We start from the raw sequence: 109,565 nt of genomic DNA, 5'->3' as shown, positions 1-109,565 counted from the left end.
GTCATCTGATCCTCCGTAGTTTTTGCAAACATAGAGAATCATAAACTACTGAAATCGCTAAACTTAATTTTAGGTCGGGCTCTGAAACAGGTCGCACAGCGTGACAGTCTTTGGCAGGTCATGTTAAGCCGCAGCGCTCAAGTGACTGGCTTTGCCCGGCGCCAAGATGAAAAGGCTGCGATCAATTCCAGTTCTGTCGTCGGCAAGATCAGCCTGACTTCGCAGATGGCCAGGCAGATGCAGAATCTTATCGCCTGTTCGGGGCTGACGTCCTATGTCTTTGTCCGTGTTCTGACGGGCAGGATTAGCGGCAAGCTTAGCGGTCGTCCGTTAAATGTCGAGGCAGGGTCTGTCCTTGTTTTTGACTGCAGCAGAGTGAGTCAGGCGGATGTGGAGGTTGAATGCGAGCTGCATCTGGCAATCCCAAAGCTTGATATCAGCTATCCATTGCTGTCCAGGCTGCATGGATTTGTTCTGAAACCGGATGCGGAATCCGAGATCATCTTCATGTTGCTGGACAAGCTGGAGCGTGATTTTCCGACCATTTCGCGTGTCCACATGCGGGATATGAAATATGCCTTCACGGGCGCTTTCATCAGTCAGCTCGATCACCGCCTCAGTGAATTGGGGCAGAACCGCTATACATTGGTTGATACCATCTGTGATTATATCAATAGGCACAGCAACAATCCAAGGTTGACTGTTGAACATGTCATGGAGCAGTTCAACATTTCACGTTCGCATCTCTATCGGCTGTTTTCCAATCGTGGTGGGGTCAAGACCTATATTCTCAATTGCCGGCTGGAAAATCTTTACAATGATGCGCTGAATCATCATCTGCACTCCAGAAATCTCAAGCAGATGGCGCATTATTATGGTTTTGATAATCCGCAGGTGATGAAGAATATGTTTGTCAAGAAATATGGCTTTGATCCGCGCGCCGGCGTGCCTGACGGGCCGCGCCGGTTTGAAACGCGAACCTGATGTGCATTCTGACATCGCAGGCGTCATTTTGCGCTTAAAATGTTGCGCTTGCCGCAGCGCGGCTTTATAGCCGATAGCGAGTAAGGGCGGTATGTGCCGCCTGCTGATCAAGGATTTGCGGAGAACAGGATGTCCGTTGATATTTCCACCGTCAAGCGCGTCGCGCATCTTGCGCGCATCGCCGTTAGTGATGACGAGGCCGAGCGCATGACGGGCGAGTTGAATGCAATTCTGGGCTTTGTCGAGCAACTGAATGAAGTCAATGTGGATGGCGTTGAGCCGATGACGTCGGTGACGCCGATGAAAATGCGCCTGCGCGAGGACAAGGTCACCGATGGTGGCATTGCGGCTGCGATTGTCGGCAATGCGCCGGTGACGGAAGACAATTTCTTCGTGGTTCCAAAAGTCGTCGAATAGACCTTTTGCATCGCACGGATCGCGCCGATGAAGCGGCGTACTGACAGGATTTGACCATGAGCGAACTGACCGCCCTGACAATTGCCGAAGCACGCGACAAGCTGAAGGCAAAAACAATTTCTGCGACGGAACTGACCGAAGCCTATCTTTCAGCCATTGATGCAGCCAACAAGACCATCAATGCCTATGTGACCGTGACCCATGACCAGGCGCGCGCCATGGCAAGGGCGTCGGATGAACGCATTGCCAAGGGTGAAGCGGGTGCACTGGAAGGCATTCCGCTTGGCGTGAAAGATCTGTTTGCCACCAAGGGCGTCCATACGCAGGCCTGCTCGCATATTCTCGATGGCTTCAAGCCGGAATATGAATCGACCGTCACGGCCAATCTGTGGGCTGACGGCGCCGTCATGCTCGGCAAGCTCAATATGGATGAATTCGCCATGGGTTCGTCCAACGAAACCTCTCATTATGGCCCGGTCAAGAATCCATGGCGCGCCAAGGGCTCGGATGCCGATCTCGTTCCGGGCGGCTCGTCGGGTGGTTCGGCCGCAGCTGTCGCCGCACAGCTTTGCGCCGGTGCGACCGCAACCGATACGGGCGGCTCGATCCGTCAGCCGGCTGCCTTCACCGGCACGGTCGGCATCAAGCCAACCTATGGCCGCGTCTCGCGCTGGGGAACGGTTGCCTTCGCATCGTCGCTCGACCAGGCTGGCCCGATAGCCCGCGATGTGCGCGATGCGGCAATCCTTCTGAAATCGATGGCTTCGCTGGATCTCAAGGATTCCACCAGCGTAGACCTGCCTGTGCCGGATTATGAAGCTGCCATTGGCAAGTCGGTAAAGGGCATGAAGATCGGTATTCCGAAGGAATATCGCGTCGATGGCATGCCGGATGAAATCGAGGAGCTGTGGCAGAAGGGCATTCAGTATCTGAAGGATGCCGGTGCGGAGATTGTTGATATTTCGCTGCCGCATACGAAATATGCGCTGCCCGCCTATTACATTGTGGCGCCTGCCGAAGCCTCGTCCAACCTCGCGCGCTATGATGGCGTTCGCTATGGTCTGCGCGTGCCGGGCAAGGACATCGTCGACATGTATGAACAGACACGCGCCGCAGGCTTCGGCAAGGAAGTCAAGCGCCGCATCATGATCGGCACCTATGTTCTGTCGGCTGGCTATTATGACGCCTATTATCTGCGCGCGCAGAAGGTGCGCACGCTGATCAAGCAGGACTTTGAAAAGGTCTTTGCCGAAGGCGTTCAGGCCATTCTGACCCCGGCAACACCATCAGCTGCCTTCGGTCTTGCCGATGAGGAACTCGCCAAGGATCCGGTCAAGATGTATCTCAACGACATCTTCACCGTGACGGTAAACATGGCCGGCCTTCCGGGCATTGCCGTTCCGGCTGGCCTCAACAGCCAGGGCCTGCCGCTTGGTCTGCAGCTGATCGGCCGTCCTTTCGAAGAAGAGACACTGTTCCAGACCGCCTATGTCATTGAACAGGCAGCCGGACGCTTTACCCCGGCCAAATGGTGGTAAAACCGTACTTCTTGTTCGCCGGGCACTGCCCGGCGAATTTGTCTGATGTACATATGCCGCTTGTACTCTGTCCGCGGCAGGCCCCGATCTCCGGCATGGCACGCAGGCTGAACAGCGCTTTCGCAGGGGCATGTTTGTAATGGCAGTCGGCTCCAATATCGGGCTGAGACGCGCATTTTCCGGCAATGTGATTTCCCTCCTGGCTCGATAGGTCTCCCCGGAGAGCACAGGCTTGCGGCTCAATGTCCTGATGCACTTAATTCTGCGCCCAGGATCAGGAAAAGTGGGAACCGCTTTTCCGTCCGGAAACTGCGAGAAAGCCAACATGTCGGAACAATCCAGTGTTTTGCAACAATCTGATTTGTTTCAGTCTCGTGTTTCATTGTCTTGTTATGTGTTGCGAAAGAAAAATTCTCCTTTATCACTGGCTGTCACAATGTTTCAGCCTGTCCGTGATACAGGCTCCATGAATGCACCTATGGCCATCAGGGATAGAAGAACAAGAATTGACCATTCCGACGATCGTTACTCTCTCATCGATTCCGCCGCGCTTTGAACATTTGTGGCTAACCCTGCTTTCACTTTTGAACCAGAGCGTGAAGGTCGATGAAATCAGGATCAATATTCCAAGATCATACCGACGCTTTGCCGATTGGGATGGAACACTGCCATCAGTGCCGGAAGGCGTGAGCATTCATCGTGTTGATGAGGATCATGGGCCTGCGACCAAGGTGCTGCCAACGATCAGGGAATTGCGTGGCCAGAATGTACATGTTCTTTTTTGTGATGATGACCGGATTTATCCGCGCCACTGGCATGCCAGTTTCAAGCGCGCGGCGGCGGCGCGTCCGGAAACCTGCATTGTCGGCATTGGCGAGACCTTTCCCGATATTGCCGACAGCTGCCGTGCGCCCGACCGCCTGCCGCGCGGCCATTACGGCAAAAAAGGCCTGTCCTATCGCCTGAAGGAACTGGCCGGACTGTTTCTGATCAAGCCGGCCTATCCGGTCAAAAGCGGCTATGTGGATCAACTGTCCGGTTTTGCCGGCGTGCTGGTGAAGCCGGACTGGTTTGATGATCTCGTCCATGCGATTCCGGACGATATGTGGATGGTGGATGATCCGTGGCTGTCTGGCCATCTGGAACGCCGCGGCATTCCGATCTGGATGGATGCCTCCATCGGGCGGCCGGGCTTTGCCGAAAGTGACCGGATCCACGCACTGCTGGATATGGAAGAGATTGGCCACAGCCGCATTGCGGCGGATATTCGCGTGATTGACTATTTCCGCTGCCGATATGGCATCTGGCAGAAATGCGGGGCGGTTGATGGCGATGTACGCCATCGTTTCGGCACCATGCGGGAACTGGCGCGCCTGCGGCAGGAAGAACTGGCGCAGAATCAGAAAGACTGACATTTCGTATCGCACGCCAAACCGGCAACCTGCGCTACGCAACCGGTCTGAAAGTGGGCGGGCAGGCCTGCGCACGCGATCAAGGAAAATTGCCTGAAACATCCGTGCGCCCGGTGGACGCACAGGATGCTGGCCGTTCTTGCTGTTAGATATCGAGCTGTTCCACGAAGGCTGCGCGTTCCTGGATGAAGCGGAAGCGGGCTTCGGGTTTGGTGCCCATCAGCTCTTCGACGGTGTTCTTTGTTTCTTCGATATAGTCTTCGTCGATCTGCACGCGCAGCAATGTGCGTTTTGCCGGATCCATCGTCGTTTCCTTCAGCTGGTCGGCGCGCATCTCGCCAAGACCCTTGAAGCGACCGATTTCAATCTTGCCGCGCCCGGTAAATTCGGTGCGCAGCAATTCGTTCTTGTGCTCGTCATCACGCGCATAGGCAACCTTGCCGCCCTGACTGATGCGGTAAAGCGGCGGCACGGCCAGATAGAGATGACCATTGCGGATCAGATCCGGCATTTCCTGATAGAAGAAGGTGATGAGCAGCGAGGCGATATGTGCGCCATCAACATCCGCATCGGTCATGATGATGATGCGTTCATAACGCAGATCATCTTCGCGGTAATTCTTGCGCGTGCCGCAGCCAAGCGCCTGAATGAGATCGGCAATGAGCTGGTTGGCGGTGAGTTTTTCGCGGCCAGCACTTGCCACGTTCAGGATTTTGCCGCGCAGCGGCAGAATGGCCTGATTGGCGCGGTTGCGCGCCTGTTTGGCTGAACCGCCTGCCGAGTCACCCTCGACGATGAACAGTTCCGCGCCCGCAGATGAATTCTGCGTGCAGTCGGCAAGCTTGCCGGGCAGGCGCAGTTTGCGCGTTGCGCTCTTGCGCACGGTTTCCTTTTCCTGCCGCCGGCGCAGCCGTTCTTCGGCGCGATCGATCACCCAGTCGAGCAGGCGCGAGGCTTCCTGCGGCGAGGCGGCCAGCCAATGGTCGAACGGGTCACGGATGGCATTTTCCACAATGCGCTGTGCCTCGACCGTGGCAAGCTTGTCCTTGGTCTGACCGACAAATTCCGGCTCACGGATGAAGACCGAAAGCATGGCCGCAGCCGAGACCATCACATCATCCGTGGTGATGATCGAGGCGCGCTTGTTGTTGGTCAGTTCCGCATAGGCTTTCAACCCTCGCGTCAGGACGATGCGCAGGCCCGCCTCATGCGTGCCGCCATCACCGGTCGGGATGGTGTTGCAATAGGAATGAACAAAACCGTCACCACCAAACCACGACACGGCCCATTCCACCGCGCCATGCCCGCCCTGTTTCTCGGTGCGTCCGGAGAAGATTTCACGCGTGACCTGATGTTCCTTGCCAAGCGTTGCCTTGAGATAGTCTTTCAGGCCGCCCGGAAAATGGAACACGGCCTTTTCGGTGGCTTCCTTTTTCGGGTCAAGCAGAGAGGGATCACAGCTCCAGCGGATCTCGACCCCGCCAAACAGATAGGCCTTTGAGCGCGCCATGCGGAACAGGCGTTGCGGGTCAAAACGGGCGCTTTTGCCGAAAATGTCCGGGTCAGGATGAAAGCGCACGCGCGTGCCGCGGCGATTATGCACTTCACCGAGATCTTCAAGCCCGCCAAGCGGAATGCCGCGCGAAAAACGCTGACGATAAAGGCGGCGGTTGCGCGCAACCTCAACCTCAAGATAGTCCGACAGCGCATTGACGACAGACACGCCCACACCATGCAGGCCGCCCGATGTTTCATAGGCCTTGCCGTCGAACTTGCCGCCGGCATGCAGCTTGGTCATGATGACTTCAAGCGTTGATTTTCCCGGCGTCTGCGGATGTTCATCAACAGGAATGCCGCGTCCATTGTCGGTGACGGTGAGGAACCCATCGGCATCCAGATTGACCTCGATGAAATTGGCATGTCCTGCCACGGCCTCGTCCATCGAATTGTCGATGACTTCGGCAAAGAGATGATGCAACGCCTTTTCATCCGTACCGCCAATATACATGCCCGGGCGCAGACGAACCGGCTCCAGCCCCTCCAGAACGCGGATCGATGAGGCATTGTAATCATCGCCAACCGAAGACGAGGGAAGCTTGGCGGCCGGCGCGCCGGAAGGGCTTGCCGGTTGCGATGCGGATGCAGCGCGTGCAGGGGCCGGGCGCGCAGCGTCGCGTTCCGATGCCCTTTCCCGTGCATTGTTGACTACTCTTGAAAAGAGATCGTTGCTGTCGTCCATCGTTACCAAAATGCTTTCTGTCTGAATGCCTGGCTGTCTGACTGTGAGACCGCCTCCATGTCCGGGTGAAACGCGCCAATCATGACCCAGGCCGGAATAGCGCCTGCGAATCGGCATGATGATGCCACGAGCCGGGGTGAAAGGCGACAGAAGTTCGCCTTACGTTCTGCTTGCCCACGGGTTTATCAAATGAATTTGACTATCGCAAAGCGATTTTTTTCGACATGGACAAGTTGACAGCATAAGCAGGACAGGGCCGTGCGCCTGCGCAAGCGGCACGAATCGGCATATCCCGCAATTCTCGGAGCATAAGATGCAAAGCAAAGCGCCGGCTGGCGTCGAAACGCATGTCAAGGGCATGGCCCTGATGGTTCTGGGCACGCTCATGCTGCCGCTGATCGATGTTACGGGGAAATGGCTGGCTGTGGTGGGGCATATGCCGCCGGCAACCCTGGCCTTCTTCCGCTTTCTCATCCAGACGGTGCTGACATCCTTCATTCTGCTGGCTGCGCGCGATTTTGGTGTGTTTCGCACCGGACACCTGTTCGGCAATATGCTGCGCGGGGCCTTGCTTGGCCTTGGCGGCGTGATGTTCTTCACCTCCATCAAATATATGCCGATTGCCGATGCCATGGCGGTCTTTTTCGCCGAGCCCCTGGTTCTGACCATCCTGTCGGTATTTTTCCTGCATGAGAAAATCGGCTGGCGGCGCATCACTTCGGTGACGATCGGGCTGATCGGTACGCTGATCGTCATCCAGCCAAGCTTTGAGGTTTTCGGCTTTGTCTCACTCCTGCCGCTGATCACGGCCGTGACCTTTGCCATCTATGTGATGCTGAACCGGAAATTCGGTGCCAATGATACGCCTTTTGTCATGCAGTTCTATGCCGGAATTGGGGGGTGTCTGGTGAGCATTGCCGTGATGATCTTTGGCACGCTGTCTGGTGTTGCGGATCTGCAGTTCATGCTGCCGATGGAAAAGGCGCAATGGCCGCTTCTGCTTTTCATGGGAGGCGTCGGCATGCTGGGCCATCTGCTGGTGGTGCAGGCCTGCAAGCTTGCCCCGGCATCGCTGCTGGCGCCCTTCCAGTATCTGGAAATCGTCATGGCGGTGATCTTTGGGCTCATCCTGTTTGACGAATTCCCGACACCATCGAAATGGCTTGGCATTGCTATTGTCATTGGCTCCGGCATCTATGTCTTCATGCGCGAGCGCAAACTCAAGCAGGCAGGCTGAATGGTCAGCCTGCAAGGTCAGGCCATTCAATCAGGCATGGCCGGATAATCAGGTTTACAGATCAGGACTGGCGGGGCCCGAACACGTTTTCAAAGGCCTTGCCAAGGGCGACATCAAGGTCGCCTATGGTCACCGGCAGGCCAAGATCAACCAGGCTGGTGACGCCATAGTCGGAAATGCCGCAGGGCACGATGCCGCCAAAATGGCTCAGGTCCGGTTCGACATTGATGGCAATGCCATGAAAGCTCACCCAGCGGCGCAGCCTGATGCCGATGGCGGCAATCTTGTCTTCGCACAGTTCACCATTGGCAAGGCGCGGCTTTTCCGGTCGTACCACCCAGACACCGACGCGATCCTCGCGCCGCTCGCCCTTGATGTTGAATTCGGCCAGCGTCTCGATGATCCATTGTTCAAGAGCTGCCACAAAGGCGCGCACATCCTCGCGCCGACGCTTCAGGTCAAGCATGACATAGGCCACGCGCTGACCCGGACCATGATAGGTATATTCGCCGCCACGCCCGGCATTATAGACCGGAAAACGGTCGGGGCTGAGCAGGTCGGCGCTGTTGGCACTGGTGCCGGCGGTGTAAAGCGGGGGATGTTCAACCAGCCAGACCAGTTCGCCGGCCGTTCCCTCGCGGATCGCCTGAACGCGCGCCTCCATGAAGGCAAGCGCCTCTTCATAATCGGTCAGACCTTCCGCCACCCGCCATTCAACCGGTGGATTGTCAGTGGAAATGGGCAGAAAACGTGCCGCAAGCGCATCGCGCGCAATCGCGTTTCTGGCAGGGGCGGTAGTGGAAATCTTGTCAGTCATGATCCGTGCCATATGGCGGTTATTTGTTCCGAATTCCAGAGGTCATTTTGACCCGGATTGCCTAAGGGCTTGCTGTCATATCAAGAAATGGGCAGTTTGGTGTCAAAGACTAGGGAGACAGACCATGCTTGAGCAGATGATTGATCAGGGAGCTGGACGCGTGCCGGCCGATATTGTGTTGAAACATGGTCGTTTTTTCGATCTCGTTACCGGCGAACTGGTGGAAAGCGATATTGCCATCTGCGGAGAGCGTATCGTCGGCACATTTGGCAACTATCGCGGCAAACAGGAAATCGACATTTCCGGGCGCATTGTCGTTCCGGGTTTTATCGACACGCATCTACATATTGAATCCTCGCTGGTGACGCCGCATGAATTTGACCGCTGCGTGTTGCCGAAAGGGGTGACGACCGTCATCTGCGATCCGCATGAGATTGCAAATGTCTTGGGCGTTGCGGGGATTAAATTCTTCCTCGACAGTGCGCTCCACACCATCATGGATATTCGCGTGCAGCTATCAAGCTGCGTGCCGGCAACCCATATGGAAACATCGGGGGCAGAGCTTCTGATTGATGATCTTCTGCCCTTCGTCGATCACCCAAAGGTCATCGGCCTTGCCGAATTCATGAATTTTCCAGGCGTTCTCGCCAAGGATCCCAAAGCCATGGCCAAGCTGAGAGCCTTTCAGGGACGGCATATCGATGGCCATGCGCCGCTTTTGCGCGGGACCGATCTCAACGGCTATATCGCAGCCGGGATTCGCACCGAGCATGAGGCAACCAGTGCGGAAGAAGCGCTTGAAAAAATGCGCAAGGGCATGCATGTCCTCGTGCGTGAAGGCTCGGTTTCAAAAGACCTGAAAGCCTTGATGCCAATCATGACCGAGCGTCATTCGCATTTTGTCGCATTATGCACCGATGACCGCAATCCGCTGGACATAGCCGATCAGGGCCATCTCGATTATCTGATCCGCACCGCCATTGCCGGCGGGGTGGAGCCGCTTGTCATTTATCGTGCTGCCAGCATTTCCGCCGCGCGTGCCTTTGGCTTGCATGATCGGGGTCTGATTGCGCCCGGCCAGCGCGCGGATCTCGTCGTGATCGACAGTCTGGAAGGCTGTCATGCCGAAACAGTGCTTGCAGCGGGCAGGGTGGTTTCGGACGCGCTTTTCGCAACGCGCAAATCCGTTCCCCCCGTCGGGCGCAACAGCGTGAAGGCGCCGCATGTGAATGCCGCATGTTTCCGTTCTCCTTCCAACAGCGGCAAGACACGGGTGATCGGCATCGTGCCGGGCAAGATCATTACCGAAGACCTGGAATATGAGCTTGAAACAGGACCGGAAGGCGTCATGCCGGATCTGGAACGCGATGTGGTGAAGGTCGCTGTCATCGAACGGCACGGCAAGAACGGCAATATTGCCGTTGGTTTCGTGCATGGTTTTGGGCTGCAGTCCGGCGCGATTGCCTCAACCGTCAGCCATGACAGCCACAACATCTGCATTGTGGGGACGAATGATGCCGATATGGCAGCGGCTGCCAACCGTTTGAGCGAGATTGAAGGCGGGCTGGTCGTAGTGCGCGACGGCAAGGTCCTGGCCGAACTTGCATTGCCGGTGGCAGGGCTGATGAGCCTTGAGCCTTATGAAAATGTGCGCGAGTCCCTGCGCAGATTGCGCCATGCGGCAGAGGAACTGGGCTCGGTACTGGAAGAGCCGTTCCTGCAACTTTCATTTGTGGCCCTGCCGGTCATCCCACATCTTAAAATCACGGACAAGGGGCTTGTCGATGTTGATCGTTTCGAGCTGATCGGCATCTGATCTGCAGATTATAAGAAAATTGTGCATTAATCCTTGCAATGGCTGGGCCAAGACTTGCAAAAATGTCGACTCAGCCATGATAAGTCATTGAATGCTATTGCCAACCGGGGTTGGAGCCGATCATAATATATTTGTCACGAAAATTGATTCCATTTCTTTTCCATGATTTTGGCTGCGGGTTCTGCCGTTGTCTGGGTGTGGGTTTGTCCGATAGCGTAGCAAGAGTAGGAGGCAGATGACGATGGACGGCAGAATGTTATTCCTGCTTATCGTCCTGCCATTTATCGCGAGTGCAATCACAGGTTTTCTTCGTGGCAGTGATCATAGCGGGTCGGCCTGGTTCAGTGCGGCTATTGCCCTTGTCGTTTTCCTGATTACCGCCAGTCTTTACCCGGTCATTGCTGATGGCGGCGTGCTGATTGGCTCGATCGAGTGGCTTCCGGCCTATGGTCTCAATGCAACATTGCGGCTTGACGGTTTTGCATGGCTGTTTGCCATGCTCATTTCCGGCATTGGCCTGCTCGTGGTCATCTATGCGCGCTATTACATGTCGCCGGAAGATCCGGTGCCACGCTTTTTCTCCTTTCTGCTTGCCTTCATGGGTGCGATGCTGGGCGTCGTCCTTTCGGGCAATATCGTCCTGCTTGCCGTTTTCTGGGAACTGACGAGCATTTTCTCTTTCCTGCTCATCGGCTACTGGTATCACAATGCCAGTGCGCGCGATGGCGCACGTATGGCGCTGACGGTCACCGGCATTGGTGGCTTCTGTCTGCTTGCTGGCGTTTTGCTGCTTGGTCATATTGTCGGCAGCTATGATCTCGATGTCGTGCTGAAGTCGGGCAGTCTGGTGCGCAGCCACAAGCTGTATGATGTCGTGCTGGTCCTGATCCTGCTTGCAGCCTTCACCAAGAGCGCACAGTTTCCATTCCATTTCTGGTTGCCCAATGCCATGGCGGCGCCAACGCCGGTTTCGGCCTATCTGCATTCGGCGACGATGGTCAAGGCGGGGGTGTTCCTGCTGGCGCGCCTGTGGCCGGTGCTGGCAGGCACGGATGAGTGGTTCTGGATCGTTGGTTCGGCGGGGCTGATCACGCTTCTCCTGGCCAGTTTCTTTGCCGTGTTCCAGCAGGATCTGAAAGGCCTGCTTGCCTATTCGACCATCAGCAATCTTGGTCTGATCACGGCGCTTCTGAGTCTTGGCAGTCCGCTTGCGGCAGTAGCGGCGATCTTCCACATGGTCAACCATGCCATTTTCAAGGCGTCGCTATTCATGGCGGCCGGCATTATCGACCACGAAACCGGCACGCGCGACATGCGCAGGCTTTCCGGCCTGTTCTGGCCCATGCCCTATACGGCAACGCTTGCCATGGTGGCGAGTGCATCCATGGCGGGCGTGCCGCTGCTGAACGGCTTCATTTCCAAGGAAATGTTCTTTGCCGAAGCCATTGAAACCCATGTGGTTTCCTGGCTTGACACCATCACGCCCTATGTGGCGACCGTAGCGGCCGTATTTACGGTTGCCTATTCCGTACGCTTCATATCTTCCACTTTCTTCGGCGCACCGCCGCATGATCTGCCGCGCAAGCCGCATGAGCCGCCGCGCTGGATGCGCCGGCCGATCGAAACACTGGTGGCGCTTTGCCTGCTGATCGGCATCATTCCCAATCTTACCATCGGGCCGTTCCTGAAATCGGCGGTGATTTCGGTTTTGGGGGAAAACACGCCCTATTACAGCCTGTCGGTCTGGCATGGTTTCAACCTGCCTTTGATCATGAGTATTATTGCCATGATCGGCGGTGTGATCCTCTATGAGCTGCTGAAAAACTATCTGGCAACCAGCGAGGATGGGCCGCCACTGTTCCGGCATCTGCAGGGCAAACGCATCTTTGAGCGCGTGCTGGTGACCCTCTCCTGGAACTGGGCGCGCAAGGCCGAAACCTTCCTGTCAACCCGCCGCCTTCAGCCGCAATTGCGTATTGTGGTGGCCGTGGCGATGTTTGGCGCAATCTGGCAATTGGCGGAGGACGGCCTGAGTGTCGGGGCGTTGGCGCCACAGCCGGTCGATCCGGTCTTTGCCGGCCTCTGGCTTCTGGGCGCGGCCTGCGCCATCGGTGCGGCGCAACAGGCAAAATTCCATCGCCTGGCGGCGCTTATCCTGCTTGGCGGAGCGGGGTTGATTACCTGCATCACCTTTGTCTGGCTGTCAGCGCCGGATCTGGCGGTGACACAATTGCTGGTTGAAATCGTCACGACCGTGCTTCTGCTGCTTGGCCTTCGCTGGCTGCCGAAGCGCTGGGAAGATCCGGATCCCATGCCGGTGCAGATCAAGGCGCGGATGCGTCGCTATCGCGATCTTGTCATGGCGATCGTCTGCGGCTTTGGTGTCGCGCTCATTTCCTATGCGATGATGACCAGACCATCAATGAACAGCATTGGCGATTTCTTCCTGAAGAATGCCTATACGGGCGGCGGCGGAAAGAATGTGGTCAATGTCATCCTGGTCGATTTCCGCGCCTTTGATACGATGGGCGAAATTGCGGTTCTGGGTGTGGTTGGCCTGACGGTCTATGCGCTGCTGCGCCGTTTCCGGCCGGCTTCCGATACCGCTGGCTCGACTGCACAGCAGAAAATTCAGGATGCCTATGATGAAGCCATGCCGGAGCGCAGGGCAGGCGAGACATTATACGATTACCTTGCCGTGCCATCCGTCATCATGCGCTGGCTGTTCCCTGTCATCGTGGTGTTTGCGGTTCATCTTTATCTGCGCGGCCATGATCTGCCGGGCGGTGGTTTTGCGGCCGGCGTGGCGCTCGCCATTGCCTTCATCCTGCAATATCTGGCCTTTGGCACACGCTGGGTGGAAGACAGATTGCGTATCCTGCCGTTGCGCTGGATCGGGGCTGGTCTGCTCTGTGCCGCGCTGACCGGGGCTGGCGCGTGGATTTTCGGCTATCCGTTCCTGACCACATATTTCCAGTATGTCACCATTCCGCATGTCGCCAAAATGCCGCTTGCCAGTGCGCTGTTGTTTGATCTCGGTGTCTTCTCGCTTGTCGTCGGCGCAACGGTTCTGGTTCTGATTGCCCTGGCGCATCAGTCGATCCGCAAGCATCGCGTCTCGCGTCTGCAGGCAGCGAAGGAGGAGGGCTGACATGGAACTCGTTCTTTCGCTGGCAATTGGCGTGCTGATGGCCTCTGGCGTGTGGCTTTTGCTGCGCCCGCGCACATTCCAGGTGGTGATCGGCCTGTCACTGATTTCCTATGCAGTTAATCTGTTCATCTTTGCCATGGGGCGGCTGCGCATCAATGCGCCGCCCATACTGGGCTCCGGCGTGGATGTTCATCCGGGGCAATATACCGATCCGGTGCCACAGGCGCTTGTACTGACGGCCATTGTCATCGGTTTTGCCATGACCGCCCTTTTCCTTGTGGTGTTGCTTGCCGCACGCGGCTTCACCGGCACTGACCATGTCGACGGCAAGGAGAACTGATGATGACCTGGCAATCCCATCTCATTGTCATGCCGATCGTGCTGCCCCTGGTGACGGCTGCCGTTCTGCTGCTGTTTGATGAACGCAATCGCAGGCTGAAAATGGCAATCAATGTCATCTCGGTCGTGCTGCAGATCGCCATTGCCATCGAGCTTATGATCATGGCAATTGAAAAGGCGCCAGAGCCGATGGTCTATCTGATCGGCGACTGGCCGGCGCCCTTTGGCATCGTGCTGGTGCTTGATCGACTGGCGGCCTTGATGCTGGTGCTGACCAGTGTGCTTGGCCTTGCTTCGCTCAGCTTTGCCCTTGCCAACTGGTACAAGGCAAGCCCCAACTTCCATACGATCTTCCAGCTTCTGTTGATGGGGCTCAATGGTGCATTCCTTACCGGCGACCTGTTCAACCTGTTTGTGTTCTTCGAGGTGATGCTGGCGGCCTCCTATGGTCTGGCGCTGCATGGCTCAGGCGTGGCACGCGTGAAGGCGGGCATGCATTATATTGTCATCAATCTGGTGGCCTCGTCGCTGTTCCTGATCGGTGTCAGCCTGATTTATGGCGTCACCGGCACGCTGAACATGGCCGATCTTGCCCAGCGCATTCCGGATGTCGCAGCACAGGATCGCATGCTGCTGGAAACAGGGGCAGCCATTCTTGGCATTGCCTTCCTGATCAAGGCCGGCATGTGGCCGCTCAATTTCTGGCTGACACCGACCTATAGTGCTGCCGCTGCCCCGGTTGCCGCCATTTTCGCGGTGATGACAAAAGTTGGCATCTATGTACTGTTGCGTCTGTCGCCGTTGATGTTCGGCATTTCGTCTGGTGCGTCCTATGGCTTTGGCAATCACTGGCTTTATTTCGGCGGCATGGTCACGCTCACCTTCGGCCTGATCGGCGTGGTTGCCTCACAGGCCATGGGCAGGCTTGCAAGCTACAGCATTCTGGTTTCGTCCGGCACCCTGCTTGCTGCCATCGGCAGCGGCAATACCGCCATGACAGCGGCGGCACTGTTTTATATGGTCAGCTCGACGCTGACGATTGCGGCCTTCTTCCTGCTGATCGAACTGGTCGAACGCGGTCAGGACGCGGCGGCAAATGTTCTTGCCGTGACCATGGAAGCCTATGGTGACGAGGAGGATGAGGAAGAGGAAGAAGAGGTTGGTACACTTTTGCCGGCAACCCTGGCCGTTCTTGGACTGTGCTTTGCAATTTGCGCGATCCTGCTGATCGGTCTGCCGCCATTTTCCGGCTTCATCGCCAAATTCGTCATTCTCTCGGCCATTCTCAACGGCAATCATATCGCGCCCAACACTGCGGCGGGAATTGATCCGTCAAGCTGGGTGCTGGTCGGGCTCATCCTGCTGTCTGGTCTATCAGCCCTGATTGCCATGACGCGTACCGGCATTCGCACCTTCTGGGCATCGCTGGAAGGCAATGTGCCGCGCGTTCTGGTGCGTGAAATCGTGCCGGTTGGCGCGCTTCTGCTTGTTTGCCTGTCGCTTACTTTCGCAGCCGGACCGGTAATGCGCTATATGGAAGCAACCGCGCATTACCTGCATACACCAGAACAATATATCCAGAGCGTGATCAACACGCCGCGCGTTGGCGGCAAAACGGAGAATGGCAAATGAGAAGATTGCTGCCATATCCTCTGCTCTTTGTTGCGCTGCTCATTTTCTGGCTGCTGCTCAATGGCTTCAGCCGCGGACAGTTTCTGATCGGTCTGGTTGTTTCTCTGGTCGCAGGCTGGATCATGACGGCGCTGGAACCGGAGAAAAACCATCTTCGCTCCATGCCAACCATGCTGGCCTTGTTGTGGGAGGTGGTTGTCGATATCATCCGGTCCAATATTGCCGTTGCCAGACTTGTTCTGTCGCCACGAAAAACACGAACCCCCGGTTTCGTCACAATCCCGCTTGATCTGGAAAACAAGGGCGGCCTGGCAATTCTAAGCTGCATCATCACGGCAACGCCCGGAACGGCCTGGGTTGATTACAATGCCGCACGGCATGAACTGACAATCCATGTGCTGGATCTTGAGGAAGAGCAATATTGGCGCGATTCCATCAAGAGCCGCTATGAGAAACCGCTGATTGCGATTTTCGGCAAGGCTTCCAGCCCTGAGCCAGGGAAGGAGAAATCGGCATGAGTGCTGTCATCATCTTCTGGGCACTGGTCGCCTCGCAACTGATGCTGGGGGCTGCCATGGCCTGCACGGTCTACCGGCTGATCGTCGGCCCGCGCGCGCAGGATCGCATTCTGGCGACTGATGCGCTCTATCTCAATTCGCTGCTGCTTCTGATTACGTTCGGCATCCGCACCGGAAGCATGATCTATTTTGAAGCGGCACTGATCATTGCGCTGCTTGGCTTTGTGGCAACCGTGGCGCTGGCCAAATTCCTGATGCGTGGGGAGGTGATCGAATGATCCTTGCTGCCGAACTTCCGCTCTGGGCCGCGATCGTCGTGGCCGTGTTTCTGGTGCTTGGCGCTTTCCTGACACTGATCGGCTGCATCGGCCTGTTGCGTTTCAAGTCATTTTATGAACGGGTTCATGCGCCGACCATCGGATCATCATGCGGTGCGGGCGGAATCCTGATCGCATCAATTATATTTTTCTCCATCCTGCAATCGCGCCCGGTTCTGCATGAAATTCTGATCATTGTATTTGTCGTCGTGACGACGCCGGTCACCCTCATGCTGCTCAGCCGCGCCGTCATTCACCGCGATCTGACGCAGGACAGCAGGGAATTGCCAAAATCAACAAGGCTTTGACAACTGTTCAGCAAAGATAAAACTTGCCTTTGCTGAAACAGTTGCTCAACATAAACACAGATTTCGTATCCGATTGCAGCTGCAGATGGGGAGGGCTGGTGCATTTGGTACGATGGGCGATGCAGTATTTCCCGCCATTCATGCACGGGCTAGGCCGACAGAACAATCTCCCCGAAATTTGCCTTCAAAGCACACCGCGGCTTTTGCGGCCGTTTCAGCTCTTGCAGGAAAAGACGGATGTTCGGGGAGAAAATGAAAACCTAAACACATGACATATCTGCGCATGCGAGCCGGTTGACTTTTCTGTGCTCTTTTTAATGCTCAAGGTTGCTGTTTATCGGAACAGACTGCCGATACATGCAAGACAGACATCGGTTTGATACCCGGGTTTCAGTGACATGCATTGGCGCCAAAGCCGATCTGACAGATGCAGGCAAAACGCTGTTGTCCTGCATTTCCATGCGTCAGGAGAAAGCGTGTCATCCTGACAGGGAAAGCGATGTCTATGCTGTCATCTGGAGGAATGGCAGCATGCGGCCTTTTGTCGTGCGCGTGTTTTCGCCGCGACAAACGGGTTGAAGGGGAAAAGAAAATGGCTTACGGAGTTTTCAGTAATTTCTGAAAACTCAGAAATTACGGGAGAGGAAATTTGGAACTGTCGCCTATTGTTCAGTCATTCGTGCTTCACTTCGGTGAAATGGGAAGCCGGTGGGGCATCAACCGGACGGTCGGGCAGATCTATGCGCTGCTTTATCTTTCGCCAGAACCGATCTGTGCGGATGACATTGTCGAGGCGCTTGGTGTCTCACGTTCCAATGTTTCGATGGGCATTCGTGAACTGCAGGGCTGGAACCTTGTTGTTCTCAAGCATATTCCCGGCGATCGGCGCGATTTTTTTACCACGCCGGGTGATGTCTGGCAGATTTTGCGCATCCTTGCCGAAGAGCGCAAGAAACGTGAGATCGACCCGACACTGACTGTCCTGCGGCAGATCCTGATGGAGCAGCCACAGGCGGAATCGGACCAATATGCGCAGAAGCGCATGAAAGACATGTATTCCATGATCGAGCGCCTGACCAATTGGTACGATGATGTGAAGACCATGGATACGGATCGGCTGATGAGCCTGTTGGCCCTTGGCTCTAAGGTGACCCGTTTTCTTGAAACGACCGACAAGATCGTCGCGCTTGGGCGCGGGCGCATGTCGGGCAAGAAGGAGCAAAAGCGAGAGTGAATTCCGTTGCCCCCCAAACGGAACGACAATTGACCGCTAACGATGAGGAAAAGCGCGATCATAAACGCGCACATCAGCGGAAGCATCGCGCTGTCCCTGCGCCTTTGCGTGCCGGGGCGATGCTGCAAACTCTGGCGGCCTTGCTCTGGCTGCCGCAGGCCGCCTTTCTCGCCTTTGCCATTGGCCGTTTGGCCAATCATGGCTTTGACCAATCCATCTATCTTTATGCCGCTGCCATTTTCCTGATCGGCGTGTTGCGCAGCCTGATCGAGCGCAAGGGGGCGGCACTCTGTTTTGATGCGGCGCGATCAGAGCTCACGCAATTGCGGCAAAAGGCAATCACCGCGCTGGCCATGCGCTCTCCGCTGGATGCAACGCGGCCATCCTCCGGTGAGGCGGCAAGCATATTGGCCGAGCAGGCCGAAATGGTCGTGCCCTATCTGTCACGCTTTGTGCCGGTGAAAATGCGCGTCATGCTGGTGCCGCTCATCATCGCCGCGGTTGTTTTCTATTATTCCTGGGTTGCATCTCTGGTTCTGTTCATTGCAGCTCCGCTCATTCCGGTATTCATGGCACTGATCGGCTGGCGCGCGCAGGCGGCCAGTGAAAGACAGCTTGCGGCCGTGGGCGGCATGAATGGTTTCCTGCTTGATCGCCTGCGCGGGCTTGCCACCATACGCTCTTTTGGTGCGGTCGATGCGACCGCCATTCGCCTGCGTGAAAATGCCGAAACTTTGCGCCGCCGTACCATGGCCGTGCTGAAAATCGCCTTTCTGTCATCGGCCGTGCTGGAACTGTTTTCCGCGCTCGGCGTGGCGATGGTTGCGGTCTATATCGGCTTTCATCTGCTGGGTCAGCTGCAATTCGGTGCATGGGGCGCAAAACTCGACCTTGGCGAGGCGCTGTTCATCCTTTTGCTGGCGCCAGCCTTTTTCGAGCCGCTCAGGGATCTGTCCACTGTCTGGCATGACCGGGCCTCGGGGGAGGCGGGCATTGCTGCGTTGGAAAATCTGGCAAAACACAGTGCCTCCATCATTGCGCCTGCTGCGGGCTCATCGGCAAGTGATGCTGCACCAGACGTCACCTTTGCCAATGTCACCTTTCGCTTTGGCGAAGGAAATGCGGTTTTTTCTGATTTCTCCCTGCATGTTGAGGCAGGTGAACATGTAGCGCTGCTAGCACCGAGTGCTTATGGCAAGTCAACCTTGCTGGCGCTTGCAGCCGGGCTGATTGCGCCTGAGCGTGGCGCTGTTCTGATTGCCGGACACGCCCTTGGCGATGATCATGCTGCGCGTGAGCGCATGGTCTGGATCGGCCAGAAGCCGCATATTTTCTCAGGCTCTGCCCGTTTCAATATCACACTTGGGCGCAAGGCCGCCGCAAAACAGGTCGAAGAAACCGCTGAACACATGGCACTTGGCCACGTCAAGGGCGTGACGGACAATGGCTTGATTGGCGAAAGCGGCACGGGCATTTCCGGCGGCGAGGCGATGCGGCTTGCGCTTGCGCGCGGCGCGATCAATGAAAAGGCTGACATTATTCTCGCCGATGAGCCGACCGCCCATCTTGACCAATGGACGGCTGGGCAGATCACCGACAGCCTGCTGAAATTTGCCGAAGGCAAGACGCTCATCGTGGCAACCCATGATGAGGGGCTGGCACAAAGAATGAATCGCGTAATCCGGCTTGATCGCCTGGAAAAGGGTCAGAATTTGACGGGGAGGGCTGCCGAATGAAGGGGCTTCACGCGCTGCGTCCGATTCTGGACCTGTTCTTCCACGCCAAACCGGTCGCGCTTGTCCTGGGCATTGTGATTGCCACCATCACCGTGATTTCCGGTATCGGCCTGCTTGGCTTGTCGGGTTGGTTCATCACCGCAACCGCAATTGCTGGCCTGAGTGTCGCGACGGCGATTGGCTTTGATGTGTTTGCGCCCGCCGCGGGCATTCGCCTGCTTGCCATCATGCGCACGGTTTCGCGCTATTTCGAGCGCCTTGTCACCCATGATGCGACGCTGGCCGTGCTTGCCACCTTGCGGGAAAAACTGTTCCGCCAATGGGCAAGACCATCTGCCGCCAAGGTCTTGCTGCTGCGCCCGGCGCGACTTCTGTTTCGCCTGACCGCCGATATCGATGCGCTGGATTCGCTTTATCTGCGCGTGTTTGTGCCAATGGGCGCAGCGCTTGCAACGGCACTCTTTGCCGGCATTGCCCTTGGCCTGATGCAATCGCTCTTTGGTTTTGCCGTGGTTATAGTCCTGCTGACTGCGGGGCTTGGTCTGCCGCTGCTTGCCGCAAAAAAATCCGGGCGCGCCATGCGTCGCCGTGCCAAGGGCACGGAAGCCATGCGCGCCCGTACCATTGATCTTGTGGCCGGGCAAACCGAATTGCTGATGGCTGGCCGGCTTGATGCGCAATGTGCGGCACTCAGCCGAGCCGATCATTATGTCGCCGCAGCCGACCGTGATCTCAACCGCATTGAAATCAGAACCGGCGCGGGGCTTGGCATTGTCCATGCCGCCCTGCTTGCCGGCAGCCTCATTGTCGTCGGCTGGCTGATGCGCGATGGCAGCATCAATGCGCCCGTGGCGGCACTGGCCGTCCTGATCGTGCTTGGTGCGATGGAGCCGTTTAGCGCCTTGCGACGTGGCGCAATGGAGCTTGGCCGCACCATTCTGGCGGCAAGACGCGTTCTGCCGCGGCAGGAGAAGGATGTTGAGCTTCGCTCCCTGCCGGTGCCACCAGCCGGCAAGGCGGTGCTGCTTGAATCCGTCTCCGCGCATTATGAAGAGGACGAAAAGGCTGCACTCAATGCGGTCAGCCTTGCCATTGCCGAAGGCGAACATGTCGCCATTGTTGGCCGCAGTGGTTCAGGAAAATCAACGCTTTTCAAGGTCTTGATGGGCGAGGTTGCCGCACGGGGTAAACGGGTCGAAGCCTTGCCTGCCCGGCTTCTCACACAGCGCACGGAGCTGTTTCAGGATACACTTCGCGGCAACCTGCTATTGGCAAAGCCCGATGCGGATGATGCTGAACTGATGGCGGCGCTTGCCGATGCGGGGCTTGGCGCATTTGTTGCCTCGCTTGCCGACGGGCTTAATACGCAACTGGGTGAGGGTGGCCTGGGGCTTTCCGGTGGTCAGGCGCGTCGTCTGGCATTGGCGCGTCTGTTCCTGACCGATGCGCCGCTCTGGCTGCTCGATGAGCCCACGGAAGGTCTTGATGGCGAGACGGCGCGCGATGTGCTTGCCCGTCTGAAGCAGCGCGCCGAAGGGCGCACGCTTCTGATCGCTACGCATCTGCGCCAGGATGCAATGATTTGCGAGCGCATTCTTAGAATCGAACAAGGCGCGTTTACCGAGTCATATACGCGTAATCAAAAGGGGGACGACTTGTGTTTTGCGGGGCTCAAATGATCCGCAGACATTTTAATTGGATCTGACGGAGGATGACAGTTTCTGTCACTCGCCGTTGCGGGTTGTGCAAATGTGCAGCCACAACATCAGGAGGGCCGGTCTGACCGGTTGAACAGATGGAATTTGATATTGTCTCCCTGTCGCGATTGCAGTTTGCAATCACGGCACTTTATCACTTCCTTTTTGTACCCCTGACTTTGGGCTTGTCGGTACTTCTGGCAGTCATGGAAACCGTCTATGTCATGACAGGACGGTTGATCTGGCGGCAGATGACAAAGTTCTGGGGAACCTTGTTTGGTATTAATTTTGTTATGGGTGTCGCCACCGGCATCGTGATGGAATTCCAGTTCGGCATGAACTGGAGCTATTACAGCCACTATGTCGGCGATATTTTTGGCGCTCCGCTTGCCATTGAAGGCTTGATGGCCTTCTTCCTGGAAGCGACCTTTGTTGGTTTGTTCTTTTTCGGCTGGGATCGCCTGTCCAAGGTTGGTCATCTGATCACCACCTATGCCGTGGCAGCTGGTTCCAATTTCTCTGCCCTCTGGATCCTGATTGCCAATGGCTGGATGCAGAATCCGGTCGGCGCTGTCTTCAATCCGCAGACCATGCGTATGGAAATCAATGACTTTTTTGCCGTTCTTACCAATCCGGTGGCACAGGCAAAATTCGTCCATACGGTTTCGGCCGGCTATGTGACGGCAGCCGTGTTCGTGCTTGGCATATCCGCCTGGTACCTGCTGAAGGGTCGCTCGGTGGAACTGGCCAAGCGCTCCATGACGGTGGCAGCCTCCTTCGGTCTGGCAGCCGCACTTTCCGTTGTCGTGCTGGGTGACGAAAGCGGATATCTCACCAGCGAACACCAGCGCATGAAACTTGCCGCCATTGAGGCCATGTGGGAGACGGAACCGGCACCGGCTGCCTTTACCGTGTTCGGCTTCCCTGACCAGGAAGCACGCGAAACCCATTATGCCGTGAAGATTCCATGGGTTATGGGACTTATCGGAACCCGTTCCCTGACAACCCCGATCCCCGGCATTGATCAGCTGGTGGAAAATGCCGAAAACCATATCCGCAATGGTATCGTGGCCTATGATGCGCTGCAGAAAATCCGCGCGGCCGGCGACATCAATGCCGTGCCGCAGGATGTCAAGGATGTCTTTGCAGACAACAGCCAATGGCTTGGCTATGCGCTGCTGCTGCGCCGCTATGTCGATGACCCGCGTACGGCCACGGAAGAGCAGATCAACAAGGCTGCCAATGACACGGTTCCCGGTGTATGGGAACTGTTCTGGTCGTTCCGCATCATGGTCGGCATCGGCTTTTTCCTGATCCTGCTGACCGGCTCGTTCTTCGTGCTGTCGGCGCGCCGTGCGCTTGACAAATATCCGCTCATGCTGCGCATTGCGGTTTTTGCCATTCCATTGCCGTGGATTGCCGCTGAAATGGGCTGGTTCGTTGCCGAATTCGGCCGTCAGCCGTGGATCATCGAAGGCGTCCTGCCAACTGCAATGGCTGTCTCCAATCTTGGCGCCTCGACGGTGCTGCTCACCCTGCTTGGCTTTGTGGCGATCTACACCATCCTGTTCATCATCGAGATGGGACTGATGCTGCGCGCCATCAAGGCAGGACCGGAACCTGACAGCAAGCCAGAGGCAGAACTTGCCCCTGCCAGCATTGCACCTGCGGAGTAAGAACCATGATACTCAGCGATTTGTTGGACTATGAAACCTTGCGCCTGATCTGGTGGGTGCTGCTTGGTGTTCTTCTGATCGGCTTTGCCGCCACGGATGGTTTTGACCTCGGCGTCGGTATTCTCCTGCCTTTCGTCGGCAAGGACGATGTGGAACGCCGCATCGTGCTCAATACGATCGGCCCGGTCTGGGAAGGCAATCAGGTCTGGCTCATTCTTGGTGGCGGTGCGATCTTTGCAGCCTGGCCGCCGCTTTATGCCGTTTCCTTCTCCGGCTTTTATCTGGCGATGTTTGTCATCCTGTTCGCGCTGATCCTGCGGCCGGTCGGCTTCAACTATCGCTCGAAAAAGCAAAGCCAGAGCTGGCGCAATGGCTGGGATATTGCCCTTTTCATCGGCGGTTTTGTGCCGGCGCTGATTTTCGGGGTTGCGGTTGGCAATGTACTGCAGGGTGTGCCGTTCCACTTCAATGATGACCTGCAGATCTTCTATGACGGCACATTCCTTGGCCTGCTCAATCCGTTTGCGCTGTTGTGTGGTCTTCTGTCGGTTGCCATGCTTGCCATGCATGGTGCGGCATGGATTGCGCTCAAGACAGAAGGCGATGTGGCCGCCCGTGCACGCCGCCTTGGCGGCTGGGCAGCACTGTTGACGGCCGCGCTCTATTGTCTTGCCGGCGTAATCAGCTGGCTGTGGCTGTCGGGCTATCGCATCACCAGCGCAATCGTGACGGATGGGCCGTCCAATCCGTTGCGCAAGACGGTGGAACTTGATGCGGGCGCATGGTTTGCCAATTATGCCAGCCATCCGGTTCTACTGATTGCTCCGGTACTTGGCATTCTGGGCGCTCTGGCAGTCTTCGTCACCTTGCGCAGCGGACGCGAACTCGCACCGCTTCTGTTCGGCAAGCTGTCGATCTTCGGCATCATCTCTTCGGTCGGCGTGTCGATGTTCCCGTTCATCCTGCCCTCGTCGAATGATCTGAGGTCAAGCCTGACAGTGTGGGATTCCTCCTCCAGTCACATGACGCTGTTCATCATGCTGGTGGTAACGGTCATCTTTCTGCCAATCGTGCTTGCCTATACAGGCTGGGTCTACAAGGTACTTTCGGGCAAGGTCAAAAAGGCCATGATCGAAGACGAAAGCAACCACACCTATTGATTGGCCAAACGAAAGGACGAATGATATGTGGTATTTCGCCTGGCTTCTTGGCCTGCCACTGGCAGCAGCTTTCGCAGTGCTCAACGCCATGTGGTATGAGCTGATGGACGACAAGTCGAAAAAACGCGTTGTCGCGGATCCGACGGCCGAACTGGCGCGCCAGGGCGTGCGCCATCATTAAGCCGACTTGAGCAATGAAAAACGCCGTGCGTTCGATCAGCGCACGGCGTTTCTGCATGGTCTTGCCGAAACTTATTGCTGGCGCTGTTCCGTCACGGGAATGGTCAGTTCGGCAACAAAATCATAAGCATCGCCGCGATAAAGCGAACAGGTATATTCTGCCACATGCCCGCTTGCGAGATAGGAAAGCCGTTCAATGGCAAGCCCGGCATCGCCTTCGCGCACGCCGAGCAATTCCGCATCCTCCTTTTTGAGATTGCAGGCAGAAATGCGCTGCACGGCCCTGACCGGACGGAAACCCGTACGGCCCAGTTCCTCATAAAGCGAGGTCTTGACCGCATCGGGATCAGGCAGGATTTCGCTGGAAAGGCTTGCGCGTTCAATGGCCATCGGCACCTGATTGGCCATGCGCAGGCGGCCAAGCCGTGCCACCTTGACATGCGAGGCAACGCCAAGCTTGATCATTTCCTCTGGCGAGGGGAAGAACAGGCCGCGCTCCAGCCAGATCGACCGGGTTTCAAACCCGCGTCGCGCCATGTCCTCGGTGAAGGAGGTGAGCATGGAGAGCGATTGTTGTACGCGCTCGCCGGGATTGGCGACAAAGGTTCCGGAACCCTGCCGGCGCACCAGAAGGCCCGCCTTGACCAGCTCGTCCACCGCCTTGCGCACCGTCACACGGCTGATATTGGCGCTTTCGGCAATTTCGCGTTCCGGCGGCAGCGCCTCGCCATCGGCGAGATGACCGGCGCGGATCGCCGCTTCAAGCGCATTGCGCAATTGTACATAAAGAGGCCCCGCGCCGGATGCTGACGCATTGCCAAGCAGGTTTCTGGGCAGAATGGCGCTAAGGTTTTTGCTCATTGGCTGTCGCTCTCGGTGACTGTGCATAGCGCTTGATCGCCAGCTGCAAGGCGCCGGTCAGCGCATCGGCAAGCGGGGCAACCAGCAGGCGCTGCTGATGCTCCGGCAACCATTTGACATAAAGCGGCGCCATGCCGCCAAGCAGGCTGATGCGGTCAACACCCTGCCGGATGAGATGGTCCAGTGTTTCACTGACATGGGCGGCCGACTGTTGCAGCAGACGGACGGCAACAGGATCGCCCTGATCGGCATATTGAAAAATGCGCGGTGCATATTTGCCAAAGTCGCCGGGTTTTGCGGTCCAGGCAAAGTCAACCAGATTGTCAGGCCTGTTGCCAAATTCGGCCAGTGTTTCGCGGGTCAAGGGGCTGCCCGGACGAATGTTGTCATGAACCAGCAGGCATTCCTGCAAAAGGCTTTGGCCAAGCCGTGCGCCACTGCCAAGATCGCTTAATGGAAAGCCCCAGCCGCCAACCGAATGAACATGACCGTTCTGGCGCACGATATAGGAAGTGCCGGTGCCAAGAATGGCCACCGCGCCATCCTGATCCCCAAGCGCCCCCTGCAGCGCGATCAGCCCGTCAAATTCCACATCGCCATGGGCAAAGGGCAGGCCAGCCTCGATCGGCGCGCCGGCACCTTCGACATTGCCGCCGGCAAGGCCAAGCACGGCATGGCAGCGGCCATGACAGGAGGCATCAAGCCCCGCCGCTTTCAGAGCGACATCAATTGCCTTCATGACATTGGCAAGAGCCGTCTTCGTGTCGGTCACGATATTGGCCGAACCCGCCGTGCCATGCCCCAACACCTCGCCCCTTGCATTTGCCACAACTGCGCGGCAGCCAGTGCCGCCACCATCCACGCCGATAAAATAGTCTGTCATGATTACCTCTGACTAGACGATACCAAATAAATACCAATATCCCAACAATTTTGTTTAAGTTGAACAAAATTACATAATATATTGATATTACAGTAAATTGGGGTGTGGATTGTGTTTTCAACAAAGCTTTTAAAAACATGTCTGGACAATTGGTATGTTTTTGGCATTATCATTGGTCAGGTGGAATTGCCCCTGACGTTGGCCTTTGCCGCAGGGTGCCGGGTCATGTTGGCATCGGTTGCGCAATGTGATGGCGAGCGCGGTTGCGGTCGGATAAAAAACGTAGGAAACTTCTATCCTTGCAAAAAATGATGATGCTCATGAGCTGAGCGTTGAATATGGGAGATGCTCAATGGTTAAGAACACGCTGAAGCTGGCTCTGCTTGGCTCGACGCTGTTGGCTTCAGGCGCGGGAGCGCTCGCTGCTGACGAAGTCACGCTGACGGTTGAAAGCTGGCGCAATGACGATCTGCAGATCTGGCAGGAAAAGATCATTCCGGCTTTTGAGGCCAAGAATCCGGGAATCAAGATCGTCTTCGCGCCAAGCGCTCCGACCGAATATAATGCGGCGCTGAACGCCAAGCTGGATGCAGGTTCTGCCGGCGACCTGATCTCCTGCCGTCCTTTCGACACCTCGCTTGAATTGTTCAACAAGGGCAAGCTTGCCGATCTCACCGATCTGGAAGGCATGAAGAACTTCTCTGATGTCGCAAAGTCTGCCTGGACGACCGACGACGGATCGAAGACTTTCTGCGTGCCGATGGCCTCGGTCATTCACGGCTTCATCTACAACAAGGATGCCTTTGACCAGCTTGGCCTGAAGGTGCCGACCACGGAAGCCGAATTCTTTGAGGTACTGGAAAAGATCAAGGCTGACGGCAACTATATCCCGCTTGCCATGGGCACCAAGGATATGTGGGAAGCCGCAACCATGGGCTACCAGAATATCGGGCCGACCTACTGGAAGGGTGAGGAAGGCCGCAAGGCGCTGATCGAAGGCAAGCAGAAGCTGACCGATCCGCAGTGGGTTGAGCCGTTTGAAGTGCTTGCCAAGTGGAAGCCATATCTGGGCGACGGCTTTGAAGCACAGACCTATCCGGACAGTCAGAACCTGTTCACGCTGGGGCGTGCGGCGATCTATCCGGCTGGTTCGTGGGAAATCGGCCTGTTCAATACCCAGGCCCAGTTCAAGATGGGCGCCTTCCCGCCGCCGGTCAAGAATGCAGGCGACACCTGCTATATCTCCGACCACAACGATATCGGCCTTGGCCTCAACGCCAACAGCAAGAATGCCGAAGCAGCCAAGACATTCCTGAACTGGGTGGCTTCGCCGGAATTTGCCGAAATCTATGCCAATGCGCTGCCGGGCTTCTTCAGCCTCAATTCCACCGCGGTGCATATGACCGATCCGCTGGCACAGGAATTCGTTTCCTGGCGTGAAAAGTGCAAGCCGACGATCCGCTCGACCTATCAGATCCTGTCGCGCGGCACGCCAAACCTGGAAAACGAAACCTGGGTTGAATCGGCCAATGTCATCAATGGCACTGTAACGCCGGAAGAAGCTGCCAAGAAGCTTCAGGCCGGTCTTGACAGCTGGTACAAGCCAGCAAAGTAAAAGATTGAAAACGGGCAGCGCCTTCAGATGCGCTGCCCGTTTTCGTTCCACAGTCAGGCCACGTGAAGTCTGGCCGACTTAAAACACATTGCCCATCCGGCACCGGCAGGGGCATGCATAAACGGGAATTTTCAGCATTTCTCCTGATGTCACCCAAATGAGAGATGCTCTGAGCAAAAGCGTATCATTGATGAGCCAGTCCGCCGACTTGTCCGAACCTGTCGCCAAACGCCCAAGGCGCTGGCACATTGCCGTTTTTCTTCTGCCCTGTGTGTTGGTCTATACGGCGGTGATGATCCTGCCGCTGATTGAAACGCTGCGGCAGGCCTTCTTCAATGTCGTTGATGGGCAGAAAGTCTTTGTCGGCCTTGACAATTTCAAGATGCTGTTTGGCGACCCAAACTGGTCACGTGATTTTTGGAATGCCTTGAAAAACAATGTGATATTCTTTGCAATTCACATGTTGGTTCAAAATCCGGTTGGCATTCTTCTGGCCGCCATGCTGTCCCTGCCGCGCCTTCGTCTCGCTGCCTTTTACCGCACGGCCATTTTCCTGCCGACGCTGCTTTCCTTCGTGATTGTCGGCTTCATCTGGAAGCTGATCCTGTCGCCGATCTGGGGTGTGGCACCATGGCTGATGGATCTTGTTGGCCTCAAATGGGCTTTTGCGCCGTGGCTTGGCAAGGCAGATACGGCCTTGGTGACGGTGTCGCTGGTTTCAGTTTGGCAATATGTCGGCATTCCGATGATGCTGATCTATGCCGCCCTCTTGAACATTCCGGAAGAAATCATTGAAGCGGCCGAATGCGATGGCATTACCGGCTGGAGCCAGTTCTGGAAGATCAAGCTGCCGCTCATTCTGCCGGCGATCGGCCTGATTTCTGTGATGACCTTCGTTTCCAATTTCAACGCCTTCGACCTCATCTATTCGATGCAGGGTGCGCTTGCAGGCCCGGACAAGTCGACCGACATTCTCGGCACCTTCCTTTACCGCACCTTCTTCGGCTTCCAGCTCCAGCTTGGCAATCCGTCGATGGGGGCAACGATTGCTGCGGTGATGTTCCTCATCATTCTGGCTGGCGTTTCGCTTTATCTGTTCGCCATTCAGCGGCGCATGCGGCGCTATCAGTTCTAAAGGGGTGAGATCATGTCCAAGGCACGTACATCGCCCATTCGCTCCACGCTGGTTCATGCCGCGTTGATCTTCTACATGCTGGTTGCCGTCTTTCCGGTGGCACTGACACTGATCAATTCGTTCAAGGACCGCAATGCGATTTTCCGCACCCCCTTGCGCCTGCCTTCGCCTGAAACCTTCAGCCTGATCGGCTATGAGACGGTGCTGAAGCAGGGCTCTTTCCTGACCTATTTCCAGAACAGCACCATCGTCACCGTCACCAGCATTTTCTTCGTCATCCTGTTTGGCGCCATGGCGGCCTTTGCGCTGTCGGAATATCGCTTCAGGGGCAATACGCTGATGGGGCTTTATCTGGCAATCGGCATCATGATCCCGATCCGCCTTGGCACGGTGGCACTGTTGCAGGGCATGGTGGCGGTTGGCCTCGTCAATACGCTGACTGCGCTCATCCTCGTCTATACGGCGCAGGGCCTGCCGCTTGCGATCTTCATATTGTCCGAATTCATGCGCACGGTTTCGGATGACCTGAAAAATGCCGGGCGCATTGATGGCATGTCCGAATATGCCATTTTCTTCAAACTGGTGCTGCCGCTTATCCGCCCCGCCATGGCGACGGTTGCGGTCTTCACCATGATCCCGATCTGGAATGACCTGTGGTTTCCGCTGATCCTCGCGCCAAGCGAGGCAACCAAGACTATCACGCTTGGTTCGCAGCTGTTCATTGGTCAGTTCGTCACCAACTGGAATGCGGTTCTGTCAGCCCTGTCGCTGGCCATGTTCCCAGTCCTTGTCCTTTATGTTCTCTTCTCGCGGCAATTGATCCGCGGCATTACAGCCGGAGCGGTAAAATAAATGAGTTCAGTTACCCAAAACCCTATTCGCGTTCTTTCGGCGGGTCTTGGCAATATGGGGCGCAGCCATGCGCTGGCCTATCATCGCAATCCGGGCTTCGAAATTGTTGGTCTGGTCAATCGCACCAAGGTTGATGTTCCGGATGAGCTGAAGGGCTACACGATCCACCCATCCTTTCATGAGTCGCTCAAGGAACTGAAGCCCGATCTTGCCTGCATTGCGACCTATTCGGAAAGCCACGCCGAATATGCCATTGCTGCCATGGAGCAGGGCGCGCATGTCTTTGTCGAAAAGCCGTTGGCAACCACGGTGGAAGACGCAAAACGCGTGATCGACTGTGCCCGCGCCAATGGGCGCAAGCTGGTGGTCGGCTATATCCTGCGCCATCACCCGTCATGGATGCGGCTGATTGAAGAAGCGCGCAAGCTCGGCGGCCCCTATGTCTTCCGCATGAACCTGAACCAGCAGTCGAGCGGCCAGACCTGGGAGACGCACAAGAACCTGATGAACACGACATCGCCAATCGTTGATTGCGGCGTGCATTATGTCGATGTCATGTGCCAGATCACCGATGCAAAACCCGTGGAAGTGCGCGGCATGGGCCTGCGGCTTTCGGATGAGATCAAGCCGGACATGTACAATTACGGCCATCTGCAGGTATTGTTCGATGACGGCTCGGTCGGCTGGTATGAAGCCGGCTGGGGGCCGATGATGTCGGAAACCGCCTTCTTCGTGAAAGATGTGATTTCGCCCAATGGCTGCGTGTCGATCGTGATGAACGAGGCCACGACCAAGTCAGACGATGTGGATGCGCATACCAAGACCTCGACCATCCGCATCCATCGTGCAGAATGCGGCGCCGATGGCAAGTTTCTTGCGCCGGATGTCGATTTGTCCATGGCAGACGAGCCGGGCCATCAGGAACTGTGCGAACGCGAACAGGCCTATATGCTGAAGGCGATCCGCGAGGATCTGGATCTCGGCCGTCACATGGATGATGCGCTGCAGTCGCTGCGCATCTGCCTTGCCGCAGATGAGAGTGTACGCACCGGCCTTGCTGTCAAGCTTTAAGGGAGAATTCAGTGGGATCGCTGCAATTAAAATCCATTCATAAGAGCTACGGCCCACAAACCGTTCTCACCGACATCAATCTTGAAGTGTGCGATGGCGAGTTCATCATCTTTGTTGGCCCGTCCGGTTGCGGAAAATCAACCTTGCTGCGTTCGATTGCCGGCCTTGAGGATGTCACCTCCGGACAGGTGCTGATCAATGGCAAGGATGTCACGCTCACGCCGCCCTCCAAGCGCGGCATCGCCATGGTGTTCCAGTCCTATGCGCTTTATCCGCATCTGACGGTGAAGGACAATATGGGCCTTGGCCTGAAACAGGCCGGCACGCCCAGGGACGAGATCGAAAGGCGCGTGGCCAAGGCCTCGGCCATGCTGTCGCTGGATCCTTATCTCAAACGCCGCCCGGCGGAAATGTCTGGCGGTCAGCGCCAGCGCGTAGCCATTGGCCGCGCGCTCGTGCGCGACCCGGAACTGTTCCTGTTCGACGAGCCGCTGTCCAATCTGGATGCTGCCTTGCGCGTCCAGACTCGGCTTGAAATCGCCAAGCTGCACCGTGAGCTGAAGGCCACCATGATCTATGTCACCCATGATCAGGTGGAAGCAATGACGCTTGCTGACCGTATCGTGGTGCTGAATGCTGGCCGCATTGAACAGATAGGCTCTCCGATGGAGCTTTATAACAGGCCGGACAATTTGTTCGTGGCAGGCTTTATCGGCTCGCCGCAGATGAATTTCATCGAGGCTGAGCGCATTGGTGAGGCGGGCGCAAAGACCATCGGCGTGCGACCGGAGCACATTTCCGTTTCCCGTGATAGCGGTACATGGAAGGGCAAGGTCATCCATGCCGAACATCTGGGTGCCGACACCATCCTTTATGTCGAAACGGAAGCGGCTGGCCTCATCACCGTGCGGCTGTTTGGTGAGCAACATTATGATGAGGACGATGTCATCTTCATTACGCCGGATGCCGCCAAGATTCATCGTTTTGACCAGGATGGCAAGGCCATCCGCTAAGGCAGAGGCCTGATCATCTCAGGCATTGCACAAGGCTCAAAGGGAGCAATGCCGGCTTGCAGCATCATTCTTCCCGCGCCTGTCTTCGCGCAGTCCCGGAATGGCTGGAGCCGGGTTTTCCGTCCGGAACAATGTAACACCATGCGCGAGCAATTCAGATTTCACAAAAATACTGAATTGCTCCGGCGCGGTCTGTTTGTGAACGGGATGAAACGGGCAGGCGCATTTCCGGGAGCACATGGCTTCTGCCAATTCAATATGCACAGGCTTTTTGTCCATTCATTGCGCAATCATCCCGTTGCCATCACTTAAGTACCAATCGGTACGCCTTTTCAAGGCAAAAATCAGAAATAATATTGCGTTATTGCCTCTTGAAATGATTGCCTTAAAAGCATTGAAAATCAGTGGTATAAACTTGTTTCCTGATGCAGCCTTGACATTTTATTGCGCTATGATCGAACTTTTATGAATAAAGTGTCCTGCAAAGGGTTAAGAATATTCTTGCTTTATTTGGAAAGCCGTACCACCCTATGGTGAAGTGAACCGGAGGAGGAAAACCGGCTTCACGTTGTACGGGGAACGAAAGGGCGACCACAGTGCATGGCCGTAACCGGCAATTGGTGCCGGCACGGTTTGCATTTCACCCGTGCGACTGAAGTGCCGGTTTTGCGAGTCCCATTGCGAGGGGTCCCCGCATGAGCGACAAGGTTGAACTTTCCCTGCATGTTCCGGAACCGGAATGGCGGCCGGGTGATGTGCCGGATTTCTCCCATGTAAAAATTCCGCGTGCTGGCACTGTCCGGCGCCCGAAGATCGATGAAAAGCCGGAAGACATGCGCGATCTGGCTTTCACCATCATTCGCGTGCTCAACCGCGAAGGCGAGGCGGTGGGGCCGTGGGCGGGCACGCTCAGCGATGATGAGCTGAAGGAAGGGCTGCGCCACATGATGATCCTGCGTGCCTATGATGCGCGCATGATGATGGCGCAGCGTCAGGGCAAGACATCCTTCTACATGCAACATCTGGGCGAGGAGGCGGTAAGCTGTGCCTTCCGCAAGGCGCTTCGCAAGGGCGACATGAATTTTCCTACCTATCGTCAGGCGGGATTGCTCATTGCCGACGGCTATCCGCTGGTCATGATGATGAATCAGGTCTTTTCCAACGAGAAAGACCCGGTCAAGGGGCGCCAGCTGCCGGTCATGTATACCGCGCGGGATTACGGCTTTTTCTCCATTTCCGGCAATCTTGCCACGCAATATACACAGGCCGTTGGCTGGGCGATGGCCTCGGCAATCAGCCATGACACGAAAATTGCCGCGGCATGGATCGGCGATGGCTCGACGGCGGAAAGCGATTTTCATGCCGCTCTCGTCTTTGCCTCGACCTACAAGGCGCCGGTGGTGATGAATATCGTCAACAATCAATGGGCGATTTCCACCTTTCAGGGCATAGCGCGAGGCGGCTCCGGCACCTTTGCCGCGCGCGGTCATGGCTTTGGCATTCCGGCCCTGCGTGTTGATGGCAATGATTATCTGGCTGTCCATGCCGTGGCCAAATGGGCGGTCGAGCGGGCAAGGCGCAATCTGGGGCCAACGATTGTTGAATATGTCACCTATCGCGCCGGCGGACATTCGACCTCGGATGATCCGGCCGCCTATCGCCCCAAGACAGAAAGCGACGCCTGGCCTTTGGGCGACCCGATCCTCAGGCTCAAGAACCATCTGATCAAGCGCGGTGTCTGGTCAGAGGAACGCCACAAACAGGCCGAAGCCGAAGTGATGGACATGGTGGTTGCCGCGCAGCGCGAGGCCGAAGCCATCGGCACGCTGCATGACGGACGCAAGCCATCCATGCGCGACATGTTTGAGGATGTCTATGCGGAAACACCGCCGCATCTCATCCGCCAGCGACAGGAGGCGGGGTTCTGAGCCATGACCAAGATGACCATGATCGAGGCCATCCAGAATGCGCATGACATTGCCATGGAGCGCGATGAGCGGGTGGTGGTGTTTGGTGAGGATGTCGGCTATTTCGGCGGCGTTTTCCGTTGCACGGCCGGCCTGCAGAAAAAATATGGCAAGCATCGTTGCTTTGACACGCCAATTAGCGAGCTTGGCATTGTTGGCACGGCAATCGGAATGGCGGCCTATGGCCTGCGTCCCTGCATCGAGATCCAGTTTGCCGACTATGTCTATCCGGCCTATGACCAGATCGTGTCGCAAGCTGCCCGCCTGCGTTATCGTTCGGCGGGCGAATTTACCTGTCCGATCGTGATCCGCATGCCGTCCGGCGGCGGCATTTATGGTGGCCAGACCCACAGCCAGAGCCCGGAGGCCTTGTTCACCCATGTATCGGGCCTGAAGACCATCATTCCCTCCACCCCGGCGGACGCAAAGGGGCTGCTTCTGGCTGCCATTGAAGACCCGGATCCGGTGATCATTTTCGAGCCGAAGCGGCTTTATAACGGGCCGTTTGACGGCCATTACGACAAGCCGGTCGTCTCCTGGAAAAAGCATGAGCTGGGTGAAGTGCCGGACGGTTATTACACTGTGCCGCTTGGCAAGGCCGCCATTCGCCGCGAGGGCAATGATGTGACCGTGCTGGCCTATGGCACCATGGTTCATGTCGCGCTGGCGGCAGCCGAGGAAACCGGCGTTGATGCCGAAGTGATCGATCTGCGTTCGCTTGTGCCGCTTGATACCGACACCATCATGGCCTCGGTCAGAAAGACCGGACGCTGCGTGATCGTGCATGAGGCAACTTTTACCAGCGGTTTTGGCGCAGAGCTTGCCGCACAGGTGCAGCGCGATTGCTTCTATCACCTCGAAGCGCCGATCATCCGTGTGACAGGCTGGGACACGCCTTATCCGCATGCGCAGGAATGGGCCTATTTTCCCGGCCCCGACCGGGTCGGGCGTGCACTCACATCCATCATGGAAGCCTGAGGGAGGGGAAGCACCATGGCGCAATTTTCAATCAAACTCCCCGATGTCGGCGAAGGCGTTGCCGAGGCTGAACTGGTCGAATGGCACGTGAAGGTGGGGGATCTCGTCCGCGAGGATGATCTGCTTGCCGCCGTCATGACCGACAAGGCAACAGTTGAAATTCCATCGTCGCGCGCAGGCAAGGTTCTGGCGATCAATGGCCAGATCGGTGAAAAGATCGCGGTTGGCTCCGAACTGGTTCGGCTCGAAATCGAAGGCGATGGCGAAGCGGAGGAAAAACCTGCTCCTGTTGCCGCGCCAGAACCGCAGCCTGAAAAAGTAACGCCGCCAAGCCCGCCGCCAGCACGGCCAGACATGGCAAAACCGGTTGCAACGCCGGCTGCACAAAAGCACAGCGCACCCATGCGCAGCTTTGCAGGTGCCGGGCCAATCCGGCCAGAAGGCGAAAAGCCGCTGGCAACGCCTTCGGTGCGGCTGCGCGCACGCGAAGCGGGTGTTGATCTGCGCCGTGTCCGTGGCACGGGACCGGCAGGGCGCATCACGCATGAGGATCTTGATGCGTTTTTCCAGCAGGAAATCGGCGCGGGACCGGCCTCTTCCGGTTATGTGGCTGATACGTCGGTCAATGAGATCAGGGTCATTGGACTGAGGCGCAAGATTGCCGAGCGCATGGCGGAAGCCAAGCGCCATATCCCGCACATAACAATCGTCGAGGAAGTGGACGTCACCCAGCTTGAGGATCTGCGCTCGAAACTCAACCATGAGCAGAAGGGAGGCCGGCCGCGTCTCACATTTCTGCCTTTCATCATCCGTTCGATCGTAAAGGCGGTCAAAGAGCAGCCGGCGCTCAACGCCCATTATGATGATGAGGCCGATATCATCCGCCAGTTTGGCGGGGTGCATGTCGGCATCGCCACCCAGACGCCAAACGGGCTGATCGTGCCGGTCGTGCGCCATGCCGAAAGCCTGACGCTGTTTGCCGCTGCATCGGAACTTGCCCGCGTCACCGAAGCTGCCCGCAGCGGCACCGCCAAGCGCGAGGAACTGACGGGCTCTACCATCACCATCACCTCGCTTGGGCCGCTTGGCGCCATTGCCACCACGCCGATCATCAACCGGCCGGAAGTGGCCATTGTTGGCGTCAACAAGATGGCCGTGCGGCCGCTGTGGGATGGGGTGCAATTCGTGCCGCGCAAGATAATGAACCTGTCATGCAGCTTTGATCACCGGGTGATCGACGGCTGGGATGCCGCTGTCTTCGTGCAAAAGCTGAAAAGCCTGCTGGAAAATCCGGCCATGATCTTTGTGGAAGGCTGAAGCCATGAGTGAAATTTCCTGCAAACTTCTGATCATCGGTGGCGGGCCGGGCGGCTATGTCTGCGGCATTCGCGCAGGCCAGATCGGGATCGATACGGTGCTGGTAGAACACAAGCGTCTTGGCGGCACCTGCCTCAATGTCGGCTGCATTCCGTCCAAGGCGCTGATCCATGCGGCGGATGAATTTTATCGCCTGACGACTTTTGCAACCAAGGGCGCACTTGGCATTCGTGCGGAAAAGCCGGCAATCGACCTTGCCAAGACCCTTGAATGGAAAGACGGCATCGTCAACCGTCTGAATGGCGGTGTGGCGACGCTGTTGAAGCGGTCGAAAGTGCGCATCTTGCAAGGGCAGGCACGCTTTGTCGATGGCAAGACCGTGCATGTTGACACCGATACCGGTCGCCAGATCATCCATGCCGAAAATATCGTCATAGCCACCGGCTCGGTTCCGGTGGAAATCGAGGCGCTGCCCTTTGGCGGCAACGTCATTTCCTCGACGGAGGCGCTTTCGCTCGACCGGATCCCCGACAATCTCGCCATTGTCGGCGGTGGCTATATCGGGCTGGAGATCGGCACAGCCTATGCCAAGCTTGGCGCGAAGGTCACCATTGTCGAGGCGACCGACCGCATCCTGCCGCAATATGATGCCGAACTGACACGCCCGATCATAGCGCGACTGAAACTGCTGGGCATGAAAGTTCTGACCAATACCACAGCCAGGGGCCTTGGCCGGGACGGCAAGGGGCTGGATGTGCAGGCCGCCGATGGCACCATCCGCACCATTGCGGCAGACAAAATTCTTGTGACCGTTGGCCGCAAACCACAGACCGATGGCTGGGGCTTGAGCGAAATCCGGCTGGATATGGATGGGCGTTTCATCCGTATTGATGATCACTGCCGCACCTCCATGCGCGGGATTTATGCCATAGGCGATGTGACTGGCGAACCAATGCTTGCCCACCGCGCCATGGCGCAAGGAGAAATGGTGGCCGAGATCATTGCCGGCGGCAAACAGGTCTGGGACAAGCGCGCCATTCCGGCTGTCTGTTTCACCGATCCGGAGATCATCACGGTCGGGCTCTTGCCGGACGAGGCTCGCAAACAGGGCCATGCCATCCTGAGCGGGCTTTTCCCGTTTCAGGCCAATGGTCGCGCCATGACCATGGAAAGGGATGATGGTTTCATCCGCGTCATCGCACGTGCCGACAACCATATTATCCTTGGTATTCAAGCAGTTGGAGAAGGTGTTTCAGAATTGGCGGCAGCTTTTGCGGAAAGCCTCGAAATGGGCGCGCGGCTTGAGGATATTGCCGCAACCATTCACGCCCATCCGACACTTGGGGAAGGCCTGGCCGAGGCCTGCATGAAGGCGCTTGGTCAGGCGCTGCATGTCTGAGGCGCTGCGAGCCGGTCCTTGGAATACGGCCTGAAACTGGCTAATGTCTGGTCATGATGGATCTGTTTGACCAGCTTGAACCGCGCAAGGAACTGGCAGAAGGCGCCGTGCTGTTGCGCGGCTTTGCCCTGAACTATGAAGCCGCCATCCTGTCTGCAATTGATGCGGTCGTGGCGGCGGCTCCCTTCCGTCACATGATGACACCCGGCGGTTATCGCATGTCGGTTGCCATGACCAATTGTGGCAAGGTCGGCTGGGTGAGCGATGGCAAGGGCTATCGCTATAGTCCGACCGATCCCGATAGCGGCAAGCCATGGCCCGCCATGCCGGAAACCTTGCTGACGCTGGCACAGACTGCTGCCAGCGAAGGCGGCTTTGCCGGTTTTGTGCCGGATGCCTGCCTGATCAACCGCTATGAACCGGGAGCAAAACTCTCGCTGCATCAGGACAGGGACGAATGCGATTTTTCCGCGCCCATTGTTTCGGTTTCGCTGGGCCTGTCTGCAACCTTCCAGTTTGGCGGCAAACGCCGCTCGGATCCGATTGCGAAACATGCACTGCATCACGGCGATGTGGTGGTCTGGGGCGGTCCGTCACGCCTGTTCCATCACGGCATATTGCCGCTGAAAGAGGGCGAGCATGCACGGCTTGGCCGCTGCCGCATCAATCTGACTTTCCGTAAGGCGAGTTAAGACGCTATTGCAGCGCCTGTTGCCTGGTCTCGACATTGATGAAACCTGCAATCACGCCGGCAAGTGCAAGCAGTGCGGCAAAGATCGCCACGGCAAGAACAAAACTCTGGCTGATGACAAAGGCAAGTACCGAGGGCGCAAGCAGGCCGCCAAGACGCGCCATGGCGCCAGCCGCCCCCATGCCGCTGCCGCGCAAGGCAGTGGGAAAGAGTTCCGGCGTAAAGGCATAAAGCGCGCCCCATGTGCCAAGCAGGGCAAAGCTCATGATCAGGATAGAGGCGCCGATCAGGATGGCGTTGCTGGCAATCGTGAACAGCACGCAGGCAATCGCACTCATGAACAGAAAGCCGATCAACGTCTTGCGTCGTCCCCATGCCTCCACGCCATAGGCGGCAAGCGCATAGCCCGGCAATTGTGCCAGCGCGACCACCACAAGAAAACCATAGCCGCGCACAAAGCCAAAACCGTCACTGGCAAGTTTGGCCGGAATCCAGGTGAAGATGCCATAATAGGAGACAGAAACAAGGAACCAGACGGCAAGCGTGGCAAGCGTGCGCTGGCGCAGCGTATCAGACAACAGCCGCTCATTGGTCACCAGCATGGGCGCGATCAGCTCTGCCTCGGCCGGCAGCTCTGCCTTGCCATTGCGCTTAAGCACACGGTTGATGACGGCCTTGGCCTGTTCATTCCTGTTCTGCTTCAAAAGATGCATCGGGCTTTCCGGCACCCACAAGCGTAGCCATATGCCAATCAGTGCCGGCATGGCCGTGACCACGAAAATATAACGCCATGGATCTTCAACGCCGGTGAGGCTGGTGATCCACGCCGTCAGTGCGATCACCACCGTGCCGACCGCCCAGAAACCTTCCAGCATGACCAGCCAGCGGCCACGGTTTTTCGCCGGCAGGAATTCCGCCATCATGGCATAGTCGACCGGCAGCGTTCCGCCAACCGCCATGCCGGTCAGGAAACGCAGCACAAGCAGGCTGGCAAAATCCGTCGCAAAAGCGGAGGCCAGGCCAAATAGGGCATCACAGCCAACGGTGAAAAGCAGAATTGCGCGACGGCCAAAACGGTCGGCCAGACGGCCAAACAATGCGGCCCCCAACAGCATGCCAAGGAAGAACAATGTGCCGGTCTGCAAGGCCTCGCCAATGGTCAGTCCATATGTCTTGGCAATTGCAGCACCGGTAAAGCCGACGGCCAGTACCTGCATGGCGTCAGCCGCCCAGACCAGCCCGAATACGCCCATGAGGTTTTGCTGGAATTTGCCTGTCTGCGCCCGGTCGAGCGCTTCCTCAATGGTGATTTTCATGCCGTGCCCGTCCCCTGATATCGGCTACGATCATGCCCCGCTGGCCTTGAGGCTGATACCTGTCCATTCGCACTATCCTATCTCACGGTCTGCCTCAAGCAGGAATGAACATGCCTGACTCTTTTGCCGAAGGTTTGAGTCGCTGATTCTGGCGCAAGGTGCCGGGGGAGGGGGCCTTGCGGGGGATTTAAAAATTTCACCATAGCGTCAAAACCGGCAACGCCTTGAATTGCCGGCTCTCCGCCTTGCATCCTGACGGAATAAATTGCGCCGCGGCCAGAGTTTCGGAAGGGGTTGTTAACCTTCATTTTTTATTACTTGGTTTTGTTAAAGCGACAGTTTCATGGTTCAGCGATATGCGTAATTTGAAAGAAAATTTTCCCGCATCACAGGGCAGTCAAACAAACAGTGCCGCAGAGCCAAAGCCGGCACGCACCCCATCGGGAACACCTGATCTTTCGGCCGATGGTGCATGGAAAATGCACTTTTCGCTTGGCGAGAATGTGCGTTTTACCCGCACGCCAGAGGCAGAACTGTTACGCCGCCGTGGCGAGCCAATCCCGCCGATCTCCTGGCGTCCGCAAGCCAAGCCGGTTGTGGATGTGCCGGCAGCAGAGGTGCAGAAAATGGCGGAAGCCCAGCCAATGGCTGTCGCAGCCCTGCAGGATAGTGTTGCGCAAAAGCTGATCCCAACGCCTGCCGCGCCACCGGTGCCGCCGGTCGTGCAGGCGGCAAAACCTGTTGCATCGGCAGCGCCAGCAGCCCCCATTGCGGCTTCGGTCCAGCAAACGACCTCCACACCGCTTTCCGTGCAAGCCGCGCAGGCTGCTTCTGCTTCTCCAGTCGTGCCAGGACATGCGCCGCAGGCTGTCGTTGTGCGCATGCCGGACATTGCCGCCGCAGAAAAGCCGGCAGCAGCCGAACAGCCGGTGGCGAGCGCATTTGCCAATCTGTCCGACTTTGCCTTTTTTGAAGGTGTTGATTTCTCGACGCCGCTTGAGCCCATGCCGGTTGCGGCAACACAGACTGTTGCCGAAACTCCGGCGCCGGCAAAGGCTGCGCCGAGCGTCGAGGAAATTCTCGCCCGTTACCGCGTGCGTGAATGGAGCAAGGTTCAGCCTGCTTCGATTGCTTCTGCCGAACCAGTTGCCTCTGTTGCCCCGGCTGCTCCGGTCGAAGCAGCCAGCCCGGTTGCCGCTGTAGCGACCCATCCGGCGCCCGCAGAAACGCCAGCGGCCACGCAGCCAATCGCTGCACCACAACAGGCAGCAGCGCAGGCAAGCCCAGCACCCGTTGCAGAACCAGCCAATGAAACGGCAACAGAAATGGTAGCAGCACCGGCCGCACCAGCCACGGATCATGACGATCAGGCGGTTGTTGCAACGGTTGCGCCCGAACCCGTTTCTGAAACCGTTGCAGAACCTGTAGCCGAGGAAGCCCCAAAGCCACAACCAACGATTGCGCTTTATCAGCCGCAGCCGCTTGTACAGATTGAGACGCCGGTTTCCCGTGATGACTATGTCTTTCCGCCGCGTGATCTGTTGCAGATGCCAGCAGTCAAGGAAGGCAATGTGATTACCCAGGAAATGCTGGAACGCAGCGCGGGACTATTGGAAAGCGTTCTGGAAGATTTTGGCGTGCGCGGCGAAATCATCCATGTCCGCCCCGGCCCGGTGGTGACGCTCTATGAATTCGAGCCTGCGCCGGGGGTCAAATCCTCGCGCGTCATTGGCCTTGCAGATGACATTGCTCGCTCCATGTCGGCGCTGTCGGCGCGTGTTGCTGTGGTTCCGGGCCGCAACGTGATCGGCATTGAATTGCCGAATGCCACGCGTGAAACCGTCTATCTGCGCGAAATGATTGAATCGCGCGCCTTCGTCTCATCCAATTACCGTCTGCCGATCTGCCTCGGTAAGGGTATTGGCGGCGAGCCTATCATCGCCGAATTGGCAAAGATGCCACATCTTCTGGTGGCCGGCACGACCGGTTCCGGCAAGTCGGTTGCCATCAATACGATGATCCTGTCGCTGCTCTACCGTTTCAAGCCGGAAGAATGCCGCCTGATCATGGTTGATCCGAAGATGCTGGAACTGTCGATCTATGACGGCATTCCGCATCTGCTCACCCCCGTTGTCACCGACCCGAAAAAGGCTGTCGTGGCGCTGAAATGGGCGGTGCGCGAGATGGAAGAACGCTATCGCAAGATGGCCCGCCTTGGCGTGCGCAATATTGAAGGCTTCAACCAGCGTGCAGCCTCGGCCAAGGGCAAGGGCGAGAAGGTGATGTGCACGGTGCAGTCCGGCTTTGACAAGGAGACCGGCGAGCCGATCTATGTTCAGGAAGAGCTGGATCTCACCCCGATGCCATATATCGTCGTGATCATCGACGAAATGGCCGACCTCATGATGGTTGCCGGCAAGGATATTGAAGGAGCGGTGCAGCGTCTGGCGCAGATGGCGCGCGCAGCTGGCATCCATCTCATCATGGCAACGCAGCGTCCATCTGTCGATGTCATCACCGGCACGATCAAGGCCAATTTCCCGACGCGCATTTCCTTCCAGGTCACTTCCAAGATCGACAGCCGAACCATCCTGGGCGAAATGGGAGCCGAACAGCTTCTTGGTCAGGGCGACATGCTGCACATGGCTGGCGGCGGCCGCATCGTGCGCGTCCACGGCCCGTTCGTCTCGGATGAAGAGGTGGAAAAGGTCGTCAGCCATCTGAAGGAACAGGGCCGTCCAGACTATCTCGCCACGGTGACCGAGGATGAGGAAGAAGAGGACGAAGCCGCCGATGCCGCCGGGTTTGACGCAACCGCCATGGGAGCGGATGACGAAAGCGACATTTACGAACAGGCCGTGAAGGTCGTCATGCGTGACAAGAAATGCTCGACCTCCTATATCCAGCGTCGCCTTGGCATCGGCTATAACCGTGCCGCCTCCCTGGTCGAGCGCATGGAAAAGGAAGGGCTGGTCGGCCCCGCCAACCATGTCGGCAAGCGCGAAATCCTCGCCGGCCATCGGGACTGAAACAGGATGACAATAAGCCGCGGCCCGACAGGTCGCGGCTTATTAGTAAAAACTTATTTAATTAAACAAATTCATCAATTTATGATTGGCCCCGTTGAAAATAGGGGGCAGCGATACAATCTATAGGATGTGATTCTGCCACTGCCGGGTAGAAGCCATACTTGTCAACTGCGACATTATGGTTAATACTCGGTTATCTGTACATTCTTGAGTGATTGGCCGGGGCATCCCCGGGGTGCTCTGCGCCTTAAGTTGGGAGATCGATCAATGAAAAGCATTATTATCGGACCTAGCGACAAGAATCGTACTGTCACACCACAGATGCTGCAGCGTGTAAAAGCTGGCATGCCCAAGCCCTCTGATGACAAGAGCCAGGTCTGCAATGTCCTGCGCCAGTCACGGGGTGGCTACACCCATCGTCGCTACAGGGCGGCCAAATACGCCTGATCCGGCTGTTGGCCTGATCTGACCGCTGGGAGGCGTGGCGGGCATTTCACGGCAAGCCTTTATTCCACCAAACACCGCGCGAAACACAAGGTTCGCGCAACACAAGGTTGAGGCGCATGTGCAATATCGAGCTCAATGAGCGCGATGCCAAGCGCGACAACAATATTGAAACACAACGATATTGCGTTTCAATCATGTGAAATGCTCCAATGCCCTGACTGGGCCTTTTCAGTCTGCCCCTCCCAGTCTTGCGGTCTGTTTCTGAACCGCAGGCATCGGCTTGTCTGATACGTCTCAGCAAGGCCGTAGCATGTGCTCTGGAACCCCAAGCTTATTCGTGCGTCCTCGTGGACGCACATTGCTTGGTTTTTTGTTTCATTTTGTCCTCATCCGGCGTATGGGCTCAAGGGGTGAAACGCCGTTTGTGCCGGCGTTTCACCATGATGCATTGGTACAGGCAGAAAGTGCTGATACGCAAAGTTCCTGTAAGGTCTGAAAGAGGATGTTGCCATGACCCACAATCCCGATCCATCACAGGTGAAAGCGCCCTCACGCCTGTTGCGGATCGTGATGTTGGTTCTGGCCGGTCTTTTCTTCTGTCTCTTCATCGGCCTTGGCATCTGGCAGATTGAGCGCATGCAATGGAAACATGATCTGATTGCCCGTGTCGATGCGCGCATTCACGTCGCAGCAGTGGCAGCGCCCGGCCGATCCGACTGGCCAGGGGTCAACCGTGCCGATGACGAATATCGCCGTGTTACGCTGACGGGCAGCTATCTTGCCGGTAAGCAGATCCTGGTCAATGCGCTCACCGAACGCGGTGCAGGCTACTGGCTGCTCATGCCGATGCAGACGGCCGACGGCGCCATCACATTCATCAACCGGGGCTTTGTACCGACGAGCCGGCGCGGGGAAGCAGAACAACTTTCAAACCAAAGCGCTGGCGAAATGACAGTCACGGGTCTCCTGCGCATGCCGGAACCGGACGGATTTTTCCTGCGGCCCAATGATCCGGATCGCAATGAATGGAATTCGCGCGATGTCGTGGCCTTCAGCAAAAAACTGGGGCTCGGTGACGTTGCACCCTATTTCATCGACGCCGATGCCAGCTCCAATCCAGGCAATTTTCCGGAAGGCGGCCTGACGGTCGTCCGGTTCCGCGACAATCATCTCTCCTATGCGCTGACATGGTTTGCACTTGCCGCAATGGTGCTAGGCGCCACAGTCTTTGTCTGGCGGCATGAAAGAAAAAGCCGCGACTAGGCATCAATCCATTCGTGCCCTTAGTGGCAATTGAAAATTGCTGCCAGCCGTAGTGATATCTTGATGGCGTGCCTTGGCCATGCAGAGATTATCCTCCAGGCTCGCGACTCAATTTTCCACCAGCCGTCTGCCTCGTCGCTGCAATCACCTGATGGCAAATTGGGTCTCACCTTAGGCGTGAGCCAGCAAAATGATGCCGTTCACACCGGAAGCACCCATGTAAACGCCCCGCCATCGGCTTCGATGGCGGGGCGTTGTGCCTGAATCTGAAAGATCGTGATCAGTCCTTCAGCACCAGCAAATCGCGGGCTGCGAAATGCACGGTTGCCTTCTCACCGCGTTCCGGCGGCGGCTGCGTTGGATCATTGAAGGTGTCGAATGACAGGCGGTTCTTGCCCAGTGTTGCACGAGTGCGGATGACAGACCCCAGGAAATGCACATCATCAATCGTCACATCGAGCGATGTGTCATGGTTCTTGCGTGCATCAAGGCTGACCGCTTCCGGGCGCAGGGCCAGAGTGACCGTTTGCCCCTTGGCATAATGGCTGAGCGATTCCGTGACCGTGACGATATTGCGATCAATGTCGATGCGGTTTGCTTGCGGATCGGCAACCGTTGCCTCCAGCATGTTCAGCGTACCGACGAAGGAGGCAACAAAGCGCGAAGCCGGGCGGTTATAGATCTCGAATGGGGTGCCGATCTGATCGGCGCGGCCTTCATGCATGACGACAATACGGTCAGAAATGGACAGCGCCTCTTCCTGGTCATGCGTGACGAAGACAGTGGTGATGCCAAGCTTCTGCTGGATGGCGCGGATTTCCTCGCGGAGCGAAATGCGGATCTTGGCGTCAAGCGCTGAGAGCGGTTCGTCGAGCAACAGAACCTGAGGCTTGGTCGCAAGTGCGCGTGCAAGTGCCACACGCTGCTGCTGGCCGCCCGACATCTGATAGGGATAGCGATCCGCCAGATGTTCCAGACGGATCAGCCCCAGCATTTCCTTGACCGTTGCATCGATTTCCGCCTTCGACTTGCCGGCAACGCGCAGGCCAAAGGCAACATTTTGCGCCACGGTCATATTGGGAAACAGGGCATAGGCTTGAAACACCATGCCAATGTTACGCTGGTTTGGCTTCAGATTCACGACATCCTTGCCAGCGATTTCAATCGCCCCACTGTTTGGGGTTTCGAAACCGGCAATCATGCGCAAAACTGTGGTCTTGCCGCAGCCCGATGGGCCAAGGAACGAGATGAACTCGCCCTTTTCAACAGCGAGGTTGAAATCATGCACCACCGTATTGGCACCAAAGCTCTTTTTCAGATGTTTGATATTGAGAAAAGCCATTGCATTATCCGGCGGTTGTCTTGAATTTATTGAGGCGGGAGACGAACTGCATCATGATGATGGCAAGCCATGTGATGCCAAACGAAATAATGGCCAATGCCGAAGGTTCATAAGCGCGGTTTGCACCGATGAGCTGCAGGTAAGGGCCAAAAGCAGGGCGATTGAGCAGCGATGCCAGGGTGAATTCACCAATCACAATGGCAAAGGTGATGAAGGCACCGCTCATGACGCCCGAAATGACATTCGGGAAAATGACGCGAAACAGAATGCGTCCCCATCCAGCGCCAAGGCTTTGTGCTGCCTCTGTCAGGGTGCGCACATCAATGGTGCGCATGGATGTATCGATCGCGCGATACATGTAGGGCAATGACAGTGTCACATAGCCAAACATCAACAACAGGTCGGTTGCCCGCGGATCCGCGGTGAATGGCAGAATGGATGACGAATTATAGATGCGCAAATAGCCGAACACGATGACGATGGCAGGAATAACCAGCGGCATCAGCGTGATGAATTCCATGACCGGGCGCAGCTGCGGCAGGCGCAGGCGGACCCAATAGGCCGTCGGCACAACCAGCAGAACGCCAAAGACGATGGTCATCAGGCCCAGAACGGCCGAATAGGTGAAGGTCGCCTGGAAGTTCGGATCATTGAAGACAACGCGATAGGCATCGAAGGAATATTCGCCACGGCGCATACGCAGCGAAAATTCAAATGTTCCGATCAGCGGCACCAGAAAGTAAATGGCGCCAATCAGAAAGGCGATCCAGGCACCAAGTTTCTGAAAGGTAAAGCCTTTTTTGTTCATCGCTGCCACCTTTCGGCGCGCATGCGCAGCCAGATATAGAGCAGGTTGGAAACGCCCGTAATGACGATCATGCCAAGCGCCAGCGCATAGCCAAGGTTCTGGTTATGCAGAACGTCGCCACGGATCTGCGCAAACAGCAGGATCGGCACGATGTTCAGGGACGAACCGGTCAGGGCATAGGCCGTAGCCACGGCGCCAAAGGCGTTGGCAAACAGAAGAAGCGATGTGCCAAGCAGGCTCGGCCACAGAATGGGAAAGGCAACCATGCGCCAATATTGTCCCGCCGTTGCCCCAAGGCTTGCCGATGCCTCGCGCCATTCCTTTTTCAGGCCATCCAGCGCAGGCGTCAGAATGAGCACCATCAGCGGAATCTGGAAGAACAGATAGGTCAGCGTTAGCCCGAAAAAGCTCAGCAGATTGAACCCGGTTGAATAAAGATTGAAGCCGAACCATTCACGCAGCAACACCGTCACAAGACCAGTGCGGCCAAGTGTTGCCAGAAAGGCGAAAGCCAGCGGCACGCCAGCAAAGTTGGAAGCAACGCCGGAAAAGGTCAGGGTCGCCGGCCTGAGCCAGCCCGGCAGATTGCCAAGCACGACAGCCCATGCCAGGAAAAAACCAATGATCGCACCGCCAATGGCGGAAGCGAGACTGACCTTGATCGAGATCCAGTAAGCACTCATGATCTGCGGCTGGAACAGATCATAAATGTTTTGCAATGTGAAATTGCCTGCAGAATCCTGAAATGCGCCAATGATCAGAAAGGCCGTTGGCCAGATCAAAAACAGAATGGCAAACAGGAAAAACGGGACGACTCCGAGCCAGACAAGCGGGAGCTGGCGCTTGCGCACCGGACTGCCGGGATCTGTCGTTTCGACGACTGAACTCATGGAACCTTTTCTGGGCTGGCGTTGGCAGATAACACGATATCGCGGCAATATTTTGCCGCGATATCAATGGGCTAATGAATGTTACTGAACGTTTGCGCCAACGACGCTATCCCATTCCTTGGTAATGACAGCCTGAGCTTCTTCAAGCTGTTCGATGGTTGGGAAAATGGCACTTTCGTAAGATTCTGCTGGCGGCAGCTTTTCGAGCAGTTCAGCAGGGATCTTGCCGGCCTTGGCCATGGCGTTGAAGCGGATCGGATGGCAATAGCCTTTCAGGAAGCCGATCTGGCCTTCATCCGAATAGAGATGTTCCATCCACAGCTTTGCAGCATTCGGATGCGGCGCATAGGCGCTGATCGCCTGAACATAAACGCCAGCCATGACACCATTCTTCGGAATGACGGTATCAACTTCCGGATTGCCCTTCAGCGTATCGCGGTCAGCCAGCGAGTTGTAGTCCCAGCGGATGACGATCGGAGTCGAGCCCTGGGCAAGCGAAGCGGCCTTGCCGATGACCGGAACGAAATTGCCCTTGGCGTTCAGCTCCTTGAAGAATTCCAGACCCTTCTTGGCGGCATCTGCACCCGGCTCACCGCCACGTGCAATGCCAACGGCATGAACGGCGAGAATGGCCTGAGCGGATGCGCGCGGGTCACCGGCCAGTGCAACGGCATTGGCAAAGTCGCTCTTCAGCAGATCTTCCCAGTCCTGTGGCGAATCCTTGACGATGTCCTTGTTTACTTCAAAAGCCAGAACGCCGTAATAGTCGCCATACCAGTGGCCATCGGCATCCTTGGCGCTATCGGGAATTTCGTCCCAGGTCGAGACCTTGTAAGGCTGCGTCAGGCCGTCCTTCTTGGCGGAGGTACCGAAGGCAAAGCCCACGTCGATGACGTCAGGAGCCTGTGGGCCCTTGTTGCCCTTGTTGGCCTTGATTGCTTCAATTTCATCGCCAGAACCGGCGTCAGGATTCAGTTCGTTGACCTTGATGCCATATTTCTTCTTGAAGCTGTCGATGATTTCACCATAGCCGCACCAGTCATGCGGAAGAGCGATGGTGGTGAGTTCACCTTCAGCCTTGGCAGCCTCAATCAGTTCAGCTGATGGTTCAGCAGCGGCGATCGAAACGCCTGTAATGGCAATGGCGGTCGTCATGGACAGAAGACGCGCAGCATAAGTAAGCATATAACTCTACTCCCTATTTGTTCAGGCGACGCCCCCGACATCTGTGGCGTTCGCGTTCATCCGGTACTCGTCGCAGATGACGGCTGGATGACAAGTTCCCGATAATTGTCACAATTGTCACCGACGGAAAGTGAAACACGTTTTCAGTCACTTAGCAATCGACGTCAATGCATCTCCACCATAATTGTGACAATGCAGGGTTGTTTGTAACAATTGCGAACAGAGCTTTTCTCTTCGCGACATCATCCAGATTGTTTCCCGCAACTTTTTCGATTTTGCATAAAATGAAACGCTCCCCCTCCCGAGGAGCGTTGCATCGGTCACAAGTCAGGCGAGCGTGCCGTCGAGCGCCTGTCTGATCAGCGCCCTTGTCTCATCAATGCCATAAAGCGCAACGAAGGAACCGAAACGCGGGCCGCGTTCCTGGCCGATCAGCACTTCATAGAGCATCTGGAAGAAGACGACGGAAACGCCAGGGCCACCTTCCGGACTCTTCTTGCTGTGATCCTGATAGCTTTCAATGCCGCGGGCAACGTCGAGAATCGCATTCTGTATGTCATTGCCATTCGTGCCTGGCGCAAGCGTTGCAAGCTTGGCGTCAAGCGCTGCAAGGGCAGCCCGTTCGATCTCATCCGGTGCACGGAATTTCTTGGTCGGCTTGACGAAATCGTTGAAGTAACGGATCGCATAGCCAACGAGCGCATTGAGTTCCGGATGGTTTTCCGGCGTGACACCCGGCGCGTGACGCGAAATGAAGCCCCACAGGACGGCCGGATTTTCGGCATTCGATGCGCTGACCAGATTGAGCATGAGCGCAAAGGATACCGGCAGTTCGACCTTCGGCGGATTGCCGTAATGAATATGCCAGACCGGATTGTTCAGACGTTCCTTCCAGTCCTGACGCTGATAGGCGGCAAGATAGGTGAAATATTCGTCCACTGCCTTCGGAATGACGTCAAAATAAAGCTTCTTCGCCGTCTTCGGCTTCTGGAAATTATAAAGCGCCAGGCTTTCGGTCGGGGCATAGGCCAGCCATTCATCAATGGAGATGCCATTGCCCTTCGACTTGGAGATCTTCTGTCCCATCTGGTCGAGGAAGAGCTCATAGACGAAATGTTCCGGCGCACGTCCGCCGAGAATTTCACAAATGCGATCATAGATCGCCGCATTGGTCTGGTGATCCTTGCCGAACATTTCGAAGTCGACGCCAAGGGCTGCCCAGCGCATGCCGAAATCCGGCTTCCATTGCAGCTTCACATTGCCACCGGTGACGGGCAGGGTGGTTTCGGTCCCGTCCTCATCGTCAAAGGTGATCGTGCCGGCCTTGGCATCAACCTTCTTCATCGGCACATAAAGCACGCGGCCGGTCTTTGGCGAGATCGGCAGGAACGGACTGTAGGTTGCCTGACGTTCCTCGCCGAGTGTGGGCAACATCACCTTCATGATGTCATCATAGCGTTCTGCCGCCCGCAGAAGCACGGCATCAAACTTGCCCGACTTGTAATATTCGGTGGCGCTGGCAAATTCATAATCGAAGCCGAACGTATCGAGGAAGCGGCGCAGCATCGTATTGTTGTGATCGGCGAAGCTCCTGAAATCGCCGCCGAACGGATTGGGCACCGACGAAAGCGGCATCTGCAGATAAGGTTCAAGTGCAGCCTTGTCCGGCACATTGTCGGGGATCTTGCGCATGCCGTCGAGATCGTCCGAAAAACAGATCAGCCGCGTCTTGACCTTGTCTTCGGTGAGCACGCGGAAGGCATGGCGCACCATCGAGGTGCGCGCCACTTCGCCAAATGTGCCGATATGCGGCAGGCCGGACGGGCCATAACCCGTCTCAAAAACGACCGTGTCCGGAAAACCCGTCTTGGCATAGCGTTTGAGAATTTTTCTCGCTTCTTCAAAAGGCCATGCTTTCGCTTCCGCAGCCGCCGCGGTCAGTTCCGGGGTCAGCGTGATCTTGGGAAGGCGTTCGGATGTCATGGTCTTGTCCTGTAGCGGTCTATTGAAATGTTTGTGCATGCGCCATGGGCGCGGATGTTCTATGGCGTGCCGGATGCCGGACGTCAATCTTTTGAGCCGAATTTCCTTGCAAGCACTCCACGGCCTTTTTACCTTCAACCGGAATTTGATCTGTTGATTCCGTTGTGCGTGGCGAACTTTCAGGGTTTCGCGCCAACAGTACAGATGCAGGAGCGATCAATGAAGAAGCTTTCGCCGCAGGATGCCCTTGTCTATATCATGGTCACGACCTCAGCCGCCGATCGGTCCATGACCGATGCGGAACTGTCATCGATCGGCAATATTGTATCGCGTTTTCCGGTCTTTGTCGGCTTTGACAAGAGTCGCCTGCCGCAGCTTGCAACAGACTGTTATGCCCTTCTGGCGGATGAAGATGGGCTTGATCGCATTCTCGACCTTGCACATGAGGCACTGCCGGAACGGCTTTATGATACGGCCTATGCCCTGGCGGTCGAAATCGCCTCTGCCGATCTGCATGTTGAACAGGAAGAGCTGGAATTTCTCCATATGCTGCGTGACCGCTGGGCACTTGACGAGCTGACAGTGGCCGCCATTGAGCGCAGTGCACGCGTACGCTTCCGCAAGCTGGAGCCGGCAGCCTGACAGATCACCGCTGAGGCCTTGCGACAACAGCAATTCTGCCCAATCGGACAGGCCTGGCGCTTGCAGGGGAAGGGTTTCTGAAACGGGCGAGCAACTCGCCCGCTTTTTCTGGATCATGCATCACGAAACCGCAACCGGCATGCGCCGTTGCTTACGGCTTTCCAGTGCTGCGCGCATTGCGCGGGCGGCATGGGCAAAGGTTGCCTTTTCCGGCCAGTCAATGGAACGCAAGAGCCCCGAAGGCACAATGTCCTTCAGTGCTTCCATCGTATTGTGTGGCAGCATGTCTGTACAGTTCCACAAACGCCGGAAAATCACACTGATACGTGCTGTCCTGCCATTGACCTGAACAACCGGCTCGGCGGTTTCCAGCTTCCAATCCTCATACGCATCCAGTGCATCCTGAAAGGCGTGATGCAGATAGATCGGCGCGTGACCGTCATGAAGTGGGGGCAGCAAACTTGGCATTTCTGTCTCCCCTCTTCTCCTGATGGTTCAGAGATGTGTCTTGCTGGCAGGACCCGTACGGCCAGCAAGACACGGTTGACATACAGAAGCCAATAAAACATTCGCTCCTGCTGGGTGGCTTTATTATATCAAACACTTTCCAGTCTTCTGTGAAAAGTATTATGATATAATCAATGATGATTTGCACAAAACGCACCGATTGCAAGACGTTATTTTCTTATAACAACTATTTATTTAAAAAATAGTTCTATGGAAAAGATTAGATAATCTATTTTCTATTGGCAATTTATTGGGAAAATTATATCTGTTCCATATTTTGCATCACAATAAATTCGGAAATGATTTTCAATGTTTATCCAGAATTTGCTATGATTTCTTCCTGCCAAAGGCTGGCAATTATTGTAGAAAGAGCCGGCATGGGTCGTCATGGCTGGCAGGCACGGTGAAATGCATGTTTGAGGACAGGCAGATGGTTGGTTTTGATCTCACGCGCAGGGATTTTTTGATCGGCGCAACATTTCTGACAGGCGCGAGCCTGTTTATGGGCACTGGCGCAGTGCAGGCCGCAGGCCCGGTCAAGGGCGGCCGTCTTGTCGTGGCCGCCGATTCCGAACCGCGCAATCTCAACCCGGCCATTGTTGCCTCCAATGGCGTCTTTTTCGTCGCAAGCAAGGTGATCGAGCCCTTGGCGGAAGCCTCTTTTGATGGCGAAAACGGACTGAGCCCACGTCTTGCCACCCATTGGGAAGGTTCGGATGATGGCCTGACTGCAACTTTCAGATTGCGCAAAGGCGTCAAATGGCATGATGGCACGCCGTTCACCTCTGCCGATGTCGCCTTTTCGGCGATGGACGTGTGGAAGCCGCTGCAGAATCTTGGGCGGCTTGTGTTCAATTCGCTCACAAAAGTCGAAACACCGGATGAACATACGGCGGTTTTCCATTTCGCCGAGCCAACCCCGTTCCAGCTCATCCGCAATGCCTTGCCGGCACTGACAGCCGTTTTGCCAAAGCATGTGTTTGAAGGAACGGACATTGCCACCAATCCTGCCAATGAAAGGCTGATCGGTACGGGGCCGTTCAAATATGCCGAACACAAGGCGGGCGAATATTATCGTCTGGTGCGCAATGATGCTTATTGGGGCGAGGGCGAACCTTATCTTGATGAAATCATCTATCGCGTTATGCCGGATCGCAGTGCCGCCGCTGGCGCATTGGAAGCGGAAGAAATTGACCTTGCGGCCTTTTCCATGGTGCCTCTGGCCGATCTTGCCCGTATTTCCACGATTGATGGCCTGTCTGTCATCGACAAGGGCTATGAGGCGCTGACCTATCAGCTTGTTGTCGAGATCAATCACCGGCGCAAGGAAATGGCCGATCTGAAAGTACGCCAGGCGATTGCCCATGCGATCGACAAGGATTTTGTCGTCAATACGATCTTCCTTGGCTATGCCAAGCCATCGACTGGCCCGGTTCCGCGCTATGATAGCCAGTTCTATACCAGCGATGTCGAAACCTATCCGTTTGATGTTGCCAGGGCCAATGCGCTTTTGGATGAGGCTGGCTACAAGCGCGGACCAGATGGCGTGCGTTTTTCGCTCAGGCTGTTGCCGGCGCCCTATTTCAACGAGACAAGACAGTTTGGCGATTATCTGCGCCAGGCGCTGGCACAGATCGGCATTGATGCGCGCATCGTCAACAATGATTCCGCCGCGCATCAGAAGGCGGTTTACACCGATCATGATTTTGATCTTGCCATTGCGCCAACGGTCTATCGTGGCGATCCGGCCATTTCGACCACCATTCTGGTTGAAAGCGGCATTCCGGCCGGTGTGCCATTTTCCAATCAGGGCGGCTATGCCAATGCCGAACTCGATGCGCTGATCAGGAAGGCCGCACACGAGATCGATGACAAGGAACGCTCTGCGCTTTATCGCCAGTTCCAGCAGGCGGTTGCAGCCGATTTGCCGCTGATCAATGTCGCGGAATGGGGGTTTATCACGGTTGCCAATGACCGGGTGAAGAATGTTGCCAACAATCCGCGTTGGGCAGTTTCCAACTGGGCCGATACCTGGTTAGAACAGTGACAGACCATTCTGATCAAGGACATCGCCCGGCGTGCCGCAGATTGTTGCCCTTCTGAAACAGCGCCTGATCGGCAGCATGATCGTGCTGCTGATTGTCATTGTCGGCTGTTTTTTGCTGCTGGAGGCAGCGCCCGGCGATGCGGTGGATGCCTATGCGGTGACATTTGGTGGCGATGCGGCAGCAATTGCCGAAATGCGCGCCCGCTGGGGGCTTGATCAATCGCTCTGGCACCGTCTTGTCGCCTATTGCTCAGCCCTTCTGAATGGCAATCTCGGCTGGTCGGTCAGCTTTTCGCGTCCCATTCTGGGCCTCATTCTCGAACGCCTGCCCAATACGCTGATGCTGATGGGGGCGGCGACTGCGCTGTCCTTTGCCTGCGGCTCACTGCTTGGCATTGTTGCCGGCGCACGTCCAGGCAGTTTCCGCGACCGCTTTCTTTCGGTCACCTCGCTTGTGCTTTATGCCATACCGGGCTTCTGGCTGGCACTGGTTCTGGTCATTCTGTTTTCCATCCGGCTGCGCTGGCTGCCATCAAGCGGCATTGAAACCATCGCCTCCGGCAAACAGGGGATTGCCCGTGCTGTCGATGTTATCCGTCATCTGATCCTGCCGGTCATTGCCTTGGCCATGATCTATCTTGCCCTTTACCTGCGCGTCATGCGCGCTGCCATGACAGAGATCTGGCGCATGGATTTTGTCCGGGCGCTGAAGGCGCGCGGCATTTCCCGCCCGCGCATCGTACTGTTCCATATTGTGCGCAGTGCCGCCCTGCCGCTTGTCACCATGCTTGGCCTGCAATCGGCCAGCATGCTTAGCGGCAGTGTGGTGATTGAAAGCGTCTTTGCCATTCCGGGCCTTGGCCGTCTGGCACAGGAAGCAGTGGCCGCGCGCGATACCGCACTTCTGCTCGGCGTCATTCTCACCAGTGCGCTCATGGTGATCCTGGTCAACTTCGTGGTTGATCTCCTCTATCTCTGGCTCGACCCGCGCATTCGCGCTGATGGAGGCCGGACGTGAACGGCGTAAAACGGTTTTTTGCAACAGGCGAGGGCACAGCCGGGGCCATCATCCTTTTCTGCCTGATGCTGATGGCGCTTTCTGCCCCTGTGCTCTTTCCCGGCGATCCATTGCGCATTGCCGCGCCCCCCTTGCTGCAACCATTTGAACAGGCGGGCCTGCCCCTTGGCACCGACCGGCTTGGCCGTGATGTGCTGGCCGGAATCTTTTATGGCGCGCGCACGTCGCTTCTGATCGGGCTGGTTGCAGCGGCAGCGGCAATCCTGCTGGGAAGTTTGGTTGGCACGCTTGCCGGCTTTGCCGGCGGACTGGTCGATGAGGCGCTGATGCGCATTACGGAAGCCTTTCAGACCGTGCCGGGCTTTCTGCTGGCACTGGCACTGGTCAGTATTGCCGGACCGTCCCTGCCAGTGCTGATTGCAGCCATTGCCCTTTCAAGCTGGACGCAGGCTGCGCGCATGACACGCGGGCAGGTCTTATCCATCCGCGAAAGCGACTATGTCGCCGCTGCCAGGGTGATCGGCATGCACCCGCTGGAAATCGCCTTCCGGCAGATCTTGCCCAACGCCCTGCCGCCGGTTCTGGCGCTTGTGCCGGTCATCGTCGCCGCGGCCATATTGATCGAGGCAGCCCTGTCCTTCCTTGGACTTGGCGATCCGAACCGCGTGACCTGGGGCGGCATGATTGCCGAAGGGCGAACCGTGCTGCGCTCTGCACCATGGATCTCGATCCTGCCGGGCATTGCGCTGGCGCTCAGCGTGGTTGGTGTCTATCTCGTAAGCGAAGGGGTGACGAATGCCATGGCAAGACGTGTGGTACAGCCATGACCAGACTTGTGGCACTTGAAAATGTCTCTGTCCGCTATGGCGCCATTTGCGCGTTGGATTGCGTCAATCTCTTGATAAAATCTGGCGAAGTTCTTGCAATCATTGGTGAAAGCGGCTCTGGCAAAAGCACGCTGGCACTGGCGCTTGCAGGCCTTTTGCCGAAAGATGCCAGCCTTTCAGGGCAGATGGACTGGCAGGGCGAACCGCCAAGGGCCGGACGCGACATCGGCTTCGTGTTTCAGGATCCGGCGGCAAGTCTTGATCCATTGATGCACATTGGCGCGCAGCTGGTTGAAGTCATCCGCAGCCATGCAAAGCTCAGCCGGAGCGAGGCGGAAAGGCGCGCCATTGCGCTCATTGAGCGGGTGAGAATCCCCGAGCCGGAAAAGGCCTTTAGGCGCTATCCGCATCAGTTTTCCGGTGGACAGAAACAGCGTATCGCCATTGCCATTGCGATTGCCGCCAATCCGCACCTGCTTATTGCCGATGAGCCGACAAGCGCGCTTGACACGATCGTGCAAAAGCAAATCATGGAGCTTCTGGCTGGCCTCGTGCGCGAGAAAGCCATGACACTGATTTTCATCACGCATGACATTGCGCTGGCAGGCAGCATTGCCGACCACATGGCCGTATTCCGCCACGGCCGGCTGATTGAGGCGGGCCGTGCGGCGCAAATCCTCACCACCCCGCAAAATGATTATACCAGGGCACTGATTGCCGCGGTGCCACGTCTGGAGCGGTCTGATGGCTGAAACGCTTTTGCAGGTTGACGATCTCTCGGTATGCCATGGCGCAATGCCGGTTCTAGACAGGATAGGCCTCACGCTGGCGCGCGGCGAAACACTGGCGCTTGTCGGCCCATCTGGCTGTGGCAAGTCAACATTAGCGCGCGCCTTGCTTCGGCTCATTCCCCTGACAGGTGGTACGATCCGCCTTGAGGGGCAGGATTGGCTAGCCTTGCGCGGGGCAGGGCTGCGCCGCGCCCGCGCGAAGATACAGATGGTGTTTCAGGATCCGCTTTCAGCCTTCAACCCGCGTGCCAGCGTGGAAGACGTGCTGCGTGAGCCCTTGCGCATTCATGGTATCAGACGCAGTCCGGCAGAACTTCTCGATCTGGTTGGCCTTGATGCAAGACTGCTTTCGCGCGGCGTGCATGCAATATCGGGCGGCCAGCGCCAGCGCGTTGCGCTTGCCCGCGCCCTTGCCAGCAAACCGTCGCTGATCATTCTTGATGAGGCGGTCTCAGCCCTTGATGTCACCGTGCGTGGCAGCATTCTCAGACTGCTCAGCGACATCCAGCAGGAAGAAGGCACGAGCTATCTCTTCATCACGCACGATCTGGCGGTTGCCGCCCAGCTTGCCCACCGCATTGCGGTGATGGAGCGCGGGGCGCGTGGCGGCAGAATCGTCGAAACGGGCCCAACGCGGCACATCATCCAGACCCCGCAGGCATCGATCACAAAGGCACTGATTGATGCCGTGCCAGTGCTTCATATCTGACCGTTCCAGAGCCAGACAGCAGATATTAAAAGGCGCTATAATATATTTATTTCAATGAGTTATCACTCATTTATGACTTTGTGATTTAACTCATCCCCTTCCAAGCTCGACCGAGCGTGCCCGTGCGGCCTCAACTGCTTCCGCCACAAGCTTTTTCAGTCGGTCCTCGCCCATCAAAACGGCCAGGGCGGCGGCCGTTGTGCCATTCGGGCTTGTCACCTGTTCGCGCAATCTGGCCGGCGTTTCGCTGCTTTGCGCGGCAAGCGCGCCTGCGCCCATCACCGTCTGCATGGCAAGCAGGGCTGCAGTCTCGCGCGGCAGACCAGCCGAAACACCGGCATCGGTCAGCGCCTCGATGAAGTGGAAGACATAGGCCGGGCCAGAACCGGAAACGGCAGTGACGGCATCCATCAGGGCCTCGTCATCAACGCTTGCAACCTTGCCGGAGGTTTCAAGAAGCCGCGCCACGAAGGCTTCCGTTTCGCCGCTCACATTACCATTCTTGTAGGTCACCAGCATGCCTTTGCCGATGGCTGCTGGCGTATTGGGCATGCAGCGGATGATGGGGGCATTTTCACCCAGAATCTTTTCATAGAGCGCAACCGGAATGCCGGCCGCAACGCTGACAAAGGTGGCATTGGGTGCAAAACGCTTATAGGCAGGCAACACAGCATTCATCACCTGCGGCTTGACGGCAATGATGACAAGGCGCGGCGCAAGTGCCGCGTCAAGCGCTTCAGTATCGGCATGAACATGCACGCCAAGTGCTGCCGCGCGATCCTGCAATGCCGCATTCGGCTCGACGACATGCACATTGTCAGCCTTGAGCATGGCGCTCGCAAGCCACCCCTGCAGCATGGCAAAGCCCATATTTCCGCAACCGACCAGAATGACCTTATCCTGCATTGTGCCGTCCCATCAAAATTGTCGTAATCCAGAGCGCAATCCGGCGGACATATTGATCCGCAAACCGGCCGCAACTCGACCGAAGCAGTTCGGCTTTCATGGAAAATCCGAATTGCTCCAGCATATTGTTATCGCGCAGTTCCCGGACGGAAAACCGCTTCCCACTTTTCCTGGAACTGCCCGGAAGGCTAAATCCAGCACCCCGGAAAAGCCATGCCATTTACGTGAATTGATTGCAAATAATGCTGGATAACCTGATATTGCTCGCTACTATGATGGAAAACAGGCGTGTTCAGCGAGGGGCGATGGATTTCGGGGGGAAGACAAGCGTATTGCCGGCGGAGGCCTTTACCCATATCCGCATGATCATCGGCATCATTCTTGGCCTTGGGGTTTCCCGCATTCTTATCGGCCTTGCACGCTTCATCCAGCATCCGGGAAAAAGCCGCATCTATCCTGTTCATTTTGCCTGGTGCGCCTTCCTGCTTTTGTCGATGATGCACTTCTGGTGGTTTGAATTTGGCCTCAGAAGCATTCCGCTCTGGACGTTTGAAAAATACCTTTTCGTGCTTGGCTATACCGGCGTCTATTTCTTCCTCTGCACGCTGTTGTTCCCAGACAGTCTGGAAGACTATACCGGTTATCAGGATTATTTCCTGTCGCGCCGCAGCTGGTTTTTCGGTCTGCTTGGGCTTTTATATGCCGCCGATGTCATCGACACCTTGATCAAGGGAAATGAGCATTTCGAACAATATGGCATCGAATATCCGATCCGCATCATGATTTTCATTGCGCTGTGCATCACCGGCGCGACAGTGAAAAATCCACGCTTTCATGCGGTTCTCGCCACTGTAGCGCTTATTTATGAAACAACTTTCATGCTGCGGCATTTCTCGACCCTCAGTTAAAAACATCTGTCCAGAATGCGCTTCTGAGATTGTTTTTGCGCCACATCGCGCTTATGGGCATGGTTGTGATAAGGGGAACGACATCTTCCGACACTATATGTAATGGAGCACGCGCTGTTATGGCCAAATTGATCGATGGCAAGAAACTCGCCGAGGAAGTCGTTTCCACGGTGAAGACGGAAACCCAGAAGCTTGTCGCGGCAACCGGCGTTGTTCCGGGCATTGCCGTGATCATCGTCGGCGAGGATCCGGCAAGCCAGGTCTATGTTGCATCCAAGAGCAAGAAGGCAAAAGAATGCGGCTTCCATTCTGTCCAGCATGCACTGCCGGAATCAACCTCGGAACAGGAACTGCTCGACCTGATCGAAAGCCTCAACAATGATCCGGCCATCCACGGCATTCTGGTACAGCTTCCGCTGCCAAAACATATTGATGCCGGGCGTGTGATCCAGACCATTTCCCCGGACAAGGATGTCGATGGCTTCCATTTCATCAATGTCGGCAAGCTTGGCACCGGCGAGATTGAAACGGCCTTTGTGCCCTGCACGCCGGCAGGCGCCATGATCATGATCGAACGTATTCATGGCCGCGATCTGTCGGGGCTCAATGCGATTGTGATCGGCCGTTCCAACATTGTCGGCAAGCCGATGTTCAACCTGCTTCTGGCCGCCAATGCGACCGTGACGGTTGCCCATAGCCGTACCAGGGATCTGCCTGCCATTGCGCGCAATGCCGATATTCTGGTTGCTGCCGTCGGTCGCCCGCAAATGGTCAAGGCAGACTGGATCAAGCCGGGCGCGACCGTGATCGATGTCGGCATCAACCGTATTCCGGCACCGGAAAAGGGCGAGGGCAAGACGCGTCTGGTTGGTGACGTGGATTTTGTCGAGGCTGAAAAGGTGGCTGGTGCCATTACCCCGGTTCCGGGCGGTGTCGGCCCGATGACCATCGCGCTGCTCATGGCCAATACGCTGGCCGCCGCCTGCCGCAATACTGGCGTAAAAACGCCACGGTTTTGACATAATTACAGGCACTTTTTCGCGCCTTCAAACGCATTTTGCGCGCATTTCAAGGCAAGGCAGATCTGCCTTGCCTGCGTTCATCCGGGCACGAGCAAACCGGCCAGCCCTGCGTCAGAACACCGATGCCCCTTCATCGGCGCGTCCGGCAAACTGGCGGAAGGCGCGGAACAGCTCCCGGCCCACGCCATGTTCATTGCCGGAAAGATCAGGGCGTTCTGCCATACGGCTGTCCAGCGTTTCCGGATCAAGCAAGACATCCAGCGTACCCTTGACCGCATCCAGGCGGACAAGATCGCCATTGCGGATCTTGCCGATCACGCCGCCATCGAGTGCCTCCGGCGTGACATGAATGGCGGAGGGCACCTTGCCGGATGCTCCCGACAGGCGTCCATCGGTGACAAGCGCCACACGCTGTCCGCGATCCTGCAGCACGCCAAGCACGGTCATCAGCTTGTGCAGTTCCGGCATGCCATTGGCCTTTGGCCCCTGATAGCGCACGACCGCAACAAAATCGCCGGTGAGATCGCCAGCCTTGAACGCAGCCTGCATTTCCGCCTGATCATTGAAAATTCTGGCTGGCGCTTCAATGACATGGCGGTCAGGCTTCACGGCCGAGACCTTGATGATGGCATTGCCGATATTGCCGGTCAGCACCTTGATGCCGCCAGATGGCTGGAAAGGTTTGCTGATCGTGGTGAGAACCTTTTCATCGCCGCTTTTTTCCGGCACAGGCTCACGCAGTACCGTGCCGTTTGGCCCCAGTTTCGGTTCAATCGCATAGGCGCGCAGACCTTCGCCCCAGACAGTGCGGACATCTTCATGCAGGATGCCACCGTCAAGCAGCTCGCGAATGAGGAAGCCCATGCCGCCTGCGGCATGGAAATGGTTCACATCGGCAAGCCCGTTCGGATAGACGCGGGCAAGCAAGGGCACAACATCTGAAATTTCCGAAATATCGTGCCAGGTCAATTTGATACCGGCAGCGGCTGCCATGGCGATCAGGTGGATCGTGTGGTTGGTTGAACCACCCGTGGCATTGAGCCCGATCACGCCATTGACGAAAGAGCGTTCATCGAGCATTTCGCCGATCGGGGTATATTCATTGCCAAGGGCAGTGATGGCGAGCGCCCGCCTGGCGGCTTCGCGTGTCAGGGCATCGCGCAAAGGTGTGCCGGGATTGATGAAGGAGGCGCCCGGCAGGTGCAGCCCCATGATCTCCATCAGCATCTGGTTGGAATTGGCCGTGCCATAGAAAGTGCAGGTGCCGGGGCCGTGATAGGATTTCGACTCCGATTCCAGCAGTTCGGCGCGGCCCACCCTGCCTTCGGCATAAAGCTGGCGGATTCTGGCCTTTTCATCATTGGGCAGGCCGGAAGTCATTGGCCCGGCCGGAATGAACACGGCCGGCAGATGGCCAAAGGTGAGAGCGCCAATGATAAGGCCCGGCACGATCTTGTCGCAGACGCCAAGATAGACTGCCGCATCAAACATGTCATGCGACAGGCCAACAGCGGTTGCCATGGCAATCACATCACGCGAGAACAGCGACAGTTCCATGCCGGCAAAGCCCTGCGTCACGCCATCGCACATGGCTGGAACACCGCCTGCAACCTGTGCCACGCCGCCTGCTTCTCGCGCGGCCTGCTTGATCAGTTGCGGAAAGGTTTCGAACGGCTGATGCGCCGACAACATGTCATTATAGGCAGTGATGATGCCAAGATTGGGCACCACATCGCCGGCAAGGGCTGATTTGTCATGCGGCCCGCAGGCGGCAAAACCATGGGCAAGATTGCCACAACCAAGCATGGACCGTTTTGGCTTGCTGGAAGCGGCCTCCCGCACCCGTGCCAAATAGGCCTCGCGGGTCGGCTTTGAACGCTCCCTGATACGTGCGGTAATTTCCTGAATGCGTCTATGGGCGGAACTGGACATTGGCTTTACTCGGTCTGGCAATCTGCCTGATTTCATGGCTGACATTTCGCCCGGCCCGACAGGCCATGCGAAAGCTGGAGCAGTTCCTGGAAAAATGGGAACCCGTCCTTTGATCCGGAACTGCGGAAAAACAATATGTCAGAGCAATTCAGCGTTTCCGTGACTATCGCGATTGCTCTAGTTGGCATAATAAACCTGAAGCGGATGCCTGGCATGATGCAGCACTGCCCGGATGGGCATTTCGTGCTCGTCATCGCCGGCAAGCGCCTTTTCAAACACGACGTTCTTGTCGGCCCCTTCAATATGCAGCACGAGAAGCTGCGCTTCGATGAGCAGGGGCAGGGTCAGCGTCAGGCGTTTTTCGCCGGCACCCTCGGCGTGGATGGGCAGCACAAGCGCTCGCGTGGTTGGGTCGATTGCCTGATCAAGCCTGTCGGCCCTGGGAAAGAAGGAGGCCGTATGCCCGTCAAGCCCCATGCCAAGCAGGACCACGTCAAACGGACGGCGCAACCCGTCAATGCGACTGGATGCGGCAAGGGCGGCGGTATTCACCGTGCTTGCGGCATTGCAAAGTCCGACAAAACGCGCCACCCGGGCATGTTCGCGCAGCAGATGGTCGCGCACCAGTTTTTCATTGGATCGCTCGTGATCGACCGGCACAAAACGTTCATCAACCAGTGTGATAGTGACGAGATTCCAGTCGATCGGCTGGCGTGACAGGACTTCAAACAGGCGGATCGGCGTATTGCCGCCCGAAACCGCCAGAATGGCATGACCACGTGTAGCAATGGCATCCGCAAGCTTGTTTGCAACAACCTCGGCAAGGCTCTGTGCCAGTTCTGTGCCAGTGGTGAAATCATGCCGTTCTATTGTCATGCCGTTCCTCATGGTTCCAGATCAGAAAGTTGCGTCTATCATATCAGACCAACGATCATATCTGTGCATTGATCCTGCGCAGGGCGGTAAAATCAAACACTTTCGTGCCAGGTACGGCCATCCCGTTCAATCAGCGCGATCGATGCCGACGGGCCCCATGTGCCGGCCGTATAGCCCTGCACGGGTTGGGCATTCTGTTCCCAGGCATCCAGGATCGGATCGACCCATGCCCATGCAGCTTCCACCTCGTCACGGCGCATGAACAGGGTCTGATTGCCGCGCACCACGTCCATCAAGAGCCGTTCATAGGCGTCCGGGTTGCGCTCATTGAAGGATGTCGCAAAGCTCATGTCGAGCGGCACATGGCGCAGACGCATGCCGCCCGGGCCCGGATCCTTGATCATCAGCCATTGCTTGACGCCTTCATCCGGCTGCAGCCTGATGACGAGCTGGTTCTGCATGACCTTGCCCGCACTTTCACCGAAAATCGAATGCGGGATCGACTTGAAGGTGACAACGATCTCCGAAACGCGTGCGGCAAGCCGCTTGCCGGTGCGCAGGTAAAACGGCACGCCCGCCCAGCGCCAGTTGGCAATCTCTGCCTTGATGGCGACAAAGGTTTCGGTATTGCTGCTTTCGGCATTGAGGTCTTCGAGATAGCCCTTGACCGGCCCGCCAGCCGAGGCGCCGGCACGATACTGGCCGCGCACGGTGAGGTCCTCGACATTGGACGTATTGATCGGCTTCAGCGAACGCAGAACCTTGACCTTTTCATCATGCATGGCATCGGCCTCAAGCGAGGCAGGCGGTTCCATGGCAACAAGGCAGAGAAGCTGCAGAATATGGTTCTGCACCATGTCGCGCAGCGCGCCGGCCGTATTGTAATAGCCTGCACGGCCTTCCAGGCCGACTTCCTCAGCCACCGTGATCTGCACATGGTCGATATGGGCATTGTTCCATAATGGCTCGTAAAGCGCATTGGCAAAGCGCAGTGCAGCCAGATTCTGCACCGTTTCCTTGCCGAGATAATGGTCAATGCGGAAAATCTGGTCTTCGTGGAACACGCTGCCCAGCGTGTCATTGAGTATCTTTGCCGATTGCAGGTCGCGGCCGATCGGTTTTTCCACGATGATGCGGGTTTCGCGCGTGATCAGCCCATGCGCTTTCAGCCGCGAGGCAATCTCGCCAAACAAGCTTGGCGCAACCGCCAGATAAAAGGCGCGAATCCTTGCCGGCTTCCTGCCGATCAGGTTTTTCAGCGTATCCCAGCCTTCATCGGATTTTGCGTCAATGACAGTATAGCTGAAGCGCTTGACAAAGGTTTCGACTTCCGCCTCGTCGATCTCGTCCGGCTTGACATGGGCCTTGATCGCATTGCGTGCAAAATCCTGATACTGTTCTTCCGTCATCTGGCTGCGTGATGCGCCGATGAACCGCGTCGGTTCGGTCAGTTGCCCCGCACGCTGGCGCTGATAAAGCGCAGGAATCAGCTTGCGTTCGGCAAGATCGCCAGTGCCGCCAAAAATGATGCAATCAAAAGGCTCTACCGGTATGGTCTGGCTGGTCATCCTTCGCTCTCTTCCATCTGACGCAAATCACTTGCCTCGTCGCCGTGGATCAACTTTATCATGATGCGGATCAATGACGACAGTTATGTTTGACGCGTAGGGACTGTCTATAATCTAATCGATTTAAATTCAACAGATCTGCGTCTGTAACCGATAAGTTTTGCAACAAAACCGCATATGGCGCATATGGAGCCAGTTTCGACAGGCCAGATTAACCGCTTATCCATATATGCTGTGTTCATCATCCAATATGTTGGCCTGGACAGGCGCGTTTCAACGGTATGCAGACAGGAACAAACCTGACCGGCATCCACCGGCAAAGGAGGACAGATGAAAAGACTTCAGGACAAGGTTGCGATCATCACTGGGGCAGGCTCTGGCTTTGGCTCCGGCATGGCGCGCCGTTTTGCCGCCGAGGGCGCAAAGGTCGTGCTGGCTGACATCAATATCAAACGCGTCGAGGATGAAATGGCGGATATCGGGGCCGCGGCAATTGCGGTACAGGCCGATGTCTCGCGCAAGGATGACATGGAAAAGCTGGCGCGCACGGCTTATGAAGCCCATGGCCGCATCGACATCATGGTCAACAATGCCGGCTTCACCCACCGCAACCAGCCGCTTTATCAGGTAGACGAGACGAGTTTTGATCTCATCACGGCGGTCAACATGAAGGCGCTTTATTACTCATCGCAGATCGTCGTGCCGATCATGGAACACCAGCGCGGCGGCGTGATCATCAATACGGCTTCGGCAACCGCACTGCGCCCGCGCAAGGGGCTTGCCTGGTATTGCGCCTCCAAAAGCTGGGTGGTGGCGGCCACACGCGCCATGGCGCTGGAACTTGCAGACAAGAATATCCGCGTCAACTGCATCTGCCCGGCTGAAAGCGACAGTGATGCCCTAGGGGTTTTCCTGGCTGAAGATACGGCCGAAGCGCGTGCCGAACTGAAGGCAAGCATTCCGCTGGGGCGCTTTTCCAGACAGGAAGATGTGGCGGAAGCTGCCCTCTGGCTTGCCTCGGATGATGCTTCCATGGTGACGGGCACCGCACTCAGCATCGATGGCGGCTATACGATCTGAACCGTGCAGCCCGGGCCTTGCATTCAGGACCGACGCAGCACGCTCAAATTATAAAAGGCGCCAAAGGCCATCAGCATGCAGGTGCCAAGAAACACTGCCTGCATGCCGAAATGGCCCCCGACAAAACCGCCGGCAACCGGGGCCGGCAACCTGTCCGACATATTGTGACGAGACGGAATAACCCAGAACACCACCGGCAACACGATCCGGCACATTATGCCGGATGACGGCGGAAATGCAGGGCAGGAGCCCACCCAGTGCCAGCCCCATCAGAAAGCGCAAGCCAATGAGCTGCCAGGCTTCCTTGACAAAGGCCTGTGGAATGAGAAGCAGGGCAGCAACGCCAAGCGCGCCAATGATGATGCGGCTGTGGCCGATGCGGTCGGCAAGCCTGCCAAGCCGAGAGGCGGACAGAATGCTGCCCAGTGCAGCGGCAGCCATGACCAGGCCGGAGACAAAGGTGACACTTGCCTGATCCTGCATCAGCTGCATCACATAGACGGTAATGATCGGCTCGATCGACATATTGGCAAACATCAACAGCATGCCGGTAAACAGCATGGCGATGACCGGGCGCTTGTCGGGTATGGCCGACCAGATGCTTTCGGTTTTTTCGCCTTTCGCGCGCTTTGGTGGCACACGTTCTTCGCGGATGAGAAAGGTCGTGGCAAGGAAGGTGAGGAAAATCACCCCGCCGGCAAGCCAGAATGTGGCGCGAATGCCGATGATGGGCGGCAGCGCGCCACCAAGCAGCGGGCCCGCCAGATTGCCGGCCATGATGCCGGCAGACAAGGCACCCAGAGCCCAGCCGGTCTTTTCCTTCGGCGTTTGCGTGGCGACAAGGATCATCGAGCCGGAGGAATAGCCGCCGGCAATGCCGACAAACAGACGCAGCCCCACCAGCTGCCAGATATTTTCCACCATGCCGATCAGCGACATGGCAATCGCCATGCCAAGGCTTGCGCGGATCAGCATCAGCTTGCGGCCATAGCGATCGCCAAGCCTGCCCCATAAGGGAGCGACCAGTGCCGCCGACAGGAATGTCGCGCCATAGGCAATGCCAGACCATTGCACGATGGCCGCATGGTCTTCCACGCCAAGCTCCTCGACATAAAGCGGCAGGAACGGCAGAAGCAGCGACATGGCGACCAGGGTCGTGAATGACCCGATCAGACACACAGCCAGATTCTGCTTCCAGTAACGTTCCGTGCTGAAGTCGATAGCTGACCCGGTTTGTGCGCTTGCCGCGCCACTATTCTGATTATGCACTGCAATTGTCTTTATGATGGTCGCTCATGATTGTTGATCATGCGCGGGCTGCTCGTCTGCCTCGACTTCGACTTCCAGCGAAATCGGATTGAATGCAACGACCCGGACACGGGTGCCTGCGGCAAGATCGGGGCCAGTCACACGCCACAGCGTGTCATTGATGCGAATGCGGCCGCGGCCATTGACGATTGTCTCGTCAAGGGTTGCGCGCATGCCGATCAGCTGCTCGCCGCGCTGATTGATGAGCGGATCACCGGGGCTTGTCTGCGCCCCCAGAAAGCGGCGGCCAATGACAACAATGGCGACCGACAGGATCAAGAAGGTGATGACCTGCGCCTGCCAGCCAAACCCGAGAGAGGCGGCAAACAGGAATGCAAGCGTGCCGGTCATCAGGGCCGCAAGACCGAACCACATGAAGAAAATGCCCGGCATGATGATCTCCAGAATGAGCAGAAGAAGACTGGCAAGAAACCAGTTCCAGAGCCCAAGCTGTGTCAGATAATGGATGATCATTTCTGCTCCTTCTTGCGCGGCCCGTTCAGCTGCCCTGGCGTGACAGGCGCAGACCTTGCGCCTGATTGATGAAGCGGTTTACGCCAGGGACAGGCCGCTCAAACCTGTCTGCCGCTTGGCGGCACACTACCGCGCCGGGGAGGCGTGGCAGCCTCGCCAGAGGATTGCTTGTTATCGCCAAATACCTCGCGCGCAATCGCGCCAATGCCGCCGAGCGAGCCAATGAGTGAGCTTGCCTCCAGAGGCATCAGCACCACTTTCTGGTTCTGGGCGCTGGCGAGATTGCTGATCGCTTCGGTATATTTCTGCGCCACGAAATAGTTGAGCGCCTGCACATTGCCATTGGCGACCGCTTCGGAAACCATGGTCGTTGCCTTGGCTTCCGCCTCTGCCAGACGTTCGCGCGCTTCTGCCTCGCGTTTGGCAGCTTCCAGTTTGCCTTCCGCTTCAAGGATCTGCGCCTGTTTCTGGCCTTCAGCGCGCAGGATCTGCGCATTGCGATCGCCTTCGGCTTCCAGAATCTGGGCGCGCTTGTCGCGCTCGGCCTTCATCTGGCGCGCCATGGAGGTGACAATATCGGCCGGCGGATTGATGTCCTTGATCTCGACACGGGTCATCTTGATGCCCCATGGGTGCGCAGCCTCATCGACCACGCGCAGCAGGCGATCATTGATCGCATCGCGGTTGGACAAAAGCTCATCCAGATCCATGGAGCCCATGACGGTGCGGATATTGGTCATGGTGAGGTTGAGAATGGCATAGTTGAGATCTGCCACCTGATAGGCAGCCTGAGCGGCATTCAGGATCTGATAGAAGGCCACGCCATCCACACCGACAATGGCATTGTCGCGGGTGATGACCTCCTGCGTCGGAACATCGAGCACCTGTTCCATCATGTTCAGCTTTGCCCCGATCCGGTCAAAGAACGGGACAATCAGGTTCAGGCCTGGCAACAATGTGCGGGTATAGCGGCCGAAACGTTCAACCGTGTAATTATAGCCCTGCGGCACTGTCTTGATGCCGGCGAAGATGGCAGCCAGCACCAATGCAACAAGAAACAGCAGTGTAATGTCCAAGCCACTCATCACTCTATCCATTCGCCTTCAAGGAATTGCTCTGGCAGTATAAGGCAGAAACAGGCCTAAACCCATCCCTGCAATTCACGGCGCACAAGTGTTTCCAGTACGCGCATGCCGTCCTCACTGTCATTGAGGCAGGGAATATGGCTGAAATTCTCGCCACCCTTGGCAAGGAAGGCTTCCTTTGCCTCATGGCCGATTTCATCAACCGTCTCAAGACAGTCAACGACAAAGCCCGGATTGAACACGGCAATCGATTTGACACCCTGTTCTGCCAGAGCCTCGACCGTATCATCCGTATAGGGCTGCAGCCATTCTTCCGGGCCGAAGCGCGACTGGAAGGTGGTGCGCAGCATGTTTTCATCCATTCCCAGACGCTGGCGCAACAGCCGCGTTGTTTCGTGGCACTGCCGGAAATAGGGGTCCCCCTTGTCCGAATAGCTTTTCGGAATGCCATGATAGGAGGCAAGGATGACTTCCGGCTTGAAGGTGAGAGTGGCAAGGTGCTGTTCGATCGAGCGGGCGAGCGCCTCAATATAGACGGGCTCGGCCTCATAGGACGGCACAATGCGGATAGCCGGCTGGAAACGCCTTTTCATCAGCGTTTCAAAGAACTTGTCATTCACCGTTGCAGTGGTCGTGGCGGAATATTGCGGATAGAGCGGAAACATGACAATCCGCTCGCAGCCCTGTTCCAGCAGCCGGCTGGTGACGGTCTCGATCGACGGCTGGCCATAGCGCATCGCCCAGTCGACCATGACATTGGGATGATCCGACAGGGCCTTGGCGAGTTTTTCGCCCTGCGCGCGCGTATAGGTACGCAAGGGCGACTCGTTCTTTTCATGGTTCCAGATGCGATCATAGAGACGGCCGGAACGCTTCGGGCGCGTATTGAGCACAATGCCGTAAAGGATCGGATACCAATAAAGACGTGACCATTCAATGACGCGACGATCGGAAAGAAACTCGGCCAGATAGCGGCGCATCGGGGCGAAGCTCGTGCCATCCGGCGTTCCGAGATTGACCAGCAAGACGCCAACCTTCGGCAGTCTTGGTGCATCAGTCTGGCACTGACCTTGCGCTGCGGCACCGAGCGTTTCTGTATTTTCAAGCATTTTATTCTCCTGACCCGCCAAAACTACCGACAAATTGCGAAAATGCAATCATGACGATAATGGTCAACTATTGGCGAGCCAGAAAGCCACTGGATAAGTGGTCCTCAATGCGGATTTGCCCGCGCAGTCATGCCTCAGGCGCGGCGATTGAGCGAGAAATGCGCGCCGGTCGAAGAGGTGCAGTTGAGCTGTGACGGAGAAACCAGAGCACAATTGACGCGCGAAACCGTGCCGCGCACCAGCGAGCGCATGTCGATCTCAACCAGCTGCGGCGACTGATATCGGTAAGAGCCTTCAGCAAGCTTTTCGTTGGTGTCGGTCGTGCGCGTCTCAAACACACCGCCATTGAACGAAGACGTGATGCCATTGGCATCAATCCAGCTGCCTTCAATACCCGCAGGCGTCCGATTGACCACTGGCACGCCGCCTCCCGCCGGGCCGCCGGTCTGGCATGCAGCAAGCACCACAGACATGGCCCCCAAACTCGCGATGAGACTAAAGCGCTTCATATCCATACTCTCCGTCAAAAATAGAGTCTTCCTGCTTGATGTATGGAAATGCGCGCGATGACAAGTCTTCATTGCATGGATATGCCCGCTTGCTGATCAATTTATCCGACATGGTGCAACTTCGCCGCGCTTTCATGCGGACTGGAATCGGGAAGAAGCAACACAATCAGCTGCGGACAGGCAGAATGCACCCGCCAGACGGTTCTACGCGAACCGCCTGGCAACCTCCGGCAGTAGGACGGGCTTTACCGTTGCACTTGTCATTATCCCCATTGAGGCTCCACAGCCAACCCGGCCTTATCAAGCCGGGCCCCATGGACGATCATGCCCATCATGGGCGGCCTGCCGGCAGTCAATGCACCAGAATATTGCGGAACTGCCACGGATCCCTGGTGTCGAGGTCTTCCTCGAACAGGGTGTTGCGACCTTCGAGCGGCGTCCAGTCGGTATAATAGCCTTTTACCGGCCCCAGATATTGCGACTGCACCTCAAGGCAGCGGCGATAATCCATCTCGTCGGTCTCGACTATGCCACTTTCAGGATTTTCCAGCGCCCAGACCATGCCGGCCAGCACGGCAGAGGTAACCTGCAGGCCGGTGGCATTCTGGAATGGCGCAAGCTTGCGCGTTTCCTCGACGGAAAGCTGTGAGCCATACCAATAGGCATTCCGGCCATGGCCATAGAGCAGGACGCCAAGCTCATCAATGCCATCGAGAATTTCGTTCTCTTCCAGAACATGCTGGACAGGCTGCGCCTTGCCACCAGAGCCGAACATTTCATCCAGTGACAGGATCGCGTCATTGCAGGGATGATAGGCATAATGGCAGGTCGGACGGTAATCGAGCTTGCCCTTCTTGTCGCGCAGGGTGAAATAATCTGCAATCGAGATGGATTCATTATGCGTCACCAGCAGGCCATATTGCGCGCCAAGCGTTGGACACCATGTGCGGATGCGCGTATTGGCACCGGGCTGTTCCAGATAAATCGCCGCCTTGCAGCCCTTTTTATGTTTGCGGGCATTTTTCGGCTTCCATTTCTCATGACTACCCCAGCCAAGTTCAGCCGGTTGCAGGCCCTCGGAAATGAAGCCTTCAACCGACCAGGTATTCCAGAAGGTGTTGAACGGTTTCGGCTTGATGGCGCGCTGTGTGTCGCGTTCGGCAATGTGGATGCCCTTGACGCCCACCTTTTTCATCAGCTTTGCCCAGCCATGGCGATCATTCGCCTGCGGTTCGGTGAAATCGAGTTTCAGTTCGGTGGCAAGATCGATAAGCGCTTTCTTCACGAACCACGAAACCATGCCCGGATTGGCGCCACAACAGGAAATCGCCGTCGGGCCGCCCGGACGCTTGCGTTTTTCCGCCATGATCGTTTCGCGCAGCGCATAATTGGTGCGCAAAGCATTGTCGGCCTGCGTATCGAAATAAAAGCCCAGCCACGGTTCGACCACCGTATCAATGTAAAGCGCGCCATGTTCACGGCTTAACCGCATCAACTCAAGCGAACTGGTATCAACCGAAAGATTGACGACGAAAGGCTGGCCTGCGCCAGAATTCAGAAGCGGTGTCAATATTTCGCGATAATTGTCCCTGGTGATTGCCTGCTGGATGAAGCGGATGCCCTTGTCATCCAGAATTCTGCGGTTGGCGTCGCTTGGATCGATCACCACCATGCGGGACTTGTCGAATTTGAAATGGCGTTCGATCAGTGGCAGGGTACCGCGCCCGATCGATCCGAAACCGATCATGATGACTGGGCCAGTAATCTCACCATAGACTTGCCATTTTGATTTCGCCATTTTTTCCCTCTTTAATGCTGCGAAGGTGCAGCGTTCCCCCCGAATTGCCAGGCACTGGCCTTCAAAACCATGACGATTGTACAGGCTTATCTGGTGATGAAAAGATCACAAACGCATGAGCGATGGATACCGGCCATGAAAATACTGCAGAAATCATGGAAATTCATGCAGTTATAAATGAAAATCAAACCGTTTTATTTGATGGCAGGGCTGCTTCGTGCAGCTGCAGATGACAAGACAGGAAAGCTAGAACTGGACAAGCCGCGCCCGGATCATGCCGCGCAGCGAATTGCCGACGAAAATATCACTGGCGTGGAGAAGGTCATCGATGGTCACGATGCTCTCGGTAGTAGCGCCATTGTTCAGAAGCTCGCGTCGCAGCACGCCGTCAAGCAGGCCGGATGACAGCGGCGGGGTGATGCAGGCCGACTTGCCGACGTCAAGAAAGACAGTGGTGATCGTGCCCTCGCACACCTCATCACGCTCATTGAGCAACAGAACCTCATCGATTTCGGCAGGCGAAAATTCTTCCCGTGCCGCCAGATAGGCCTGACGCCGTGTGGTCTTGTGGCGCAGTAGCGGATCGGCGGAATCAAGCCGGGTTCTGGCAATGGCAAGACGCCAGACGGTCATCGTGTCCATTTCCGCATAGGGCGTGCTTGTCAGGCCAATCACGCCATCGGGCGCAAGGGTAAGCCTGAGGCGCAGCGGCTGTTCTACGCTGGTTACCTGGGCAAGACGCTTGCGCACACTGTCCATATCGCAGGCAAAACCAAGTTCCCGGGCGGAGTTTTCCAGACGCGCAAGGTGCAGATCAAGCCGCAATATGCCGCTCAATGGTTCCCAACGCATTGTTTCAATGAGCTGAAAATCCGGCGATGCCGGTATCGCCATCATAGTGCCGGCTTTTGTCCCGTCGCAAACCGTGCCTTGAGAAGACATTCCTCATACTCCGCTTCGGCTGTAGAATCGAAAACCACACCACCACCGACATTAAAGATCGCACGATTTGATGAAAGAAGCGATATGGTGCGGATGGCCACATTGAAGCGCATGCGGCCACCCGGTTCAATCCAGCCGAGCGACCCGCAATAGATATCGCGCGGTTCCGCCTCAAGGGCAGCGAGAATCTTCATGGCGCTGATTTTCGGCGCACCCGTGATCGAGCCGCAGGGGAAAAGGGCGGCAAACAGATCACGCAAGGTGATGTCAGGCCGCAGTTTTGCCCGGACACGGCTGATCATCTGATGCACGGTCGGATAGGTTTCCACCTTGAACAGCTCCGGCACTTGCAGCGAGCCAACTTCGCTGACAAGCGATATGTCGTTGCGCAAAAGATCAACGATCATGCGGTTTTCCGCCTGGTTCTTCGGGTCATGCATCAGGAACTGGCGATTGGCCTCGTCTTCCTCGGGCGTCCTGCCGCGCGGCATGGTGCCCTTCATCGGATGGGTCTCGATCCAGCCATCGCGATCGACCTCGAAGAACAGTTCTGGCGAGCGCGACAGCACTACCGGGCCGGCCAGATTGCACAAGGTCGCATAACGCACCGGCTGACGGGTGGCCAGCTGTTCAAACAGAGCAAGCGGATTGCCGCTCCATTCCACATCGACCGGAAAGGTCAGATTGCCCTGATAGCAATCGCCTTCCGCCAGATGCTGGTGCAGACGTTTGAAACGCGCGGCATAGTCCGCAGGCGACCAGCGCGCCACAGCGTTGAAAATGCGCGTCTCCCCGTGTCCTGTCGCCTGGGCGAGCGGCTCATCCGATGGCCCTTCGAACACGCCGAAACATAAAAGCGGCGCTTTGCGGCCCTGCGGCAGGCAGGCATGCAGTTTAGGCTCCAGCAGATAGCCCGCTTCATAGGAGACATAACCGGCAAGCCATTTGCCATCCGCATGGGCGCGCTGCAGTTCTTCCCATGCGGCATCAAACTGTTCAGGCCGGTCGGCACAGATCAAACGGGAAGGGGCCGCAAACAACACTTCGCAGCCCGCCCTGTCATCCCGAAACAGGATGAATAGTTTGTCTGAACCGACTGGTTTCACGGCGTAATCAGGCTTCCATCTCTTCCAGTTCGTCAATGATGCCTTCGATGACCGAAAGCCCCTTGTTCCAGAAATCCGGATCGGTTGCATCAAGCCCGAACGGTGCCAGAAGCTCCTTGTGATGCTTGGTGCCGCCAGCCTTCAGCATTTCAAAATATTTCTCCTGAAAACCGGCTTCGGCATTCTGGTAAACTGCATAAAGCGAATTTACCAGGCAATCGCCAAAGGCGTAGGCATAGACATAGAAGGGCGAATGGATGAAATGCGGAATATAGGTCCAGAAGGTTTCATAACCCGGATTAAGCCGCACCGCATCGCCAAGGCTTTCGCGCTGAACATCCATCCAGATTTCGCAAATGCGATCCGACGTCAGTTCGCCTTCGCGCCGTTCGGTATGAACCCGCCGCTCAAATTCATAAAAGGCAATCTGGCGCACGACCGTATTGATCATGTCCTCGGCTTTTTGCGCCAGCATGGCCTTGCGCTCACGCTTGTCCTTTGTTTTGGCCAGAAGCGAACGGAAGGTCAGCATTTCGCCAAAGACGGAAGCGGTCTCGGCAAGTGTCAGAGGCGTTGATGCCATCAGCGCACCCTGTTTGCCTGCCAGAACCTGATGCACGCCGTGGCCAAGTTCATGGGCAAGGGTCATGACATCGCGCGGCTTGCCCATATAGTTGAGCAGCACATAGGGATGGGCAGACGGCACGGTCGGATGGGCAAAGGCGCCCGGCGCCTTGCCGGGGCGAACCGGTGCATCAATCCAGTTGTTGTCAAAGAAACGCTTGGCGATGTCTGCCATTTCGGGCGCAAAATTGCCATAGGCCGTCAGCACGGTTTCACGTGCCTCATCCCACGGGATAAGCGCCTGCGGCGTTTCGGGCAAAGGCGCATTGCGATCCCAGTTTTCCAGCTTTTCGAGGCCCAGCCATTTTGCCTTCAGCGCATAATAGCGGTGTGAAATGCGCGGATAAGCGGCCTGAACAGCCCTGGACAGGGCATCCACCACTGCGCGTTCGACACGGTTGCTGAGGTGTCTGCTGTCGGCAATATCGCTGAAGCCGCGCCAGCGATCGGAAATTTCCTTGTCTTTTGCCAGCGTATTGGTGATCAGCGTAAACAGACGCAGATTTGCGCCAAAAGTGCGCGCCAATGCTTCGGATGCCTTCTTGCGCACCGCGCCATCAGCATCCTGCAACATGTTGAGCGTTGGTTCGATGCTGAGCTGTTGCCCATCGACATCAAAGCGCAAACCGGCCATGGTCTCATCAAACAGACGGTTCCATGCGCTGAATCCCGTCACCGACTTTTCATGGAAAAGCTGTTCCAGCTTGTCATCAAGCTCATAAGGCTTGTCGAGACGCAGATCAGTAAGCCATGGGCGATAATGCGCAATATCGGCATTCGCATTCATCGCCTGTTCAAGTACTGTGCCATCGATGCGGTTGATTTCAAGGCTGTAGAAAATCAGATGCGTGCTGGCATCGGTCAGTTTCTGCTGCACGTCGCCAAACAGTTTCATGCGCTGTGGATCCGTGGTGTCGCCATAATAATAAAGGCCGGCATAGGATCCGATGCGGCCCATGAGTTCGTTCAGCGCCTCGAATTCCCGGATCGACTGGGCAAAGGCACCGCCATCGGCCTTTGCCAGTTCACCTGCCAGCTTGCCCTTCCAGCGTTCTTCAAAAGAAGCCGCCTCGCGCATGGCCTTTTCGATATCCGCCTTCAGTTCCGCACTGTCTGGGCCAGGATAAAGGTCTGCGAGATTCCATTCCGGAAGATTGCCCAGATCCGGTACTGCTGCCTGACCCGTCTGCGGCGCCCATGAACAACGATTGGCAAACCCAAGATAAGAAAAATCATTTGCAGCAATTGTCATGACATTCTCCTGTTTCAGGACGCCGCAACAGCACCTGTTGCGCCCGGATGTCTGCAGCGTCGTGCGTTCCTTGAGCCCGCACAGGGCACTCCAGACTCTGTGCTGGCAAAGCGTGATTTACGAAAGGCGATTCTGGTCTGCACGCCCCTGCGCCAGAGCATCCCTTATAGACCGAAATAATATGAAATGCTCTAAGTTTTTGTTTTTACGCATGTCTTTATTCAGGACAGCTTGCAATTCCGATCAGATATGCGCAGTCCATCCGTTTTGCAACAGCCGGGAATTCGTCCTTGCTTGATGGCACTTCCTGCATGCCTGACAGCAGCAGCAGGAAAATGTGGGCAGGTGGCATGAATTCCATCCGGCCATTCGTGCTTGCAATGGATGATCGATTTACACCAAACAGGTTGCATCCCCCGGAACAACAGCAGAAAGTCCTGCCACAGAATCAGGCCTTAACCGATGGCAAGCAAGAATGAGCGCACGCATCCTCATAGTCGACGATGACCCGATCCAGCGGCGCAATCTGGAAATGATGGTCCTGCGCCTTGGATACAAGACAATCCTGGCTGACGGCGGCATCAGCGCCTTGACCATCCTGAACCAGCGCAAGGATATTTCGGTGGTTCTGCTGGATCTTTCCATGCCGGATCTGGGCGGCAAGGCCGTTCTGGAGAACCTGCAGAACGCAGGCAATACGGTGCCGGTCATTGTTCTGCCGCAGGATCAGGAAATCGGCAAGGTCGGCGACACGCTGAAACTGGGCGCGCTCGATTTCATTCCAAAACCGGCCATGTTTGAGCGCGTCAGCGTTTCACTGCTGAATGCCTTGCGTGTCAATGCACTTACCCAGGAGATCTATCGCGCCCGTCTGGCCGGTCAGCCACGCCTGCAGCTCAGGGATCTGGTCTGCCACAGTGCCGAGATGGAAAGCGTCATCAAGCAGGCGCGCCATGTCGCACAGATGGATTCCGCCATCCTGCTGGAAGGCGAAATGGGCTGCGGCAAGGAAACACTTGCTCGCGCCATTCATCTTGCCAGCAAGCGGCAGGGCGCGCCCTTCATCGTGCTCGATTGCCAGTCATTCCAGACCAGGCGGTCACAGGACACGATCACGAGGAACACAAGGAGGGGGCAGCAGATCGAAAGCTGCATCGAGGAAGATCTGGCAAAGGCCAATGGCGGGGTTCTCCTGCTGCGCAATGTCAGTGAACTGCCGATCAAGGTACAGAAGCAGCTATATGCTCATATCTGCATCATGCACCACAATCCATCCAGCTATACGATTGATGACAATGCGCTGGATATCAGGGTCATCGCGACATCGATCAAGCCCTTGCGGGATCTGGTGCTCAAGGGCAAGTTCTGTGCGGAACTCTATGAATTGATTTCCGATTCCGTCATTTCGCTGCCGCCCTTGCGCCTGCGCAATCGCGATATTCCGGCCCTGGCGCATATGTTTCTGCTCAAATTTGCCCTTGAGGAGCGGCTGAGCCACATCACCGGCATTTCACCGCAGGCCATGGCCCTGTTGAAGGAACATGGCTGGCCGGGCAATGTGCGCGAGCTGAAAAATGCCATCCACCGCGCGGTTCTGCTCTGCAATGGCGGTGAACTGACGGTCGAGGATTTTCGCCATCTTGACCCGTCCGTTAAAAAAAAGACACCTTTGTCATCATTGGAACGCCAGCTCGAAGCCTTGTTGAAGGCACCATGCGGTATCGACCAGGACGGCAATGTCAAATCACTGCCTGCAGTTGAAGCGGAACTGATCAGATATGCCCTGAACCGCCATGAGGGGCAAATCAGCAAGGTGGCGCGTCAGCTTGGGATTGGCCGGACGACTCTCTATCGCAAGATAAAGGAGTATGGCATTGATGTGGCTGCATTCGCGAAAAAATAAATTATTTGCCTGTAGTTGAAAAATCGCGCCGCGCGTCTTTGCGCACCCTCCGAAGGAAATTTTAACATACTGATATTGTTATAATTTTTAAATAGCCACATCAAAAATTGCAGCCATTCAAACCCAAATAGATGGTAATAACTTGTTAACCAATTTAAAAATAGATGCATGTGTGTGGCTTTTTTGCCATGGTGTTTCCTCAATTGCTGTTCACTAAGCGTCTATTAACCATTAAGGCTGACAATTATAAAAAATTGCAGATTTTGGTACGGTCTAGCAGATTGTCTCAGGCGGGATGACCTGGGATGGCAATAACAGTAAGGCGATACGTTTCGATGAACACAATATCGATCATGCAAAAACGCATTGCGCCAGTATTCGGCCGTATTGCGTCTCGCTTCCAGATCTCCCTTTGCCTTGCTGTTGCGGTTGTTCTCCTTGCTTTCATTCCCGGACAGGCATCGGCTGAAACCCGCTCTCTCAAGCTCTATTATGTCCATACGGGTGAACGCGCGGAAATTCCCTTCAAGAAGAATGGCCGTTTTCTGCCTGAAGGGCTGAAAAGGCTGAATGTGTTCTTGCGCGACTGGCGCCGCAATGAACCTACCAAGATGGATCCGCGTCTGTTTGACCTGATCTGGCAGGTCTATCAGGCAACCGGCTCGCGTGAATATATCACCGTTGTTTCCGCCTACCGTTCCCCGGCAACCAACAACATGCTGCGCTCAACCACACGCGGCGTTGCCAAGCACAGCCAGCATACGCTGGGCCGCGCGATGGACTTTTTCATTCCCGGCGTGCCGCTGGCCAAGCTGCGCGCCATTGGCATGCGCTATCAGATCGGCGGCGTTGGCTATTATCCGCGTTCCGGCTCGCCTTTCGTTCATATGGACGTGGGCAATGTGCGCCACTGGCCGCGCATGAGCCGCAAGGAACTGCTGGCCCTGTTCCCGGATGGCAAGACCGTACATATTCCAACCGACGGCCGTCCGCTGCCAGGTTATGAAGCAGCCCTTGCCATGATTGAAAAACGCAAGTCTGGTGGCAGTGACATCATGATGGCATCCAATGCCTCCAAGCCGCGCAAGAGCAAGACGCTTTTTGCCGCCCTTTTTGGCGGTGGTGCGGATGAGGAAGAAGACAATAATGATGCCAGCACCCCGGCACAACGTCCAGCACGTGCCGTTGCACCAACACGCAGACAGCAGCCTGCCGCGCCTGCTGTAGTCCCTGCCGCACCGGTTGCCCCGGCTGCGCCTGCACCGCAACAGCGTGAGACCATGATTGCAGCCCTGCCTGCGCGTGAAATTCCGGTGCCGCTTGATGCGCCGCGCCCGGAACCTGCCCAGCCGGCAGCAGCAGAAGCAGCCCCGGCATCCGCCGCGCTTGCCATGCAGTCGATCCCGGTTCCGGGCAACAAGCCGGTACAGACTCCGGCGGCACAGGATGCAATTGCACAGATTGTTGCGGCTGATTCCGAACAGCCCGTGGCAGAAGAAGCGCCTGCAACACTGACCGGCTTTGTGCCGATCCCGGCCACCCGTCCTGACCGTGCAGAAGACGCAGCCCCTATGATTGCTGCCGTAATCCCGGCAACGCGTCCTGCGCGTCCGGGTGAAGAACCGGCTGCAACCGGACAGGATGCCATTGCGGCAATTGTCAACGAACATGAAGCCCGGGAAACTGTGGCAGCCGCCAATGCTGCACCGGTTCAGACAGCCGCGCTTGCCAAGCCGGAGGCTGCAGAAGCCCCGGCCCAGAAACTGGCACTGCTGCCAAAGAAGGATGAGATTGGCGCGCTGATTGCCCCGCCTGAAGAGGATGCGTCTGACGCAGCGCCAATGCCGGTTGTGGTCGCGCCGAAGCCTGTCCGCGTTGCAACGGTTGCCCGCAGTGCGCATCACAACAAGCCGCAGCAGGTTGCAGCCCTCGCGCCTTCGTCCAATACGGGCGTTCGCAGCACGGCCAAGAGCAGCCGCTATGCAGCCGTGAAGGCCGCCTATAAGCCGCAGCCTGTGGTTCAGCCTGCCGCACTGCCTGGTTCTGAAATTGCCATGTCAACCGCATCGGTTGCCCGTGTTGTTCCGGTCACCAATCCCATCCTGCGCAACGATGCGCTGCGTGCAGCACCGACCATGGTCTATACCAACGGTTTCCAGCACAATCTGCCAAGCGAAAACGCAAACCAGTTCAAGGGCAAGGCCGTCACCTTCCTGTCGGTGGCAAAGTTCAGCACCACCAACTGACCGGCTTGCGCCTGCAACAATGAAAACGCCGTGTAACTGCAAGGTTACACGGCGTTTTGCCTTTATCCTGCCAAACAATATGCTGTCTGGAAGCGAAAGGCCAGATCAGGATTTGAGCTGAGCGGCCTCGCGTGCGAGCGCGGCAATGCCATCCCAGTCGCCCGCTTCAAGCAGGTTCTTGGGTGCAACCCACGAGCCGCCAACACAGATAACATTCGGCAGGCTCATATAATTGCGGGCATTGGCTGTGCTGACGCCGCCGGTCGGGCAGAAGAAAATGTCCGGAAGCGGTGACGACAGGGCTTTCAGGAAGGGCGCGCCGCCAGCCTGTTCGGCAGGGAAGAATTTCAGATAATGATACCCTTCCTCGCGCAGGGCCAGCATTTCGCCGGGCGTGATGGCTGCGGGCAGGAGAGGGACGTCGCTGTCATTGGCCGCCGCAACGATATGTTTGGTTGCGCCGGGGCTGACGATGAATTTCGCGCCAGCCTTTTCGGCCTTTTCATAGTCCGCCGCGTTCAGAATGGTGCCGGCGCCCACAATTGCCTCTGGCACTTCCTCGGCCACGGCGCGGATGGCATCAAGCGCTGCAGCCGTGCGCAAGGTGATCTCGATCGCAGGCAGACCACCTCTGGCCAGCGCGCGCGCAAGCGGGACGGCATGTTCAATCCTGTCGATCAGCAGAACCGGAATGACCGGCTGCGCTTTCAAAAGCGGGACGAGGAGATCGATTTTTTGCGCCATGGTGTTCTCGATTGCTGCTGTTGGGCCTGAAATGCATTCCGGGCCAGACCGCCCGGCAATGTAATCGATTTAAATGGCTCTGAATGCTTTGTCCACTTTCAGTTTTTCAAGGCAAGACGGCCGATCAGGCAACGGCCTGTTGCCGCGCCGCAAGCCGTGCGCTCCAGCGCGCATGAGCCTCGGCCATCTTGATATCATAACGGTTTCTGGCAAAGGCTGGGCCATTATAGCGTGTGGCAAAGCCGCGCCAGTCACGCTGTTTCAGCGTCCCGATCAGTCCGGCTTTCACGATGAAACGCAGCATCAGCCGCACTTGACCTGCAATGCTGCCGCGCGCTTCGGCGACAAGCTCATCCACGGAGCGATAGCCGAGCCATTGCCAATGCGCGCCCATGACCTGGCCAAGGCCCCATGAGGTTGATTCAAGTGCCGCCTTGCGGCTCACCGCCATGGCGCGCTCAAGCAATTGCCAGCGCAGGGCCTGACTGGCCGGATTGACGACCTTCCCGGCAACGGGAGCGGCAAGGCCTGTCTTGCGGGCGTGGTCGCGCTGGGCACCGCTTAGCCTGCGGTCAAAATAATGGCCCTCAAAGCGGATGGCGGGTTCCTTGCGTCCATTGACATCAAACAGCGCCCGCCCGCCGCTTTCCACTTCGGCGATTGTCAGAAGGCTTGCCGGTTCAAGCTCATGTTCATGCGCTGCTGCGACAAGATCGGCTATGGTCTGACGGTCAAACATGCAACACTCTCCTTCATGCTGTTGCGCCTGAAGGTGATTTTCGGGTCAATGCGCGTGAGGGGGATAATCTTTGTCTTGAATTCAACCCCGCGCGGCATTAGTTGCGTGATAGTTTTCAAGAAAGATCAGACCTATGAGCAATTTGCCGTTTACAGTCGCCGCCCTTTATTGTTTTGCCCGCCTGCCGCAATATGAAAGCCTGCGTGAGCCACTTGCCGGGCTTTGCGAAGAAAATGGCATCAAGGGAACGTTGCTTCTGGCCGCCGAAGGGATCAATGGCACGGTTGCTGGCTCGGCGGAGGGCATTCGCAACCTGGTCAATTACATCACCAGCATTCCGGAACTTGCCAATCCCGAGCTGAAATATTCCTATGCTTCCAAAATGCCGTTTCACCGCATGAAGGTGCGTCTCAAGCGTGAGATTGTCACGATGGGTGTGGAAGGCATTGATCCGCTGAAAAGCGTTGGCACCTATGTTGCGCCAAAGGACTGGAATGCACTGATTGATGACGAAAACACCATCGTTATCGATACGCGCAATGATTATGAATATGCCATTGGCACATTCAAAAAGGCCATTGACCCGAAGACCAAGACCTTCCGCGAATTCCCGCAATGGGTCGAGCAGAATCGCGACAAGCTGGAAGGCAAGAAGATTGCCATGTTCTGCACCGGCGGTATTCGCTGTGAAAAGGCGACTGCCTTCGTCAAGGGCCTCGGCTTTGAAGATGTGTTCCATCTCAAGGGCGGCATCCTGAAATATCTGGAAGAAATTCCGCGTGAGGAAAGCCGCTGGGAAGGGGACTGCTTCGTGTTCGATGAGCGCGTTGCCGTTGGCCATGGCCTGACGGAAAGCGATATCGAGCTTTGCCGCGCCTGCCGCCGTCCGATCAAGCCGGAAGACAAGCTGTCGCAATATTATGAAGAGGGCGTCTCCTGCGCAGCCTGTTATCACGAACGCACGCCGGAAGACCGCGCGCGCTATGCCGAACGCCAGAAGCAGGTCAAACTGGCGCAACTGCGTGGCGGACAAAAACATATCGGCAGCTGACAGCCTGCAATAGTCCCTTGCCGCATCTGGCCTTGAGCGATAAGTTTCCGAGCGGCACATGACGTTCAAGGCGGCTGCGGAGGGGAATTTGGGATGAAGCGTCTGTTATCGGCATTGGCCGTTCTTGCCCTGACCGCCACAATGGCTACCGCTGCAGAAAAGGTGACTGTCTTTGCCGCCGCCAGCATGAAGGATGTCATCGACGAAGCGGCAAGACAGTTTTCTGCCAAGGATGGCACGCAGATCGTTGCCTCCTATGCCGCTTCCTCCGCCCTTGCCAAACAGATCGAGGCCGGCGCGCCGGCGCAGATTTTCATCTCAGCCGACCTCGACTGGATGAGTTATCTTGCAAGGCGCAAGCTGATTGATCCGGCATCGCGCCAGATCATTGCCGGCAATGCCCTGATCATAGCAACCGATCAGGCGATGGCCGACAGCGACGCCAGAACCCTTCTGGATGCTCGCCGCTTTGCCATGGGCGATCCGTCCAATGTGCCGGCTGGCAAATATGGCAAGGCCGCGCTTGAAACGCTTGGGCTCTGGGGTGAGGTCAAAAAAAACGCCGTCTTTACCGAAAATGTCCGCCTTGCCTTGCAATATGTCGTACTGGGTGAGGTCAAGGCAGCTATCGTCTATGCATCTGACCGGATGGCAGCGCCTGAACTGAAAGAAGCCTATCGTTTTCCGGCATCAAGCCATGCGCCGATCCTTTATCCAGCCGCACTGATTGAGAAAAACGCAAGCGATCAGGCGCGCGCCTTCCTTGCCTTCCTGACAGGCCCTGCCGGGCAGGCAATCATCACGGCCAGGGGCTTTATGGGCGCAGCAGAGGCCAAGTCTTGATCATGGATGCAGCCGCATGGTCTATTGTTCTCCTGTCGCTGCGCGTTGCCGCGCTTGCCATTGTTGTTGCGCTGCCCTGTGCCTTTGCCGTGGCCTGGGTTCTGGCGCGGCATGATTTTCCCGGAAAAGCGCTGTTGCAGGCGCTTGTGACCATGCCACTGGTGCTGCCGCCAGTTGCAACCGGCTATATTCTCCTGCTGCTGTTTGGCACCCGCGGCGCACTTGGCGCGCCGTTGCAAGACTGGTTTGGCATAAGTTTCGCCTTTCGCTGGACAGGAGCAGCGCTTGCTGCCGGTGTCATGGCTTTCCCGCTGCTTGTGCGCCCCATCCGCCTTGCCATTGAAAATCTCGACCGCGGCCTTGAGGAAGCAGCCCGCACACTTGGCGCCAATCGGCTGATTGTCCTTGCCACGGTCGTGCTGCCGCCGCTTCTGCCCGGCATTCTGGCAGGTGCCGTTCTGGGTTTTGCCAAGGCGCTTGGCGAATTTGGCGCAACCATTACCTTTGTTTCCAATATTCCCGGCGAAACCCAGACCTTGGCGCTTGCCATCTATGCCCTGCTGCAATCACCATCGGGAGATGCGGCCGCACTGCAACTGATTGCATTTGCAGCGACAATTTCCATTGCAGCCGCTGTCTTGTCGGAATGGCTGCAGCGCCGCCTTGCCGGAGCACAGACATGACAAAACTCCGTGTTTCGCTGAAAGGCGAAAATGGCTCATTTCCGATAGAGGCCGATTTCACGGCAGAAAATGGCACGACCGCGCTTTTTGGCGCCTCCGGTTCTGGCAAGACAACCATTCTGAAAATGATCGCCGGCTTGCTTGGTCCCACAAGCGGCCATATCAGCATTGATGATTTCGTGCTGTTCGACAGCGATAGAGGCATTGATCTTGCCCCGGAAAAGCGGCGCATCGGCTATGTCTTTCAGGATGCGCGGCTGTTTTCCCATTTCAATGTGCGGCGCAATCTCACCTATGCCCGCTGGGCAGGTGGCCGCAAGACGACACGCAATTTCGATGAAGTCGTGCATATTCTGGGGCTGGAAAATCTGCTGGAACGACGACCAGCAACGCTTTCCGGCGGTGAGCGCCAGCGTGTTGCCATTGGCCGTGCGCTTTTGTCTGATCCGGCCTTGCTTCTGCTTGATGAGCCGCTTGCCTCGCTTGATCATGCGCGACGCGCGGAAATTCTGCCCTTCATTGAACGCCTGCGCGATGAAACGCAGCTGCCTATCGTCCATGTCAGCCATGAAATCGATGAGGTGGCGCGGCTTGCCGATCAGATCGTGCTTCTGTCGCAAGGGCACGTGACGGCGGCAGGTGAAGCGGCAGAGATTTTCCCGCTGATTGACCGCGCCAATGCCGGGGCAGGCGCCTTGCTGGAAGCCAAGGTCACACGCTTTGACCAGATTTACGGTCTGGCAGAGATCGATCTTGGCGGCGTGCAGTTTCAGCTTGCCGATATGGCCTTGCGCGAAAACATGACCGTGCGCTTGCGCATCCGCCCGCGCGATATTTCGCTTGCGCGCATGCAGCCGGAATCCATCAGCATACGCAATATCCTGCCGGTGACGATAACGGCGATCAATGCGGGCGAGGGACCGGATGCGCAGATTGCGCTGGATTTTCAGGGACATTATCTCGCAGCACAGATCACGCGGCGTTCTGTCGATGACATGGCGTTGCGGGTTGGGGATAAGGTCTTTGCGCTTGTCAAGGCCGTATCGGTGGAGCGCGCCGCCATACGTCAGATAACCATGCATGCCTTGGCTTCCAAGGAAAGGCAGACACGTTCCAGAGGGGATGAAGAATGACTGATTTGCAGAACTGGACACCACGTCCACGACCGGAAAAGATCGTGCTCGACGGCCGTTATGCCCGGCTTGAGCCGCTGGAGCGCGAAAAACATGGCGCAGACCTCTATGAAGCCTCGACCGTGCCAGATGCGGAAACACGGTTTCAGTGGCTGTTTGACGTGCCGCCAAGATCGCGCGAGGAATTTGATCTGTGGCTCGACAAGGCTGCCGCCAGTGCGGATCCGATGTTCTTTGCCGTCATTGACAAAAAAACCGGCAAGGCTGCCGGCCGGCAGACCTTGATGCGCATTGATCCGGCCCATGGCGTGGTTGAAATCGGCAATATCTATTGGGGGCCGCTGATTGCGCGCACACCGGCTGCAACCGAGGCGCAGTTTCTGTTCATGCAATATGTCTTCGACACGCTCGGCTATCGCCGCTATGAATGGAAATGCAACAACAACAATGCACCGTCCAAACGCGCGGCAGAGCGTTTTGGCTTCACCTTTGAGGGTATTTTCCGTCAGCATATGGTCACCAAGGGCGCCAATCGCGATACGGCCTGGTTTTCCATCATCGACAGCGAATGGCCGGAACTGAAACGCGCCTATCTGCAATGGCTTGCGCCTGAAAATTTTGCCAGCAACGGTCAGCAGATCAGGCGGCTTGAGGAATTTTATCATCGTGGCTGAACAGGAAAAGAAAAACGCGGCCATTGCCGCGGCAATCATATTGATCGGCTTTGGCACGCTGGCCTATTTCCTGCCGTCGGTCATGCTGGCGGTTGGTGCCTATTCAAAACTGCTGGCCATTCTCGTGGCGGCCATTTTTCTGTTTGGCATCTTTGCCGTTTTGTGGCTGCGCTCGCGTTTCCAGAAACGGAATTAGCTCACCAATGCCGCGGACAGAAGCAGCGCCCCCATCAGGGTGATGAACAGGGCGGCGGCAATTTCAATCGCCGCCTTGAGGCGCGAAGACAGCCTGCCGTGGCCGGCAAATTTCAGCACCACATTCTTGGCCGTAACGGCAAGTGTTGCAAGCAGCGCAACGGTGATGAATGTGCCCAAAGCCATGGCGAAGACGGAAAGAATGCCGCCCCAGACAAGGCCATTGAGCAGCGCAAAGGTAAAGACAATCAATGCGCCGGAGCAGGGGCGCAGGCCAACCGCAATGATTGCCGACCAGGCCGTCTTCCAGTCAAACGCATCCTGAAGCAGGCCCGGATCGGCAATATGCGCGCTGCCACAGGCCGCACAGACAGAACCCTCACCAATGAACACATGATCGGCTGCGCCATGGGCAGGCTGATATTTGAGCCGCGCATTTGCCGGGATTGCACTGCGCACAGAGGATGAAGCAGTTCCCTCCCACACCTGCGCGCGTGCGGAAGAGGCTGGGATGGCAGCATTTTCATGGGCTTGCGTGGAAAAAAGCGCAACCACCTTGCGCAACAGCAGCCACAGGCCAAATAGCAGGATCAGGCCGAAACTTGCCACTTCGAGATAATGCGCAAGACTGTTCATGGAAATGCCACTGCCGCGCAACAGCAGATAGGCTCCGCCGACCACCGCAATCGCCACGACTGCCTGCAACAGGGATGAGACAAAAGACAATAGGACACCGCGCTTCAGCGCGGTTTCATTGGCAATCATATAGGAGGAAATCACCGCCTTGCCGTGGCCGGGGCCTGAGGCATGAAATATGCCATAGATGAAGGAAAGTCCCACCAGGATCGAGGCCTTCCACGGATCCTCGCGCATGGCCTTCAGCGCACCGGTCATGGCGAGATAAAAGCTGCGTTGCTGAGCGTTGATCCAGTAAATGAGATGGGCAAAAGGCCCGGTCGGCTGCATTGCCACTTCATTCGCGCCAATGCCCAGCGAGGATTGTGCAGATGCCTGCAAGGCAAGGAGGAAAAGGCAAAGGCCGAGAATAAAGGGGGGGATCTTACGCATCAGCCCATCCTATGCGTCACATTTGATCTCAAGCCGCGTGGCAAAGATTTTCGACATATCCGTTCCGGCCGGATCATTGAAAAAGGCCTCGGTCAATGTCGACTGGTTTTGTGCCAGCGCCTCATCAGGGTCGGGACGCACGACGCTGGTCTTGCAGCCCTTGGGCAGCCCCTGCACGACCAGATCGGCATCCTGCATATAGTCGATGGCCGTATAGAAGGTGGGATCATAGACTCCGAAACTGACCTTGTGGCCGGGGGCAAGCTTCAGCGGCTCTGCGGGCTTGCTGGTGAAGACGACAAGCAGGCGGTTATCGGTAAAAGTTGCCGCCAGATCATCCGGAGGGGCCATTTTCACCGGCTTGCCATCGGCCTCAACCGTCTGAAAATATTTATATTCGGCAATCGATTTATTGATCGTTGTTGCAATCGTTTCAAGTTCCTGTTCATCAAGCTTCAGATCGCCATTCTTGTCGAATTCCATCACGACGGAGGATGAAAACAGTTCATCAAAGCGCCAGACATGGGCAAGCCGCTCCACTGTTCCGTCCGGGGCGATTTTGACTTCAAGCCGTGCTTCGGCAAATATGTGCGGATGCGCACCAGCAAGGGACGGCCCCAGGACAAAGGCCGCCAAGGGCACGGCGCGCAGCATGAGGAAACGGCTTGCGGATTTCATACGGATGTTCCGGTTTGCATGTGATGACTTGCCTGTAAAGCCAGGCAAAATTTCGACAAGCGTCAGGCGGCTGTCGATTTTTCACATTCCTTGAACCAGGCCGCCAAGAAATCCACAAAAACCCTGATTTTCGCTGGCAGATAGCGGCGATGGGGATAGACGGCATATATGCCGCCATCTTTCGGCATATATTCATCAAGGCAGGAAACCAGCTTGCCGCGTTTGATTTCGTCCTCGGCAATGAAGCTTGGCAACATGCAGAAGCCAAGGCCGGCAAGGGCTGCATGCTTGATGGCAACCGGGCTGTTGACCTCAATCGGCCCGCTGACGCCAACCGTCATGATGGAGCCATCGCTGTTGCGGAAAATCCAGTTGTTGCGGGTGCGGCTGTTGGTGTCGATCAGACAGGGCTTGCCGGCAAGCTCTTCCGGCGTATCTGGCTTGCCGACACGGGCAATCAGCTCCGGCGCGCCGCACAGATTAGAATGGAAAGGCGCAAGGCGCTTGGCAATCAGCGATGAATCCTGCAAGCGCGTGATGCGGATTGCCACGTCAAAGCCTTCCTCCACCAGATCGACAAAACGGTCATCGAGGCGCACATCCAGCACGATTTCCGGATGCGCCAGACAGAAATCAATCAGCGATTGCCCGATGACGGCATCGGCAAAGGTGCGCGGCGCGGTGATCTTGATGCGGCCACGCGCATCCGAACTGCTTTCACTGACGGCATCCTGCAGGGCGTCGATCTCGCGGATGATTTCGACCGCACGGTGGTAATAGGTGCGCCCGGCCTCAGTAAGCGAAAATTGTCGCGTGGTGCGGTTGAGCAGGCGCGCGCCCAGCTCATCCTCCAGTTCACGGACATACTTGGAAAGAAGTGCCTTTGAACGGCCAATCTTGCGTGCTGCGGCTGAAAAACCCTCGGCCTCGACCACATCAATATAGGCGCGCATACGGGTGAGTGTGTCCATGGATTAAGACCTGTATTTCAGTTGAAAGATGCGGATCCGCCGCACGACGGAATGATTCGATGGCATAAGCCGTCATCACTGCCGGCTTGATCCCGATTCCGTCCTGGTCAGGCCCTGCCTGCCCATTGCCTCTTCATGAAAGACATCCCGCAACTGCAGGGATGGAAAGAAGAAAACGTTAACCATTGTTCACAACCCATGACATCAACTTGCATGGCAGGTCAAGATCGAAACGGCTCTTTGCAGGATTGTGTCATTTTTGATGAACAATAACAAGAAAGCAAATGCAGCAGCCTGCGTGAAAATAATTATTCCCTGCGCAATATTGTCGTTGAACGGACAGGCATTTGCGCTTATATTCCTCCTGCCCAAAGTCGCACGTGCCTGTGGGTGTCCGCCGAACCTCGAATGGTGAGGAAATCGGTACGGTACCTGGACCTAACCGCTCCAGTCGATCTGATGGCCAACCAGCAGATCGAGGACATCTTGAAGCAACGACGGTGCGGGCCTTTCTGGTGTCTTCCGGCTGTCCAAAAGCCGGGATTACTGAAGAGGCACACCTTCATTGCCGGTAGTGCGGATGCGGTTTTCTCCAAATCCAAGCCAAGGCAGACAAAGCGGACCAATGCTTTAACCAGCGTTGTTCCTTCGCCGCATGAGTATTCGCGTGATTTCAGTGCCTCCAAAGGCTGGATTCACGACGGGTCTGCTTATGCTCACTTTGTCCCTTTCAAAAGCGGCAGGAGATAAGCCGCATGGGAGAACGACCATGGCAACGCAGCGTATCATCGATTTTCTCAACACCCGACGTCCGGATGGACCTTGCCTTGTCGTTGACACGGATGTCGTGCGCGAAAATTATCTGAGCTTTGAAAAGGCCCTGCCTTATTCGCGCATTTTCTATGCGGTGAAAGCCAATCCTGCACCGGAAATCCTGCGTCTGCTGACCTCGCTTGGTTCGTGCTTTGATACGGCATCGGTTGCCGAAATCGAAATGGCGCTCGATGCAGGGGCAACGCCCGACCGCATTTCCTATGGCAATACCATCAAGAAGGAACGCGATATTGCGCGCGCCTATGAACTGGGCATTCGCCTTTATGCTGTTGATTGCGTTGAGGAAGTGGAAAAGATCGCACGCGCTGCCCCGGGCAGCCGCGTCTTCTGCCGCGTGCTCACCGATGGCGCAGGTGCTGAATGGCCGCTGTCGCGCAAGTTCGGCTGCGTTCCTGCCATGGCTGTCGATGTGCTGCGTCATGCCAAGCAGCTTGGCCTTGATGCCTATGGCGTATCGTTCCATGTGGGCTCCCAGCAGACGGATCTGACTGCCTGGGATCGCGCACTTGGCGATGCGGCACAGGTCTTCCGCAGCCTTGCGGAAGAGGGCATCCTGCTGCGCATGGTCAATATGGGCGGCGGTTTCCCGACCCGTTATCTCAAGGATGTGCCGACCGCGCAGGCCTATGGCATGGCGATCTTTGATGCGCTGTCCAAACACTTCGGCAACCGCATTCCGGAAACCATCATTGAGCCGGGCCGCGGCATGGTCGGCAATGCCGGCGTGATCAAGACGGAAGTGGTTCTGGTGTCGAAAAAGGCCGACAATGACAATGTGCGATGGGTCTATCTCGACATTGGCAAATTCGGCGGCCTTGCCGAAACCATGGATGAGGCGATCCGCTATCAGATTGTCACTCCGCATGATGGTGGCGAAACCGAACCTTGCGTTCTGGCCGGTCCGACATGCGACAGCGCGGATGTGATGTATGAAAAGACGCCTTATCCGTTGCCGGTTTCGCTGACCATCGGCGATGAAATTCTCATCGAAGGCACCGGCGCCTATACCACGACCTATGCGTCGGTGGCATTCAACGGTTTCGAGCCGCTGCGCGCCTACGTCATCTGATCACCTGTACCTGCCAGACCTGTGAACACTGTCTGGTGCAGCCGGCACCAGACAGGCATTGGCTTGAGCCTGAATGAACCCAACATTTGATCGAAGCTGCGCGAGCCGCTCGCGCATCGCTTCGCGCCGGGATCAACGCGATGAACGCAATCCTTGACCATCAGACCGACATGACCGGCCTTGCCGCAGGCGGCTTTGCCATTGTTGCCGAACGAAGCGAGCATGTGCCGGCACGAGAGGCGCTGCTTGACCGCGCCATGGGGGAGGGGCGCCGGCGCAAGTCGTCTGAAAAGCTGCGGCGTGGGCGTCTGCCGGCTGAAGGCCTGGTATTTGCAGCCCTTGATGCGGATGGCGCGCTCATCGGCACGGTGCGGCTATGGCATGTGCAGGCAGCCTCTGTCGACGCCCTGCTTCTGGGGCCGCTTGCCGTCGACAGCAGGGTCTCTGGCAAGGGCATCGGCGCTGCGCTGATGCGGCACGCCATTGCCGAAGCAGGCCGGCTTGGCCATGGCGCAATCCTGCTTGTTGGCGACCCGGAATATTATCAGCGCTTCGGCTTTTCAGACGAAAAGACCGGCGCTCTTTCCATGCCCGGCCCTTATGAAAAGCACCGTTTTCTCGCACTGGAGCTGAAGCCCGGACACCTTGATGGAGCAACCGGAATCTTGCGCGCAAGCGGACGCAGGACAGCCAGAATTGCCACGACCGTGCGCAAGATTGCCTGATCATAACAGGCTAACTTATCGCCGCGATCTTGCGATGATGCGCAGGATCGCCAGCAATATGCCAAGCAGCAAGCCAAGAAACAGCCCGCCCAGCATGATGATCAGGCGCTGATCTGTCCTTTCGCCTGCGGCAATGCTTGCCTGTTCCACCATCATGACTTCGATATCCGCCGCATTGAGTGCGGCGGTCTGTTGTTGCGCTTCCTGCAAAAAGGCGCGATAGGCCGCCCGCTTTTGCGCGGCATTATCCTCCAGCACCTGCAAGGCGACGCGATCAGCCGTGCGGTTCTGTTCCTGCGCCTTGTCCTGCTCGATCTGTGCGGCAAGCTGTTGTTCCCGCTCCTGGGCGCGGGCTAGCTCCACCTGCAGGGCGCTGCGCAGGCGCACAAGCTCGGCATTGATGGCACTGCCAAGACTGCTGACTGCGGCTTGCGCCTCAATCACCACCTTGTCCGTGGGCATATGTTCGGTTGACAGGCGGTTCAGTTGCGCACGCGCTTCGCCATAGCGCCGGCGCAATTCGATCAACGCGTCTGACAGGGCAGAATCCGGCACTTCTCCCGCCACGACTGCAGCCGCCGTTGCCCCGACAAGCATTTGCAGCCTGTCGCGCAGATCAGCGTTCACATTCTGCTGTTTGGCGAGCGCAATCTCATTGACGCCAAGCACATTCTCCGTCTTGCCGCCCTCAATGCCATGTGTCGCGCGATAATCGGCCAGGGCCTTTTCTGCCGCTTCGACTTCTTTCAGCAATGCCGCCTGCTTTTCGGCAATGGCCTCCAGGCGCATCTGCTTTGTCTGAAGCTGTGCCGCCTCGACCTCGTGACGCAGGATCGTGCCTATGGCATTGGCAATCTCGACCGATTTCAGGCCGGTGCGGGTCGTGACATCAAGCCGGTAATGATCTCCGTCTGTCGCAGGCCGGACATCAACATGGCCGCGCAGACTGCCGACCAGATCCTGCGGCTTTCCGCTTTTTTCACCCGGTTGCAACAGGCCGGCTAATCCGCTCTGCCGCATGGCTGCGTTGAATTCCGCATCGCGTGCCAGTCCGGTTGCGGCCGCCACCTTGTTGAGCACCTCATCCGACAGGATCATGCGCTCAGGGCTTTGGGTGAGGATTTTGAGATCAATGGCTGGTTTCGTCTTTTCAAGCCGCGGGCCGATATAGAGCTCGGCCGTTGCCGTGATCGGTTGCGGCAGAAAAAGCGCATGGAGCGCAGCAGCAATGCCGCCGAGAAGCGTGGCGGCAAGCACGATCTTGCAAGACGTATGATCATGCGCGCGCAGCCGGAAAGCCGGCCTCTTACGCGCAAAAAAACGGTGCCTGAAAGCCTTCCTGCCTGTCCGGGGCGCGGGCTCCGCCACTGCCTGTTCCGGCTTGACTTCCGGCGCAGACTGTGACGGCTGCGTCTCACCCGGCTTCTCCTCCGTCACCGGCACCCAGGGCGGCACGATTGAGACAGCGGGCCTTGCTTCCTGTTGCGCTTTTGGCCGGGACTGCGAGCGAGCAGAAAATGGCTCCGGACCAAATGGTTCAGGCTTTTCAGAACGGCCAGACACACGGGCATAGGAGAGCAGGGGCTTCCACTCACTAGCCTGACTGCGCTTTTCGAGCTCGCTCATCGCCTGATTACGCCTAACAAAGCGCCAGCCGGAAAGCATGCAGCATTTCGGCAATATGCGCGTGAAATCAAAGGGTTGGAACGCCAGACCGATCACATGGATCAGATGGCCCACCAATCCGGGCAACTTACCCGGAATGATAATATTTCACTTTATCGAACAATTGGTTAAGATGCGGCAATTGCCTCAGATGCGATCCATCAGCGCATACCATGACAGCGCAAGAAAAAGCAGCGGCGCGCGGAACGTGCGCCCGCCGGGAAAAGCCGGGATGCGCAATTCCTCAAACAGCTTCAGCTTGTCGCGCTTGCCTGCAACCGCATCGGCATAAAGCCGGCCCATATAATTGGCCAGCATCACGCCATGGCCGGAATAGCCGCCAGCGGCAATCACGCCGGGCATGACCTCGCGCACAAAAGGCTGGCGCGGCATGGTGATGCCGACCGAACCGCCCCAGGCATGGGTGATTTCGATATTGGCAAGTTCCGGATAGATTTCCGCAATCTGGCGGCGGATATGGATGGTGATATCGCGCGGATTGTCGGCTGTATAGGCTTCGCGTCCGCCAAAGAGCAGACGCCCATCCTTGCTGCGCCGGAAATAGCGCACGACAAAGCGGGAATCGTCCACCGACTCACCGCCCGGAATGACCCGACTGTCGTCGTCCAATGGCACGGTTGCGCCAATGAATGAGCGGATCGGCATGACATGGGCGGCACTGGTTGCCTCAAGATTGCCGCCATAGGCATTGACCGCAATCAGCGCGTGGCGCGCGGTGATCGTGCCCTGAGCCGTCTCGACCTCGATGCGCCCGCTTGCCGTGCTGATTTTCGTGGCCTTGCTGTTTTCGTAAATCGCAGCCCCTGCCGCCTTGGCCGCTTTACCCAGACCAATCAGCAGTTTCAGCGGATGAATATGGCCAGTGCCGCCATCATAAGTACCGCCATAATAGCGCTCAGTTCCCACCAGTTCGATTGCTTCCGCCCTGTCGATGAAACGCAGATGCTTGTAGCCGAAGCGGGTGTTCATCAGCTCGACATGGCGCTGATAATCCTTCAGATAACGCGGCTTGTGCGCAACCGAGATCTGCCCCGGCATGTATTCCATGTCGATCTGATGCTGTTCGGCAAAGGCGATGAGATGTGCCTTGGCTTCCTCCGCCAGTTCAAACAGCGCCTTGGCGCGTTCAAAACCATACTGGCTTTCCAGATCCTCTGCCCAGCTGCGCTGGCCCGTGCCGAACTGTCCGCCATTGCGGCCGGATGCGCCGTCGCCAAGCCGAGCCGCTTCCAGCAGAATGACGTCCGCCCCCTGACTGGCCAGATGGTAGGCGGCCGACAGACCCGTATAGCCGCCGCCAATGATGACGACATCGGCCGGCCTGGAACCGTCCAGCTCCGGATAGGTTGGACGATCGGCAACACTTGCCTCATACCAGGAGAAACCGGGCGAAATCGGGCTTTGATAGGGCATGATGAACCCGTCAGACATTAAGCAGCAGGAACTCACGCTCCCACGGGCTGATAACTTCCATGAAAGTTTCAAATTCCGCGCGCTTGATTGCGGCATAGGTGGTGACGAAGGAGTCACCAAACATGGCGCGTAATTCCTCGTCGTTTTCAAACAGTTCCACTGCATCGATCAGGCCGCGCGGCAGATCCACCTCCTTGGTGTTGACGCTGGTTGCGGCAGGCTGATCGGCTTCGATCTTGTTGATCAGGCCAATCAGGCCACAGGCAAGGGAGGCTGCCAATGCCAGATATGGATTGGCATCGGAGGAGGGGATGCGGTTTTCCACGCGCCGCGAACTTGGATCGGAACGCGGCACACGGAAAGCGGTGGTACGATTGTCATAGCCCCATTTGACATTGACCGGCGCGGAGGCATCCGGCGTCAGGCGGCGGTAAGAATTGACATAGGGCGCAAACATCACCAGCGCATTGGGCACATGTTTCTGCATGCCGCCGATAAAATGACGGAAGGCTTCGCTTTCGCTGCCATCCTCATTGGTGAAAATATTGCGGCCCGTCTTCTTGTCCACGATCGACTGATGAATATGCATGGCCGATCCCGGCTGGCCCTGAATGGGCTTGGCCATGAAGGTGGCATACATATCATGCTTGAGGGCAGCCTCGCGGATGGTGCGCTTGAACAGGAAAACCTGATCGGCAAGCTCGACCGGATCGCCATGGCGCAGATTGATTTCAAGCTGGCCGGCCCCTTCCTCATGGATGAGCGTATCTATTTCCAGCCCCTGACATTCCGAGAAATGATAAATGTCATCAATCAGTTCGTCGAATTCGTTGACACCGGCGATCGAATAGCCCTGACCGCCGCCAATGGCGCGGCCAGACCGGCCAACCGGCGGCACCAGCGGATAGTCCGGGTCAGGATTCTTGCGCACCAGGTAGAATTCGATTTCGGGGGCGACGACCGGCTTCAGCCCGCGCTTGCTATAGGCCGCAACCACATTGCGCAGCACATTGCGCGGGGTAAATTCCACCGCCCGCCCATCCTGATAGACGAGATCGCAGATCACCTGCGCCGTCGGATCAGTCTCCCACGGCACGGCTGAAAGCGTTGAAAGGTCGGGCAGCAGGCGTAGATCACCATCGTTTTCCGGATAGTGGAAGCCATGCCCATCCTCAGGATAGTCGCCAGAAATCGTCGTCATGAACACTGCCCCTGGCAGGGCCAGCGAGGTGTTTGACGTGAATTTCTTCGACGGCATCATCTTGCCGCGCGCAACGCCAGCCTGATCCGGCGTGATACATTCAATGTCTTCAATGTCACGCCAGGCAAGCCATTCTGTGGCCTGTTTCCAGTTCTTCACGCCACGGAGCGATTTGACATAAGCGGGCGTGCGACGACGCGGAGCGCGGGTAACTTTCTTTTCAGGCGTATCAGCTGACATCCAGCACCAAAAAATGATTGCGTATGAATCCATGATAGCCCTGTCCGCAGACAAAGACAAATGGACTGAAGCTGCGATGACAGCTTTATTTGCATGCGGAAGCGGCGACTTATGAAAAAATTATACTTCAGGCAGAAGAAAACCTGCCTGTTGTTTAAAGATGTGTCACAGACCGCCAATTGCCAGCCAATTTAAAAAAAAGCCCCGCGGAAGCGGGGCTCAAGTCAAACCTAATCTGATTGGAATAAGTCTTTAAGATCAGACACAGACTTGGCCAACAAATGGAATCCTGAAGCATACATCGATGCCAAAATCGCCAATATCAATCAGCGGTTTATTGTGCGTCACTCGTGGTGTAGCTGCCAGAGCACTGCCCATGGTAAGATTGGCCACAGTCATGGAAACCAGAAGTGCAACAATTGCTTTTTTCATCCACAAATCCTTTACGTTATCAACAGTACGAATGCATTTTTTCAATACACTATCAACGCAGTCATTCTGCGCCAGTAAAAATAATTGTTTTTCCAGCTAATATGTACCCCAACAAGTTGTATAGACTGTAACAATATTGTTATTGTTATTTGAATAATATTGCCACATCATGAACAAGATTACAGTTGTTTTAATTTTATACGATTTTTAATAAAAAATATTTATTGATACGCCGGAAAAGTCTGCATTGCGCTGGAAATACCATGATGACAAAGGCTCAGCATGCCCCGTGCAAAAAAGCAGCGCAAAGAAAGTCAAGCCGCCTGAAGCTTCTGCAAAAGGCTTTCGCAAAGAGGTTGCCTATTTGGGAGCAGAACAGTGTTCCCACACAAATCGCCTCCCTGTCCAGGCCGGACGGCGATTGCGCCGCCATCTGGCAGACAGGATATTGCGCCGGCACACAGGGAAGCGCGACTGGAGGTGTCGATGGTCAATGATTGCGGCCTGCCTGACACGAACCAGCCCACAAGAGAGCGGACAGGAGGCGACCATTGCTTCAGCCCAAACGGGCACAGCCAACCGTCTTTCAGAACGAAACCAAACATGAAACAGGCGCCGCTGCCGGCGCCTGTCGCTTATTTGTCATGTGTCACGATGACCGGGATCAGAAGGTCGCCCCAATTGCCGTCACCGCCGTGGTGGCGCGCCGAACGGACCAGCTCCACCGACACGCCGGCATCGACTGCCTTCATGACGCTGTAATTCAGGCGATGCAGATCATTGGCGAGCATGCGGATTGCATTCTGCTGTTCGGCATTCATGCTCGATGACTGTTCTTCTGCCCGTTCCTTGACGCGCGCTGGTGAGTTCATAACACTTCCTCCTGTCAGATCAGACGGCTTGATCCTGCGCCTGAAACCCCATGTAAAAATTTCAACATTCCGTGCCGACGATGAACAGCCATCCGGCCTCCGTGTTGTGACCATATTTACAACAGGAGCCGCGACACTGCGATAAAATTCAGAAAAACCGCCGCAAAATTGTGGTCATGCTGTAGCTGTTTTGACAGACTCGCCTTGTAAAATTGTAAATCTTGTCAATATGTCCAATTGCGCGTATCTTGTCACGAATTGTAAAAATGACGAGGCAAACAGGGTGAGTGAACGCAAGATCTTTGCAGGCCCCCGCATCAGGCGTATCCGCAATGAGCGCGGCCTGACACAGACAGCAATGGCTGAGGCGCTTGGCATTTCGCCATCCTATCTCAATCTGATCGAGCGCAATCAGCGCCCCTTGACCGTGCAATTGCTGCTGCGTCTTGCCAGCGTCTACAAGCTTGATCTCGACAGTCTGCAATCGGAAAGCGGTGCCACGGTTGGCGGCCTGAAGGAAGTGTTTTCCGATCCGCTTCTATCCGGCGAATTGCCGGGCGATCAGGAACTGGTCGAGATTGGCGAGGCAGCACCCAATGCGGCCATGGGCATTGTAAAACTTTACCGCGCCTATCGTGAACAGCAAAAGCGCCTGTCAGACCTGTCACAATTACTGGCGCATGAGGGCAGGGAGGCGCAATTATCAGCTGCGCGCCTGCCGCTTGATGAAGTGCGTGATGTCATGGCGCGGCGCGCGAATTATTATGAGCGCATCGAGGAGGAGGCAGAAAGTTTCCTTCATATCCTGAAAGCCGACGGCGATCTCGCCATTGCGCTGAAGGACTGGCTGCGGCGGGAACATGGCATTTCGGTGCGCACCCTGCCGGTTGCAACCATGCCCGACTGGCGGCGGCGCTATGACCGGCATTCGCAGCGACTGTTCATTTCCGAGCGGCTTTCGCCCTTTGATCAACTCGAAGAAATCGCCATGGAAGCTGCACTGATCCGCATGCAGGTGGCGATCGGCGCCGAAACACAGGCGCTGAAACTATCGACCAGCGAGGCGAGGCGCATTGCGCGTTTTGAGCTTGCCCGTTATGCGGCCCATGCGCTGATGATGCCCTATCGCGCATTTCGCGATACAGCCGTGCGCATGCGTTATGATCTGGATGTGTTGCGCTCGCGCTTTGGCGTTTCGTTCCAGCAGGCGGCAAACCGCCTGACCACGCTGCAGAAACCGGGGGCTGCGGCAATTCCCTTCTTCCTCATGGAAATCGACCATGCGGGCAACCGTCTGCGCATGGCGGGAGCAGAAGGCTTTCCCACCCGCTTTGGCGGACAGTGCCCGAAACTACCCGTTTATGCCGCCTTTGCCCAGACCGGGCAGCTCATTGCCGAGGCGGTGGCACTGCCCGATGGTACAAGTTTTCTGGTGCTTGCGCGCACGCTGGAAGGGCCGCAGGGCGCCTTCAATGAGCGTCCGCGCCGCACTGCCATTCTGCTTGGGACTGCGCTTGAGGCCGGGCAGGAGACGATCTATGGCGCATCGCTTTCGCGCGCCGGAAACATGGCCATTGGCCCAGCCTGCCGGCTTTGCGAGCGCAAGGGCTGCATTACACGCGCCGAACCGCCGCTTACCCGACCGCTGGGGCTGGACGAAATGGTGGCGGGTCTTTCGGTCTTTGATTTCCAGTAAAAAGGGTAAGCAAAAATATTTTTGTGTTCGATACTCAATCCAGCAGTTGACGAAACAGTCGCAATCTAAAAAGGTGAGCAATAAACACAGTAAAGCCACCTTTGAACTGCACCCGCAAGGTCAGTGCAGAATGGAGAAAATGATGGGGATCAAGTCCTTTCTTCTGGCCACGACAGTCATTGCCGGAGTCGCCGCAACAGCCACCGCGACCGCAACCGCGGAGGAACGGGTGGTCAATATCTACAACTGGTCGGATTATATCGACGATTCGATCCTGAAAGACTTTACCAAGGAGACCGGGATCAAGGTTGTCTATGACGTCTATGATTCCAACGAAATCCTGGAAACCAAGCTTCTGGCTGGTGGCAGCGGCTATGACCTCGTGGTGCCGTCGGGCGAATTTCTGGGACGCCAGATCCCGGCCGGTGTTTTCCTGAAGCTCGACAAGGAAAAGCTGCCGAACCTGAAGAATATGTGGGATGAAATCTCCAAGCGCGCGGCAACCTACGATCCGGGCAACGAATATTCGATCAACTATATGTGGGGCACCACAGGCATTGGCTATAACAAGGAAAAGGTCAAGGCTGCGCTTGGTACCGACGAGATCGACTCCTGGGATGTTCTGTTCGACCCGGAAAAATCGGCAAAGCTCAAGGATTGCGGCATTTACGTGCTTGATTCAGCCAGCGAAATGCTGCGCCCGGCGCTGAACTATCTTGGTCTTGATCCGAATTCGCCGTCGCCGGCCGATCTGGAAAAGGCGCAGGAACTTTACCTCAAGGTTCGTCCAAATATCCGCAAGTTCCACTCCTCGGAATATATCAATGCACTCGCCAATGGCGATATCTGCATGGCGGTCGGCTATTCGGGTGACATTTTCCAGGCCGCTGATCGCGCCGAAAAGGCCGATCAGGGCGTTGAGATCGGCTATTCCATCCCGAAGGAAGGCGCGATGATGTGGTTTGACCAGATGGCAATTCCGGCCGATGCCAAGCACGTTCCGGAAGCACTGGAATTCATGAACTACATGATGCGCCCGGAAGTGGCGGCCAAGGCGACGAACTATGTGTTCTATGCCAATGGCAACAAGGCATCGCAGGAGTTCATCGACAAGGAAATTCTCGATGATCCGGAAATCTATCCGACGGAAGAGGTCATGGAAAAGCTCTTCGTTCCGACCCCTTACGACGCCAAGACCCAGCGCGTTGCAACCCGCGTCTGGACGAAGATCGTCACCGGGCAATAACAGGCCCGGTCGAACACATGATCCGTCTGCGCAAGGCAGGCGGATGATTGGAGCGGCTCATGCATTTTGCAATGGGCCGCTCAATACGTACAAGACCGCATGAACCGGATGCGCAGCAACCGCATCATTTATGCGAAGCAGCATCTCGCCTGGGGGATAAAATGGAATCATTTGGCAGTTTCCGTCGCAAATTTGCACCATGGAATGATCCGACGGCAAAACCGTTTATCTCCTTTGAAAATGTGACGAAAGTCTTTGGTGATTTTACCGCGGTCGACAATCTTTCGCTCAATGTGTTTCACCGCGAATTCTTTGCGCTGCTGGGGGCTTCCGGCTGTGGCAAGTCAACGCTTCTGCGCATGCTGGCAGGCTTTGAGGAGCCCACCTCCGGACGCATCATGCTGGATGGTCAGGATCTGCGCGGCATTCCGCCCTACAAGCGTCCGGTCAATATGATGTTCCAGTCCTATGCGTTGTTTCCGCATATGACGGTGGAAAGCAATATTGCCTTTGGCCTGAAGCAGGACGGCATGGCGAAATCGGAGATCGATGCGCGCGTGGCCGAGATGCTGAAACTGGTCAAGCTGGAAAAATATGGCAAGCGCAAGCCGCATCAGCTGTCTGGCGGCCAGCGCCAGCGCGTGGCACTCGCACGTGCGGTGGCCAAGCGGCCGAAAGTGCTGCTGCTCGATGAGCCACTAGGTGCGCTGGACAAGAAGCTGCGCGAGGAGACCCAGTTTGAACTGATGGACCTGCAGGTCAAACTTGGCCTGACCTTCATCATCGTCACGCATGATCAGGAAGAAGCCATGACCATGGCCGACCGCATTGCGCTGATGGACAAGGGGCGCATCATGCAGGTTGCAACGCCTGCCGAAGTCTATGAAGCGCCGCGCTCGAAATTCGTTGCAGACTTCATCGGCAATGTGAACATGATTGAGGGCGAAGTGGTGAAGGCAGGTTCCGGCGAAGCGGAAATCGCAGCCGAAACCTATGATTTCACCATTCGCACCGAAACACAGGAAAAGCTGCAGCAAGGCCAGAAGGTCTGGTTTGCGGTGCGGCCGGAAAAAACCCGCATCAGCCGCGAAAAGCCGGAAAATGCCGCCGTCAACGCGGTCGAGGGCGAATTGTGGGATATTGCCTATTTCGGCGACATGACGGTGTTCCATGTTCGCCTTGCCAATGGGCACACGATCAAGGCCGCAAGCCTGAATGCTTCGCGCCGCACGGAAAATCCGCTCACCTATGATGAACGCGTATGGGTATCCTTTGATACCGATGCCGGTCTGGTGCTGACGGCCTAAGGAGGCATTCATGCAGAAGCTGGTCGCAGCCATTACCAGACGCCTTGTGATAGCGATCCCCTATCTGTGGCTGCTGGTGTTTTTTCTCATTCCCTTTTTCATCGTCTTCAAGATTTCACTGTCTCAGGTGACGATGGCCATTCCGCCATATACGCCGAGCTTTGATCTTTCCGAAGGCTTTGCTGCGGTCTGGGCCAAGATCCACGGGCTTTCCTTCGACAATTATTTCTGGCTGCTGGACGATCCGCTTTATTATCTGGCCTATCTGTCGAGCGTACGCATTGCCGCCATTTCAACGGTGCTGACACTGCTTGTGGCCTATCCTATGGCCTATGGCATTGCACGCGCGCCAAAGACGATCCGGCCAAGCCTGCTCATGCTGGTGATCCTGCCATTCTGGACATCATTTCTGATCCGCGTCTATGCCTGGATCGGCATCCTGAAGCCGGAAGGTCTGCTCAACCAGTTTCTGATGACGCTGCATGTCATCGATTCACCGCTGACAATCCTCAACACGGATACGGCGGTCTATATAGGCATTGTCTATTCCTATCTGCCATTCATGGTGCTGCCGATCTATTCGTCGCTGGAAAAGATGGATTATTCGCTGATCGAGGCCGCACAGGATCTCGGCTGCACGCCCTTGTCCGCCTTCTGGAAAATCACCTTCCCGCTGTCGCTGCCGGGCGTGGTGGCCGGATGTTTTCTGGTCTTCATTCCGGCGATCGGCGAATTCGTCATACCTGACGTTCTGGGCGGTTCGGAAACGCTGATGATCGGCAAGACGATCTGGAACGAATTCTTCTCCAATCGCGACTGGCCGGTTGCCTCGGCCGTTGCCGTGGTGCTGCTCGTCATCCTGATCATCCCGATTGTCGTCTTCCAGCAGGCGCAGGCGCGCCAGCAGGAAAAGGAGGGCTAGGCCATGCAGGGCGGTTGGTCACGCTTCAATATTGTCTCGGTGGTGCTGGGCTTTGCCTTTCTTTATCTGCCGATCGTCATTCTGGTGATCTTTTCCTTTAATGAATCCCAGCTTGTCACTGTCTGGGCTGGCTTTTCGACCAAATGGTATCGTGGCTTGCTCAACAATGAATCGCTGATGGCAGCAGCCTGGATCACGTTGCGCATTGCCTTTCTTTCGGCAACGGTTGCCACCGTGCTTGGCACCCTGGCTGCCTTGGCGCTTACCCGCTATACGCGGTTTCGTGGCCGCATCCTGTTTTCCGGCATGGTCTATGCGCCGCTGGTCATGCCGGATGTCATTACCGGCCTGTCGCTGCTGCTTCTGTTTGTTGCGATGAATTTCGACCGCGGTTTCTGGACCATTGTCATTGCCCACATGACCTTCACCATGTGTTTTGTCGCGGTTGTGGTGCAGTCGCGTCTGTTGAGCTTTGACCGTTCGCTGGAAGAAGCGGCGATGGATCTTGGCGCGCCGCCCGTGACGACCTTCATGAAGGTCACGCTGCCGGTCATCATGCCAGCGGTCATTTCGGGCTGGATGCTGGCCTTCACCCTGTCGCTTGATGATCTCGTGATCGCAAGCTTCACCTCCGGTCCAAGCGCCAGCACTCTGCCGATGAAGATCTACAGCCAGATGCGTCGTGGTGTTACGCCGGAAATCAACGCCATCTGTACCATCCTGATTGCGCTGGTTACCACAGGTGTCATCATCGCCTCCGTGATCAACAAGCGTCGTAAAGTGCAGCGCATGCGCGACGAACAGGCGGCATTCCGAATGGGCGGATGACCATGTCTGCCTGTTACGCAAACAGGCATCCGAACGACCCGGGATCACCGGCGAAGATTGGACAGAAGCGCAATGTACCGGGCAGGTTTACGGCTCGTTGCCTATTGTTGCCGGTGAAATGAACGGGCGATCCCACGAACCGCCGACGAAAAAATTCAGGGACGGTTTTACGGGTGCAGGCATGGCTGGCGCGGCCATATTGTCCGGCTGCCCTGGCGCATCTTGCGATTCTGCCTGTCGGGGCGAGGGGAAGATGACCTCGCCGCTCAACGCCAGACTGCGGTCCACAAAGGGCACGATGCCGGCAAGGTTGAGCGTTGCTTCCGGCGTCTCCAGCCGGGCACTTTCCAGCGTTGCAACACCGTCAACCAGATTGGCCTTCAGATCAAGCCGGGTAAAGGCGAGCGACACATTGTCCTTGCGTGTCAGGGCAAAGAAGCGTTCGCTTTGCGCCCTGGCCAGAAAATCCTGCAGATTGAAGCCTTGCATCTGACCATTGCGCAATTCCACCCGCACATTGCCGACAGCATTGGTCAGAAGTGTCGACCAGCGATGCACCGGCCCCTTCATGAACAGGGAAATATTACCCTTGCCGCTGATGAAGGGCTGTTTCACGCCAAGCGCCCTTAAAAAGGCGGCGCTGTCAATATCGCTGGCCGTAAAGCGCAGCTCACCATTGGCGCTTTTCAGGTCGCGCACGATCTGCACATTGGTCTGCAGCGTGCCGGTAAAGGCCTTGGCATCGCCAATGTCGAAAATCGCGCGACCACCGCGTATCTGCACCGTCGCGGCAAGATCGGTGAGGCTGATCGGGCCGGCAGAGGCATTTTGCGCCGAAAGCCGCAGATCAACCTCCGCCCGGTCGATGACCGACATGTCAATCTCGTCCTGCATGGCTTCCCCGCGCTCATTCGGCGAAAGCGCGCGATCCTCCGGCAGGGGCACGAAGACGGAAAACAGCTTGCGCAGATCCAGCCTTTCAAAGGCAAGCGTACCGGTAAGTGCCGGCTGGGCATTTTCCAGCATGAGTTCAAGCACGCCCTTTGCCTGGCTGCCATCGGCGGTCATGTTGACATCGGCAAATTTGATGCGCCGGCGCGTGGCATTGATATTGGAGGCCAGATTGACATTGCCGAACTCATGATTGCCCATGATGGCAGGAAGATTGAGCCAGCGCAGCGCCGTATTGAGTGACGACGTCCGTGCCGACACATTGCCTTCAAATATCTGATCCTTCGAAATATTGCCCTTGCCCTGAAAGGTAAGGCTCAACAGGCTGGAATTCAGGTTGGCGGTGAGATCCGACATGCCGCCAGCCAGCAGTTGCAGGGCTTGTGCGGCGGTAATGTCGATCTGCGTTTCCTCGCCGCGCCAGACGGCCTTGCCCTTCAGCGTGGCAGCACTTGTGGTAAGCGGCCAGTCAAGCGTCAGATTTATGCCGGTGATTTCCTCGTTTCTGTCGGCCGCATCCTTTTCCCCGGCGTCCTTGTCCTCTGAAGCACCAAAGAAAATCGTGCCATCGCGCACGACAACCCGGCCAAAGGGTTGCGACACGCGCTCTGCCGCCTGACCGGCGGCAGACTGGTTGCCATCGCCATTCACGATCAGTTCGCGCTGCGCGCGAATGGCGGTGCCAAGCCGTCCATTCGAATTGGCAAGCGCGTCCAGCAATTCATTGAAACTGACCACAGGCCCGTTCAGATTGAAACGTGGCCGGATGATATGGGTTTCAGTGAAGGAAATATGCCCCATCAGCGCGTCAAAGGGCGAAAGCTCGACCTCGATCTGATCGGCACGCATGAAGGGCAGTTCGCCATGCACACTCATCTTACTGAGCGTCACCCCCTTGAGAGAGGCACTCAGGACAGGGAAAACCTTGAGCCGGGGAGCCTCTTGCAGCGAGACGCTATAGCCCGTCCAGGCGCTGATTTCCTGTGCCACGCGGATGCGGATGGCATCGGTGGAGACAATAAATGGCGCAATCGCCAGCAGGGTTGCGGCGCCGGCAGCGCAGAAAATGGCAAACGCGATCACAATACGCGCAAGTCTCGGCCAATGCATAAAGCATCCAATCGTCTTTGTTCTTCAGCAGTTCCCGGGTGGCAAACCAGTTCCCACCTGTCCTGGAACAGCTTTAGTCCGGACAGCAATCAGAAAGCCATCGACCAGTAAATAAGCAAAATCAGGCAAATATTACAAACAGATATTAAAAATCGCGTAAAAAGACGGCTGCAATGCCGTCCTTACGCCAATTTCATGGGCGTTTCAGCCGGCAAGAACCCGCGTCGGGGGAAAGATCACTTCAACCACGGTGCCACGGCCCGGAATGGAATCAATCGTGAAATGGGCGCGGTTTGCCTCAACCATGGCCTTGGTGAGCGGCAGGCCAAGGCCGGTGCCTTCATTGCGCCAGTCGCGTGCATTGTCGGCCACGCGGCTCTGCGCGGCATTGACCTGCTGGAACGGCTTCATGGCCTGTTCGATTTCCGCCCTGGTCATGCCAATACCCGTATCGCGTACGCGCAAGGCAACATCGCCATTGAGTTCGTAGCTGGTCGAGATGATGACCTGACCACCGGGCGGGGTAAAGCGGACGGCATTCGACAGCAGGTTCAACGCAACCTGCTTGATGGAACGCGCATCCGCCACAATATCAGGCAGGTTCGACTGGAAGCTTGAGCGGATGATGACGCGTTCACGATTGGCCTGCGGCTGCATCAGCGCAATTGCCTCGGCAATGGCATCATTCAGCGACACCGCCTCGAACTGCATATCCAGCCCGCCTGCCTCGATCTTGGAAATATCGAGCAGGTCATTGACCAGCGCCAGGACATGATTGCCGGAACGGTTGATGTCGCGCAGATAATCCTTGTAACGCTCATTACCGATGGGGCCGAATTTTTCATCCGCCATCAGTTCGGAAAAACCAATGATGGCGTTCAGCGGCGTGCGGATTTCATGGCTGATGCGGGCGAGAAAATCGGTCTTCTGGCTCGAAGCCCGTTCGGCTGCCTTGCGTGCATTGGTCAGCTCTTCTTCCGTACGCTTCCAGTGGGTGATGTCGCGCAGAACCGCACAATAGCCGCCCGATTGCGGCAGCTTGCCGATGGTCATGAACAGCGGAATATGGCCGCCCTTGGCCTCACGGCCAATCACTTCGCGGCCATCATTGAGCACGCTGAGCACGCCATTGCCCGACAGGCTGTGCAGATAATCCATCGCAATGCGCTGGCTTTCGGCGGCAAACAGCATGGCAAAATATTTGCCTTCCGTATCTGCGCGCTCATAGCCAAACAAGGCAGCAGCCGAATTGTTCATCGAACGGATACGGCCTTGCGAATCGATCAGGACAATACCGTCGGTGGCCGTATCAAGAATGGTTTCCAGTTCATCAATGGCGGCCTGAAGGGCCGAGAGTGCTTCATCCTTTGCAGCAGCCTCTTCCCTTTCCGCTGCTGCCGCATCAGGCTCGGCTGCCTGCTGCAACAGGCTCAGCATAAGGGCGCGGCCACCGCGCCATGGCACGGCATTCAAATGCGCATCGACAATCTGTTCGCTGCCATCGGCACAACGCAGAACCATGCCCGGTGAGCTGCCGCTGTCATCCGGCTCGCTGTTAAACAGGGCGTCAATGCTGCCAATGGCCTCAATGTCTTCAATCGAAGCATAGCCGGACAGATCCAGAAAGGCCTGGTTGACATAATGCACCACGCCGCCCGAATGGATGATGACCGGAACCGGCAAATGCGCAAGCAGGCTTATATCTTCCGCCTCATCCTTCACCTCATCCGTGAAGTCGGCTGATGCCGGCGCTTCCCCGGCCGGAAATGTATCGGAAAAGGGTGGTTTCTCCTGTTCCGTGCCTGCCAGACCCTGCCTGCGCAGGCGTTCTGCAATCTCGCGGAACGCATTGCGCTCGCTTGGGGTCAGGCCACCTTCCGGGCGATGTGTCCGTTCCTTCTGCCTTGTCTGGCGTTCAGCATCTGCCGCGACCTTTTCCCGGGCGCAGGCATTGATCAGTTCAACGACAACTTCCGATTCCTGTTCTGCTCGGACAGGGCGATCATCATTGGCAATTTCCTGTGTCAGCGCCAACGTATCGTCCTCACGGTCATCGTCCGGGCGCGGCGCCTCAACCTTGCGATGCTGCGGAATGCCACCGGCAAGGGCAAGGCCAATCTGTTCCGGATCATTTTCAGCTTCTGCCGGCCGCACCAGGCCAAACCCGCGATAGCCAATGAAATCCCGGTCGCGCGAATAAACCGGCAGGGCGGCAAGCTCAACTGGTACACGCAGGCTAGTGCCTTCCACCGGCCACAACACCCGCACGCCCGACCATGTGCCACGCTGCTGCAGCAAACCGGCAATCGTGCCATCCGTATCAAAGCCAAAGACATTGGCGACATCGACAAAACGCCGTCCGGTCACATCGGCGGCATTCGGACCGACAATGATGGCAAATTCAGGTGATATTTCGCTGAAGACCCCATCGGCATTGATGCGCCAGACAAAGCGGGCAGGGCCGGCTTCCGGGTCAAAGACAAAGGGCTTGCTGGCCGGTGTGGCAGGTATTGCTTCGGATGCAGGCTGTTGCTGGCCATCCTTGCCGCTCTTTTCAGCCACGACGAGAAGAATATGCAGCGCCGGATCATCCTTTATGCGCGCAATGGCACCGGGCAAAGCGGTGTGTCCGGCGCGGATGCGTCGTTTTAGCAGCACTGCATCCCTTGCCTCGACAATCAGATCCTCAATTGTGCTTCTGGCAATCGCGAAGGAAGAAAATGCCCCGGATGCGGCAACAATCTCACCCGTCGCATCAATCAGCGCGACAAAGGTGTTTTCATCGCCGAGACCATCGATGACGGCGGACAGAGCCGACGACTGACCGTCTGCCTCAAGCAGCAGGGCGGAGGTACCATCATTGAGCGTGATCGACCTGATCGAAATGCGGGTGAGGGTCGCGCCAAGGCGTATGGAAACGGGCTGGCGCTGCTGTTCCGGCTGCGACAGGGCAAGTTCAATCTGACGCCTTGCGGCGACCGTCAGATCAATGCCATTGGCCAGAATCGCATCGACATGATCGAAGCCAAAAAGACGGGCACCGGCACCATTGGCCCATAGAACAGTGTTGAGATCACGTGTCAGCACAAGCTGGGCATTGCCGCGCGCAAAACCTTCGCGGACGCTGTCCAGCGCGACGATATCGATGAAAGGATATGATCCTGACATGCTGGCCCTTACTGCTCCAACCGCGTGTTAAACCCTTAACAACCCGTTAATAAGCCTCTTGGCGCTTATGGTCCATATTTTCGGCCCATTTGTCCGGGACTTTCTCTCGCCTTAGTTAATGCCGCTGGGGTTCTTCACAACAAGCCGGCTCCTGTACAAATTCCACGGCAGCACCTTGGGCCTCATGATAAGGATTATGTTGCGATTTTTCACAGCCACTGCGTCATTTCTGTGATGAATCACAATTTCTGCAAAAAGCCTGCTATAATCACTTGCAATCTCGAACGATTCTCCGTATGTGACGCCCTGTCGAAAGCGTAATGCGCTTCGTTTGATATGGTATGCGGTCGTAGCTCAGTTGGTTAGAGCGCAGGATTGTGGCTCCTGAGGTCGTAGGTTCAACTCCTACCGACCGTACCATTTCTCCAAGACAACCCCGAATGATCTGTCGATATGGATGCGGCGTTGCAGGCCGCAGAAATGTTTTCCTTTTGCGTATTTCGGGATCCGGATGCATCCACCGCATCATCAATAATGTCCGATAATATCCTGAAGGCCGAACATGACCGCTGCATTTCAGCCGTTCATTATCTTGCTGCGCAATTTGCCGGACAAGCAAAAGGATACACAAAACCGCTAGAGCAGCGACGCTGCTGTTATAAATGACACCGACGCGATGATAACTGGTGCAGCGCGTCGCCTGGATTGCTGCGATAGTCACAGCGATGGATATGAACATCCTGATTACAATGTATCCGCCACAATGACCCAAGGAAGATACTTTTAAAGATACGGTTTTTGGCCTAAATGTTGTAAAATATTTCTTTCTTGAAAGAAAATCATGCCACTCGGATAATTTAAAATTATAGACAATTTGAGCTTTATCATTGAAACTCATTCCATGATGACTTTATTGGGGGAGATATCATGTTAGAATGGGCAGAAAAGATAAAATCGAGCGTATCACAACCTGTTCCTGAAGCACCCGGCTTTCCTCCTGCGTATATACAGGAACGTTTTGTTGGCAGAAGTGGACAGGCTGCGATAGAAGAAGTCATACCCTTTGCCCAAATTGTAAGCGATATTGGGCATCTTACGCTGGAATCTAAAGTTCTAGATTTTGGAGTAGGGTGGGGGCGTATTGCTCGGTTATTTCAAAAGACCGTAAGCTCAGACAATCTGTATCTTGCTGATGTTGACCCTGAAGCTTTATCGCTTTGCAAGGAAACCAGGGTGCGCGGGCAGGCAATATTGCTGGACCCATCTGGCAGTTTACCATTCAATGATGGTTTTTTTGACGCAATTTATTCATATTCGGTATTCTCACACCTTGCAGAAGCTTCTGCGAAGCATTGGTTTAGATGGTCTGCCCCCTGAAAAGTGGTCCTCCCTGAAGTAGGCTATTGAGCCGTAGGAGGACGTTGGAATGCCCCAGAAGAAGCAC

Annotated in this window: 90 protein-coding genes, 1 tRNA gene and 3 pseudogenes; 58 read left to right on the top strand and 36 right to left on the bottom strand. The window is 56.6% G+C overall.

All coding sequences use genetic code 11. The annotated features are described in order from the left end of the window. Window positions 1-141: 141 nt before the first annotated feature. The 4 genes from ACFO1V_RS05070 (at window position 142) to ACFO1V_RS05055 (ending at window position 4,351) form a co-directional block, all read left to right on the top strand. Window positions 142-984 carry a helix-turn-helix transcriptional regulator gene (locus tag ACFO1V_RS05070; RefSeq protein ID WP_380075067.1) on the top strand — a complete coding sequence of 281 codons (843 nt, stop codon included), beginning with the start codon at window positions 142-144 and terminating at the stop codon, window positions 982-984. A 129-nt stretch (window positions 985-1,113) separates the two neighbouring features. Continuing rightward, window positions 1,114-1,401: an Asp-tRNA(Asn)/Glu-tRNA(Gln) amidotransferase subunit GatC gene (gene gatC / locus ACFO1V_RS05065; RefSeq protein ID WP_374831268.1), complete on the top strand. Its 288-nt coding sequence runs from the start codon at window positions 1,114-1,116 to the stop codon at window positions 1,399-1,401. Window positions 1,402-1,457: 56 nt separating this feature from the next. After that, window positions 1,458-2,939 carry an Asp-tRNA(Asn)/Glu-tRNA(Gln) amidotransferase subunit GatA gene (gene gatA, locus ACFO1V_RS05060; RefSeq protein ID WP_374831270.1) on the top strand — a complete coding sequence of 494 codons (1,482 nt, stop codon included), beginning with the start codon at window positions 1,458-1,460 and terminating at the stop codon, window positions 2,937-2,939. Window positions 2,940-3,445: 506 nt separating this feature from the next. Further along, window positions 3,446-4,351 carry a glycosyltransferase family 2 protein gene (locus ACFO1V_RS05055; RefSeq protein WP_374831272.1) on the top strand — a complete coding sequence of 302 codons (906 nt, stop codon included), beginning with the start codon at window positions 3,446-3,448 and terminating at the stop codon, window positions 4,349-4,351. Window positions 4,352-4,496: 145 nt separating this feature from the next. Here ACFO1V_RS05055 and parE read toward each other — a convergent pair whose 3' ends face one another. After that, window positions 4,497-6,590, bottom strand: coding sequence for a DNA topoisomerase IV subunit B (parE, locus tag ACFO1V_RS05050; RefSeq protein ID WP_374831274.1), 2,094 nt, complete (start codon window positions 6,588-6,590; stop codon window positions 4,497-4,499). Window positions 6,591-6,903: 313 nt separating this feature from the next. Here parE and ACFO1V_RS05045 point away from each other — a divergent pair, with 313 nt between their 5' ends. Further along, entirely contained in the window at window positions 6,904-7,827 is a 924-nt protein-coding gene (locus ACFO1V_RS05045) for a DMT family transporter (protein ID WP_374831276.1), read from the top strand. A gap of 61 nt (window positions 7,828-7,888) precedes the next feature. Here the strand turns inward: ACFO1V_RS05045 and lipB are convergent, their stop codons facing one another. Then, window positions 7,889-8,644: a lipoyl(octanoyl) transferase LipB gene (gene lipB / locus ACFO1V_RS05040; RefSeq protein ID WP_374831278.1), complete on the bottom strand. Its 756-nt coding sequence runs from the start codon at window positions 8,642-8,644 to the stop codon at window positions 7,889-7,891. Window positions 8,645-8,768: 124 nt separating this feature from the next. Here lipB and ade point away from each other — a divergent pair, with 124 nt between their 5' ends. From ade to cydX, 13 genes are all read left to right on the top strand, one after another. After that, window positions 8,769-10,460 carry an adenine deaminase gene (ade, locus tag ACFO1V_RS05035; protein ID WP_374831280.1) on the top strand — a complete coding sequence of 564 codons (1,692 nt, stop codon included), beginning with the start codon at window positions 8,769-8,771 and terminating at the stop codon, window positions 10,458-10,460. Window positions 10,461-10,695: 235 nt separating this feature from the next. Then, complete coding sequence (locus ACFO1V_RS05030) at window positions 10,696-13,611, top strand: monovalent cation/H+ antiporter subunit A (RefSeq protein WP_374831282.1); 2,916 nt, start codon at window positions 10,696-10,698, stop codon at window positions 13,609-13,611. Between the two features lies 1 nt (window position 13,612). Continuing rightward, on the top strand, window positions 13,613-13,951 hold the full coding sequence (locus ACFO1V_RS05025; protein ID WP_374831284.1) for a Na+/H+ antiporter subunit C: 339 nt from the start codon (window positions 13,613-13,615) through the stop codon (window positions 13,949-13,951). 2 nt (window positions 13,952-13,953) lie between these two features. Continuing rightward, window positions 13,954-15,582: a monovalent cation/H+ antiporter subunit D gene (locus ACFO1V_RS05020; protein ID WP_374831286.1), complete on the top strand. Its 1,629-nt coding sequence runs from the start codon at window positions 13,954-13,956 to the stop codon at window positions 15,580-15,582. After that, window positions 15,579-16,100 carry a Na+/H+ antiporter subunit E gene (locus ACFO1V_RS05015; protein WP_374831288.1) on the top strand — a complete coding sequence of 174 codons (522 nt, stop codon included), beginning with the start codon at window positions 15,579-15,581 and terminating at the stop codon, window positions 16,098-16,100. Before ACFO1V_RS05020 ends, ACFO1V_RS05015 begins: the two co-directional genes overlap by 4 nt. Beyond that, window positions 16,097-16,378 carry a K+/H+ antiporter subunit F gene (locus ACFO1V_RS05010; protein ID WP_374831290.1) on the top strand — a complete coding sequence of 94 codons (282 nt, stop codon included), beginning with the start codon at window positions 16,097-16,099 and terminating at the stop codon, window positions 16,376-16,378. The genes ACFO1V_RS05015 and ACFO1V_RS05010 overlap by 4 nt, the downstream gene beginning before the upstream one ends. Further along, window positions 16,375-16,725: a monovalent cation/H(+) antiporter subunit G gene (gene mnhG, locus ACFO1V_RS05005; RefSeq protein WP_374831292.1), complete on the top strand. Its 351-nt coding sequence runs from the start codon at window positions 16,375-16,377 to the stop codon at window positions 16,723-16,725. The genes ACFO1V_RS05010 and mnhG overlap by 4 nt, the downstream gene beginning before the upstream one ends. Before the next feature lie 649 nt (window positions 16,726-17,374). Further along, window positions 17,375-17,959, top strand: a complete 585-nt coding sequence (locus tag ACFO1V_RS05000) for a GbsR/MarR family transcriptional regulator (RefSeq protein WP_374831294.1) — start codon at window positions 17,375-17,377, stop codon at window positions 17,957-17,959. Continuing rightward, window positions 17,956-19,695 (top strand): thiol reductant ABC exporter subunit CydD, encoded by a 1,740-nt coding sequence (gene cydD / locus ACFO1V_RS04995; protein WP_374831296.1) that lies wholly within the window; start codon window positions 17,956-17,958, stop codon window positions 19,693-19,695. Before ACFO1V_RS05000 ends, cydD begins: the two co-directional genes overlap by 4 nt. Further along, complete coding sequence (gene cydC, locus ACFO1V_RS04990) at window positions 19,692-21,374, top strand: thiol reductant ABC exporter subunit CydC (RefSeq protein WP_374831298.1); 1,683 nt, start codon at window positions 19,692-19,694, stop codon at window positions 21,372-21,374. Before cydD ends, cydC begins: the two co-directional genes overlap by 4 nt. 116 nt (window positions 21,375-21,490) lie before the next feature. Continuing rightward, window positions 21,491-23,068 (top strand): cytochrome ubiquinol oxidase subunit I, encoded by a 1,578-nt coding sequence (locus tag ACFO1V_RS04985; protein WP_374831300.1) that lies wholly within the window; start codon window positions 21,491-21,493, stop codon window positions 23,066-23,068. Between the two features lie 5 nt (window positions 23,069-23,073). Continuing rightward, window positions 23,074-24,228, top strand: coding sequence for a cytochrome d ubiquinol oxidase subunit II (cydB, locus tag ACFO1V_RS04980; RefSeq protein ID WP_374831302.1), 1,155 nt, complete (start codon window positions 23,074-23,076; stop codon window positions 24,226-24,228). 25 nt (window positions 24,229-24,253) lie between these two features. Further along, window positions 24,254-24,409, top strand: a complete 156-nt coding sequence (gene cydX / locus ACFO1V_RS04975; RefSeq protein ID WP_374831303.1) for a cytochrome bd-I oxidase subunit CydX — start codon at window positions 24,254-24,256, stop codon at window positions 24,407-24,409. A gap of 71 nt (window positions 24,410-24,480) precedes the next feature. Here the strand turns inward: cydX and ACFO1V_RS04970 are convergent, their stop codons facing one another. Both ACFO1V_RS04970 and ACFO1V_RS04965 read right to left on the bottom strand, forming a co-directional pair. Beyond that, a complete protein-coding gene (locus ACFO1V_RS04970) occupies window positions 24,481-25,269 on the bottom strand; it encodes a GntR family transcriptional regulator (RefSeq protein WP_374831305.1) in 789 nt (262 codons plus the stop codon). Next, the gene (locus ACFO1V_RS04965; protein WP_374831307.1) at window positions 25,253-26,152 is read right to left on the bottom strand and encodes a glucosamine kinase nucleotide-binding domain-containing protein; all 900 of its coding nucleotides are present in this window, start codon (window positions 26,150-26,152) and stop codon (window positions 25,253-25,255) included. The genes ACFO1V_RS04970 and ACFO1V_RS04965 overlap by 17 nt, the downstream gene beginning before the upstream one ends. A gap of 352 nt (window positions 26,153-26,504) precedes the next feature. Here ACFO1V_RS04965 and ACFO1V_RS04960 point away from each other — a divergent pair, with 352 nt between their 5' ends. The 11 genes from ACFO1V_RS04960 to alkB all read left to right on the top strand — a co-directional run bounded on the left by ACFO1V_RS04960 (window position 26,505) and on the right by alkB (window position 38,191). Beyond that, a complete protein-coding gene (locus ACFO1V_RS04960; protein WP_374831309.1) occupies window positions 26,505-27,767 on the top strand; it encodes an ABC transporter substrate-binding protein in 1,263 nt (420 codons plus the stop codon). 190 nt (window positions 27,768-27,957) lie between these two features. Continuing rightward, window positions 27,958-28,902: a carbohydrate ABC transporter permease gene (locus tag ACFO1V_RS04955; protein WP_374831311.1), complete on the top strand. Its 945-nt coding sequence runs from the start codon at window positions 27,958-27,960 to the stop codon at window positions 28,900-28,902. A gap of 12 nt (window positions 28,903-28,914) precedes the next feature. Beyond that, window positions 28,915-29,754 carry a carbohydrate ABC transporter permease gene (locus ACFO1V_RS04950; RefSeq protein WP_374831313.1) on the top strand — a complete coding sequence of 280 codons (840 nt, stop codon included), beginning with the start codon at window positions 28,915-28,917 and terminating at the stop codon, window positions 29,752-29,754. Then, window positions 29,755-30,825: a Gfo/Idh/MocA family protein gene (locus ACFO1V_RS04945; RefSeq protein WP_374831315.1), complete on the top strand. Its 1,071-nt coding sequence runs from the start codon at window positions 29,755-29,757 to the stop codon at window positions 30,823-30,825. A gap of 11 nt (window positions 30,826-30,836) precedes the next feature. Continuing rightward, entirely contained in the window at window positions 30,837-31,838 is a 1,002-nt protein-coding gene (locus ACFO1V_RS04940) for an ABC transporter ATP-binding protein (protein ID WP_374831317.1), read from the top strand. A gap of 238 nt (window positions 31,839-32,076) precedes the next feature. Continuing rightward, on the top strand, window positions 32,077-32,307 hold the full coding sequence (locus ACFO1V_RS04935; RefSeq protein ID WP_374831319.1) for a hypothetical protein: 231 nt from the start codon (window positions 32,077-32,079) through the stop codon (window positions 32,305-32,307). Window positions 32,308-32,533: 226 nt separating this feature from the next. After that, window positions 32,534-33,766, top strand: coding sequence for a 3-methyl-2-oxobutanoate dehydrogenase (2-methylpropanoyl-transferring) subunit alpha (locus ACFO1V_RS04930; RefSeq protein WP_374831321.1), 1,233 nt, complete (start codon window positions 32,534-32,536; stop codon window positions 33,764-33,766). A 3-nt stretch (window positions 33,767-33,769) separates the two neighbouring features. Next, entirely contained in the window at window positions 33,770-34,783 is a 1,014-nt protein-coding gene (locus ACFO1V_RS04925) for an alpha-ketoacid dehydrogenase subunit beta (protein ID WP_374831323.1), read from the top strand. Between the two features lie 15 nt (window positions 34,784-34,798). Then, window positions 34,799-36,100 carry a dihydrolipoamide acetyltransferase family protein gene (locus ACFO1V_RS04920; RefSeq protein ID WP_374831325.1) on the top strand — a complete coding sequence of 434 codons (1,302 nt, stop codon included), beginning with the start codon at window positions 34,799-34,801 and terminating at the stop codon, window positions 36,098-36,100. A 4-nt stretch (window positions 36,101-36,104) separates the two neighbouring features. Continuing rightward, a complete protein-coding gene (gene lpdA / locus ACFO1V_RS04915; RefSeq protein ID WP_374831327.1) occupies window positions 36,105-37,499 on the top strand; it encodes a dihydrolipoyl dehydrogenase in 1,395 nt (464 codons plus the stop codon). Between the two features lie 53 nt (window positions 37,500-37,552). Next, window positions 37,553-38,191 (top strand): DNA oxidative demethylase AlkB, encoded by a 639-nt coding sequence (gene alkB, locus ACFO1V_RS04910; RefSeq protein WP_374831329.1) that lies wholly within the window; start codon window positions 37,553-37,555, stop codon window positions 38,189-38,191. Window positions 38,192-38,195: 4 nt separating this feature from the next. Here the strand turns inward: alkB and ACFO1V_RS04905 are convergent, their stop codons facing one another. After that, window positions 38,196-39,506, bottom strand: a complete 1,311-nt coding sequence (locus ACFO1V_RS04905) for an MFS transporter (RefSeq protein WP_374831331.1) — start codon at window positions 39,504-39,506, stop codon at window positions 38,196-38,198. 1,319 nt (window positions 39,507-40,825) lie between these two features. Between ACFO1V_RS04905 and ACFO1V_RS04900 the strand changes: the two are divergent. From ACFO1V_RS04900 to ACFO1V_RS04890, 3 genes and pseudogenes are all read left to right on the top strand, one after another. Continuing rightward, window positions 40,826-42,535: pseudogene (locus ACFO1V_RS04900) on the top strand (DNA translocase FtsK); the annotation flags it as partial. A gap of 267 nt (window positions 42,536-42,802) precedes the next feature. Beyond that, complete coding sequence (locus ACFO1V_RS04895) at window positions 42,803-42,982, top strand: hypothetical protein (RefSeq protein WP_374831333.1); 180 nt, start codon at window positions 42,803-42,805, stop codon at window positions 42,980-42,982. A gap of 570 nt (window positions 42,983-43,552) precedes the next feature. Next, window positions 43,553-44,245: an SURF1 family protein gene (locus ACFO1V_RS04890; protein WP_374831440.1), complete on the top strand. Its 693-nt coding sequence runs from the start codon at window positions 43,553-43,555 to the stop codon at window positions 44,243-44,245. 280 nt (window positions 44,246-44,525) lie between these two features. Here ACFO1V_RS04890 and ACFO1V_RS04885 read toward each other — a convergent pair whose 3' ends face one another. The 5 genes from ACFO1V_RS04885 to ACFO1V_RS04865 all read right to left on the bottom strand — a co-directional run bounded on the left by ACFO1V_RS04885 (window position 44,526) and on the right by ACFO1V_RS04865 (window position 50,453). Beyond that, window positions 44,526-45,587 carry an ABC transporter ATP-binding protein gene (locus ACFO1V_RS04885; RefSeq protein ID WP_374831335.1) on the bottom strand — a complete coding sequence of 354 codons (1,062 nt, stop codon included), beginning with the start codon at window positions 45,585-45,587 and terminating at the stop codon, window positions 44,526-44,528. Window positions 45,588-45,591: 4 nt separating this feature from the next. Beyond that, entirely contained in the window at window positions 45,592-46,395 is an 804-nt protein-coding gene (locus ACFO1V_RS04880) for an ABC transporter permease (RefSeq protein ID WP_374831337.1), read from the bottom strand. Continuing rightward, window positions 46,392-47,285 (bottom strand): ABC transporter permease, encoded by an 894-nt coding sequence (locus ACFO1V_RS04875; protein ID WP_374831339.1) that lies wholly within the window; start codon window positions 47,283-47,285, stop codon window positions 46,392-46,394. Before ACFO1V_RS04875 ends, ACFO1V_RS04880 begins: the two co-directional genes overlap by 4 nt. An 81-nt stretch (window positions 47,286-47,366) precedes the next feature. Further along, window positions 47,367-48,470: an ABC transporter substrate-binding protein gene (locus tag ACFO1V_RS04870; RefSeq protein WP_374831341.1), complete on the bottom strand. Its 1,104-nt coding sequence runs from the start codon at window positions 48,468-48,470 to the stop codon at window positions 47,367-47,369. 327 nt (window positions 48,471-48,797) lie between these two features. Further along, window positions 48,798-50,453: a lysine--tRNA ligase gene (locus ACFO1V_RS04865; protein ID WP_374831343.1), complete on the bottom strand. Its 1,656-nt coding sequence runs from the start codon at window positions 50,451-50,453 to the stop codon at window positions 48,798-48,800. A gap of 219 nt (window positions 50,454-50,672) precedes the next feature. Between ACFO1V_RS04865 and ACFO1V_RS04860 the strand changes: the two genes are divergently transcribed. Then, a complete protein-coding gene (locus ACFO1V_RS04860) occupies window positions 50,673-51,095 on the top strand; it encodes a tellurite resistance TerB family protein (protein ID WP_374831345.1) in 423 nt (140 codons plus the stop codon). Window positions 51,096-51,215: 120 nt separating this feature from the next. Here the strand turns inward: ACFO1V_RS04860 and ACFO1V_RS04855 are convergent, their stop codons facing one another. Continuing rightward, a complete protein-coding gene (locus ACFO1V_RS04855; RefSeq protein WP_374831347.1) occupies window positions 51,216-51,563 on the bottom strand; it encodes a BRA0787 family protein in 348 nt (115 codons plus the stop codon). A 469-nt stretch (window positions 51,564-52,032) separates the two neighbouring features. Here ACFO1V_RS04855 and ACFO1V_RS04850 point away from each other — a divergent pair, with 469 nt between their 5' ends. Genes ACFO1V_RS04850 through ACFO1V_RS04830 form a run of 5 tightly spaced genes read left to right on the top strand, consistent with a single transcriptional unit; the run spans window position 52,033 to window position 56,994 of the window. Then, window positions 52,033-53,649: an ABC transporter substrate-binding protein gene (locus ACFO1V_RS04850; RefSeq protein WP_374831349.1), complete on the top strand. Its 1,617-nt coding sequence runs from the start codon at window positions 52,033-52,035 to the stop codon at window positions 53,647-53,649. Window positions 53,650-53,680: 31 nt separating this feature from the next. Beyond that, the gene (locus ACFO1V_RS04845) at window positions 53,681-54,667 is read left to right on the top strand and encodes an ABC transporter permease (protein WP_374831351.1); all 987 of its coding nucleotides are present in this window, start codon (window positions 53,681-53,683) and stop codon (window positions 54,665-54,667) included. Beyond that, window positions 54,664-55,494 (top strand): ABC transporter permease, encoded by an 831-nt coding sequence (locus tag ACFO1V_RS04840; RefSeq protein WP_374831353.1) that lies wholly within the window; start codon window positions 54,664-54,666, stop codon window positions 55,492-55,494. The genes ACFO1V_RS04845 and ACFO1V_RS04840 overlap by 4 nt, the downstream gene beginning before the upstream one ends. Beyond that, on the top strand, window positions 55,491-56,246 hold the full coding sequence (locus ACFO1V_RS04835; RefSeq protein ID WP_374831355.1) for an ATP-binding cassette domain-containing protein: 756 nt from the start codon (window positions 55,491-55,493) through the stop codon (window positions 56,244-56,246). The genes ACFO1V_RS04840 and ACFO1V_RS04835 overlap by 4 nt, the downstream gene beginning before the upstream one ends. Next, the gene (locus ACFO1V_RS04830; RefSeq protein ID WP_374831357.1) at window positions 56,239-56,994 is read left to right on the top strand and encodes an ABC transporter ATP-binding protein; all 756 of its coding nucleotides are present in this window, start codon (window positions 56,239-56,241) and stop codon (window positions 56,992-56,994) included. The genes ACFO1V_RS04835 and ACFO1V_RS04830 overlap by 8 nt, the downstream gene beginning before the upstream one ends. A gap of 90 nt (window positions 56,995-57,084) precedes the next feature. On the opposite strand, the gene proC is transcribed toward ACFO1V_RS04830, so the two are convergent. Continuing rightward, a complete protein-coding gene (gene proC, locus ACFO1V_RS04825) occupies window positions 57,085-57,900 on the bottom strand; it encodes a pyrroline-5-carboxylate reductase (protein ID WP_374831359.1) in 816 nt (271 codons plus the stop codon). Window positions 57,901-58,205: 305 nt separating this feature from the next. Between proC and ACFO1V_RS04820 the strand changes: the two genes are divergently transcribed. Both ACFO1V_RS04820 and folD read left to right on the top strand, forming a co-directional pair. Continuing rightward, a complete protein-coding gene (locus ACFO1V_RS04820; RefSeq protein ID WP_374831361.1) occupies window positions 58,206-58,808 on the top strand; it encodes a hypothetical protein in 603 nt (200 codons plus the stop codon). Window positions 58,809-58,927: 119 nt separating this feature from the next. Continuing rightward, window positions 58,928-59,827: a bifunctional methylenetetrahydrofolate dehydrogenase/methenyltetrahydrofolate cyclohydrolase FolD gene (folD, locus tag ACFO1V_RS04815; protein ID WP_374831363.1), complete on the top strand. Its 900-nt coding sequence runs from the start codon at window positions 58,928-58,930 to the stop codon at window positions 59,825-59,827. Between the two features lie 114 nt (window positions 59,828-59,941). Here folD and edd read toward each other — a convergent pair whose 3' ends face one another. From edd to zwf, 3 genes are all read right to left on the bottom strand, one after another. After that, complete coding sequence (gene edd, locus ACFO1V_RS04810) at window positions 59,942-61,762, bottom strand: phosphogluconate dehydratase (RefSeq protein ID WP_374831366.1); 1,821 nt, start codon at window positions 61,760-61,762, stop codon at window positions 59,942-59,944. Between the two features lie 177 nt (window positions 61,763-61,939). Then, complete coding sequence (pgl, locus tag ACFO1V_RS04805) at window positions 61,940-62,638, bottom strand: 6-phosphogluconolactonase (protein ID WP_374831368.1); 699 nt, start codon at window positions 62,636-62,638, stop codon at window positions 61,940-61,942. Window positions 62,639-62,730: 92 nt separating this feature from the next. Next, window positions 62,731-64,206, bottom strand: a complete 1,476-nt coding sequence (gene zwf, locus ACFO1V_RS04800) for a glucose-6-phosphate dehydrogenase (RefSeq protein WP_374831370.1) — start codon at window positions 64,204-64,206, stop codon at window positions 62,731-62,733. Between the two features lie 330 nt (window positions 64,207-64,536). Here zwf and ACFO1V_RS04795 point away from each other — a divergent pair, with 330 nt between their 5' ends. Next, window positions 64,537-65,286, top strand: coding sequence for a glucose 1-dehydrogenase (locus ACFO1V_RS04795; protein WP_374831372.1), 750 nt, complete (start codon window positions 64,537-64,539; stop codon window positions 65,284-65,286). 23 nt (window positions 65,287-65,309) lie between these two features. Here ACFO1V_RS04795 and ACFO1V_RS04790 read toward each other — a convergent pair. The 9 genes and pseudogenes from ACFO1V_RS04790 to ACFO1V_RS04750 form a co-directional block, all read right to left on the bottom strand. Next, a pseudogene (locus ACFO1V_RS04790) lies at window positions 65,310-66,555 on the bottom strand (multidrug efflux MFS transporter). 24 nt (window positions 66,556-66,579) lie between these two features. Further along, on the bottom strand, window positions 66,580-67,068 hold the full coding sequence (locus ACFO1V_RS04785) for an NfeD family protein (protein WP_374831374.1): 489 nt from the start codon (window positions 67,066-67,068) through the stop codon (window positions 66,580-66,582). A gap of 98 nt (window positions 67,069-67,166) precedes the next feature. Further along, on the bottom strand, window positions 67,167-68,153 hold the full coding sequence (locus ACFO1V_RS04780) for an SPFH domain-containing protein (protein ID WP_374831376.1): 987 nt from the start codon (window positions 68,151-68,153) through the stop codon (window positions 67,167-67,169). A 56-nt stretch (window positions 68,154-68,209) separates the two neighbouring features. After that, window positions 68,210-69,199, bottom strand: a pseudogene (hemH, locus tag ACFO1V_RS04775) (ferrochelatase); the annotation flags it as partial. A 197-nt stretch (window positions 69,200-69,396) separates the two neighbouring features. Next, complete coding sequence (gene omp10 / locus ACFO1V_RS04770; RefSeq protein ID WP_374831378.1) at window positions 69,397-69,771, bottom strand: outer membrane lipoprotein Omp10; 375 nt, start codon at window positions 69,769-69,771, stop codon at window positions 69,397-69,399. 352 nt (window positions 69,772-70,123) lie between these two features. Beyond that, window positions 70,124-71,569, bottom strand: a complete 1,446-nt coding sequence (locus ACFO1V_RS04765) for a homospermidine synthase (protein ID WP_374831380.1) — start codon at window positions 71,567-71,569, stop codon at window positions 70,124-70,126. 246 nt (window positions 71,570-71,815) lie between these two features. Then, the gene (locus ACFO1V_RS04760) at window positions 71,816-72,511 is read right to left on the bottom strand and encodes an aminotransferase class IV family protein (protein WP_374831382.1); all 696 of its coding nucleotides are present in this window, start codon (window positions 72,509-72,511) and stop codon (window positions 71,816-71,818) included. Next, the gene (locus ACFO1V_RS04755; RefSeq protein WP_374831384.1) at window positions 72,463-73,617 is read right to left on the bottom strand and encodes an aminodeoxychorismate synthase component I; all 1,155 of its coding nucleotides are present in this window, start codon (window positions 73,615-73,617) and stop codon (window positions 72,463-72,465) included. The genes ACFO1V_RS04760 and ACFO1V_RS04755 overlap by 49 nt, the downstream gene beginning before the upstream one ends. Window positions 73,618-73,624: 7 nt before the next feature. Then, window positions 73,625-75,493 (bottom strand): M3 family oligoendopeptidase, encoded by a 1,869-nt coding sequence (locus ACFO1V_RS04750; protein ID WP_374831386.1) that lies wholly within the window; start codon window positions 75,491-75,493, stop codon window positions 73,625-73,627. Window positions 75,494-75,968: 475 nt separating this feature from the next. On the opposite strand from ACFO1V_RS04750, the gene ACFO1V_RS04745 reads away from it, so the two are divergent. Both ACFO1V_RS04745 and ACFO1V_RS04740 read left to right on the top strand, forming a co-directional pair. Next, window positions 75,969-77,396 carry a sigma-54-dependent transcriptional regulator gene (locus ACFO1V_RS04745; protein WP_374831388.1) on the top strand — a complete coding sequence of 476 codons (1,428 nt, stop codon included), beginning with the start codon at window positions 75,969-75,971 and terminating at the stop codon, window positions 77,394-77,396. Window positions 77,397-77,731: 335 nt separating this feature from the next. Further along, window positions 77,732-79,642, top strand: a complete 1,911-nt coding sequence (locus tag ACFO1V_RS04740) for a peptidoglycan L,D-endopeptidase MepK (protein ID WP_374831390.1) — start codon at window positions 77,732-77,734, stop codon at window positions 79,640-79,642. A 105-nt stretch (window positions 79,643-79,747) separates the two neighbouring features. On the opposite strand, the gene ACFO1V_RS04735 is transcribed toward ACFO1V_RS04740, so the two are convergent. Next, the gene (locus tag ACFO1V_RS04735; RefSeq protein ID WP_374831392.1) at window positions 79,748-80,386 is read right to left on the bottom strand and encodes a 2-dehydro-3-deoxy-phosphogluconate aldolase; all 639 of its coding nucleotides are present in this window, start codon (window positions 80,384-80,386) and stop codon (window positions 79,748-79,750) included. A 124-nt stretch (window positions 80,387-80,510) separates the two neighbouring features. Further along, complete coding sequence (locus tag ACFO1V_RS04730; RefSeq protein WP_374831394.1) at window positions 80,511-81,125, bottom strand: N-acetylmuramidase family protein; 615 nt, start codon at window positions 81,123-81,125, stop codon at window positions 80,511-80,513. 133 nt (window positions 81,126-81,258) lie between these two features. On the opposite strand from ACFO1V_RS04730, the gene trhO reads away from it, so the two are divergent. The 6 genes from trhO to ACFO1V_RS04700 all read left to right on the top strand — a co-directional run bounded on the left by trhO (window position 81,259) and on the right by ACFO1V_RS04700 (window position 85,705). Continuing rightward, window positions 81,259-82,176: an oxygen-dependent tRNA uridine(34) hydroxylase TrhO gene (gene trhO, locus ACFO1V_RS04725; RefSeq protein WP_374831396.1), complete on the top strand. Its 918-nt coding sequence runs from the start codon at window positions 81,259-81,261 to the stop codon at window positions 82,174-82,176. Window positions 82,177-82,269: 93 nt separating this feature from the next. Then, window positions 82,270-83,019: a molybdate ABC transporter substrate-binding protein gene (modA, locus tag ACFO1V_RS04720; RefSeq protein ID WP_374831398.1), complete on the top strand. Its 750-nt coding sequence runs from the start codon at window positions 82,270-82,272 to the stop codon at window positions 83,017-83,019. Window positions 83,020-83,021: 2 nt separating this feature from the next. Continuing rightward, window positions 83,022-83,702: a molybdate ABC transporter permease subunit gene (modB, locus tag ACFO1V_RS04715; protein WP_374831442.1), complete on the top strand. Its 681-nt coding sequence runs from the start codon at window positions 83,022-83,024 to the stop codon at window positions 83,700-83,702. Further along, the gene (gene modC / locus ACFO1V_RS04710) at window positions 83,699-84,835 is read left to right on the top strand and encodes a molybdenum ABC transporter ATP-binding protein (protein WP_374831400.1); all 1,137 of its coding nucleotides are present in this window, start codon (window positions 83,699-83,701) and stop codon (window positions 84,833-84,835) included. The genes modB and modC overlap by 4 nt, the downstream gene beginning before the upstream one ends. Then, entirely contained in the window at window positions 84,832-85,509 is a 678-nt protein-coding gene (locus ACFO1V_RS04705; RefSeq protein ID WP_374831402.1) for a GNAT family N-acetyltransferase, read from the top strand. Before modC ends, ACFO1V_RS04705 begins: the two co-directional genes overlap by 4 nt. Beyond that, complete coding sequence (locus ACFO1V_RS04700; protein ID WP_374831444.1) at window positions 85,496-85,705, top strand: hypothetical protein; 210 nt, start codon at window positions 85,496-85,498, stop codon at window positions 85,703-85,705. Before ACFO1V_RS04705 ends, ACFO1V_RS04700 begins: the two co-directional genes overlap by 14 nt. On the opposite strand, the gene ACFO1V_RS04695 is transcribed toward ACFO1V_RS04700, so the two are convergent. From ACFO1V_RS04695 to ACFO1V_RS04685, 3 genes are all read right to left on the bottom strand, one after another. Beyond that, the gene (locus ACFO1V_RS04695; RefSeq protein WP_374831404.1) at window positions 85,702-86,772 is read right to left on the bottom strand and encodes a nickel/cobalt transporter; all 1,071 of its coding nucleotides are present in this window, start codon (window positions 86,770-86,772) and stop codon (window positions 85,702-85,704) included. The genes ACFO1V_RS04700 and ACFO1V_RS04695 overlap by 4 nt on opposite strands. 9 nt (window positions 86,773-86,781) lie before the next feature. Beyond that, window positions 86,782-87,450 (bottom strand): DUF1007 family protein, encoded by a 669-nt coding sequence (locus tag ACFO1V_RS04690; RefSeq protein ID WP_374831406.1) that lies wholly within the window; start codon window positions 87,448-87,450, stop codon window positions 86,782-86,784. A 62-nt stretch (window positions 87,451-87,512) separates the two neighbouring features. Next, window positions 87,513-88,421 (bottom strand): LysR family transcriptional regulator, encoded by a 909-nt coding sequence (locus ACFO1V_RS04685; protein ID WP_374831408.1) that lies wholly within the window; start codon window positions 88,419-88,421, stop codon window positions 87,513-87,515. 769 nt (window positions 88,422-89,190) lie between these two features. Here ACFO1V_RS04685 and odc2 point away from each other — a divergent pair. Continuing rightward, window positions 89,191-90,324, top strand: coding sequence for an ornithine/lysine decarboxylase (gene odc2, locus ACFO1V_RS04680; protein ID WP_374831410.1), 1,134 nt, complete (start codon window positions 89,191-89,193; stop codon window positions 90,322-90,324). Window positions 90,325-90,464: 140 nt separating this feature from the next. Continuing rightward, window positions 90,465-91,049 (top strand): GNAT family N-acetyltransferase, encoded by a 585-nt coding sequence (locus ACFO1V_RS04675; RefSeq protein ID WP_374831412.1) that lies wholly within the window; start codon window positions 90,465-90,467, stop codon window positions 91,047-91,049. 15 nt (window positions 91,050-91,064) lie between these two features. Here the strand turns inward: ACFO1V_RS04675 and ACFO1V_RS04670 are convergent, their stop codons facing one another. The 5 genes from ACFO1V_RS04670 to ACFO1V_RS04650 form a co-directional block, all read right to left on the bottom strand. Beyond that, complete coding sequence (locus ACFO1V_RS04670) at window positions 91,065-92,675, bottom strand: GumC domain-containing protein (protein ID WP_374831414.1); 1,611 nt, start codon at window positions 92,673-92,675, stop codon at window positions 91,065-91,067. A gap of 186 nt (window positions 92,676-92,861) precedes the next feature. Continuing rightward, window positions 92,862-94,148 carry an NAD(P)/FAD-dependent oxidoreductase gene (locus tag ACFO1V_RS04665; protein WP_374831446.1) on the bottom strand — a complete coding sequence of 429 codons (1,287 nt, stop codon included), beginning with the start codon at window positions 94,146-94,148 and terminating at the stop codon, window positions 92,862-92,864. A 10-nt stretch (window positions 94,149-94,158) separates the two neighbouring features. Further along, window positions 94,159-95,589 (bottom strand): glutamine synthetase family protein, encoded by a 1,431-nt coding sequence (locus ACFO1V_RS04660; RefSeq protein ID WP_374831416.1) that lies wholly within the window; start codon window positions 95,587-95,589, stop codon window positions 94,159-94,161. Between the two features lie 258 nt (window positions 95,590-95,847). Further along, complete coding sequence (locus ACFO1V_RS04655; RefSeq protein ID WP_374831418.1) at window positions 95,848-96,021, bottom strand: hypothetical protein; 174 nt, start codon at window positions 96,019-96,021, stop codon at window positions 95,848-95,850. A 635-nt stretch (window positions 96,022-96,656) separates the two neighbouring features. Next, entirely contained in the window at window positions 96,657-96,893 is a 237-nt protein-coding gene (locus tag ACFO1V_RS04650) for an SMc00767 family acetate metabolism repressor (RefSeq protein WP_374831420.1), read from the bottom strand. 283 nt (window positions 96,894-97,176) lie between these two features. Here ACFO1V_RS04650 and ACFO1V_RS04645 point away from each other — a divergent pair, with 283 nt between their 5' ends. The 5 genes from ACFO1V_RS04645 (at window position 97,177) to ACFO1V_RS04625 (ending at window position 102,892) form a co-directional block, all read left to right on the top strand. Then, complete coding sequence (locus tag ACFO1V_RS04645; RefSeq protein ID WP_374831422.1) at window positions 97,177-98,589, top strand: helix-turn-helix domain-containing protein; 1,413 nt, start codon at window positions 97,177-97,179, stop codon at window positions 98,587-98,589. 142 nt (window positions 98,590-98,731) lie between these two features. After that, complete coding sequence (locus ACFO1V_RS04640; RefSeq protein ID WP_374831424.1) at window positions 98,732-99,835, top strand: polyamine ABC transporter substrate-binding protein; 1,104 nt, start codon at window positions 98,732-98,734, stop codon at window positions 99,833-99,835. A gap of 161 nt (window positions 99,836-99,996) precedes the next feature. Further along, the gene (locus ACFO1V_RS04635; protein WP_374831426.1) at window positions 99,997-101,142 is read left to right on the top strand and encodes an ABC transporter ATP-binding protein; all 1,146 of its coding nucleotides are present in this window, start codon (window positions 99,997-99,999) and stop codon (window positions 101,140-101,142) included. 10 nt (window positions 101,143-101,152) lie between these two features. Then, window positions 101,153-102,064: an ABC transporter permease subunit gene (locus ACFO1V_RS04630; RefSeq protein ID WP_374831428.1), complete on the top strand. Its 912-nt coding sequence runs from the start codon at window positions 101,153-101,155 to the stop codon at window positions 102,062-102,064. Between the two features lie 3 nt (window positions 102,065-102,067). Continuing rightward, window positions 102,068-102,892, top strand: a complete 825-nt coding sequence (locus ACFO1V_RS04625) for an ABC transporter permease (RefSeq protein ID WP_374831430.1) — start codon at window positions 102,068-102,070, stop codon at window positions 102,890-102,892. An 87-nt stretch (window positions 102,893-102,979) separates the two neighbouring features. Here the strand turns inward: ACFO1V_RS04625 and ACFO1V_RS04620 are convergent, their stop codons facing one another. Continuing rightward, the gene (locus ACFO1V_RS04620; RefSeq protein ID WP_374831432.1) at window positions 102,980-104,953 is read right to left on the bottom strand and encodes an AsmA family protein; all 1,974 of its coding nucleotides are present in this window, start codon (window positions 104,951-104,953) and stop codon (window positions 102,980-102,982) included. A 204-nt stretch (window positions 104,954-105,157) separates the two neighbouring features. Then, a complete protein-coding gene (locus tag ACFO1V_RS04615) occupies window positions 105,158-108,121 on the bottom strand; it encodes a PAS domain S-box protein (protein WP_374831434.1) in 2,964 nt (987 codons plus the stop codon). Window positions 108,122-108,464: 343 nt separating this feature from the next. Between ACFO1V_RS04615 and ACFO1V_RS04610 the strand changes: the two genes are divergently transcribed. Both ACFO1V_RS04610 and ACFO1V_RS04605 read left to right on the top strand, forming a co-directional pair. Then, window positions 108,465-108,541, top strand: a tRNA-His gene (locus tag ACFO1V_RS04610). 507 nt (window positions 108,542-109,048) lie between these two features. Then, window positions 109,049-109,498 (top strand): class I SAM-dependent methyltransferase, encoded by a 450-nt coding sequence (locus ACFO1V_RS04605; RefSeq protein ID WP_374831436.1) that lies wholly within the window; start codon window positions 109,049-109,051, stop codon window positions 109,496-109,498. Window positions 109,499-109,565: the final 67 nt, after the last annotated feature.

The sequence above is a fragment of the Daeguia caeni genome, from assembly GCF_042653845.1.
Classification (GTDB): Bacteria; Pseudomonadota; Alphaproteobacteria; order Rhizobiales; family Rhizobiaceae; genus Brucella; species Brucella caeni.
The sequence above is the reverse complement of the archived record's forward strand: the minus strand, read 5'-3'. Positions and strand labels throughout refer to the sequence as shown.

Excerpts from the sequence above, each read along its gene's own strand:
- alkB (WP_374831329.1), top strand. The coding sequence starts at position 37,553 with ATGATGGATCTGTTTGACCAGCTTGAACCGCGCAAGGAACTGGCAGAA.
- ACFO1V_RS04625 (WP_374831430.1), top strand. The coding sequence starts at position 102,068 with ATGCAGGGCGGTTGGTCACGCTTCAATATTGTCTCGGTGGTGCTGGGC.
- ACFO1V_RS04965 (WP_374831307.1), bottom strand. The coding sequence starts at position 26,152 with ATGACAGACTATTTTATCGGCGTGGATGGTGGCGGCACTGGCTGCCGC.
- zwf (WP_374831370.1), bottom strand. The coding sequence starts at position 64,206 with ATGACCAGCCAGACCATACCGGTAGAGCCTTTTGATTGCATCATTTTT.
- edd (WP_374831366.1), bottom strand. The coding sequence starts at position 61,762 with ATGTCCAGTTCCGCCCATAGACGCATTCAGGAAATTACCGCACGTATC.
- ACFO1V_RS04785 (WP_374831374.1), bottom strand. The coding sequence starts at position 67,068 with ATGATCATCCATTATCTGACACAGCTTGGGCTCTGGAACTGGTTTCTT.
- ACFO1V_RS04685 (WP_374831408.1), bottom strand. The coding sequence starts at position 88,421 with ATGGACACACTCACCCGTATGCGCGCCTATATTGATGTGGTCGAGGCC.
- cydB (WP_374831302.1), top strand. The coding sequence starts at position 23,074 with ATGATACTCAGCGATTTGTTGGACTATGAAACCTTGCGCCTGATCTGG.
- ACFO1V_RS04960 (WP_374831309.1), top strand. The coding sequence starts at position 26,505 with ATGGTTAAGAACACGCTGAAGCTGGCTCTGCTTGGCTCGACGCTGTTG.
- ACFO1V_RS04735 (WP_374831392.1), bottom strand. The coding sequence starts at position 80,386 with ATGGCGCAAAAAATCGATCTCCTCGTCCCGCTTTTGAAAGCGCAGCCG.
- proC (WP_374831359.1), bottom strand. The coding sequence starts at position 57,900 with ATGCAGGATAAGGTCATTCTGGTCGGTTGCGGAAATATGGGCTTTGCC.
- cydC (WP_374831298.1), top strand. The coding sequence starts at position 19,692 with ATGAAGGGGCTTCACGCGCTGCGTCCGATTCTGGACCTGTTCTTCCAC.
- ACFO1V_RS04895 (WP_374831333.1), top strand. The coding sequence starts at position 42,803 with ATGAAAAGCATTATTATCGGACCTAGCGACAAGAATCGTACTGTCACA.
- ACFO1V_RS04865 (WP_374831343.1), bottom strand. The coding sequence starts at position 50,453 with ATGACATCCGAACGCCTTCCCAAGATCACGCTGACCCCGGAACTGACC.
- lipB (WP_374831278.1), bottom strand. The coding sequence starts at position 8,644 with ATGACTGACAAGATTTCCACTACCGCCCCTGCCAGAAACGCGATTGCG.
- ACFO1V_RS04930 (WP_374831321.1), top strand. The coding sequence starts at position 32,534 with ATGAGCGACAAGGTTGAACTTTCCCTGCATGTTCCGGAACCGGAATGG.
- ACFO1V_RS04605 (WP_374831436.1), top strand. The coding sequence starts at position 109,049 with ATGTTAGAATGGGCAGAAAAGATAAAATCGAGCGTATCACAACCTGTT.
- lpdA (WP_374831327.1), top strand. The coding sequence starts at position 36,105 with ATGAGTGAAATTTCCTGCAAACTTCTGATCATCGGTGGCGGGCCGGGC.
- ACFO1V_RS04945 (WP_374831315.1), top strand. The coding sequence starts at position 29,755 with ATGAGTTCAGTTACCCAAAACCCTATTCGCGTTCTTTCGGCGGGTCTT.
- ACFO1V_RS04640 (WP_374831424.1), top strand. The coding sequence starts at position 98,732 with ATGGGGATCAAGTCCTTTCTTCTGGCCACGACAGTCATTGCCGGAGTC.
- ACFO1V_RS04880 (WP_374831337.1), bottom strand. The coding sequence starts at position 46,395 with ATGAACAAAAAAGGCTTTACCTTTCAGAAACTTGGTGCCTGGATCGCC.
- ACFO1V_RS04635 (WP_374831426.1), top strand. The coding sequence starts at position 99,997 with ATGGAATCATTTGGCAGTTTCCGTCGCAAATTTGCACCATGGAATGAT.
- ACFO1V_RS04870 (WP_374831341.1), bottom strand. The coding sequence starts at position 48,470 with ATGCTTACTTATGCTGCGCGTCTTCTGTCCATGACGACCGCCATTGCC.
- ACFO1V_RS04730 (WP_374831394.1), bottom strand. The coding sequence starts at position 81,125 with ATGTTTGACCGTCAGACCATAGCCGATCTTGTCGCAGCAGCGCATGAA.
- odc2 (WP_374831410.1), top strand. The coding sequence starts at position 89,191 with ATGGCAACGCAGCGTATCATCGATTTTCTCAACACCCGACGTCCGGAT.
- ACFO1V_RS04935 (WP_374831319.1), top strand. The coding sequence starts at position 32,077 with ATGGCTTCTGCCAATTCAATATGCACAGGCTTTTTGTCCATTCATTGC.
- cydX (WP_374831303.1), top strand. The coding sequence starts at position 24,254 with ATGTGGTATTTCGCCTGGCTTCTTGGCCTGCCACTGGCAGCAGCTTTC.
- ACFO1V_RS04705 (WP_374831402.1), top strand. The coding sequence starts at position 84,832 with ATGACTGATTTGCAGAACTGGACACCACGTCCACGACCGGAAAAGATC.
- ACFO1V_RS05015 (WP_374831288.1), top strand. The coding sequence starts at position 15,579 with ATGAGAAGATTGCTGCCATATCCTCTGCTCTTTGTTGCGCTGCTCATT.
- modB (WP_374831442.1), top strand. The coding sequence starts at position 83,022 with ATGGATGCAGCCGCATGGTCTATTGTTCTCCTGTCGCTGCGCGTTGCC.
- ACFO1V_RS04835 (WP_374831355.1), top strand. The coding sequence starts at position 55,491 with ATGACCAGACTTGTGGCACTTGAAAATGTCTCTGTCCGCTATGGCGCC.
- ACFO1V_RS04890 (WP_374831440.1), top strand. The coding sequence starts at position 43,553 with ATGTTGGTTCTGGCCGGTCTTTTCTTCTGTCTCTTCATCGGCCTTGGC.
- ACFO1V_RS05025 (WP_374831284.1), top strand. The coding sequence starts at position 13,613 with ATGGAACTCGTTCTTTCGCTGGCAATTGGCGTGCTGATGGCCTCTGGC.
- mnhG (WP_374831292.1), top strand. The coding sequence starts at position 16,375 with ATGATCCTTGCTGCCGAACTTCCGCTCTGGGCCGCGATCGTCGTGGCC.
- ACFO1V_RS04905 (WP_374831331.1), bottom strand. The coding sequence starts at position 39,506 with ATGAAAATCACCATTGAGGAAGCGCTCGACCGGGCGCAGACAGGCAAA.
- ACFO1V_RS05010 (WP_374831290.1), top strand. The coding sequence starts at position 16,097 with ATGAGTGCTGTCATCATCTTCTGGGCACTGGTCGCCTCGCAACTGATG.
- trhO (WP_374831396.1), top strand. The coding sequence starts at position 81,259 with ATGAGCAATTTGCCGTTTACAGTCGCCGCCCTTTATTGTTTTGCCCGC.
- ACFO1V_RS05045 (WP_374831276.1), top strand. The coding sequence starts at position 6,904 with ATGCAAAGCAAAGCGCCGGCTGGCGTCGAAACGCATGTCAAGGGCATG.
- ACFO1V_RS04620 (WP_374831432.1), bottom strand. The coding sequence starts at position 104,953 with ATGCATTGGCCGAGACTTGCGCGTATTGTGATCGCGTTTGCCATTTTC.
- gatA (WP_374831270.1), top strand. The coding sequence starts at position 1,458 with ATGAGCGAACTGACCGCCCTGACAATTGCCGAAGCACGCGACAAGCTG.
- ACFO1V_RS04875 (WP_374831339.1), bottom strand. The coding sequence starts at position 47,285 with ATGAGTTCAGTCGTCGAAACGACAGATCCCGGCAGTCCGGTGCGCAAG.
- ACFO1V_RS04780 (WP_374831376.1), bottom strand. The coding sequence starts at position 68,153 with ATGAGTGGCTTGGACATTACACTGCTGTTTCTTGTTGCATTGGTGCTG.
- ACFO1V_RS04695 (WP_374831404.1), bottom strand. The coding sequence starts at position 86,772 with ATGCGTAAGATCCCCCCCTTTATTCTCGGCCTTTGCCTTTTCCTCCTT.
- ACFO1V_RS04850 (WP_374831349.1), top strand. The coding sequence starts at position 52,033 with ATGGTTGGTTTTGATCTCACGCGCAGGGATTTTTTGATCGGCGCAACA.
- ACFO1V_RS04760 (WP_374831382.1), bottom strand. The coding sequence starts at position 72,511 with ATGTCTTCTCAAGGCACGGTTTGCGACGGGACAAAAGCCGGCACTATG.
- ACFO1V_RS04830 (WP_374831357.1), top strand. The coding sequence starts at position 56,239 with ATGGCTGAAACGCTTTTGCAGGTTGACGATCTCTCGGTATGCCATGGC.
- ACFO1V_RS04660 (WP_374831416.1), bottom strand. The coding sequence starts at position 95,589 with ATGTCAGCTGATACGCCTGAAAAGAAAGTTACCCGCGCTCCGCGTCGT.
- ACFO1V_RS05020 (WP_374831286.1), top strand. The coding sequence starts at position 13,954 with ATGACCTGGCAATCCCATCTCATTGTCATGCCGATCGTGCTGCCCCTG.
- ACFO1V_RS04740 (WP_374831390.1), top strand. The coding sequence starts at position 77,732 with ATGAACACAATATCGATCATGCAAAAACGCATTGCGCCAGTATTCGGC.
- ACFO1V_RS04665 (WP_374831446.1), bottom strand. The coding sequence starts at position 94,148 with ATGCCCTATCAAAGCCCGATTTCGCCCGGTTTCTCCTGGTATGAGGCA.
- ade (WP_374831280.1), top strand. The coding sequence starts at position 8,769 with ATGCTTGAGCAGATGATTGATCAGGGAGCTGGACGCGTGCCGGCCGAT.
- ACFO1V_RS04920 (WP_374831325.1), top strand. The coding sequence starts at position 34,799 with ATGGCGCAATTTTCAATCAAACTCCCCGATGTCGGCGAAGGCGTTGCC.
- modA (WP_374831398.1), top strand. The coding sequence starts at position 82,270 with ATGAAGCGTCTGTTATCGGCATTGGCCGTTCTTGCCCTGACCGCCACA.
- ACFO1V_RS04925 (WP_374831323.1), top strand. The coding sequence starts at position 33,770 with ATGACCAAGATGACCATGATCGAGGCCATCCAGAATGCGCATGACATT.
- ACFO1V_RS04630 (WP_374831428.1), top strand. The coding sequence starts at position 101,153 with ATGCAGAAGCTGGTCGCAGCCATTACCAGACGCCTTGTGATAGCGATC.
- ACFO1V_RS04615 (WP_374831434.1), bottom strand. The coding sequence starts at position 108,121 with ATGTCAGGATCATATCCTTTCATCGATATCGTCGCGCTGGACAGCGTC.
- ACFO1V_RS04655 (WP_374831418.1), bottom strand. The coding sequence starts at position 96,021 with ATGAAAAAAGCAATTGTTGCACTTCTGGTTTCCATGACTGTGGCCAAT.
- folD (WP_374831363.1), top strand. The coding sequence starts at position 58,928 with ATGGCCAAATTGATCGATGGCAAGAAACTCGCCGAGGAAGTCGTTTCC.
- ACFO1V_RS04750 (WP_374831386.1), bottom strand. The coding sequence starts at position 75,493 with ATGACAATTGCTGCAAATGATTTTTCTTATCTTGGGTTTGCCAATCGT.
- ACFO1V_RS04675 (WP_374831412.1), top strand. The coding sequence starts at position 90,465 with ATGAACGCAATCCTTGACCATCAGACCGACATGACCGGCCTTGCCGCA.
- ACFO1V_RS04765 (WP_374831380.1), bottom strand. The coding sequence starts at position 71,569 with ATGGCGAAATCAAAATGGCAAGTCTATGGTGAGATTACTGGCCCAGTC.
- ACFO1V_RS04745 (WP_374831388.1), top strand. The coding sequence starts at position 75,969 with ATGAGCGCACGCATCCTCATAGTCGACGATGACCCGATCCAGCGGCGC.
- ACFO1V_RS04970 (WP_374831305.1), bottom strand. The coding sequence starts at position 25,269 with ATGAGCAAAAACCTTAGCGCCATTCTGCCCAGAAACCTGCTTGGCAAT.
- ACFO1V_RS04690 (WP_374831406.1), bottom strand. The coding sequence starts at position 87,450 with ATGAAATCCGCAAGCCGTTTCCTCATGCTGCGCGCCGTGCCCTTGGCG.
- ACFO1V_RS04820 (WP_374831361.1), top strand. The coding sequence starts at position 58,206 with ATGGATTTCGGGGGGAAGACAAGCGTATTGCCGGCGGAGGCCTTTACC.
- parE (WP_374831274.1), bottom strand. The coding sequence starts at position 6,590 with ATGGACGACAGCAACGATCTCTTTTCAAGAGTAGTCAACAATGCACGG.
- pgl (WP_374831368.1), bottom strand. The coding sequence starts at position 62,638 with ATGACAATAGAACGGCATGATTTCACCACTGGCACAGAACTGGCACAG.
- ACFO1V_RS04795 (WP_374831372.1), top strand. The coding sequence starts at position 64,537 with ATGAAAAGACTTCAGGACAAGGTTGCGATCATCACTGGGGCAGGCTCT.
- ACFO1V_RS04955 (WP_374831311.1), top strand. The coding sequence starts at position 27,958 with ATGAGCCAGTCCGCCGACTTGTCCGAACCTGTCGCCAAACGCCCAAGG.
- ACFO1V_RS04650 (WP_374831420.1), bottom strand. The coding sequence starts at position 96,893 with ATGAACTCACCAGCGCGCGTCAAGGAACGGGCAGAAGAACAGTCATCG.
- ACFO1V_RS04670 (WP_374831414.1), bottom strand. The coding sequence starts at position 92,675 with ATGAGCGAGCTCGAAAAGCGCAGTCAGGCTAGTGAGTGGAAGCCCCTG.
- omp10 (WP_374831378.1), bottom strand. The coding sequence starts at position 69,771 with ATGAAGCGCTTTAGTCTCATCGCGAGTTTGGGGGCCATGTCTGTGGTG.
- gatC (WP_374831268.1), top strand. The coding sequence starts at position 1,114 with ATGTCCGTTGATATTTCCACCGTCAAGCGCGTCGCGCATCTTGCGCGC.
- ACFO1V_RS04885 (WP_374831335.1), bottom strand. The coding sequence starts at position 45,587 with ATGGCTTTTCTCAATATCAAACATCTGAAAAAGAGCTTTGGTGCCAAT.
- ACFO1V_RS04860 (WP_374831345.1), top strand. The coding sequence starts at position 50,673 with ATGAAGAAGCTTTCGCCGCAGGATGCCCTTGTCTATATCATGGTCACG.
- ACFO1V_RS04950 (WP_374831313.1), top strand. The coding sequence starts at position 28,915 with ATGTCCAAGGCACGTACATCGCCCATTCGCTCCACGCTGGTTCATGCC.
- modC (WP_374831400.1), top strand. The coding sequence starts at position 83,699 with ATGACAAAACTCCGTGTTTCGCTGAAAGGCGAAAATGGCTCATTTCCG.
- ACFO1V_RS04855 (WP_374831347.1), bottom strand. The coding sequence starts at position 51,563 with ATGCCAAGTTTGCTGCCCCCACTTCATGACGGTCACGCGCCGATCTAT.
- ACFO1V_RS04985 (WP_374831300.1), top strand. The coding sequence starts at position 21,491 with ATGGAATTTGATATTGTCTCCCTGTCGCGATTGCAGTTTGCAATCACG.
- ACFO1V_RS05030 (WP_374831282.1), top strand. The coding sequence starts at position 10,696 with ATGACGATGGACGGCAGAATGTTATTCCTGCTTATCGTCCTGCCATTT.